87 protein-coding genes, 6 tRNA genes and 1 riboswitch (1 of these 94 running past the window's edge) are annotated in these 115343 nt (G+C 59.8%); of the genes, 89 read left to right on the top strand and 4 right to left on the bottom strand.

All coding sequences use genetic code 11. The features are described from left to right. The 16 genes from DWX75_RS01395 to metK form a co-directional block, all read left to right on the top strand. Window positions 1–238, top strand: partial view of an Rrf2 family transcriptional regulator gene (locus DWX75_RS01395; RefSeq protein WP_118014194.1) — the 3' portion only. It extends 215 nt beyond the left edge of the window; 238 of the gene's 453 nt are visible here — the last part of the coding sequence; the start codon falls outside the window, past its left edge; it ends in the stop codon at window positions 236–238. Continuing rightward, window positions 235–1371: a cysteine desulfurase family protein gene (locus DWX75_RS01390; RefSeq protein WP_118014192.1), complete on the top strand. Its 1137-nt coding sequence runs from the start codon at window positions 235–237 to the stop codon at window positions 1369–1371. The genes DWX75_RS01395 and DWX75_RS01390 overlap by 4 nt, the downstream gene beginning before the upstream one ends. Before the next feature lie 132 nt (window positions 1372–1503). Continuing rightward, a complete protein-coding gene (locus DWX75_RS01385) occupies window positions 1504–2412 on the top strand; it encodes a helix-turn-helix domain-containing protein (RefSeq protein ID WP_118014190.1) in 909 nt (302 codons plus the stop codon). After that, complete coding sequence (locus DWX75_RS01380) at window positions 2412–4286, top strand: YgiQ family radical SAM protein (RefSeq protein ID WP_118014188.1); 1875 nt, start codon at window positions 2412–2414, stop codon at window positions 4284–4286. Before DWX75_RS01385 ends, DWX75_RS01380 begins: the two co-directional genes overlap by 1 nt. Continuing rightward, complete coding sequence (nrdR, locus tag DWX75_RS01375) at window positions 4283–4774, top strand: transcriptional regulator NrdR (RefSeq protein ID WP_118014186.1); 492 nt, start codon at window positions 4283–4285, stop codon at window positions 4772–4774. The genes DWX75_RS01380 and nrdR overlap by 4 nt, the downstream gene beginning before the upstream one ends. A 47-nt stretch (window positions 4775–4821) precedes the next feature. Beyond that, window positions 4822–6546: a TIGR03960 family B12-binding radical SAM protein gene (locus DWX75_RS01370; protein ID WP_118014184.1), complete on the top strand. Its 1725-nt coding sequence runs from the start codon at window positions 4822–4824 to the stop codon at window positions 6544–6546. 72 nt (window positions 6547–6618) lie between these two features. Next, entirely contained in the window at window positions 6619–7446 is an 828-nt protein-coding gene (gene pgeF, locus DWX75_RS01365) for a peptidoglycan editing factor PgeF (RefSeq protein ID WP_118014182.1), read from the top strand. A 50-nt stretch (window positions 7447–7496) separates the two neighbouring features. Beyond that, window positions 7497–8189, top strand: coding sequence for a YggS family pyridoxal phosphate-dependent enzyme (locus DWX75_RS01360; RefSeq protein ID WP_118014180.1), 693 nt, complete (start codon window positions 7497–7499; stop codon window positions 8187–8189). A 14-nt stretch (window positions 8190–8203) separates the two neighbouring features. After that, window positions 8204–8698, top strand: coding sequence for a cell division protein SepF (locus DWX75_RS01355; protein ID WP_118014178.1), 495 nt, complete (start codon window positions 8204–8206; stop codon window positions 8696–8698). A gap of 63 nt (window positions 8699–8761) precedes the next feature. Further along, window positions 8762–9562: a pyrroline-5-carboxylate reductase gene (proC, locus tag DWX75_RS01350; protein WP_118014176.1), complete on the top strand. Its 801-nt coding sequence runs from the start codon at window positions 8762–8764 to the stop codon at window positions 9560–9562. Window positions 9563–9565: 3 nt separating this feature from the next. After that, complete coding sequence (locus DWX75_RS01345) at window positions 9566–10360, top strand: RNA-binding protein (RefSeq protein ID WP_118014174.1); 795 nt, start codon at window positions 9566–9568, stop codon at window positions 10358–10360. Window positions 10361–10381: 21 nt separating this feature from the next. Further along, a complete protein-coding gene (locus tag DWX75_RS01340; RefSeq protein WP_118014172.1) occupies window positions 10382–10939 on the top strand; it encodes a DivIVA domain-containing protein in 558 nt (185 codons plus the stop codon). 10 nt (window positions 10940–10949) lie between these two features. Next, entirely contained in the window at window positions 10950–11384 is a 435-nt protein-coding gene (lspA, locus tag DWX75_RS01335) for a signal peptidase II (RefSeq protein WP_118014170.1), read from the top strand. Window positions 11385–11405: 21 nt separating this feature from the next. Then, a complete protein-coding gene (locus tag DWX75_RS01330; RefSeq protein ID WP_118014168.1) occupies window positions 11406–12332 on the top strand; it encodes an RluA family pseudouridine synthase in 927 nt (308 codons plus the stop codon). 43 nt (window positions 12333–12375) lie between these two features. After that, a complete protein-coding gene (pyrR, locus tag DWX75_RS01325; RefSeq protein WP_118014166.1) occupies window positions 12376–12930 on the top strand; it encodes a bifunctional pyr operon transcriptional regulator/uracil phosphoribosyltransferase PyrR in 555 nt (184 codons plus the stop codon). Between the two features lie 79 nt (window positions 12931–13009). Continuing rightward, a riboswitch (SAM riboswitch) is annotated at window positions 13010–13115 on the top strand. A 102-nt stretch (window positions 13116–13217) separates the two neighbouring features. Beyond that, on the top strand, window positions 13218–14393 hold the full coding sequence (gene metK / locus DWX75_RS01320; RefSeq protein WP_118014240.1) for a methionine adenosyltransferase: 1176 nt from the start codon (window positions 13218–13220) through the stop codon (window positions 14391–14393). A gap of 289 nt (window positions 14394–14682) precedes the next feature. Here metK and gltS read toward each other — a convergent pair whose 3' ends face one another. Next, window positions 14683–15936 (bottom strand): sodium/glutamate symporter, encoded by a 1254-nt coding sequence (gene gltS / locus DWX75_RS01315; RefSeq protein ID WP_118014164.1) that lies wholly within the window; start codon window positions 15934–15936, stop codon window positions 14683–14685. 308 nt (window positions 15937–16244) lie between these two features. Here gltS and typA point away from each other — a divergent pair, with 308 nt between their 5' ends. From typA to DWX75_RS01270, 9 genes are all read left to right on the top strand, one after another. After that, a complete protein-coding gene (typA, locus tag DWX75_RS01310; RefSeq protein ID WP_118014162.1) occupies window positions 16245–18062 on the top strand; it encodes a translational GTPase TypA in 1818 nt (605 codons plus the stop codon). A 187-nt stretch (window positions 18063–18249) separates the two neighbouring features. Next, the gene (locus DWX75_RS01305) at window positions 18250–18813 is read left to right on the top strand and encodes a cell division protein SepF (protein ID WP_233519422.1); all 564 of its coding nucleotides are present in this window, start codon (window positions 18250–18252) and stop codon (window positions 18811–18813) included. Window positions 18814–18953: 140 nt separating this feature from the next. After that, window positions 18954–20405 carry a beta-Ala-His dipeptidase gene (pepD, locus tag DWX75_RS01300; protein ID WP_118014157.1) on the top strand — a complete coding sequence of 484 codons (1452 nt, stop codon included), beginning with the start codon at window positions 18954–18956 and terminating at the stop codon, window positions 20403–20405. A 217-nt stretch (window positions 20406–20622) separates the two neighbouring features. Continuing rightward, a tRNA-Asp gene (locus tag DWX75_RS01295) sits at window positions 20623–20699 on the top strand. A gap of 5 nt (window positions 20700–20704) precedes the next feature. Next, a tRNA-Gly gene (locus DWX75_RS01290) sits at window positions 20705–20779 on the top strand. 6 nt (window positions 20780–20785) lie between these two features. After that, window positions 20786–20859: transfer RNA gene (locus DWX75_RS01285), tRNA-Cys, on the top strand. Between the two features lie 12 nt (window positions 20860–20871). Next, a tRNA-Gly gene (locus tag DWX75_RS01280) sits at window positions 20872–20946 on the top strand. 9 nt (window positions 20947–20955) lie between these two features. Further along, window positions 20956–21029, top strand: a tRNA-Cys gene (locus tag DWX75_RS01275). 92 nt (window positions 21030–21121) lie between these two features. After that, the gene (locus tag DWX75_RS01270; RefSeq protein WP_118014155.1) at window positions 21122–22039 is read left to right on the top strand and encodes a hypothetical protein; all 918 of its coding nucleotides are present in this window, start codon (window positions 21122–21124) and stop codon (window positions 22037–22039) included. A 212-nt stretch (window positions 22040–22251) separates the two neighbouring features. On the opposite strand, the gene DWX75_RS01265 is transcribed toward DWX75_RS01270, so the two are convergent. Beyond that, window positions 22252–22338: transfer RNA gene (locus DWX75_RS01265), tRNA-Leu, on the bottom strand. 257 nt (window positions 22339–22595) lie between these two features. On the opposite strand from DWX75_RS01265, the gene DWX75_RS01260 reads away from it, so the two are divergent. The 46 genes from DWX75_RS01260 to DWX75_RS01035 all read left to right on the top strand — a co-directional run bounded on the left by DWX75_RS01260 (window position 22596) and on the right by DWX75_RS01035 (window position 84312). Continuing rightward, the gene (locus tag DWX75_RS01260; RefSeq protein ID WP_118014153.1) at window positions 22596–23639 is read left to right on the top strand and encodes a DUF2399 domain-containing protein; all 1044 of its coding nucleotides are present in this window, start codon (window positions 22596–22598) and stop codon (window positions 23637–23639) included. After that, the gene (locus DWX75_RS01255) at window positions 23617–25113 is read left to right on the top strand and encodes a replicative DNA helicase (RefSeq protein ID WP_118014151.1); all 1497 of its coding nucleotides are present in this window, start codon (window positions 23617–23619) and stop codon (window positions 25111–25113) included. Before DWX75_RS01260 ends, DWX75_RS01255 begins: the two co-directional genes overlap by 23 nt. Continuing rightward, window positions 25110–25871 (top strand): DUF6063 family protein, encoded by a 762-nt coding sequence (locus tag DWX75_RS01250; protein WP_118014149.1) that lies wholly within the window; start codon window positions 25110–25112, stop codon window positions 25869–25871. The genes DWX75_RS01255 and DWX75_RS01250 overlap by 4 nt, the downstream gene beginning before the upstream one ends. Next, complete coding sequence (locus tag DWX75_RS01245; RefSeq protein WP_147671503.1) at window positions 25855–30330, top strand: hypothetical protein; 4476 nt, start codon at window positions 25855–25857, stop codon at window positions 30328–30330. The genes DWX75_RS01250 and DWX75_RS01245 overlap by 17 nt, the downstream gene beginning before the upstream one ends. Window positions 30331–30560: 230 nt before the next feature. Next, entirely contained in the window at window positions 30561–31895 is a 1335-nt protein-coding gene (gene miaB / locus DWX75_RS01240; protein ID WP_118014145.1) for a tRNA (N6-isopentenyl adenosine(37)-C2)-methylthiotransferase MiaB, read from the top strand. 153 nt (window positions 31896–32048) lie between these two features. Then, a complete protein-coding gene (gene mutS, locus DWX75_RS01235; RefSeq protein ID WP_118014142.1) occupies window positions 32049–34676 on the top strand; it encodes a DNA mismatch repair protein MutS in 2628 nt (875 codons plus the stop codon). Beyond that, window positions 34673–36619, top strand: coding sequence for a DNA mismatch repair endonuclease MutL (gene mutL / locus DWX75_RS01230; RefSeq protein WP_118014139.1), 1947 nt, complete (start codon window positions 34673–34675; stop codon window positions 36617–36619). The genes mutS and mutL overlap by 4 nt, the downstream gene beginning before the upstream one ends. A gap of 23 nt (window positions 36620–36642) precedes the next feature. Further along, entirely contained in the window at window positions 36643–37503 is an 861-nt protein-coding gene (locus DWX75_RS01225; protein WP_233519421.1) for a class I SAM-dependent methyltransferase, read from the top strand. Window positions 37504–37773: 270 nt separating this feature from the next. Continuing rightward, window positions 37774–39438, top strand: coding sequence for a ribonuclease J (locus DWX75_RS01220; RefSeq protein WP_118014138.1), 1665 nt, complete (start codon window positions 37774–37776; stop codon window positions 39436–39438). A gap of 107 nt (window positions 39439–39545) precedes the next feature. Then, window positions 39546–42935 carry a DNA polymerase III subunit alpha gene (locus DWX75_RS01215; protein ID WP_118014136.1) on the top strand — a complete coding sequence of 1130 codons (3390 nt, stop codon included), beginning with the start codon at window positions 39546–39548 and terminating at the stop codon, window positions 42933–42935. Between the two features lie 96 nt (window positions 42936–43031). After that, window positions 43032–44258 (top strand): D-alanyl-D-alanine carboxypeptidase family protein, encoded by a 1227-nt coding sequence (locus DWX75_RS01210; protein ID WP_233519420.1) that lies wholly within the window; start codon window positions 43032–43034, stop codon window positions 44256–44258. 61 nt (window positions 44259–44319) lie between these two features. Continuing rightward, window positions 44320–45057: a pseudouridine synthase gene (locus DWX75_RS01205; protein ID WP_118014134.1), complete on the top strand. Its 738-nt coding sequence runs from the start codon at window positions 44320–44322 to the stop codon at window positions 45055–45057. Continuing rightward, a complete protein-coding gene (locus DWX75_RS01200) occupies window positions 45054–46298 on the top strand; it encodes an NAD(P)/FAD-dependent oxidoreductase (RefSeq protein ID WP_118014132.1) in 1245 nt (414 codons plus the stop codon). The genes DWX75_RS01205 and DWX75_RS01200 overlap by 4 nt, the downstream gene beginning before the upstream one ends. Before the next feature lie 75 nt (window positions 46299–46373). Then, window positions 46374–47678 (top strand): 3-phosphoshikimate 1-carboxyvinyltransferase, encoded by a 1305-nt coding sequence (gene aroA, locus DWX75_RS01195; RefSeq protein WP_118014130.1) that lies wholly within the window; start codon window positions 46374–46376, stop codon window positions 47676–47678. A gap of 39 nt (window positions 47679–47717) precedes the next feature. Then, the gene (cmk, locus tag DWX75_RS01190) at window positions 47718–48383 is read left to right on the top strand and encodes a (d)CMP kinase (RefSeq protein WP_118014128.1); all 666 of its coding nucleotides are present in this window, start codon (window positions 47718–47720) and stop codon (window positions 48381–48383) included. After that, window positions 48383–48988 carry a 1-acyl-sn-glycerol-3-phosphate acyltransferase gene (locus tag DWX75_RS01185; RefSeq protein ID WP_199497487.1) on the top strand — a complete coding sequence of 202 codons (606 nt, stop codon included), beginning with the start codon at window positions 48383–48385 and terminating at the stop codon, window positions 48986–48988. The genes cmk and DWX75_RS01185 overlap by 1 nt, the downstream gene beginning before the upstream one ends. Window positions 48989–49097: 109 nt before the next feature. Beyond that, the gene (gene ispH / locus DWX75_RS01180; protein WP_118014124.1) at window positions 49098–49925 is read left to right on the top strand and encodes a 4-hydroxy-3-methylbut-2-enyl diphosphate reductase; all 828 of its coding nucleotides are present in this window, start codon (window positions 49098–49100) and stop codon (window positions 49923–49925) included. A gap of 2 nt (window positions 49926–49927) precedes the next feature. After that, entirely contained in the window at window positions 49928–50971 is a 1044-nt protein-coding gene (rpsA, locus tag DWX75_RS01175) for a 30S ribosomal protein S1 (RefSeq protein WP_233519425.1), read from the top strand. A 91-nt stretch (window positions 50972–51062) separates the two neighbouring features. Next, window positions 51063–52451, top strand: a complete 1389-nt coding sequence (locus tag DWX75_RS01170) for a DUF512 domain-containing protein (RefSeq protein ID WP_118014120.1) — start codon at window positions 51063–51065, stop codon at window positions 52449–52451. 90 nt (window positions 52452–52541) lie between these two features. Then, window positions 52542–53876, top strand: coding sequence for a ribosome biogenesis GTPase Der (gene der, locus DWX75_RS01165; protein WP_118014118.1), 1335 nt, complete (start codon window positions 52542–52544; stop codon window positions 53874–53876). Then, window positions 53876–54490 (top strand): glycerol-3-phosphate 1-O-acyltransferase PlsY, encoded by a 615-nt coding sequence (gene plsY, locus DWX75_RS01160; RefSeq protein WP_118014116.1) that lies wholly within the window; start codon window positions 53876–53878, stop codon window positions 54488–54490. Before der ends, plsY begins: the two co-directional genes overlap by 1 nt. A 128-nt stretch (window positions 54491–54618) precedes the next feature. Continuing rightward, the gene (locus DWX75_RS01155; RefSeq protein ID WP_118014114.1) at window positions 54619–55065 is read left to right on the top strand and encodes an ACT domain-containing protein; all 447 of its coding nucleotides are present in this window, start codon (window positions 54619–54621) and stop codon (window positions 55063–55065) included. An 18-nt stretch (window positions 55066–55083) separates the two neighbouring features. Then, window positions 55084–56382: a homoserine dehydrogenase gene (locus DWX75_RS01150; protein WP_118014112.1), complete on the top strand. Its 1299-nt coding sequence runs from the start codon at window positions 55084–55086 to the stop codon at window positions 56380–56382. A 3-nt stretch (window positions 56383–56385) separates the two neighbouring features. Then, the gene (thrB, locus tag DWX75_RS01145; protein WP_118014111.1) at window positions 56386–57315 is read left to right on the top strand and encodes a homoserine kinase; all 930 of its coding nucleotides are present in this window, start codon (window positions 56386–56388) and stop codon (window positions 57313–57315) included. Between the two features lie 115 nt (window positions 57316–57430). Next, complete coding sequence (locus tag DWX75_RS01140) at window positions 57431–58663, top strand: HD domain-containing protein (protein ID WP_118014109.1); 1233 nt, start codon at window positions 57431–57433, stop codon at window positions 58661–58663. An 82-nt stretch (window positions 58664–58745) separates the two neighbouring features. Then, a complete protein-coding gene (locus DWX75_RS01135; protein WP_369974323.1) occupies window positions 58746–59264 on the top strand; it encodes a gamma carbonic anhydrase family protein in 519 nt (172 codons plus the stop codon). A 14-nt stretch (window positions 59265–59278) separates the two neighbouring features. Continuing rightward, window positions 59279–59716: a nucleoside-diphosphate kinase gene (ndk, locus tag DWX75_RS01130; protein WP_118014107.1), complete on the top strand. Its 438-nt coding sequence runs from the start codon at window positions 59279–59281 to the stop codon at window positions 59714–59716. Window positions 59717–59754: 38 nt separating this feature from the next. Then, on the top strand, window positions 59755–60273 hold the full coding sequence (locus tag DWX75_RS01125; protein ID WP_118014105.1) for a cob(I)yrinic acid a,c-diamide adenosyltransferase: 519 nt from the start codon (window positions 59755–59757) through the stop codon (window positions 60271–60273). A gap of 186 nt (window positions 60274–60459) precedes the next feature. Then, window positions 60460–62532 (top strand): elongation factor G, encoded by a 2073-nt coding sequence (fusA, locus tag DWX75_RS01120; RefSeq protein ID WP_118014103.1) that lies wholly within the window; start codon window positions 60460–60462, stop codon window positions 62530–62532. Window positions 62533–62695: 163 nt separating this feature from the next. After that, a complete protein-coding gene (locus DWX75_RS01115) occupies window positions 62696–63916 on the top strand; it encodes a L,D-transpeptidase (protein ID WP_118014101.1) in 1221 nt (406 codons plus the stop codon). A gap of 137 nt (window positions 63917–64053) precedes the next feature. Then, a complete protein-coding gene (polA, locus tag DWX75_RS01110) occupies window positions 64054–66699 on the top strand; it encodes a DNA polymerase I (RefSeq protein ID WP_118014099.1) in 2646 nt (881 codons plus the stop codon). 739 nt (window positions 66700–67438) lie between these two features. Then, window positions 67439–68275 carry a bifunctional DNA-formamidopyrimidine glycosylase/DNA-(apurinic or apyrimidinic site) lyase gene (mutM, locus tag DWX75_RS01105; RefSeq protein ID WP_118014097.1) on the top strand — a complete coding sequence of 279 codons (837 nt, stop codon included), beginning with the start codon at window positions 67439–67441 and terminating at the stop codon, window positions 68273–68275. Beyond that, window positions 68272–68880 carry a dephospho-CoA kinase gene (gene coaE / locus DWX75_RS01100; protein WP_118014095.1) on the top strand — a complete coding sequence of 203 codons (609 nt, stop codon included), beginning with the start codon at window positions 68272–68274 and terminating at the stop codon, window positions 68878–68880. The genes mutM and coaE overlap by 4 nt, the downstream gene beginning before the upstream one ends. Then, complete coding sequence (locus tag DWX75_RS01095; protein WP_118014093.1) at window positions 68870–69466, top strand: lytic transglycosylase domain-containing protein; 597 nt, start codon at window positions 68870–68872, stop codon at window positions 69464–69466. The genes coaE and DWX75_RS01095 overlap by 11 nt, the downstream gene beginning before the upstream one ends. A gap of 105 nt (window positions 69467–69571) precedes the next feature. After that, window positions 69572–73435, top strand: a complete 3864-nt coding sequence (locus DWX75_RS01090; protein ID WP_118014091.1) for a PolC-type DNA polymerase III — start codon at window positions 69572–69574, stop codon at window positions 73433–73435. A 195-nt stretch (window positions 73436–73630) separates the two neighbouring features. After that, entirely contained in the window at window positions 73631–74083 is a 453-nt protein-coding gene (gene rimP, locus DWX75_RS01085; RefSeq protein WP_118014089.1) for a ribosome maturation factor RimP, read from the top strand. A 44-nt stretch (window positions 74084–74127) separates the two neighbouring features. Next, entirely contained in the window at window positions 74128–75267 is a 1140-nt protein-coding gene (gene nusA / locus DWX75_RS01080; RefSeq protein WP_118014087.1) for a transcription termination factor NusA, read from the top strand. Beyond that, the gene (gene rnpM, locus DWX75_RS01075; RefSeq protein WP_118014085.1) at window positions 75264–75542 is read left to right on the top strand and encodes an RNase P modulator RnpM; all 279 of its coding nucleotides are present in this window, start codon (window positions 75264–75266) and stop codon (window positions 75540–75542) included. Before nusA ends, rnpM begins: the two co-directional genes overlap by 4 nt. 2 nt (window positions 75543–75544) lie before the next feature. Then, window positions 75545–75877: a ribosomal L7Ae/L30e/S12e/Gadd45 family protein gene (locus tag DWX75_RS01070; protein WP_233519419.1), complete on the top strand. Its 333-nt coding sequence runs from the start codon at window positions 75545–75547 to the stop codon at window positions 75875–75877. Between the two features lie 14 nt (window positions 75878–75891). After that, window positions 75892–78324: a translation initiation factor IF-2 gene (gene infB, locus DWX75_RS01065; protein ID WP_118014081.1), complete on the top strand. Its 2433-nt coding sequence runs from the start codon at window positions 75892–75894 to the stop codon at window positions 78322–78324. Window positions 78325–78391: 67 nt separating this feature from the next. Then, a complete protein-coding gene (gene rbfA, locus DWX75_RS01060) occupies window positions 78392–78799 on the top strand; it encodes a 30S ribosome-binding factor RbfA (protein ID WP_118014079.1) in 408 nt (135 codons plus the stop codon). A 1-nt stretch (window position 78800) separates the two neighbouring features. Then, entirely contained in the window at window positions 78801–79799 is a 999-nt protein-coding gene (locus DWX75_RS01055) for a bifunctional oligoribonuclease/PAP phosphatase NrnA (RefSeq protein ID WP_118014077.1), read from the top strand. Beyond that, on the top strand, window positions 79799–80674 hold the full coding sequence (truB, locus tag DWX75_RS01050; protein WP_118014075.1) for a tRNA pseudouridine(55) synthase TruB: 876 nt from the start codon (window positions 79799–79801) through the stop codon (window positions 80672–80674). Before DWX75_RS01055 ends, truB begins: the two co-directional genes overlap by 1 nt. Window positions 80675–80716: 42 nt before the next feature. Next, complete coding sequence (gene ribF, locus DWX75_RS01045; protein WP_118014073.1) at window positions 80717–81643, top strand: riboflavin biosynthesis protein RibF; 927 nt, start codon at window positions 80717–80719, stop codon at window positions 81641–81643. A gap of 141 nt (window positions 81644–81784) precedes the next feature. After that, the gene (rpsO, locus tag DWX75_RS01040; protein WP_118014071.1) at window positions 81785–82063 is read left to right on the top strand and encodes a 30S ribosomal protein S15; all 279 of its coding nucleotides are present in this window, start codon (window positions 81785–81787) and stop codon (window positions 82061–82063) included. A 179-nt stretch (window positions 82064–82242) separates the two neighbouring features. Beyond that, window positions 82243–84312 carry a polyribonucleotide nucleotidyltransferase gene (locus tag DWX75_RS01035; RefSeq protein ID WP_118014069.1) on the top strand — a complete coding sequence of 690 codons (2070 nt, stop codon included), beginning with the start codon at window positions 82243–82245 and terminating at the stop codon, window positions 84310–84312. 86 nt (window positions 84313–84398) lie between these two features. On the opposite strand, the gene DWX75_RS01030 is transcribed toward DWX75_RS01035, so the two are convergent. After that, on the bottom strand, window positions 84399–85361 hold the full coding sequence (locus tag DWX75_RS01030) for a site-specific integrase (protein ID WP_233519418.1): 963 nt from the start codon (window positions 85359–85361) through the stop codon (window positions 84399–84401). A 215-nt stretch (window positions 85362–85576) separates the two neighbouring features. Here DWX75_RS01030 and DWX75_RS01025 point away from each other — a divergent pair, with 215 nt between their 5' ends. The 6 genes from DWX75_RS01025 (at window position 85577) to DWX75_RS01000 (ending at window position 92329) form a co-directional block, all read left to right on the top strand. Beyond that, window positions 85577–87040: a GDSL-type esterase/lipase family protein gene (locus tag DWX75_RS01025; RefSeq protein ID WP_118014067.1), complete on the top strand. Its 1464-nt coding sequence runs from the start codon at window positions 85577–85579 to the stop codon at window positions 87038–87040. 49 nt (window positions 87041–87089) lie between these two features. Next, window positions 87090–87836 carry a hypothetical protein gene (locus tag DWX75_RS01020; protein WP_118014065.1) on the top strand — a complete coding sequence of 249 codons (747 nt, stop codon included), beginning with the start codon at window positions 87090–87092 and terminating at the stop codon, window positions 87834–87836. 53 nt (window positions 87837–87889) lie between these two features. After that, complete coding sequence (locus tag DWX75_RS01015) at window positions 87890–88588, top strand: winged helix-turn-helix domain-containing protein (RefSeq protein ID WP_118014064.1); 699 nt, start codon at window positions 87890–87892, stop codon at window positions 88586–88588. 190 nt (window positions 88589–88778) lie between these two features. Then, window positions 88779–90041, top strand: a complete 1263-nt coding sequence (locus tag DWX75_RS01010) for a GspE/PulE family protein (protein WP_118014062.1) — start codon at window positions 88779–88781, stop codon at window positions 90039–90041. Beyond that, window positions 90016–91092 (top strand): type IV pilus twitching motility protein PilT, encoded by a 1077-nt coding sequence (locus DWX75_RS01005; protein ID WP_118014059.1) that lies wholly within the window; start codon window positions 90016–90018, stop codon window positions 91090–91092. The genes DWX75_RS01010 and DWX75_RS01005 overlap by 26 nt, the downstream gene beginning before the upstream one ends. Beyond that, complete coding sequence (locus tag DWX75_RS01000; protein ID WP_118014057.1) at window positions 91073–92329, top strand: type II secretion system F family protein; 1257 nt, start codon at window positions 91073–91075, stop codon at window positions 92327–92329. Before DWX75_RS01005 ends, DWX75_RS01000 begins: the two co-directional genes overlap by 20 nt. A 60-nt stretch (window positions 92330–92389) precedes the next feature. Here the strand turns inward: DWX75_RS01000 and nadE are convergent, their stop codons facing one another. Continuing rightward, window positions 92390–94279 carry an NAD(+) synthase gene (gene nadE, locus DWX75_RS00995; RefSeq protein ID WP_118014056.1) on the bottom strand — a complete coding sequence of 630 codons (1890 nt, stop codon included), beginning with the start codon at window positions 94277–94279 and terminating at the stop codon, window positions 92390–92392. A 258-nt stretch (window positions 94280–94537) separates the two neighbouring features. Between nadE and thrC the strand changes: the two genes are divergently transcribed. From thrC to csy2, 12 genes are all read left to right on the top strand, one after another. After that, a complete protein-coding gene (gene thrC / locus DWX75_RS00990; protein ID WP_118014054.1) occupies window positions 94538–96034 on the top strand; it encodes a threonine synthase in 1497 nt (498 codons plus the stop codon). Between the two features lie 382 nt (window positions 96035–96416). Continuing rightward, entirely contained in the window at window positions 96417–98066 is a 1650-nt protein-coding gene (gene pckA, locus DWX75_RS00985; RefSeq protein ID WP_118014052.1) for a phosphoenolpyruvate carboxykinase (ATP), read from the top strand. A 220-nt stretch (window positions 98067–98286) separates the two neighbouring features. Continuing rightward, window positions 98287–98724 carry a hypothetical protein gene (locus DWX75_RS00980; RefSeq protein WP_118014050.1) on the top strand — a complete coding sequence of 146 codons (438 nt, stop codon included), beginning with the start codon at window positions 98287–98289 and terminating at the stop codon, window positions 98722–98724. Window positions 98725–98827: 103 nt separating this feature from the next. After that, window positions 98828–100069 (top strand): adenosylhomocysteinase, encoded by a 1242-nt coding sequence (locus tag DWX75_RS00975; RefSeq protein ID WP_118014048.1) that lies wholly within the window; start codon window positions 98828–98830, stop codon window positions 100067–100069. Window positions 100070–100224: 155 nt separating this feature from the next. Further along, on the top strand, window positions 100225–101505 hold the full coding sequence (locus DWX75_RS00970; protein ID WP_118014046.1) for an amidohydrolase: 1281 nt from the start codon (window positions 100225–100227) through the stop codon (window positions 101503–101505). 141 nt (window positions 101506–101646) lie between these two features. Further along, window positions 101647–104319 (top strand): DNA translocase FtsK, encoded by a 2673-nt coding sequence (locus DWX75_RS00965; RefSeq protein ID WP_199497482.1) that lies wholly within the window; start codon window positions 101647–101649, stop codon window positions 104317–104319. A gap of 224 nt (window positions 104320–104543) precedes the next feature. Continuing rightward, window positions 104544–107159 (top strand): alanine--tRNA ligase, encoded by a 2616-nt coding sequence (alaS, locus tag DWX75_RS00960; protein WP_199497485.1) that lies wholly within the window; start codon window positions 104544–104546, stop codon window positions 107157–107159. A gap of 65 nt (window positions 107160–107224) precedes the next feature. Further along, window positions 107225–108460: an HlyD family secretion protein gene (locus DWX75_RS00955; RefSeq protein WP_118014043.1), complete on the top strand. Its 1236-nt coding sequence runs from the start codon at window positions 107225–107227 to the stop codon at window positions 108458–108460. A gap of 168 nt (window positions 108461–108628) precedes the next feature. Then, on the top strand, window positions 108629–109630 hold the full coding sequence (cas1f, locus tag DWX75_RS00950) for a type I-F CRISPR-associated endonuclease Cas1f (protein ID WP_118014040.1): 1002 nt from the start codon (window positions 108629–108631) through the stop codon (window positions 109628–109630). Continuing rightward, window positions 109602–112964 carry a type I-F CRISPR-associated helicase Cas3f gene (gene cas3f, locus DWX75_RS00945; protein WP_118014038.1) on the top strand — a complete coding sequence of 1121 codons (3363 nt, stop codon included), beginning with the start codon at window positions 109602–109604 and terminating at the stop codon, window positions 112962–112964. Before cas1f ends, cas3f begins: the two co-directional genes overlap by 29 nt. Before the next feature lie 202 nt (window positions 112965–113166). Continuing rightward, window positions 113167–114372: a type I-F CRISPR-associated protein Csy1 gene (locus DWX75_RS00940; RefSeq protein WP_158558745.1), complete on the top strand. Its 1206-nt coding sequence runs from the start codon at window positions 113167–113169 to the stop codon at window positions 114370–114372. Further along, entirely contained in the window at window positions 114369–115319 is a 951-nt protein-coding gene (gene csy2 / locus DWX75_RS00935; RefSeq protein ID WP_118014034.1) for a type I-F CRISPR-associated protein Csy2, read from the top strand. Before DWX75_RS00940 ends, csy2 begins: the two co-directional genes overlap by 4 nt. Window positions 115320–115343 lie beyond the last annotated feature (24 nt).

Raw genomic sequence — 115343 nt, 5'->3', positions numbered from 1 at the left:
TGAGATTACGATTGGGGAGATCATCACGACGGTCGAGGGGCCCATCGCGCTCGTCGACTGCCTGCTGACGAGTGCCGAATCGTCCGAGCAGCCCTGCGACAGGGCCTGCGATTGCGTGACGCGCGGCGTCTGGGAGAAAGTCTGCGACAGCATCAGCAGCGTGCTCAACAACATCACGCTCTATGACCTCTGCAATGACAAAGACCATATCTCGCAGAAAGTGGGGTGTGCGCGGTGAAGCCTGTCTATCTCGATTACGCGGCGACGACGCCGGTGGATGAGCGCGTCGTCACTGCCATGCTGCCGTATTTCACGCAGCACTTCGGCAATCCGTCGAGCCTCTATTCGTTCGGCCGCGAGGCGCGCCGGGCCGTGGCCGTGGCGCGCCGCCAGGTGGCATCCCTGCTCGGGGCCTCGCCGGAGGAAATCTTCTTCACGAGCGGCGGCAGCGAGAGCGACAACTGGCTCATCAAGGGCGTGGCGGCAGCCTGCGGGCACGGCCATATCGTGACGACGGCCGTCGAGCATCACGCGGTTCTGCGGGCCTGCAAGGCTCTGCCAAAGGACCGCTTCTCCGTGACGTATCTGCCTGTCGACGACAAGGGCCGCGTCGCCCCCGAGAATGTGGAGGCGGCGCTGCGCCCCGATACGATCCTCGTCAGCGTCATGATGGCGAACAACGAGGTCGGGACCATTGAGCCCATCGCGGCCATCGGCGCCATCTGCCGTCAACGCGGCGTGCTCTTTCACACGGATGCCGTGCAGGCCGCGGGGCATCTGCCCGTCGATGTGGAGAAACTTAACGTCGATGCGCTCTCGCTCTCGGGTCACAAGCTCTACGGTCCGAAGGGCACGGGCGCTCTCTACATGAGGCGCGGCCTTGCCGTAAAACCGCTGATTTGTGGCGGTGAACAGGAGCGTTCGCAGCGGGCCGGCACGGAGAATGTGCCGGGCATCGTCGGCCTCGGACAGGCTGCCGAGCTCGCGCGGGAGGAGATGGCGGTGGAGACAAAGCGACTGCTCGCGCTGCGCGCCACTCTTTGGCAGCAGGTGCAGGCGATACCGGGCATGACGCTCAACGGTGACGCGGAGCATCGCCTGCCGGGCAACCTTAACCTCGCCATTTTCGGCATCGACCAGGAAACGCTGCTCATAAAGCTCGATCTCATGGGCTTTACCGTCTCGGCGGGCAGCGCCTGCAGCGCGGGTTCTCTTGAGCCCTCGCACGTGCTGCTGGCCATGGGGCAGTCGCCGGATGAGGCGCGGACGGCCCTGCGCGTCACGCTCGGGCGCTTCACGACGGAGGCGGAGGTTACGGCGTTCGCGGCAGCGCTTCGTCAGGCTGTGGCAGAGATCCGTCATGCATCATGAAAATTTTACGTGGCACTTGCGCAAGTGAGTGCCTTTTTTGTGCATTTGGCAAATCATTTGCAAATACTATGATTTCATGTATAATAAATTGGGATGGCTCTATGCAAGGGCTGATTTCAAGGAGGTAATGGAATGGTCGGCGATAAACTGCGCGCAGAGCGCGAAAAGCAGAATCTTACGGTCAAGGATATTGAGAAGGGTACGAGTATCCGGGCTTTATATATTGAATGCATTGAGAAAGGGGATTACGAGCAGCTGCCGGGCGAGGTCTACACGAAGGGCTTTATCCGCAACTATGCCAACTATCTGAAGCTCAATGCGACGGAACTCGTGCATGAGTTCGTGACGGAGCGTCATCCGGAGAAGACCGCGGCCGCTCCGGCCGCACAGGCGGCGAAAGTCAAGGCAGCACCGGCCGCATCGCAGAAGGAGCAGGCATCGAAGGTCCGCGAGACGGCAGCGGCTGCTGCACAGCCTGCAGCAGCCGAGGAGAAGAAGGCATCGGCTGAGACGAAAGCTGCACCGTCACCTGCCGCCGCACCGCGGAAAGCACCGCAGCGTCCGGCAGCACCCGCACGCCAGGAGCATAAGGCGCGCAAGGCAGCCCCTGCACAGCGCCCGTTTTCTGCGCCTTCCTCGGGCTCGAACCGCGGCAAGTTCATCATCCTTGCGGTCGTGCTCGTCGTCGTAGTCGGTGTGGCGGCATATCTCTTGGGCTCTTCGTCTTCCGAGACGCCGGCACCGGCTCCGCAGCAGGCGCAGCAGCAACAGGCGGCCGAGCCGCAGAAGACGTATGACGGCGTCGAGGTCACGGGCAAGTTCAGCGATGACTGCTGGATCGAGGTCAAGGCCGACGGCAAGGTCGTCTACGAGGGTACGCTCAAGAAGGGCGACTCGATGGATTGGAAGGGCCAGGAGAACGTGACGGTCCGCGCCGGCAACGCCGGTGCCGTCGAATTCACGGTCAATGGCAAGGAGCTTGGCAAGGCTGGCAAGGAAGGCCAGGTCGCCAATAAGACGTTCACGAAGGATGCAAACTGATGAATGGCTTTTTACCGATTTCACGCCGCGACATGAAAGAACGCGGCTGGGAGCAGCTTGACTTTGTCTTCATCTCGGGGGATGCCTATGTCGATCACCCGAGCTTCGGTCCGGCCATCATCTGCCGTCTCCTCGAGAAACATGGGTATAAGGTTGGTATCATTCCCCAGCCAGACTGGCATTCCACCAAGGACTTCGACCGCCTGGGAAAGCCGCGGCTGGGGTTCCTTGTTTCCGCGGGCAATATGGATTCGCTGCTCAACAAGTTCACGGCGGCCAAGAAAGTCCGCCATCAGGATGCGTATTCGCCGGGCGGCCGCGCCGGCTACCGGCCGGAGCGCGCGACGATCGTCTACTGCAACCGCCTGCGCGAGCTCTATCCCGATGTGCCCATCATCATCGGCGGCATTGAGGCGAGCCTCAGGCGGCTCGCGCATTACGATTACTGGACGAATGCGCTGCGCCGCTCGATCCTCGTCGACAGCCAGGCGGACCTTTTGATCTACGGCATGGGCGAGCGCGCCATCCTCGAGATCGCTGCCGATCTGCAGCAGGGTGTCGCAGTCGAAAACATCCAGGACGTCAAGGGCACGTGCTACCGCGTGCCGAGCAAGGATTACGCCTGGGATTATCTCGAGCTGCCCTCGTTTGCGGAGGTCTGCCGCGACAAGCTGAAGTTTGCCGAGGCCTTCAAGCTCGAATACCTCGAGCAGGACCCGATCCGCGGACGCCGCCTCCTGCAGCAGAATGACGAGTGGTGCGTCGTGCAGAATGCGCCGGCGATGCCGCTTGGCGAAGAGCAGATGGATGAGGTCTACGGCCTGCCGTACATGCGGACCTGGCATCCCATCTACGACAAGATGGGCGGCGTGCCGGCCATCCAGGAAGTACAGTTCAGCCTCGTCTCACAGCGCGGCTGCTTCGGCGGCTGCAATTTCTGCGCCATCATCTCGCATGAGGGGCGCATCATTCAGCGGCGCAGCCACGCGTCGCTCATACGTGAGGCGAAGATCCTGACGAAGATGAAGGGCTTCAAGGGCTACATCCACGATGTGGGCGGTCCGACGGCCAATTTCCGCCGCACATCCTGCGATGGTCAGCTGAAGCGCGGTACCTGCCGCGGCAAGCCATGTCTCTCACCGGTGCCGTGCCGGCAGCTCGTCGCCGATCATTCGGATTACATCAAGCTCTTGCGTGAGCTTCGGAGTCTGCCGGGCGTCAAGAAAGTCTTCGTGCGCTCGGGCATCCGCTTCGATTATCTGCTGCTCGCCAAGGATGATTTCCTGCGCGAGCTCTGCGAGCATCACATCAGCGGCCAGCTCAAGATCGCACCCGAGCACATCTCGGACCGCGTGACGGAGCTCATGGGCAAGTCGAACCGCGAGGTTTACCTGCGCTTCGTCGAGAAGTTCCGCCGCATGAACGAGAAGCTCGGCAAGAAACAGTATCTCGTGCCGTATTTCATGTCGAGCCATCCGGGCTCGGAGCTCAGTGACGCCATTGAGCTCGCAGAGTTCATCCGCGACATGGGATATCATCCGCAGCAGGTGCAGGATTTCATCCCGACGCCGGGCACGCTCTCGACCTGCATGTACTACACGGGGATTCATCCGCTGACGGGTGAGAAGGTCTACACGGCCAAGTCATACGAAGAGAAGAAGATGCAGCGGGCGCTTATGCAGTACTGGCTGCCGAAGAATCACGATATCGTCCGCAAGGCCCTGCACATGGCCCATCGCGAGGATCTCATCGGCTTCGGACCAAAATGCCTCGTGCGGCCGCGCGAGCAGGACAGGCAGGAGCATCCGGGCCGTCCGCGACGCCAGCATAAACAGGGAAAACAAGGGAAACAGGAAAAGAAGGTGCAGCCATGAGATGTCCATATTGCAAGCAGGCCGACAGCCGGGTGGTGGATTCCCGCGCGACAGAAGACGGTACGACCATCCGCCGGCGAAGGGAATGCAATGGCTGCGGCCGCCGCTTCACGACGTATGAGGTCGTGGAGAAGATGCCGCTGATGGTCGTCAAGCACGACGGGCGCCGCGAGGTATTCAAGCGCGACAAGATCCTCAACGGCATCATCCGCTCCTGTGACAAGCGCGATATCTCGATGGAGCGCATCATCGCCCTCGTCAATGAGATCGAGCGCGACATCCGCAACACGATGGACCAGGAGATTTCCTCGCAGGAAATCGGCAATCTCGTCATGGAGAAGCTCAAGGATTTTGACGACGTGGCCTACATCCGCTTCGCGTCGGTCTACCGCAAGTTCGCGGATATCTCGAGTTTCCTCGAGGAGCTGCGCGACCTGCAGGCCCGCAAGGAACAGAAGGATCCGGCAGAGAAGCCGGAGGGAAAATAAGAGTAAGGACAGGAACGCATAAAGCGCATACGTGGAGGAATTTGCGATTGGATTGGGAATTGAAGAAGGGGCTGCAGAAACAGCTCGAGGAGGAACGCGGCTATTACCGGTATCCGGCGGGAACGCGGACGAGGACGGCTCTCGTCTATCCGAATTCCTACTTTGTCGGCATGTCGAACCTCGGGTTCCACATCATTTATGACCTCTTGAACAAGCGGCCCGATGTGGCCTGTGAACGCGCCTTCCTGCCGGACTGGCAGGACCTCGCGCGCTACGAGAACACGCGCACGCCTGTCATGACGCTGGAAAATCAGACGCCGCTTTACGAATTCCCGCTGATTGCGTTCGCCGTATCCTTTGAGATGGATTACTTCAACATCCTCAAACTGCTGGAACTCGGGCGCGTCAAGGCGCGTGCCTCTGAGCGCGGCGAGCGCGACCCCATCCTGATTGCCGGCGGCCCGTGCCCGACGTTCAATCCCGAGCCGCTCTCCGCCATCTTTGATGCCTTCATCATCGGTGAGGGCGAGGTCATTATGCCCGCCTTCATGGATGCGTACCAGGAAGCAAAGCGCGAGGGCCTGACGCGCGCGGAAACGCTGCAGAGGCTCGCGCGTGTGCCGGGCGTCTACGTGCCGTCGCTCTACGAGCACCGCTATGCAGAGGACGGCACGCTCGTGTCCATCGAGCCGCTGCCGGGTGCGCCCGCCGCTGTCTCACGCCAGTGGGTCAGGGACCTCGATGCCTGGCCGGCGCATACCGTCGTCGTGACGGACAATACGGAATTCAATTTCTACCTCATCGAAACGGCGCGCGGCTGCGGCCGCCACTGCCGCTTCTGCATGGCCGGCTACTGCTTCCGCAAGCCCCGGAACCGGTCCTTGCCAGTCATCGAGGCGGAGGTGCAGGAGGCGCTTAAATACCGCAAGCGCATCGGCCTTATGGGGGCGGCAATCTCAGACTATCCCGAGATCAATGCGCTTTGCAAGGACATCCTCGGCGAGGGGCTCTCGATGTCGGTGGCCTCGTTCCGCGCCGATTCCGTCACGAAGGAGCTCGTCGATTCGCTCGCCGAGAGCGGCCTCAAGACGCTGACGATGGCGCCCGAGGCCGGCAGCGTGCGCATGCGTGCCGTCATCAACAAGGGCATCGAGGAACACCATCTGTTCACATCGATGGATCTCGGGCTGGCGGCGGGCATCCGGAATTTCCGTCTCTACATCATGGTCGGCCTGCCGTTTGAGGAGGAGGAGGATATCGATGCCATCATCGATATGACGAACCGCCTCAAGGACTATATGGAGGAGAAGGGCAGCAAGGGTACGCTGACGCTTTCGGTCAATCCCTTCATCCCGAAGCCGTTCACGCCATTCCAGTGGGAGCCCATGGCCGACCGCCGTGTCGTCGAGAAGCGCCTCAAGCGCCTCGAGAAGACCCTGCGCAGGCGCAAGCACATCATCGTCAACATCGAGTCGCCGAAGGAAGCTTATATCCAGGGCGTGCTCTCGCGCGGCGACCGCCGTGTCGCCGAGGGCCTGATGCGCGCGCACGAGCTGGGCGGCAGCAAGGCGTTCAAGCGTGCGCTCAAGGAATGTTCGCTTGACCCGGCATTCTATCTCTACCGACGCCGCCCGGAGGACGAGCTCTTCCCCTGGGAGCGGCTCGATATGGGGTTCGAGAAGGCGTATCTCTACAAGGAATTGCAGCGCTCGCAGCGTCTCGAGCCGACAATCCCGTGCTTCGAGGGCTGCCACCGCTGCGGTGTCTGCTGAGACGCCTCGGCCGGTTTTGCTGATTCTATCGTATCCGGGCCTGGCCCGCAGAAAGCAGAAAGAGGGAGTTCGATGAGTTTCGAGTTAAAACAAATCGCTTCGGGTATCTGGAGCGGTTCCTTTTCTTCGTTTCCGTCTGATGTGGCCTCACATGGCCTGTCGGGCCGACTGGGCGGCGTGAGCGAGGCGCCGTATGATTCACTTAATCTTGCGCTGCATGTCGGTGATGAGCCGGAGGCTGTCATCGTGAACCGCCGGCGCTATCTCACGGCGCTCGGCCTCGACGCCGCGCGTCTCGTGACGCCGGAGCAGGTTCACGGCGAGGCCATCGCGCGCGTGACGGCGCGTGATGCCAGCCGCGGCGCACTCTCTTATGACGATGCCATCGCGGCGACCGACGCACTGATCACAGACGAAGAGGATCTGCCGCTTCTGCTCTGTTTTGCCGACTGCACGCCCATCCTCTTTCTCGATCCTGTGCGCCGGGCCGTGGGCATCGCCCATGGCGGCTGGAAGGGCACTGTGCGCCGCATCGCCGCCAAGACCGTCCGGCGCATGCAGGACGAGTTCGGCAGCCGCGTGGAGGACATCCTCGTCGGCATCGGCCCGTCCATCGGACCCTGCTGCTACGAGGTGGGCGCGGAGGTCGCCGAGCAGTTCCGCGCGGCCTTTCCGGGGCACGAGCGCGAGCTCTTCACAGAACCGCAGCCGGGGCACACGCATCTGAGCCTCTGGGCGGCGAATACCATTCAACTCGAGGAAGCGGGCATTCCGCGCGAGCATATCGACTGTGCCTCTGTCTGCACAGCCTGCAATCACGCCATCTTCTATTCCTACCGTGCCGACGGCGGCAGGACGGGGCGCATGGCAGCCGTCATCGCGCTGAAGAAGCAATCGTAAATCATCATATATCGTACAAGTGAGATCATCTGGGGAATGGGGGATTATTCATGATCGCAGAACGACTCCATCAGGTAGAAGCAGAAATCAGGGCCGCCATGGCGCGGCGCACGCGCGTGCCGAAGAATGCGCCCGTGAAGCTCGTGGCCGTCACGAAGAACCATGACGTCGCCGCGATGCGCGAGGCCATAGATGCCGGCGTCACGGATATCGGCGAGAACCGCATCCAGGAAGCCAAGAGCAAATTCGATGTCCTTGAGCGCGACGTCACGTGGCATCTCATCGGCCATTTGCAGACGAACAAGGCCAGACAGGCGGTCAAGTATTTCAGCCTCATCCATTCGGTCGATTCGGAGCATCTGGCAAGGGCGCTTGACCATGAGGCCGGCAAGCTTGGCAAGCTGCAGGATGTGCTCGTGCAGGTCAACCTCGCGAAGGAAGCGAGCAAGTCCGGTGTCTACAAGGAAGACCTGCGGCCGCTGCTCGACCTCGTCGACGAACTGCCGAACCTGCGGCTGCGCGGCCTCATGTGCATCGCGCCGAACTATGAGAACGTCGAGGACTGCCGTCCCCTGTTCCACGAAATGTATGAAATTTTCCAGCAGGTAAAGGAAATTCCCTTCAAGACCGCGAATATATCATATTTATCAATGGGCATGACCCATGATTACACCATCGCCGTCGAAGAAGGAGCCAATATCGTCCGGGTCGGCACAGCCATCTTCGGCCCGCGTCAGTACTAGAGGAGTGTTTACGCATGAATGTCATCGATAAGATTTGTGGCAAGTTTGGGCTTTCGGATCCGGAAGATGAAAACCTGGACCTTGAGGAGGAAGACATGGATCAGGATCAGAAAAAGCGCCCTTACGATAAGGAGGAACCCGGCGCCCGTCAGGAACGCCGCGAGGAGGCGAGCAATGTGGTCAATCTCCATTCCGGTGCTTCGGTACGCGAGAATGTCGTGGCGGCCAAGATGAAGGTCATCATCATCGAGCCGAAGACCTTTGACGATGCCCAGCAGGTCGCCAACAACCTGCGCGAGCGCAAGCCGGTCGTCATCAATTTCGAACATACGGATGCTGAATCCGCGAAGCGCATCATCGACTTCATCAGCGGCACGACGTATGCGCTCAACGGTGAGATCAAGAAGGTCGGTCATAACGTCTTCCTCTGCGCGCCGAGCAATGTCAATGTGACGTATACGGAAGAGGAACGCAAGGTTTCGGCCGAGATGCCCTGGCTCAAGAAGTAAGCCGGAGCCGGTCTTTTGATTCTTTTTTGTTATCCAGCACAGACGCAGAAAGGGGATTTTCCGATGGGGAAGGTTGGCTTTATCGGCGGCGGCGCGATGGCAGAGGCTATCGTCGCTGCCATCACGCAGGGTACGGTGAATCGCGAGGATATCTACGTTTCCGACCACAAGGCGAAGCGCTGTGAGGAACTCGCGGAACACTACGGCATCCACACGAGTGTCGGCGCCGACGGCTTTGCCGGGGCCGTTGATGTGCTCGTGCTGGCCATCAAGCCGCAGGCTGCGGCCAAGGCCATGGAGGAAGTGAAGGGCAGGGTCCGCAAGGATGCGATCATCCTTTCGATTGTTGCCGGCCTGACGCTTTCGGTCCTCGAGAAGGCTTTTCCGGAGCAGCCCGTCGTGCGCGTCATGCCGAATACGCCGCTGGCCGTCGGTGCCGGCATGTCGGCCTTTGCCTGCGGCACACATGCGGACCGTCAGGCGGCAGCTGTCGTGCAGGAGCTCCTCGCGTCAGCCGGCCGGGCCGTCGAAGTATCCGAAGCGGCCATGGATGCTGTCACGGGGCTTTCGGGCAGCGGCCCTGCCTATGCGTTCCTGATGATCGACGCGCTCGCCGACGGCGGTGTGGCGGCGGGGCTCAAGCGTCCGGCGGCCATTGAGCTCGCGGCGCAGACGCTCCTGGGCGCCGCGAAGATGGTCCTCGAGACGGGCAGGCACCCCGATGTGCTGCGCGACCAGGTGACGAGCCCTGCGGGCACGACCATCGCAGGCGTCCGGGTCATGGAGCAGCGCGGTGTGCGCGGTGCCCTCATCGACGCCGTGCTCGCCGCGACGGAGAAATCAAAGGAGTTAGGAAAGAAATAATCTATGGCAAGTGAACAGAAAGAAAAACTCATTCGTTTCTATAAGGGCACGGAAGGCGAAGAAGCCGTTATCAAGCTCACGGACCTTGCCGAAACCGTGCAGCGCACGCAGAAGTTCCGCATCAGCGGCTTTTTGGATCCGTTTGGCCAGGAAATCGCCGAGACGGTCGCGGCCAATTACGGCAATCTGCGCGTCGACTTTGACGGCGGCTACCCGGGCGCTGAGCGTGCCCGCGCCATGTACGTCCACGAGGACTTCCAGGGAAAGCCCGCAGGCTTTGACATCGCCTGCATCAAGGCGAGCTGGAACGGACAGTTCGCACGCCTGAGCCACCGCGACGTGCTCGGCGCCCTCATGGGGCTCGGCATTGAGCGCGACCGCCTCGGGGATCTCCTCGTGACGGCGGATTCCGTGCGCATCCTCTGCGATACGAAGATGGCGTCATACCTCTTGCAGAATCTCACGAAGATTGGCGCTGTCGGCGTCACCTGCGAAGAGGCAAGCCTTGCGGACATCGCGCCGCGCGAGGAACGCTGCAAGGAGATTCGCGCGACCGTGGCCTCGCTGCGCATCGATTCGATTGCGGCCTCTGGCTTCGGCTCCTCGCGTAGCCGCGCCGCAGCCGATATCGCGGCCGACAAGGTGAAGCTCAATTGGCAGCATGTCAAGAGCGCATCGCAGACGGTCAAGGAAGGGGATATCATCTCCATGCGCGGCCGCGGCCGCCTCGAAGTCGCGGAAGTCCGCGGCCAGACGAAGAAGGGGCGCACGGTCGTCGTGCTCAAGCGTTATATTTAAGAGAGATAGGGGATCTTAGCATTGCTTACACCACTGGATATTCACAACAAAGAATTCAAACGCAGCTTCCGCGGCTATGATGAGGATGAGATCGATGATTTCCTCGACCAGGTCGTCAACGATTACGAGAAGCTGTTCCGCGAGAACGACAAGCTCAAGGAAGAGCTCGCGCGTGCTCAGCAGGACAACGCCCAGTACCAGAAGCTCGAGAAGAACCTCAAGGATACGCTGCTCGTCGCACAGAAGACGGCAGAAGAAGTCACGACCACGGCCAAGCAGAACGCGCAGGAGCTGCGCGACAACACGGCCAAGGAGTGCCAGAACATGCGCCGCGAGGCCGAGCTCGCCGCCCGCCAGATGACGGCGGATGCTGAGCAGAAGGTCCGCGATGCCCAGGCTGCTTACGAGCGCCTGACGGGGGAGCGCAGTGCCTTTCTTTGCCGCGTGAAGGCTGCGCTCGAGTCGGAGCTTGCCGTGATCGAGGATGCCATGAACCATGCGCCGGCGGAAACGGCCGCGCAGGCAGCAGCACCGGCCGCTGATGAACAGGCTGCGGCAGCGCCTGTACAGGAAGGATAAGCGACACCAGATGGCTCTCGTATTGTTTTTCCTGATCCTCGTCGCAGATCAGCTGACGAAATTCATCGTGGATGCGGTTTTCCTGCCCGGCGAAAGCGTGCCGGTCCTGGGCTCCGTCTTCCACTTGACGTATGTGCTGAATCCCGGCGCGGCCTTTGGCCTCCTCGAGCATGCGCGCTGGTTCTTCATCCTGGCTGCCGTGGCTCTCATGGTCGCCTTCTTTTGCTGCCGTGACCGGCTGCGCCGTCAGGACGCCTTTTTCTATTACGGCTGCGTGGCGCTGCTTGCCGGCGCCGTGGGCAATCTCATCGACCGCATCCGGCTCGGCGTGGTCATCGATTTCTTCGATTTCCGCATCTGGCCGGTGTTCAACGTCGCCGATGTGGCCATCGTCCTTGGCGTGGCCAGCATGATTTACGCGATTATATTTCGCATGAAAGACTAAAAAGAAACGGATGGGTGATATATGGCGGAGGAAAGCAAACAGTATACGGCTGACAAGGAGGGCGAGCGTCTCGATGTGTTCCTGACCCGCATGGAGCCGGAGCTCTCGCGCGCGCACATCCAGAAAATCGTCGCGGCCGGCAAGGCCGAGGTGAGCGGCAGGGCGCGCAAATCCAATTACAAGCTGCAGGCAGGGGAAATGGTATTGCTCACGATCCCTGCAGCACAGCCTGTCGCCATCCTGCCGGAAGATATCCCGCTTGATGTCCTCTACGAGGATGCCGACATCATCGTCGTCAACAAGCCGCGCGGCATGGTCGTGCATCCGGCGACAGGCGTCTATTCGGGCACGCTCGTCAACGCACTCCTGTTCCACTGCCATGACCTCTCGGGCATCAACGGCGAGATTCGGCCGGGCATCGTTCACCGGCTCGACAAGGACACGTCGGGCGTCATGGTGGCGGCGAAGAACGATGCGGCGCATATCGACCTTGCGGAACAGATCCGCACGAAGACGGCGCACCGCATCTACAACGCCATCGTCTGCGGCAATATCCGCGAGGAGGCCGGCATCATCAAGGGCGACATCGGCCGCCATCCGACGGACCGCAAGAAAATGGCCATCGTTCACGAGCACGGCAAGCCGGCCGTGACGCATTTCCGCGTGCTCGAGCGCTTCGGCGACTACACGCTCGTCGAATGCCGCCTCGAGACGGGGCGTACGCATCAGATCCGCGTGCACATGGCGAGCATCGGGCATCCCGTGCTCGGCGACCCCAAGTACGGTCCGCGCAAAGCCTGCCCGTTTGCCATCGAGGGGCAGGCGCTGCACTCCCTGAGCCTCTCGCTCACGCATCCCGTGACGCGCGAGCGCATGACCTTCACGGCTCCGCTGCCCGAGGATATGGCGAACATTCTCAAGGTACTGCGGGCAAAGTATAAGCGCTGAAGATTTGGTGTGACCAACTGTTTTGTAGTCTGGAGGGATTTCTATGCCAGTACTGACCGATAAGACCGTTTTGATGGATTCCGAGGGGATCCGTCGTGCCCTGACGCGCATCTCCCATGAGATCGTCGAGAAGAACAAGGGCGTGGAGAACCTCGTCATCGTCGGCATCCGCACGCGCGGCGTCCCCATTGCCGAGCGCATCGCCGCAGCCATCGGGCGCATCGAGGGCAAGCGTCCGCCCGTCGGCGTCCTCGACATCACGCTCTACCGCGACGATCTCTCGACGCTCTCGTATCAGCCGATTGTGCACCCGACACAGCTGCCCGTCGACATCACGGGCAAGACCATCGTCCTCGTCGACGACGTGCTTTACACGGGCCGCACGATCCGCGCAGCACTTGACGCGCTCATTGACATGGGCCGTCCGAAGACCATCCAGCTGGCCGTGCTCATCGACCGCGGCCATCGCGAGCTGCCAATCCGCGCGGACTTCGTGGGCAAGAACGTGCCGACGTCCTCGAAGGAGGTCGTCAGCGTCCAGCTCAGCGCGACGGACAAGGCCGAAAAGGTCGTCATCCGCGAATTCCGCGACGAATGAAAAAATGAACTGTGTTCATTTTTTCTACTTGACACCATTTCGCCGATACGTTATGATGGTAACAACAAAGCAGAATAAGAACTCATCCAGAGCAGCAGAGGGACTGGCCCGATGAAGCTGCGGCAACCATTGACGCGGTCAAAACGGTGCCAATTCCTTTAGGTTTCATGCCTATAAGATGAGAGTACGCAAAGGCTCTCTTTTATAGAGAGCCTTTTTTCTGCCTGTCTGTCCAGTATACAAACCAAACAACCATCAAGGGGGTTTATGAATTGAGCAAGAAACGCATGTTATTCACTTCCGAGTCGGTCACGGAAGGTCATCCGGACAAGATGGCCGACCAGATTTCCGACAGCATCCTCGATGCCATCCTCGAGAAGGATCCGAACGGTCGCGTGGCCTGTGAGACGCTCGTGACGACGGGCCAGGTCCACGTCGTTGGCGAGATCTCGACGAAATGCTACGTCGACATCCCGAAAATCATCCGCGAGACGGTGCGTGAGATCGGCTACACGCGTGCCAAGTACGGCTTCGACGCCGAGACTTGCGGCATCCTCGTCTCGCTAGACGAGCAGTCCCCGGATATCGCGCAGGGCGTCAACCAGGCGCTTGAGGCACGTGAAGGCGACATGGATATCGAGGACGCCATCGGCGCCGGCGACCAGGGCATGATGTTCGGCTATGCGACGAACGAGACGCCGGAGTACATGCCGCTGCCGATCGCACTCGCACACCGCCTCGCACGCCGCCTCGCCGAAGTCCGCAAGGATGGCACGCTGCCGTATCTGCGCCCGGATGGCAAGACCCAGGTCACGATCCTCTACGAGGACAATAAGCCGGTGGCTGTCGATACCATTGTCATCTCGACGCAGCATGATGAGGATGTCTCGCTCGAGCAGATCCGTAAGGACCTCATCGAGCATGTCATCAAGGCCGTTGTTCCTGCTGAGCTGCTGCGCGACGACACGCGGATCTTTGTCAACCCGACGGGCAAGTTCGTCATCGGCGGCCCGCAGGGCGACTCGGGACTCACGGGCCGCAAGATCATCGTCGATACCTATGGCGGCTGGGCCCGTCACGGCGGCGGCGCCTTCTCGGGCAAGGACCCCACGAAGGTCGACCGCAGCGCCGCTTATGCCGCCCGCTACGTCGCAAAGAACATCGTCGCCGCCGGCCTCGCCGATCGCTGTGAGATTCAGCTGGCCTATGCCATCGGCGTTGCACACCCGGTATCCATCATGGTGGATACGTTCGGCACGAACAAGGTCGATGAAGAGAAGATCGAAGCGCTCGTCAACAAACATTTCGACCTGCGCCCGGCCGGCATCATCAAGATGCTCGACCTGCGCCGCCCCATTTACAAGCAGACGGCAGCCTACGGTCACTTCGGCCGCACGGATGTCGACCTGCCCTGGGAGCACACGGATAAAGCCGCTATCCTGCGCCAGGAAGCCGGCCTCTGAGCATTGCATCCATAAAGAAAAAGGCCTGAACCACAGGCCCTTGCAGAAAACGGTCCGCTGACCCAAGCTGTCAGCGGACCGTTTTTTGATTTCCGAAACATGGATTTCTTTCACCGTTCGCACGGTCTTCTTCTCCAGGGATGCTCCGCATCCTGCACTTTGCGCCCGCGCGGGAAAGACTTGAGGCGTCCCCCTTGGGGGAAGCTGGCGACGGAGCCGTCTGAAGGGGAGGCTGTTCGTCGGAACAGAGGTGCTCGATGTAAATGGACGTTCCTTGCAGTCCTGCGGCTCAGGCCAGCAGGTTGATGAGGACGGTCAGGATTGAGGAATTGACGAAATCCACGATGAGGGCACCGACGAGCGGGATGACGAAGAACGCGGTGGGGGCGGGGCCGAAGCGCTCGACCATGACGGACATGTTGGCGATGGCGTTCGGTGTGGCGCCGAGGCCGAAGCCGCAGGTACCGGCGGCCATGACGGCGGCTTCGTAGTTGTGTCCCATGACGCGGAACAGTACGAAATTCGTGAAGAGGGCGATGAAGATGACCTGGCTCAGCAGCATGACGATCATCGGGATGGCAAGGTCGGTGAGCTGCCAGAGCTTGAGGCTCATGAGCGCACAGGACAGGAAAATCGTGAGGCCGAGGTTGCCGAGCACTTCGCTTTCACGCTGGTAGACCTTGTAGCTGTGCGTGTAGTCGGCGACGTTGCGGATGATGGCGGCGACGAGCATGGAGCCGATGTAGCCCGGGAAGACGAGGCCGACGCTGACGAAGAGCTGGCTGACGACGGTGCCGAGGCCCATGGCCAGCAGCAGGTGGGCGAGTGCATTCATGAAGCGCAGGTTGTTGATGCTCTGCCCCGCACGCTTCTCTTCCTCAATGGTCTGCTTCTCCTTGCGGGCGGCCTGTTCGAGCTTGTGGATTTCCTCGGTGCTGTTGGCGGGGTCAAGACGCTCTTCATCGGCGGAGCTTGCCAGCGTGAACTTGCGCACGAGGCGTTCACCCGTCGGCCCGCCGAGCAGGCTGCCGCCGACGAGGCCGAACGTCGCAGCGGCAAAGGCAATTGTCGTCGCATTGTCGAGACCGACGCCTTCGAGTACGGGCCCGAAGGAGCCCGAAGTTCCGTGGCCGCCGACCATTGGAATGGAACCGGTTGCAAGCCCCATCAGCGGATTGAGGCCAAAGAGATGCGAGAAGAAGATGCCGATGAGGTTCTGGCAGACGATGAGGAGAGCCGTCAGCACCGCCATCTTGGCGACGAGCATGCCGCCTTTCTTGATGAGGCTGATGCTTGCCGTGTAGCCGATGCTCGTGAAGAAGAGCATCATGCAGACATTCTGCATGACCGTATCCTGCTCGTACGTCCAGATGCCGTTGACATAGAGGATATCGTTGAGGATGGCGAAGAGGATGCCGCCGACGACAGGCGCCGGGATGCAGTATTTGCGCAGAAAGGGGACCTTGAGGCGCAGGAGGACGCCAACGTAATAAACCGCAGTCGCTGCGGCAAGTGTCTGGTAGATGTTTAAACTTACATTCATGGCTTACAACTTCCTTTACTTCGTGGAATCGCGTATGTAAAACTGTAACACGTGTATTATCATACCAAAAAATAATTGGAGATACAACAATTTTGTTATAGTTTCGCTGAAAAATATTCTTTTTTTCAGGGGTGCGCGGCAGGGACGCCTCCGGTGGAATGCTGTGCAGGAAGATGGAGTAAGAAGTATTGCATTACCCTCCGAAAGTATGTATAATAGTTAAGTATTGATTTGATTTTCAGTTTGTTAAGTAAGGATACGGTGCGTATCCCTTTTCTTTTATAGGAGGCAGATTACACAGAATGAGTATGATGACAAATGATAAGCTCAGGAACATCGCAATTATCGCCCACGTCGACCATGGCAAGACGACGCTGGTCGATGCGATGCTGAAGCAGAGCCATGTATTCCGCTCCAACGAGCAGGTTGCCGAGCGCGTCATGGATTCCGGTGATATCGAGCGTGAGCGTGGCATCACGATCCTGTCGAAGAACACGGCTATCATGTACAATGGCATCAAGATTAACATCGTCGACACCCCGGGCCATGCCGATTTCGGCGGCGAGGTTGAGCGTGTCCTCAACATGGTCGACGGCGTCCTCTTGCTCGTCGATGCGTTTGAGGGCCCGATGCCGCAGACGAAGTACGTCCTGCGCAAGGCACTCGAGCAGAAGCTCAAGCCGATTGTTGTCATCAACAAGATCGATAAGCCGAACCAGCGTGTAGACGACGTCTACGACGAAGTCCTCGAACTCTTCATGGAACTCGATGCTGACGATGATCAGCTGGACTTCCCGGTCATCTATGCGACGGCCCGCGATGGCATCGCGAAGTACAGCATGGATGATGACAGCACGAACCTCGAGCCGCTGATGGAGACAATCGTCAAGGAAATCCCGGCTCCGCACGGCGATCCGGAAGGCCCGCTGCAGATGATGGTCACGACGCTCGAGTCCGATTCCTTCGTCGGCCGCGTCGCTGTTGGCCGCATCAGCCGCGGCACGGCCCGCACGAACCAGAACGTCGTGCTCATCAACGGTGACCAGGAAATCCGCGCGAAGATCGGCAAGGTCTTCGTTTACCAGGGCATGCAGCGCATTGAGGTTCCCTCGGCCAGCATGGGCGAGATTGTCGCACTGACGGGCCTCGGCGATGTCAGCATCGGCTACACGGTCGCTGACGCCGAGAATCCGGAGGCACTGCCGGCCATCCGCATCGATGAGCCGACGCTCTCCATGACGTTTGGTGTCAACACGAGCCCGTTTGCCGGCCGCGAGGGCCAGTTCGTCACGAGCCGCCATCTGCGCGACCGCCTGTTCAAGGAAGTCGAGACGAATGTCGCCATGAAGGTCGAGGAGACGGATTCTCCGGATGTCTTCAAGGTTTCGGGCCGCGGCGAGCTGCATCTGTCCATCCTCATCGAGGAGATGCGCCGCGAGGGCTACGAGCTGCAGGTCGGCAAACCGGAAGTCGTCTACAAGACGATCAACGGCCAGCTCTGCGAGCCGATCGAGAACCTGACGGTTGAAGTGCCGCAGGAGTACATGGGTGCTGTCATGGAAGGCCTCGGCACGCGCAAGGCTGAGCTCACGAACATGACGGAGACGGCCGGCTACATGCGCCTCGAGTTCACGATCCCGGCACGCGGCCTCATCGGTTTCCGTTCCGAGCTCCTGACGAGCACGAAGGGCAATGGCATCATGAACCACGTCTTCCACGGCTATGCTCCGTACAAGGGCGACATCCCGGGCCGTACGCGCGGTTCCCTCGTGGCATTCGAGCAGGGTGAGACGACGGGCTACGGCATCTACACGCTGCAGGATCGCGGCACGATGTTCATCTCCCCGGGCCAGCAGGTCTACGAGGGCATGATCGTCGGCGAGAACTCCCGCGAGAACGATATCGATATCAACCCGTGCAAGAAGAAGAACGTATCCAACATGCGCACGTCCGCTTCGGATGAGGCCATCCGCCTCACGCCGCCGCGCATCCTGTCGCTCGAGCAGGCCATCGAGTACATCAACAGCGATGAGCTCGTTGAGGTCACGCCGCAGAATATCCGTCTGCGCAAGGCCATCCTCGACCGCACGGTCCGCGGCCGCGCAGCCAAGAACGCACGCAAGTAAGACGTTACGCTGCTTGTTTTTTGTAAAAAATCCTGCTGGATGTGAATTCCAGCAGGATTTTTGCATTTTTTGACGAAATGTGGTATCATGTCGATAGTTAAATGTAAATTTACACCGTATGTCGGTATCAGCAAGACGTCGAGATGATTGGATTTCAGCTTGGAAGGACGAGATGAGTATGAGCGGTATGGAGAAAGTGAAAGGCAAACTCACGGGCCTCATGGATATGATTCTGCCATGGGAAGAGGAAGAAGTCGAAGAAGAAGAGGTCCTCGAGACGAAGTCTCAGCAGGAACAGCGCAAGGCCGGCCAGCAGAAGGCTGCGGCGCAGGCATCTTCCGTGAGAACGGCAGAAGAGTACAAGGTTTCGGGTGGCAGCTCCATTTTCTTTGCACCGGCTGAAGAACGCCGCACGACGGCCGCTCCGTCCTACCGCGAGCCCTCTCATGCGACGACGCGCCGCCAGTTCACGGTCCATACGACGAAGGTCGCCGAACTGCGCGTCAAGATCTACGTGCCTGAGGATTTCGACCTCGTGACGTCGATTGCCGATGACCTCAAGGCCGGCAAGGCTGCTGTTGTCAACTACGAGAGTGTCGCTGCCGAGGAGCAGCGCCGCATCTGCGATTTTGTCAATGGTGCCTGCTACGTGGTCAACGGCTGCGCAAAGCGCATTTCCGAGCAGATTGTCCTCTACGCACCGGAAGGTGTCGATGTGGCGGAAGCGATGCCGGCAGCCCTCACGGACTGAGGTCCCGGTGTCCGCTCATTTGTTGAAGGTTCTCAGCCTGTCCCAAGGTGGGGCAGGCTTTTCCTTTTGCCTGCCTCCCGCTTTGCTCGCATCTGCGGCAGGTGGAGACAGGCGGAATTTCACGAGGAAAGGTGATAGTGATGAAACAGGAAAATGAGGTACTCGAAGGGGTATTGCAGGAATTCTCGAAGCTTGCGGCCATCCCGCGCAAGTCGGGCCATGAACAGGCTGTCAGCGACTTCCTGAAGTCGTATTTGACGGAACTCGGCTGCACGGTGACGCAGGACGAGGTCAACAGCATCATTGCGGACAAGCCGGCAGCTCCTGGCTTTGAACAGGCGCCGCTGACGATCCTGCAGGGCCATATGGACATGGTCTGCGTCGCGGAGGAAGGCTATGCGTACGATCCGCTCAAGGATCCCATCAAGCTCGTACGCGACGAGAAGTATTTGTCGGCAGAGGGCACGAGCCTCGGCGCCGACGACGGCATCGGTGTGGCCGAGGGCATCTACGTGCTGAAGCATGCGAAGAACCACGGCCCGCTGCGTCTCATCGTGACGGTGGACGAGGAGCAGGGCATGACGGGCGCCATCAAGCTCGGCGCTGAGCACCTCAAGGATGCTTCCTTCCTCATTAACTGCGACAGCGAGAATTATGACGAGCTGACCGTCGGCAGTGCCGGCAGCGTCAACCTCGATTTCACGCGCGAGCTGCGCCGTGTGCCGGCCGAGAGCCAGCATGCCTGGACGATTGAGATCCAGGGCCTGCTCGGCGGCCATTCGGGTGAGCGCATCGGCGACGGCCGCGGCAATGCCATCCGCACACTGGCCATGGCGCTGACGGCCCTGCAGAAAGAGGGCGAGATCGAGCTCATCTCCTTCACGGGCGGCAAGGCGCGCAACGCCATCCCGAACACGGCCCGGGCCGTCATCGCGACGGAACTGCCGCGCGAGAAGATGGTGGAGGTGCTGCGCGACATCCGCACGCGCTTTGCGAAGATGTACGGCAATGTCGACCCGACCATCGACATCAGCCTCGCACCGGCCGAGATGCCCGAGCAGGTCATCAAGGCCGGCGACACGCAGCGTCTGCTGCGCCTGCTGACGATCCTGCACACGGGCGTCTACGCGATGTCATCGGTCATCCCGGGCCTCGTCGAGACGAGCGCGAACCTCGGTGTCGTCAATATGAGCGAGGATGAAGTGGAGGTCCAGTTCTTCCCGCGCTCGGCCATCGACCAGAAACTCGACGAGTTCCGCCAGTATGCCGAGACGATTGCCGCGCTCACGGGCTTCACGGCCCACATCGGCACGCAGTCGCCGGGCTGGAAGGAAAACAAGGACAGCCGCCTCGCGAAGATCGTGGCGGAGACGTTTGAGGAGCAGAACGGCAAGCCCATGAAGGTCGAGACAATCCACGCCGGCCTCGAATGCGGCTGGCACTTCCTCAAGAATCCGCAGCTCGACATGGTGTCCATCGGCGTGACGACGTGCGACATCCACAGCCCCAATGAGCATCTCGTCCTCGCCACGGTCAAGCCGCAGGTGGATCTGATCCTCGCGACACTCGAGAAGATCGCTGCGCTGCACTGACGGCCGCTTGGGGCATAACGAAAAGAACATAGAGGGTAGGCCCGCGTGCGAATGCTTTGTACGGCGGGCTCCTTTTTATATAACGTAGCGTGTCTGCTCTTTGTTTCATCCCTTTTTCAACGGAATCGCAACTTTTTTTAAAATAAGTGTTGACAAGAACGCAGATTGCCCATATAATAATACATGTCGCTGAGACAGAGCGACACAAAAGAAGAACGGCCCGGTAGTTTAGTTGGTTAGAATGCCGCCCTGTCACGGCGGAGGTCATGGGTTCAAGTCCCATTCGGGTCGCCATTCATGCGGAAATAGCTCAGTGGTAGAGCACCACCTTGCCAAGGTGGGGGTCGCGAGTTCGAGCCTCGTTTTCCGCTCCATTTTTCGGCGACATAGCCAAGTGGTAAGGCCGAGGTCTGCAAAACCTTTATCCCCAGTTCGATTCTGGGTGTCGCCTCCAATTTTATATCATGCGGAAATAGCTCAGTGGTAGAGCACCACCTTGCCAAGGTGGGGGTCGCGAGTTCGAGCCTCGTTTTCCGCTCCATTTTATTTTGGCGACATAGCCAAGTGGTAAGGCCGAGGTCTGCAAAACCTTTATCCCCAGTTCGATTCTGGGTGTCGCCTCCAAGATGAAATGCAGCCCGGAAGGTTTTCCTTCCGGGCTTTTTGTTTGCCTGTAATCACCTGCGATTGCCTGTAATAAGTTAGGAGTGTCTTTGATGGCCAATGAACCTTCCCGTATCACCGATAATCTGCTCAACGTGTTCAACTATTGCTTCGTCGAGACGGTACCGTACGCGTTCTTCAAGCCGAATCCGGAACGCGACATCGCCGTGAATCTCGTCGACAAGGAATATCACTGCCCGGGCTGCGGCAAGGTGACGCGCGTCGTCTATCAGAAGCGTCCGCTGACGTATTATTCGAAAGGCAAGCTTGCCGAGGAACGCCGCATCTACGACAAGCTCGGCAAGGAATTCCCGTTCATGGGAGAGATCCATGCGGGCAAGCCCTTCACGAATGAGGCCATCGGCTACTGCCGTGCCTGCGCCGGGCAGGAAATCCTGAAGTCGGAGGAGCCCGGCCAGCGTGTCGCGAACCTCTCGCTCCGGCTGCACAGCGAGGATGAGCTCGTCGTGGCCAAGGCCCGTGCGGCCATGGAGCAGTCGCTCAAGGACTGGCTGGCCGGCGTCGAGAAGCCCGAGGACTTCCTGCAGTACCAGCTGACGGATTTTGCCGCCCTGCGCGACTTCATCTGTGCCGTCATGCTCGAGGACACGCAGGCCGTCAGTCAGACCCTCGCCGACTACCGCACGAAGATCGCGGCGCTCGAGGAGGAGATCCGCGCGCTGCTCTCAGAGCTGCCGGATACCTGGCGTGCCTATGCGGCGCGCTCGACGGGCGTCTATGAATCCATGAATGACAAGATGTATCATGAGTACACCGTCGCGTTCCCGCAGCCCGGCACGATGCCCGAGGATTACTACATCTACCGCCCGCTCGAGAAGAGCCGCGTGCTGATGTTCCTCGAACAGCCGCGCATCGAGACGCTCGAAGAGCTCCTGATGGAAGTCGGCTTCCACGGCGAATGGATTGATCTCGTCAACCAGCGCATTCAGCAGCTGTTGCCCGAGGCGTAATCATCGCGGCAGGCTCGTGCTTCGTTATGCATATATATGCAAAATGATCTTGTTTGTGGCGTTCGTATCTGTAGAAAAAGCCAGACAATCGATGTGCCTGGCTTTTCTTATATTTTCTTCAATGACCCGTTAGGTGCTATGTTAGGTGCTGACCTCTGTTTTTGTCATCAAAAAAAGCTCCGCGGAAACCCCGCGAAGCCTTGTGTTGCAAGTGGTGCCGAAGGCCGGACTTGAACCGGCACGTTGTTGCCAACGGCAGATTTTGAGTCTGCTGCGTCTGCCAATTCCGCCACTCCGGCAAAATGACATCACTCATGCGTCATTAACGTAATACATTTTAGCATTCATCTTTCCTTTTGTCAACCCATCCCATAAATCAGCCTTCCCCGTGCACGGGGAAGGGGGACCGCGATAGCGGTGGAAGAGGTCCATTTTCTTAGAAAAGGTGGCCCGAAGACGTCTTTGAGCTGGCTAGAGAAAATCCTGGCTTTTGCTGATGTGTGTTCTATGATATAATGAAAAAAAATAAAATGATGAGAAAGGCGGGAGGTTTGTGATGGATGCCGAACAGGAAATCCGGGCATTCCTGTGGGAATGGACGCGCAAGACCGTTGATTTGGACGATTTGCAGCGAGCCTTTGCTGCTATGGACTATGAGACCTTTCATCAGGCCATGGCAGCGTTGCTGCGCGATGGGAGCCTGACGCGGGTGGCATCGCGCGGATCGGATTTTCGCGGCTTGCCGCGGCGCTGCCGCCTTGCACGCGGGCGCCTCTGCCCGGCGGCCGATGCCATCCAGCAGGATATTGCACGGCACGGCTTGGCTGCCTCGCTCGACTTTTCCTTTTATTATGGACATCCGCTCACGTTCTGGCAACAGGATCTTGCGCACATCCTCCAGCTGAGCCAATGGCTGCAGCATACGGCTGCCAAGCAGCCGCTGACGGTTTCTGATCAGCAGCGTTCCTGGGATATCTTTCGCGATGAAAAATTCCTGTTGACTACAGAAGGAGAAGTGTTGCTGCATCGTCTGCATCTCAGCTGGCAGGATATCGGCGTCAAACGGGAGTGGGAACCCCTGATGATGGCGGTCCATCCTTCTGCCTTGCAGGGCGATATTTGCCATCATCTGGTGCTGGAGAACAAGGCTCCGTATCATAAGCTGCTGCCGTATTTCGCAGAGCTTGGCTTTGCGTCTCTGGTTTTTGGCGCCGGCTGGAAGATCGCGGGCAATCTCGCGGCCCTGCCTCGGCAGGCGGGATGTCCAGAGGCTCATCACATTGCCTGGTACTTTGGCGACTTTGACTGGGAAGGGCTTAAAATCTTCCAGTCTGTGTCCACCTGCCCCGCCGTCGAGGTACGGCTCGCCGCACCGTTTTACCGGGCGTTTTTGCAGCAGCAGGCACCGCAGGGCAAGGAGCAGCAAATACCTGATGAGGCGGCCTGGCGGGCTTTTTCCCACTGGCTGCAGCCGGAGGAGACACGGAAGTTCCGGCAAATCTTAGAGAATCATCGGTATTATCCGCAGGAAGCCCTGTCGGCAGCGGATTTGCTTACATGTGGAAAGGAATTACGGAATGGAATCGGAACACTTTGCTGAACGCATGAAACGCATTCTGCTCATGGAACCGTTGTACCGTCTTGGCAGGCGGCAGTTCGGGCAGAAAGGTGAACAATCATATTCTGGTATGGAGCTGGGCCTTCTGGCACTGCTCTTTTTCTTTGAGCAAATGCTGGACGGCAAGCGTGAGGCCGGCATCCGGAACCTTGCGCTTTTTCTGCAGCAGCAGACGCAGGGCTGTCTCTTCCCCGTAGAGAAGGGGGAGGAAGCGTATGAGCAGCTGGCCCGCGATATCGTGGGCGTTTTCCGCCCGCAGACCGGCCGGCGCAATGAACAGGTCTTTTTCGACTGGGAACAGGGCAGAGAGGTGAGGGCCCGTTATTCCTATCTTAAGGCAGACCGCGCCGACATCCATGCCAACGAGCAGTATTATGTCCTTGATGAACAGGGACTCGAGCTGATCTTTGCGACGAAGGAGTATTTCAGCGAGTACCAGCTGTCCATCAACCAGCTCATATTGCGCAAGCAGCTCGAGAAAGGGCAATTTGTGCTGGCCCTGCGTCAGATCGAGGAGATGCGGCTCGATGTCGAAACGCTGCGCAATCGCATGGACAGAATCCGTCAGGAAATCCATCGCAACATCGTCTCGCAGGAGACGCTGGAGCATTATCGCAGGATTGTGGCTGATTTCAACCAGCGGCTCAAGAGCGAGGAAGATGCCTTCACGGAACTCCAGACCTTTGTGCGCGATACGAAGGAGCGCATCCGCGGCAATCCACAGGCTGACCCCGAGCGGCGTGCCTATACGAACATCCAGGCCGTGGAGCGCCATCTTGCGCATGTGCATGCGCTTCATCGCGAGCTCTTGAAGGCCGGTATTGACCTCGGTACATCAGCGCTGGCTGCGGCTGAAGAAGCGCTGTATTTCACAGGCGTGGACAGTTTCAATTATGAACAGGAGATCACGAGCCGCATGTTCGCCTCGCCATTGCCTTTGACGGCAGCCCGCCGTCTCGTCGAGCCTTTCCTGCCGCTGCAGGCCTGCGAGCTCTGGTCGCCGCTTACGATCTTCCTGCCGCAGCGCCTCGAGAAGCTGGAGCGGGAGAGCCGACAGGAAGCATTTCCGGAGATTGACGATACGGAGGTCCATGGTGAGAAACTTCAGAATGTCCAGGAACATTATGCGGCCATTGTGCGCAATTTGCTGGATTTCCTGGGTCTCGGCAGGAAGACGACGCTGCAGGCGTTCTGCGCGATGCTTGAGGAGCAGCGGTCCGCCTGGTGCAGCGAGAAACAGTTCTACGTCTTTTGGATGCTGCTGCACCGGCAGCACTGCTTGCATCTTAATCCTGAGCGCATCGCGAGGGACTCGGTCTACGCGCGAATCCCGGCGGTCTGTCCGGAACTTCTATCAATTGAAGTGCAGGAACGATCGGGTTTTGTGGAACTTGATGGCTATACGATCAGCGATATGGATATCACCGTGACAGTGGATGGAGATGAGAAGCTATGATAGAAGATAATGTGATGCTGGCCTTTGACATCTATGCGCGTCTGGCAGCCAGCGGCCAAGTGCGCAAGGCGGAGATTTCCGCCTACTGGGAGAATGAGGAAGTCCGCCATTTCGTGGAGCGCTTCGTCGGGCAGGTGCAGTGTGTGCTGATCAGCGATGCCGATTATCTGTATCTTCTGCCGGCCTCACTTGAATCGCCGTTCCATATCAGCAATGAGGCGTTCAAGAAACGATACATGACATCGAAAGCGGTCAATATGGACATTTACCTGTTGTACCTTTCCATCATTGTCCTGTTCGGCTGCTTCTACGACAGCTATCAGACGCAGGAGCCGGCGGACTTCGTGAGCATGAGCACCTGGCTTGAAGCCATGAACGGCCGCATCGAATCGCTGCACCGCCATGACGAGGAGACGCTCAAGGCTGCTGAGGGCGCGATGAATTTCAATTGGCTGACGCTCATGCGGAAGTGGGATGACCTCGACAGCATCAAGGAAACGGCCAGGAAACAGGACGCCCGGACAAACAGCCGCCTGAGCTTTTTGAACATGGCCAGATCCTTCCTGCTGCAGCAGCATCTCGTGCGGGAAATCGGCAACGACGAGCTCGTGCTGACGGAAAAGGCAAGGGCCATCTTTGCGAACTACTTCATGGAAGCGAGCTATAACAACGGCATCCTGGATTTCATGTATGAACTGGATCACAAGGACGTGCAGGACGGGGAGAAAGGAGCGGATGACCATGCCATCCATCAGTAGGATTCGCTTTACGAATGTGGTCTATGACCATGGACACAAACGCTACATCGATACGATCTTTCGCTTTGACGGCTACAATGCCATCCTGCTGCTCGAGAATGGCGCGGGCAAGACGGTGTTCGTACAGACGCTCATACAGGCGGTGCTGCCGCGCAAATCCGTGGCGCAGCGCAAGATCCAGGAAACGCTGCAGCTCAGCAACTCAGCGGCGCATATCGCCGTGGAGTGGATTCTTGAGGACCGGCCGCGCCGCTATGCACTGACGGCCGTGACGCTTTTCCGCAACAGCAAGGACCAGCTCGGCAGCCAGGAATTTGCCATGGAGTACACGCCGGAATCCTCCGTTCGCCTCGATACGCTGCCATTCGTGCAGAAGGAGGGCAGCAGGGAACGGCCGGCGACGAAAGAGGAAATGACCGCATTCTTCCGCAGTACGGCGGAACGCCATATGCTGGCTCATTTCTTTTCGGAATATGATACCTTGCAGGCCTATGAGGATTACATCGAAGAGCACTTCAAGCTCATCGCGTCGGAATGGGATAAGATTGCGGCCATCAACGAGACGGAGGGCGGCGTCGAGGCGTATTTCAACAATTGCCGCACGACGGCAGAGCTCGTGGACCGCCTGCTGATCCCGACGGTGGAGGAAGGTCTGGCGGCGGCCGCTCATGGTCAGCAGAAAGGTAATGGCTTTGCTGCGCTTTTTGAGAGCCAGCGCGAACATGTCAAGCAGCAGATTCGCCTCGAGAAACGCATCGGGGAGATGCAGGGAATCCTCGCGCAGATGCAGGATTATACGGCCGTGAAGAAGGCACAGTATGAGGCGGAGCAGGAGCTCCTGCATCAGAATGGACTGCTCAAGGCGTACGACCAGCAGGTACGCCGCGCGCGGGCTGCCTGTCAGCAGGAACAGGAAACGCTGGTAATGCGCCAGCAGGAAAACGATGCCCAGCGCCAGAAGAACCGGGAAATCCTGTCGGCCTGCCGCGTGGCGGCCGCTGAGGCTGCCTGTGAGGAGGCACGAGCTGCTTATGAAGAAGCAAAACGCGCGTCTGACGATGCGGCACAGGCGTATCGGGATAATCAGACCATGTCCGCCAATCTCAGCTATGCCCGTAGGAAACAGGAGCTCGCACAGGCCGAGGGCCTGCTTGCCGAGCGTCAGCGGGCACTTTCTCTCCTGGCAGCCGACCAGAAGACGCAGGAGCTTGCCGCCCAGCTCAAGGAGAATGGCGCCTGGCTTCATGGATGGTTCCAGCAGCAGGAGCAGAAGCATGAAGCGCGCATCCAGGAAATCCGGCAGCAGCGGGAGACGCAGAAGCAGCACGAAGCTGCGTGTCAGGCAAAGCAGAGGGAGAACCATCGCCGTCAGCAGAAGCTCCGGCAGGAGATCGACAGCGGCGAAGGGCGCATCGGCGCGCTTGTCGCGCAGCAGGAAGTCATCGAGCAGGAACTCTTCACCGATGCCGTCCATCAGGATGTGGATGCCCAGGAACAGGCCTGGCGGCGGGAACTGGCAGAAGTCCGGAAGAACCGGGATGATTATGCGCAGAACATTGCCTTTTTCGAAGAAGAGGGAGAGAAGGCCGCCGGACAGATTGCGGAAGCCGAAAAGGCCCGTGATGAACAGCAGCAGGCCCTGCAGGAGCGGACGGTCGCTCTGGACCGCGTGACGACGGCGGCGCGCGATGTATTCGCGAATCTGCAGAAATGGCCGCAGTGCGCCAACACCACCCGCGAGGCAGCGGATCTCTACCGTCAGGCGGAATACTTTGCCCAGCAGCTCGGCGATGCCGTCGTCATGCATGAAAAGCAGCATAACGACCTCGACAAGAAGCGCCGGCAGGCCCATCGCTGGCTGGATCTCTACGATGGGCTCGAGGCATTCGCGGCGGATCCTGTCCTGCTTGACAAGATCGAAGCCTGGAGCAGCGAGTTCGTATTCCTCAAGAGCGGCGTGGAATTCTTCCAGCTGCACGTGGAAGCCGTGGCTGAGAAACAACAGGAGATTTATGCGCGATATCCGTTCTGGGCACTCAGCGTCGTGGTCATGGAGGAGGATGTGCCGCAGCTCCAGCGCCTTCTTGCAAAGGAGGCCGGGGATTTCTTTGAGCCTGTCTTCATCCTGTCCGAGCAGCAGGCAAGGGCCATCGTGGCAGGGGAGACGCTGACCGGCGGCCTGCATATCGTAGCACCTTCGCACTGGCAGCGCGTCATGCAGCCGGCAGCGTTCCGTGACTGGCTCGACGCCATGCGGGAGGAGGCTGACCGGGCTGACGGCCTGCTGCGGGAAAATGACCGGGAATGGCAGGAACTCAGCCATTCGCTGCAAGTCCTGAAGCAGTTTGAGGAACGGTATCCCTTTACTTGGTACCGCGAGCAGCGGGATGCGTATCAGTCGCTGCAGGAGGCCCTTTCGCGCACGCAGCATGTGCTGCGGGAAGCCCGCCGGAATCAGGAGCAGTGCCGCCAGAATGCCGAGGGCTTCCGCAAGAAGCATCAGGAGGCGGAGAGACGGGAGACCGGGCTTTCCTATGGCCTCCGGCAACTGGCGCAGTATAAGGAACTGCGTCGCCAGCACCAGGAAATCCTCGCGCGTAACAGCGAGCTTTTGCAGGCCTGCGCAGTCCTGCAGGCAGAGGAAAAGCGGTTGACGGGGGAACTGGATGCCCTGCGCCGTCAGCAGGATGCGCTGACGTATGACGAGGCCGGGGCCGAAACGCGCCTGCAGGAAGTGCGGCACATGATGTACTATCCGGATGTGCAGCAGGAAACGGCCGTCCTGCCGCAAGAGAGACTTTCCTATGAGGCACTGGCGGAAACGCGGCGCCGCCTGCAGAGCCAACTGGAAGGTGCCGACAGCAGCCGGGCGCGCCTCGAGGCACAGATTGCCCAGTCACAGGCCGACAAGAAACGCCTGCAAAAAGAGATTTGCGAGCAGCAGCGCCGGGCGGAGACGGAGCTCGACGAGACGTTCGTCTATCCGGAGGATGGTGCCCTGCGCGAAGAAACGCTGCTGCAGGCATCCCATCAGCTTAAGAAGGCACAGCAGCAGGCCGAAAAGGAATGCCGGGCGCGGCAGGATACGTACAACCGACAGGACGGACAGTGCGAGAACGAGCGGGCGCGTCATGAGCGCGAATACGGCGTTTATACGCCTCTTGTGCAGCCTTTTGAAGACGTGCAGCGCGAGGCGGCGCAGCAGCAGGAAGTATTGAGGAAGCTCGCCTCTGAACTGACGGCACAACTGCAGGCAAACGGACGCGAGGAAAAAGCTCTCGATGGACTCGTGCATCAGCTGGAAATCCGCAACGAACAGCTTGGCTTTGCTCGCGAGGAAATCCCCATGGTGCTTCCCGAAAAGCTCGAAGAAGACGCCGGCAGCTCGGAGCTTTCTACACGGATTGCCTCATGTCTGGAGCAGGCGGAGACGGCATTCGAGACGGCAAAGCAGCGCCAGCGCGCCGGAGAGAAGCAGAAGAATGCGTTCATCCTCTACTGTGAGGACAAGGTGCATGAAGAACGGATGCGCCGCAGCATCGTCGACGGCCTGCGCAGCAAGGAGCGCTACGAGGAATATCTTGATTGGCAGACGAAGAGCAGGGAACGCCTGCAGGGGGCCATCAGCCTCTTCGAGGAGGAGCGCAGGAGTCATCTGGCGCATATGGAGCATATGCTTCGGCACATGATTCTTCATCTGCAGTCGGTCTGTGACGGCTTGAAAGAGCTTGCCTCGAGGACGCGCGTCAAGGTGGGCGAGGCGGCAAAGGACATCATCATGATCCAGCTGCCGGAATGGGAGGAAGCCGCGGCCCGCACGGCCATCCGGTCCTATCTGAACAACCTGGCGCAGGAGCTCGATGGCGACGCGTATCACGATGAACTCGGCCAGGAAGATGGCAAGAAAATCCGCGATACGCTCGAGAAACGGCTGCGTACCCAGCAGATGCTTCATGTCGTGCTCGGGAATCAGGCCGTCAAGGTACGTTGCCGCAAAGCGACGAGCGGCAATACCTTCTCAGAGCGGCCCTATCCATGGGAAGAATCGAATCAGTGGTCGGGCGGCGAGACGTGGAGCAAGAATATGGCCCTGTTCCTCGGATGTCTCAATTACCTTTCGGAGAAGCGCTGCCATATCCGGAAAGCCAAATACAATACGCGCGTGGTCGTCGCAGATAACCCGTTTGGCAAGGCTTCGAGCGACCATGTTCTTAGCCCGGTCTTTTTCATCGCGCAGCAGCTGGGCTTCCAGATCATCGCGCTGACAGCCCATCAGGAAGGCAGCTTCATCCGCAAATACTTCCCCGTCGTCTACAGCTGCCGCTTTGCCGATACGGCTGACCACAAGAGCAGGACGGTGATTCCCGAGCAGGAGGTCAAGACCGCCTTCTTCGAAGAACACCATCCCGAAAGCCTGGCCCGACTCAACTCCTACGACCAGCTCGGGCTCTTTGATTGATTTTGCGCACGGACCACAGCGACTGGCCTAAGAAGTGTCAGGCAACATCGGCATTGACTGGCCGTTCTGATAGAAAAACGAAAAGCGGGGAAAGGGGACCGCGAAGCGGTGGAAGAGGTCCGTGGATAAGGCTTTTCTGTACGATCTCAGTATGGACAAAATGGTAGGATTCTGATAAAATATGCTATTGACTATCATGGAATACATGGAATAAAGGATGGATTATATATATGAAACGTATCGATGGCAAGGTACATCGTTTCGCGCATCTGATTGTCTATGGCTGTCAGATGAATCAGAGCGATGCGGAGCGCATGCTGGGGCAGTTGAAGACGATTGGGTATGAGCCGACGGAGGAGATGGGAGAGGCTGACCTCATCCTCATCAATACGTGCTGCGTGCGCGAGACGGCGGAAGACCGCGTCTACGGCAAGATCGGAGAGATCAAGCATCTCAAACGGCAGAATCCGGATCTGATCTTCGGCATCACGGGCTGCATGGCACAGAAGGAGGGCGAGGCTCTCATCAAGCGTGCGCCGCATATCGATTTCGTGCTCGGCACGAACAAGGTGCATGAGCTCACGCGCGTGGTGCGCGAGATCGAGGCGGAGCACGGCCATGTCGTCGATGTGGAGCTCGGCGAAACGGAGCTGCCGGATGATGTGCCGGTGGCGCGCAGCGGCAAGCTCTCGGCGTGGATTCCCATCATGTACGGCTGCAACAATTTCTGCACGTACTGCATCGTGCCGTATGTGCGCGGACGCGAGCGCAGCCGTCTGCCGGAGGAAATCGTGAAGGAAGTCCGGGAGGCCGTCGCAGCCGGCTACGAGGAGGTCACGCTGCTCGGGCAGAATGTCAATTCGTACGGCAAGGACCACAAGCAGGCGGATTTCGCCGATCTCCTGAAGATGGTCGACGAGGTGCCGGGCATTCGCCGCGTGCGCTTCATGACGTCGCATCCGAAGGATCTGTCGGATAAGGTCATCGCGGCCATCCGTGACGGCGAGCATCTCTGCGAGCACATCCATCTGCCCGTGCAGTACGGCAGCAACCGCATTTTAAAGGCCATGAACCGTGTCTACACAGTGGAATCCTACAAGGATCTCGTGCGCCGCATCCGCGCGGCCATCCCCGAGGTCAGCCTGACGACGGATCTCATCGTGGGTTTCCCGGGCGAGACGGATGAGGATTTTGCGCAGATGCTCGATTTCCTGCGCGAAATCCGCTACGATTCGGCCTATACCTTCATTTATTCGAAGCGTTCGGGCACGCCGGCCGCGAAGATGGAGGACCAGGTGCCGGAGGATGTCAAGAAGGCGCGCCTGCAGCAGCTCATGGATGTGCAGAATGAGATCAGCCTCGAGATCAATACGAAACTGCTCGGCAGGGAAGTCGAGGTCATGGTCGAGGGGCCGAGCAAGAATGACGCGGCCGTCTGGTCTGGGCGCACGCGCACGAACAAGATCGTCCTGTTCGCGCATGACGGCGAGCAGCCAGGCGATTTCGTGACGGTGAAGATCACGCACCCGCAGACCTGGGTGCTCAAGGGCGAGCGCGTCCACTGAGTGAAAATCCCTGGTATGACTGCCTGCAGGGGAACAGGCTGGTTTTTAACAGATGGAAAAGGTCTTCCTGCGGGAGGGCCTTTTCTCGTTTTATCGGCTGCCGGACGAGAAGGGAAGCAGCGCTGAATTTTTTTACAGGAGGTGTTTCTATCGATGGAAATGACACCGATGATGCGTCAGTATCTCGCGGCGAAGGAGCAGAATCCCGGTACGATCCTGTTCTTCCGTCTCGGTGATTTTTATGAGATGTTTTTTGACGATGCAAAGCTCGTATCGAAGGAGCTCGGGCTGACGCTGACGAGCCGCAGCAAGAATCCGGATAATGCGCCGATGTGCGGCGTGCCGTATCATGCGGCGGAGACTTATGTCAACAAGCTCGTGCAGAAGGGCTACAAGGTGGCCATCGCCGAGCAGATCGGCGATCCGAAGGCCAAGGGGCTGACGAAGCGCGAGGTCATCAAGATCATCACGCCGGGCACGGTCCTCTCGGAAGCGGCGCTCAAAGACGCGCAGAACAATTACATTGCACTCGTCTATGAGCAGGCGGAAAAGATCGTACTGACGGGTGCGGATATCTCGACGGGCGAGTGCTTCTACGGCATCTATCAGGGGCCGGACCGTCTGCAGATGCTGCAGGATGAGCTCTACCGCCTCATGATGCCGGAGCTTTTGCTCGTCGGCAGGCTTTCCTTTGAGCAGGATCTGCGCGAATTCATCGCGCTGCGCCTGCCGCACTGCTCATTCACGATGATCGACGAGGTGTCGGCGCACATCGATGACCGTCTCGTCCAGCATTTCGACGCGGCGACACGCCCGACGGCACCCGAGGCCAGGGCGGCCGTCGCGACACTTCTCGATTACCTGCACGAGACCGTCAAGACGGATCTTACGCACCTCAACCAGCTCACGTATCTCGATGCTTCGGAAAATCTCGTGGTCGACACGTATACGCTGCGCAATCTTGAGATTACGCGCAACCTGCGTGACGGCGGCAAGAAGGATACACTGCTCGATGTGCTCGATTTCACGGAAACGGCCATGGGCAGCCGCCTCCTCAAGAAATGGCTCGAGTACCCGCTTTTAAGCATCCCGAAAATCAGCCGGCGGCAGGATGCCGTGGAGGAGTTTGCGGCGGATTTCGCGCTGCGCGGCGGCGTGCGGCAGGGCTGCAAGGAAATCCATGATTTCGAGCGCCTCCTGACGCGCATCGAGGTCGGCACGGCCAACGCGCGCGACCTCATCGCCCTCAAGATTTCGCTGATGTGCCTGCCGGGCATCAAGGAAAATATGAAGGGGGTCAAGTCGGAGCTCTTGCGGCAGTGCGCGGCAGGCATCGAGTGCTTCGCGGAGCTCGTCGACCTGCTGGAACGGTCCATCGTCGATGAGCCGGGCATCAGCCTGCGCGAGGGCGGCATCATCAAGACGGGCTACAATGAAGAGCTCGACGAGTACCGCCGCATCTCGCACGACAGCAAGGCTATGCTGCAGGAGATCGAGGAGCGCGAGCGCGAGCAGACGGGAATCAAGACGCTCAAGATCGGCTACAACAAGGTATTTGGCTACTATATTGAAGTGCGCCACAGCGGCACGTCGCTCGTGCCGGACCGCTACATCCGCAAGCAGACGCTCGCGAACGCCGAGCGCTACATCACGGAGGAGCTCAAGGAATTCGAAACGAAGATCCTCGGCGCACAGGAAAAGATTGTCAATATCGAATACAATCTCTTCACGGAGGTACGCGAGACAATCAAGGCGCATCTGACTGAGGTGCAGCAGACTGCGCATGAAATCGCGCTCGTCGATGTGCTCGCGAGCCTCGCCGAAGCGGCCAGCACGTATCATTACGTGCGTCCGCAGCTGACGATGAACGGGGCCATCGACATCAAGGATGGCCGCCACCCGCTCGTCGAGCGCATCCTGACGCGCGACCTCTTCGTGCCGAACGACACGCAGCTCGACCATCACGATTGCGAGATCATGCTGATCACGGGGCCGAACATGGCCGGCAAGTCCACTTACATGCGCCAGGTGGCCCTTCTGACGCTCATGGCGCAGATTGGCAGCTTCATCCCGGCGCGCGAGGCATCGATTTCGCCTGTGGACCGCATCTTCACGCGCATCGGCGCGAGTGACGACCTCGTGAGCGGACAGAGCACCTTCATGGTGGAGATGAATGAGGTCGCGCAGATCCTGAAGTACGCGACGAAGGACAGCCTCGTCATCCTCGACGAGATTGGCCGCGGCACGAGCACATTCGACGGCATGAGCATTGCGCGCGCCGTCATCGAATACATCGAGAAGAAGGTCCATGCCAAGACGCTTTTCGCGACGCATTACCATGAGCTCACGGACCTCGAGGACGAGAAAATCAAGAATTACTGCGTGGCCGTCAAGGAACGCGGCAAGCAGGTGGCCTTCCTGCGCCGCATCATCAAGGGCGCGGCGGACAAGTCGTACGGCATCCACGTCGCGCGCCTCGCGGGTCTGCCAAAATCCGTGACGGCCCGTGCCGAGGAAATCCTTGCGGAGCTCGAGGCCGCGGCGCCGGAGCAGGCGGCCGTACCGGCTGCCGGGCAGACGGCAGAGGCGTCCAAGGGGACTGCGGCTGCTGCAGTTTCGGCAGGACAGAAGCAGGCGGACGCTTCGATGGGCTCGCTCTTTTCCTCGAGCCTCGCGTCGTCGCTTTTGGCACTCGATGTCATGACGATGACGCCGCTTGAGGCCATGAACGCACTTTACAAGCTGCAGGAGCAGGCGAAACGGGAGGAGGGTCAGGCATGAGCACGATTCACGTACTCGATGACAACACCATCAACAAAATCGCGGCCGGCGAGGTCGTCGAACGGCCGGCGTCTGTCATCAAGGAGCTCGTCGAGAACGCCATGGATGCCGGTGCGACGCGCATCGAGGTCGAGATTATGGCGGGCGGCACGAGCTTCATGCGCGTGACGGACAATGGCCGGGGCATGAGCGCGGAGGATGCACGCCTGGCCATCCTGCGCCATGCGACGAGCAAGATCAAGGCCGTCAGCGACCTCAACACGATTGGCACGCTGGGTTTCCGCGGCGAGGCCCTGCCGACAATCGCCTCAGTCTCGCGCTTTTCCCTGTTGACGCGGCAGGAAGGCGAGGACCTCGGCACGCGCGTCGATATCTGCGGCGGGCAGGAGCCCGATATCCGCGAGGCCGGCTGCAGCCTCGGCACGACGATCAAGGTTGAGGATCTCTTCTTCAACACGCCGGCACGCAAGAAATTCCTCAAGACGACGCATACGGAGGGCGGCAAGATCAACGATTTCATCGTCAAATTGGCCCTCTCGCGCCCCGATATCGCGTTCCAGTTCATCAACAACAATAAGGTATCCGTCGTGACGCCGGGCAACGGCAATCTCTTTGACGCCATCCGCGCCATCTACGGGGGCAAGGCGGCCGATTCCCTGCTCGCACTGTCGCTCGACGGCGAGGAAATCCACATCTCGGGCTACATCACGAAACCGTCGATGCTCAAGAGCAGCCGCGCCTGGCAGACGTACATCGTCAATTCGCGCATCATCCAGAGCCGCGCAATCGCGAAAGCCATTGACAACGCCTATAAGTCGCTGATCCCGAAGAGCGGCTTCCCGCTGGCCGTGGTCAACATCGAGGTGCCGCAGCGCACGATTGACGTCAACGTGCATCCGCAGAAGAGCGAGCTCAAATTCGAGGATGAGAGCCGCGTCTTCAAGGCGGTCTACAAGGCCGTGCTCGATGCCATCCGGCCGGCGGCGGACCGCGCGCTCGGCGAGGTGGCGGCCGTCGTGGAAAAGCCCGAGCACCATTATACGATGGAGCCCATGCGCTTCGTGCCCGCGACGGAGCCGCTCTCGCCCGTGCCCTCGTGGCCGCGCCGGGAGCAGGCACCCTCTGGCAGGCCGCAGACCATTTACGAAGCCGTGCATGGCAGTGCAAGGCCTGCCATGGAATTTCACGAGGCACAGGCGGCCCTGCAGCAGGAGCGCCGCCAGGAAGTGGAAAGAAGGGCGGCAGCGCCAGCCGCTGCCGCCGTACAGGGCGAAGCGGGCATACAGCCGCAGGCAAAAACTGCCCCGCAGGCAGATCCTGCCGCCGAGCCCTGCCAGGAGCATGGCGTGCTGCTCGAGAATGACGGCAACATCATCCCCATTGGGCAGGTCGACCTCACGTACATCATCGCGCAGGACGCCAAGGGCCTCTACATCATCGACCAGCACGCGGCGCATGAGCGCATCCTGTTCGATAAGTTCTCGGCCATGGCCGAAGGCATCCCGTCGCAGCAGCTGCTCGTGCATCAGATCCTCTCGTTTGACGACAGCGAGGCTGCGCTCATTGAAGAGAACCGGGACCTCTTCGTCTCACTGGGCTTCCACATGGAGCCGAGCGGCGAGCGCGAATTCCGCCTCGTGGAGGTGCCGGCTGATGTGCCTGTCAGCGAGGCAGAGGACATCGTGCGGGAAATCCTGACGAATCTGCATGAGATGCACAAGACTTCCGCGGAGGAAATCCGTCAGGCGTGCCTGGCGACGACGGCCTGCCGCGCGGCCATCAAGGCCGGCGAAGAGCTCAGCCTGCGCCAGATGCAGATTATCCTGGACGAGCTCGCGCACACGCCGTTCCCGTACACCTGCCCGCACGGCCGTCCGACCATCCTGAAATTCAGCAACGACGAGCTCGCGAAGATGTTCAAGCGCACGGGCTTCGGCTTTTGACCCGGCTTGAGAGGAGGATTCTTTTGCACGAGACAAATGACATACGGGAAGCGTTGGACCTGGTGACACCAAAGGCATCAAGGATAAGAGCCGTCGCGACAACGGGGCGCAAGCAGACGGAAGACGCTGTGACGCTTGCGAGATGGGCGGCCGCGCACGCCGGCATCCCTTACATCGAGCGTCGAAACCGGTCATCGGCAGCCCTGCGCGAGCACTATGGCGCCGAGTTCCTGCTCGTGGCCAAGCACGGTCTCCTGACGCTTGAGACGCCGCACGGCGACCTCTTCTTCCACCCGAACATGGCGCATCTTCGCCTCAAGAACCTGCGCTTCGGCAGCGGCGGCGAGGGCGACCGTATGGTCGAGGCTATGGGGCTTGTGCGCGGCATGCACGTGCTCGACTGCACGCTGGGCTTCGGCGCCGACGCCATCGTCGCGAGCTTTGCGGTGGGGCCCGAAGGCTCCGTGACGGGCGTGGAGTCCGAGCCCCTCATCGAGACGGTCGTCGGCTACGGCCTGCAGCATTTCAAGGCGGAGAACTGGCCAATGCAGGAAGCCATGCGCGGCGTCCATACCGTCTGCGATGAGGCGGCACACTATCTGAAGACGCTGCCTGAAAAATCGTTCGACGTCGTCTACTTCGATCCGATGTTCCGCCATCCACTGATGGAGAGCCGCAGCCTCACGCCGCTGCGGACCGTCGCCAACTACGCGGCCATCACGCCCGCGATGATCGAGGATGCCTGCCGCGTCGCCCGCCACCGCGTCGTCTTCAAGGAGAATGCCCGCAGCCATGAGTTCGCGCGCCTGGGCTTTTCGCACATCATGGGCGGCAGGTACAGCAAGGTGCATTACGGCGTGCGCATTCTCGATGAAACTAACTGAATCAATACGAAATCGTGTGCAGATTTCTGTCCGTTTTGCGAAAGGCCGCTTCCTCATTGGCAGGAAGTGGCCTTTTTCCACGGAATTTCGTTGATTTATGGATTACATGATGATAAAATAAAAAAGAATGATTTGAGCGGCTACAATTTCATAAGCGATTCCTGAACGCGCGACGCTTCAGGTCTGCTTGTCGTATTACGAATTACGAACGCAATAAAATTCACTATAAAGAAAGAACTCAATCAGCATTATCAGTGGAGGTGTACTTTTTTGTCTAAAGGAGCACAAAAATTACAGATTATCCCTCTCGGAGGCCTGGGGGAAATCGGCAAGAATATGACGGTCATCCGTGTGGACGATGAGATCCTCGTCATCGATTCAGGCCTTATGTTCCCGGAAGAGGACATGCTCGGCATCGATCTCGTCATCCCGGATATCAGCTATCTCGTTGAGAACAAGGACAAGATCAAGGCCATCGTGCTGACGCACGGCCACGAGGATCACATCGGCGCACTGCCGTACGTCCTCAAGAAAATCAATGTGCCGGTCTACGGCACGCGGCTGACGCTCGGCATCCTCGAGGGACGTCTCAAGGAGAACGGCGTTGACTCGAGCAATCTGCATTCGGTCATGCAGGGCGACATCATCAATGTCGGCTGCTTCTCCGTCGGCTTCATCCGCGTCAACCACTCGATTCCTGACGCCGTCGGCCTTTCCATCAAGACGCCGGTCGGCATGATCGTGCATACGGGCGACTTCAAGCTCGACTACACGCCAATCGATGGCAAGATGACGGATTTCCGCCGGTTCTCGGATCTCGGCAACCGCGGCGTGCTCGTCCTCATGGCCGATTCGACGAATTCGGAGCGCGAAGGCCATACGCCGTCGGAGCGCACGGTCGGTGCGGCCTTTGACAAGGCGTTCCACAACGCACGCGGCCGCATCATCGTCGCGACGTTCTCGTCGAACGTCCACCGCATCCAGCAGGTCATTGACACGGCGGTGCGCTACAAGCGCCATGTTGCCGTACTTGGCCGCAGCATGGTCAACGTCGTCAACATCTCGCTCGAGCTCGGCTACATCACGGCGCCTGAGGGCACGCTCATCGACATCGATGAGATCCACAACTACCGCATGGAGCAGGTGGTCATCATCACGACGGGCAGCCAGGGCGAGCCGATGTCGGCTCTGACGCGCATGTCGATGTCGGATCACCGCAAGGTTGGCATTGTGCCGGGCGATACGGTCATCATCTCGGCCACGCCAATCCCGGGCAATGAGAAGCTTGTCTCGAAGACCATCGACAACCTCATGAAGCTCGGTGCCAACGTCATCTACGGCCGCAACCAGGGCATCCATGTCTCGGGCCATGCGAGCCGCGAAGAGCTCAAGCTCATGCACAATCTCGTGCGCCCGAAATTCTTCATCCCGGTCCACGGCGAGTACCACCATCTCGTGCAGCATGCACGCCTTGCCCGTGAGCTCGGCATGCCGAAGGAGAACATCTTCATCAGCGAGAACGGCCAGATCCTCGAGTTCACGCGCGAGAAGGGCCAGGTGGCCGGCAAGGTCACGGCCGGCATGGTCATGGTCGACGGCCTCGGCGTCGGCGATGTCGGCAACATCGTGCTGCGCGACCGCCGTCAGCTCTCGCAGGACGGTATTCTCATCGTCGTCGTGACGATGAACAAGCAGACGAACCGCGTCGTCGCCGGCCCGGACATCGTCTCGCGCGGCTTTGTTTACGTGCGCGAGTCGGAGGCCCTCATGGACGAGGCGAAGGCCCGCGTCCAGCAGGCACTCGACCGCTGCGAGGATGAAAAGGTCAAGGAATGGGCTGCCATCAAGGCGAACGTGCGCGATGCGCTCGGCCGCTATCTCTTCGAGAAGACCCGCCGCCGCCCGATGATCCTGCCGATCATCATGGAGGTCTGAGTCTTAGCACCATCATAAGGAATTTGAGCCGGAGCTGCGTCTCCGGCTTTTCTGCTGACTGCGGACAGAGAAGATCTGTCCGATTTCATGGGGGAAGGAGTGCGAGAATGCCGTTTACCCATCTTCATGTCCATACGGAATTCAGCCTGCTCGACGGCGCGAGCCGCATCAAGGATCTCATCGCGGCGACGAAAGAGCTCGGCATGGACAGCATTGCCATCACCGACCACGGCGCGATGTACGGGGTCATCGATTTTTATAAGGAAGCGAAGAAGCAGGGCGTGAAGCCCATCATCGGCTGCGAGGTCTACGTGGCGCCCGGCGACCGCAGAGACCGCCAGGAGACAGGCGGCGTGCGCTACTATCACCTGATCCTGCTCGCCGAGAATCAGACGGGCTACCGCAACCTCGTGCAGCTCGTCTCGCTCGCGAACATCGAGGGCATGTACTACAAGCCGCGCGTCGACAAGGAGCTCCTGCAAAAGTACCACGAGGGCATTATCTGCCTGTCGGCCTGCATTGCCGGCGAGATCCCGCGCGCCATCCTGCAGGATAACAGGGAGCATGCCGAGGCGCTCGTACAGGAATACCTCGGGATTTTCGGCCGCGACAATTTCTTCCTCGAAATCCAGAACCACGGGCTGCCCGAGGAACGCAAGGCCAATGCCGGGCTCGTGGAGCTCGCGAAGAAATACGATGTCGGGCTCGTTGCGACGAACGACCTGCATTACGTGCACCGCGAGGACAGTGAGTTTCACGACATCCTGCTCTGCATCCAGATGAGCAAGACGATTGACGACCCTTCGCGCATGCGCTTTGCGAGCGATGATTATTATCTCAAGTCACCCGAGGAGATGGCGGCGCTCTTTTCCAAGTATCCCGAGGCCATCACCAATACGGAAAAGATTGCGGCAAGGTGCCAGGTGGATTTTGAGTTTGGCCATCTGCAGCTGCCGTATTATCCAATCCCTTCGCCGTATGCCGACGACGAAGCGTATCTGCGCCATCTCTGCGAGGAGAATCTGCCGCGCCGCTACTCCGAGATTACGGAAAAGGTCCGGGAGCGCCTCGAATACGAGCTCGGCATCATCCACCGCATGGGCTACGACAGCTACTTCCTCATCGTCTGGGATTTCATCAATTATTCGCGCGAGCACGGCATCGGCGTGGGCCCGGGCCGCGGCTCGGCGGCCGGCAGCATCGTCGCGTACCTGCTCGGAATCACGAATCTTGATCCTCTGAAGTACGATCTGCTCTTTGAGCGCTTCCTGAACCCGGAGCGCGTGACGATGCCGGATATCGATGTGGACTTTGATTACATCCAGCGTGGCAGGGTCATCGATTACGTCAAGGAACGCTACGGCTACGACCATGTCGCGCAGATCGTGACGTTCGGCACGATGGCGGCCAAGGGCGCCATCCGCGATGTCGGCCGCGTGCTCAACATGCCGTATGCCGAGGTGGCGGAGATCGCGGGGCTCGTGCCCAACGAGCTCAAGATCACGCTCGACAAGGCCATGAAGGAGTCGGCCGATTTCCGACGGGCTTATGAGGAGCGTCCCGAGGTCAAGCGCCTCATCGACCTTGCGCGCAAGCTCGAGGGTCTGCCGCGCCACTCTTCGACACATGCGGCCGGCGTCGTGATCGCGCGCAACCCGCTGACGGATTACGTGCCCGTCTCGATCTCAGAGGGCACGCTCGTCACTGAGTACGACAAGGACCACGTCGAGGAGCTCGGCCTCCTCAAGATGGACTTCCTGGGCCTGCGCACGCTGACGGTCATCAGCGACACGCTCGCGAACATCGAGAAGAGCCGCCATGAGAAAATCGACATCGACAAGATTCCGCTCGAGGATGAGGCGACGTCGAAGATGCTCTGCGAGGGGCGCACGGGAGCCGTGTTCCAGATGGAGTCGTCCGGCATGACGCAGCTCGTGCGCGACCTCGCGCCCGAGGGCTTCTCTGACCTTATCCCGCTCGTCGCGCTCTACCGGCCGGGACCGCTCGGCAGCGGCATGGTTGAGGACTTCATCGCTGGGCGCCACGGCGAGAAGGAAGTCACCTACATGCATCCGCTGCTCGAGCCCATCCTCAAGGAAACGTTCGGCGTCGTGCTCTACCAGGAGCAGGTCATGCAGATCGTGCAGGTGCTCGCGGGCTTCACGCTCGGCCAGGCCGACCTCCTGCGCCGCGCCATGGGTAAGAAGAAGCACGAAATCCTGATGGCCCAGAAGGAGAATTTCCTGCAGGGCTGCGCGAAGAATCACATCGAGCCGGGGCTTGCCAACACGATCTTCGACCTCCTGACGCATTTCGCCGATTACGGCTTCAACAAGTCGCACAGTGCGGCGTATGCGCTCGTGGCCTGGCAGACGGCGTACCTCAAGGCACACTATCCGGCGGAGTTCATGGCCGCGATGCTCACGAGCATCATGGACACGCCGAAGGTATCGACGTATATCGAGCTCAGCCGCCGCATGGGCATCCGCATCCTGCCGCCCGACATCAATGCGAGCTCCTCGTATTTCAGCGTCGACGGCGATGCCATCCGTTTCGGTCTTGCGGCCGTCAAGAACGTCGGCGAGAGCGCCATCGAGAGCGTCGAGAAGATCCGTGCGCAGGACGGGCCGTTTGCTTCGCTGCAGGATTTCTGCGCGCGCGTCGATATGCGCATCGTCAACCGGCGCGTGATGGAAAGCCTCATCAAATGCGGTGCGTTCGACAGCACGGGCGCGAAGCGCAGCCAGCTGCTCGCCATCCTGCCGCAGGCCGTCACTGAGGCGTATCAGAAGCAGCGCGACCGCCAGAGCGGTCAGCTCGGCCTCTTCACGGAGGAGACGATGGGCGAGGCCGGTGCCATCAAGCTGCCCGACATCCCCGAAGTCTCGAAGCAGGAGATGCTGAACTGGGAGAAGGAGACGACGGGCTTCTACATCACGGGGCATCCCCTGGACCAGTTTGCCGACAAGCTCGCAAATCTGCCGCGCATCGGCTCGCTGCAGGAGAACGGCATCCGGAACCATCAGGTGCTGCGGCTCGGCGGCATGATTACGGAGGCCAAGCGCATCACGACGAAGAAGGGTGACACGATGTGCTTCGTGACGCTCGAGGATTTCACTGATTCGCTCGAGGTCACGGTGTTCCCGCGCATCTTCTACCAGCATGTCAACATGCTCGTGCCCGATTCGCCGATTGTCGTGCAGGGCAAGGCCGATATCACGACGGACGGTGAGGTCAAGCTCATCGCCGACACAATCTGGCCGCTCGACCTCTATCTCACGGAATACTACATCACCCTGCCGCCCGCGGGCCTTGACGAGCAGCAGAAAGCGGCGATGCATGAGATCTTTGCCGGGCACCGCGGCAATCACGTCACGTATTTCCACAGCCAGGGCCACTGGCAGAAGGCCTCAGGCGCGTTCTGGCTCGACGGCAGCCCCGAGGCGGACGCGGCACTCGCCGCGCTGCTCGGCGAGAACGCCATCAAGAAGCGGTGATGCCGGAATGTGTTGCGATTGGCGGGACAGAATGATAAAATAAACAGATGCATATCAATTCCCCGCAAGAGGGGAAAATAAGGAGCGTTTTGGATTTTGAAAAAGAGAACAGCCGGCCGGCTGCTGCTGGCGGGAAGCATGGCCGTTTCCTGCCTCATCAGCCCGCTCAGCCAGCAGCATGCCTGGGCGGAAGCCGTATACGATATCAAGGAGATGCCGCGTCCCGATGTGCCGGGGCTCGTCGTCCGTCCCGATGACCCCCTGCAGAACCTGACGGCCCGCTCGGCCGTCGTCATGGATGCCGCGACGGGGCAGGTCATCTACGCGCGCGACATGGATGCGCGGCGTTTCCCGGCCAGCACGACAAAGATCATGACGCTGATCCTGGCTCTCGAGAACTCGAATCTCGACGATGTGGTCACGGTCAGCAGCAACGCGGCCGGCACGGAAGGGTCGACCATCTGGCTCGAGGCCGGTGAGAAGATCCGCATGGGCGATCTGCTCTACGGCATGATGATGCATTCGGGCAACGATGCGACGGTGGCCGTCGCCGAACACATTGCCGGTTCCGTCGACAAGTTCGCGGCGATGATGACGAAGAAGGCGCACGAGATCGGCGCGGTCAACACGAACTTCGCCAATGCCAACGGTCTGCCGCGCGACGACCATTACACGACGGCCTACGATATGGCGCTCATCGCCTCCTATGGCTACAGGGTGCCGGGCTTCGAGGAGATCGTCAGCACGAAGGAGATGCACTTTGACTGGGTCAAGAACCCCGAGCACCGCCTGCGCAACGAGAACCAGATGCTCTGGCTCTACCGCGGCGCCAACGGCGTCAAGACCGGCTACACCGATGCGGCGGGCCGCTGCCTCGTCTCGGCGGCGAAAAAGGACGGCCTGCAGCTCGTGGCCGTCGTGCTCGATTCCGTCTACATGTGGAACGATTCCATCAAATTGCTCGACTACGGCTTCGCGCATGTGGAGCCCGTGACGCTCGTGACGGAGGGCGATGTCGCCGGCTATGCACCGACGGCGGGCGGCAACGGCACGCGCGTTCCCTTGAAGGCTGCCGGGACCATCACGCTCGCGAAGCTCAAGGAGGGCGATGCGCGCCAGTATGAGACGAAGCTCGAGATACCCCAGAAGCTGCAGGCTCCCGTCGAGGAGGGCGAGGTGGTCGGCCGCTTCGTCGTGCTGCTCGACGATAAGGAAGTCGCCGCGACGGATCTTCTGGCCGGCACGAGCGTCACGCGGCGCTCGTTCTTCCTGACGGTCTGGCACTGGCTGCAGTCGCTCCTGGGCGTTAGCAGTGCGAAGTGAGAATCATGTGCGGGCGCATGAGAAGCGTGTCATGAGAAAAGAAAAGGAAGTAGAGACAGCGATGGCAGAGCGTTTACAGAAAATCATCAGTCAGGCGGGCGTTGCGTCGCGCCGGGCGGCCGAGAAGCTCATCGAAGCGGGCCGTGTGGCCGTCGATGGCCAGGTCGTGCGCGAACTCGGCCTCAAATTCGAGGCTGAGGAGCACATCATAACGGTCGATGGCAAGCCATTGGCCAGCAGGGAGCGTCACGTCTACTTCCTGCTCAACAAGCCGAAGGGGTATCTCTCGACGGCGAAGGATGAGCGTGGGCGCCGCACGGTGCTCGACCTCCTGCCGGAGGTGCGCGAGCGCATCTATCCCGTCGGGCGGCTCGACAACAACACGGAGGGACTCCTGCTCATCACGAATGACGGCGCACTCATGAACGGCCTGCTGCACCCGAAGTACGAGGTGGAAAAGACGTACGTCGCGCGCGTGACGGGCGAGCTCACACCGGAGAAAATCAAGGCCCTGCGTGAGGGCTTGCTGCTCGAAGACGGCATGACGGCACCGGCCAGGGTAAAGCTCTTGGGAGAGGACCGCGGCCTCACGCGCGCAGCCATCACGATCCACGAGGGCCGCAACCGCCAGGTGCGCCGCATGTTCGCGGCCGTCGGCTGTGACGTGCGCGCGCTCAAGCGCACCCGTTTTGCCGGGCTCACGCTCCTGGGCGTGCCGCGCGGGCAGCACCGCGCGCTGCAGGCACAGGAAGTGCAGGCGCTTTACCGGCTGGCAGGTCTTGAGGAGGCAGAAGCATGAAACACATACTGGTGATCGGCGCGGGGCCGGCCGGCATGATGGCGGCCATCCGCGCCGCCGAGAACGGGGCGGCGGTCACGCTGCTCGAGAAGATGAAGAAGCCCGGACGCAAGATGATGATCACGGGCAAGGGACGCTGCAACATCACGAATGCGGCCGACGTGCCCGAAATCATCCGCAATATCCACGGCAACGGCGCTTTCCTCAACAGTTCCATGCGCGCGTATGACAACCGCGATGTCATGGAGTTCTTTGAGCAGCAGGGCGTGCCTGTCAAGGTGGAGCGCGGCAACCGCGTCTTCCCCGTCAGCGACAGGGCACAGGACGCCGTCGACGCCATGGTGCACCGGCTGCACGAGCTCGGCGTGACAATCGAGCTCGAGACACCCGTATCCGACATCCTGACACAGGATGGCCGTGTGGCGGGCGTGCGCACGAAAACGGGTGCGCATTACAAGGCCGATGCCGTGATTCTCGCTGTCGGCGGCGCGTCGTATCCGGGCACGGGGTCATCAGGTGACGGCTACGCAATGGCGGCAAAGCTCGGCCATATCATTGTGCCAATCCGCCCGTCGCTTGTGCCGCTCGAGACGGAGGAAGACTGGGTCAAGGATGTCCAGGGCCTCTCGCTGCGCAACGTGCGCGCGACGCTGCTCGCAGACGGCGAGCCCGTGCAGGAGCTCTTCGGCGAGATGATGTTCACGCATTTCGGCGTGACGGGACCGATCATCCTCTCGGCCAGCCGGCAGGCGGCTGAGTGCCTCGCGAAAAATCAGCTCGTGGAACTCACACTCAATCTCAAGCCCGCACTGACGCCCGAGAAGCTTGATGCAAGGATCCAGCGCGACTTTGCGCAGTACATCCGCAAGTCCCTCAAGAACGGCCTCGTGGACCTTCTGCCGCACAAGCTCATCGAGCCCGTGCTCGACTATGCCTACCTTGACCCCGACAAGCCCGTGCATCAGGTCACGGCCGAGGAGCGCCGCCGCCTCGTCGAGACGCTGCAGCATCTGACGCTGACCATCACGAAGACGCGGCCAATCGCCGAGGCCATCGTGACGGCCGGCGGCGTCTCCGTCAAGGAGATCAACCCGAAGACGATGGAATCGAAGCTCGTGCCCGGCCTCTACTTTGCCGGCGAGGTCGTCGATGTCGATGCTTACACGGGCGGCTACAACCTGCAGGCGGCCTTCTCGATGGGCAATGCCGCGGGCTGCTGGAGCGTCTGGAACGACGATTGAAAAGTACCAAAGGGGAGGGCGGGGCTATGCCGCCGTCCCTCTGAACATCTGAAAGACGAGAATGGAGGATTCCTTATGGAACAAACGAAGACCATCGCGCAGGCTGCTCGCGGCCTGCACGGCACCGTCGCAATCCCGGGCGACAAGTCCATTTCCCACCGCAGTGTCATGTTCTCGGCACTCGGCTCGACGCCTGTGCACATCACGAATTTCCTGCATGCCCAGGACTGCCTTTCGACAGCTGCCTGCATGCAGGCGCTCGGGGCTGCCGTGATGTTTGAGAGCGATACGGAGCTCACGGTCTGCGGCCATGGCCTGCACGGCCTTCAGGAACCGTCCTCCATCATCGATGCGGGCAATTCCGGCACGACGCTGCGCCTCATGATGGGCATCCTCGCACCGCAGCCGTTTCTCACGACCTTCACGGGCGATGCCTCGCTGCACAAGCGTCCGATGGGCCGTGTCATCAAGCCCCTGACGCAGATGGGCGCGAAGATCTACGGCCGCGCGCAGAACACGAAGCTGCCGATCACGGTCGTGCCGGCCGGCCGCAGGCTCTCGGGCATGGTCTATGAGAGTCCCGTCGCGAGCGCCCAGGTCAAGTCGGCCATCCTGCTCGCGGGCATGTACGCGGATGCCCCGACAACGGTCGTCGAGCCCTTCACGTCGCGCGACCACACGGAGCGCATGCTCGAGGCCTTCGGCGTTCACACGGTAAAAGAGGGCACGGCCGTGACCATCCGCCCGGTCGAGTCATTCACGGCGCCTGAGGCCATCGAGGTGCCCGGCGACATCAGCTCGGCCGCCTATTGGCTCGTGGCCGGCGCCATCGTGCCGGGCAGCAGCCTGCTCCTCAAAAATGTCGGCGTCAACCCGACGCGCACGGGCATCCTCGATGTGCTCAGGGCCATGGGCGCGCACATTGCGCTTCAAAATGAGCGCGTGAGCGGCGGCGAGGCGGCGGCTGACATCCGCGTCGAGACCTCGGCGCTCCACGGCACGTCGTTTGGAGCTGAGATCATGCCGCGCCTCATCGACGAGATTCCCGTCATCGCCGTGGCCGCACTCTTTGCCGAGGGCGACACGGTCATCACGGGCGCCGGCGAACTGCGCGTCAAGGAGACGGACCGCCTGCAGGCCATCGCGGACGAATTCAACAAGCTCGCGCCGGGCTCTGTAGAAGCCGGCGCGGACAGCCTCGTCATCCACGGCGGCACGAAGGTGCAGCATGCCTCGTGCTTCTCGTACGATGACCACCGCATGGCCATGTCGCTCGCCATTCTCGGCACGGCCGGCGCCGGCGTCACGCTCGAGCGCCCGGAATGCGTAAACATCTCGTATCCGGCGTTCTACCGGACGCTGCAGGACTTGCAGCAGTGAGCAGAGGCGCAAGAATCATTTGAGTTGGGGGTAACAGTCTTGAAGAAACTTGTAGTAGCAATCGACGGGCCGGCCGGAGCCGGCAAGAGCACCGTGGCGCAGCTGGCGGCCAAAAAGCTCGGCTATACGTACATCGACACGGGCGCCATGTACCGCGCCGTGGCCTGGAAGGTCCTGCAGCAGGGCGGCGAAGTCACGGACGAGAAGATTCTCTCCGTCGTGCCCACGATCGACGTGGACCTCTCGTATGAGAACGGCCGGACGACGGTGCGCGTGGATGGCCGCGACGTGACCGGGGAAATCCGCACGCCGGAGGTCAGCCACATCGTCTCGCAGGTTGCGGCGCTCGGCCCCGTGCGCGAGAAGATGGTCGACCTGCAGCGCAGGATGGCCACGCGCGGCGGCGTGCTCATGGACGGCCGCGACATCGCGACGAACGTGCTGCCGGATGCCGACGTCAAGATTTACCTGACGGCTTCCATCGAGGAGCGCGCGCAGCGCCGCTATAAGGAACTGTGCGAGAAGGGGCTTGCAGTAAACCTCGCCGACATCCGGCGCGACATCGCCGCGCGCGACAAGGCCGACATGGAGCGCGAGATCTCGCCGCTCGTCAAGGCGGACGACGCCACGCTGCTCGACACGACGGGCCTCACGATCGATGAGGTCGTCGCGAAGATCCTCGAAATGGCGGGTGAGAAGGCATGATCCTCTACGACATCCTCCGAGCTGTTTTCTGGTTTATCTTCCGGATTTTCTTCCGTGCGGACATTTCGGGCCGGGAGAACCTGCCGCAGGAAGGCCCCGTCATCCTCGCGGCCAATCACCTGAGCAACTGGGACCCGCCGCTGCTCGCCTGCTTCCTGTCGCGCCCCGTCAGCTACATGGCGAAGGTTGAGCTCTTCGAGCACCCGGTTTTCGGCGCGGCCATCCGCAACTGCCATGCCTTCCCCGTACGCCGCGGCGCTGCGGACCGCGGTGCCATCAAGGCAGCCGTCGGCGTCCTCAAGCAGGGCCATGTGCTCGGACTCTTCCCTGAGGGCACGCGCAGCAGGGACGGGCGCATGCACAAGGCGGAGGCAGGCGTCGGCCTGCTCGCGGCCATGAGCGGCGCGCCCGTCGTACCGGCCTGCATCGTCGGCACCGATCACGTCTTCGCGCACGGCAGCTGGTTGCCGAAATTCCACGTGCGCTACGGCGAGCCGATGCATTTTACGGGCGACCGCCGCAACAAGGAGGAGCTCGAGGCTTTTTCGCAGGAAATCATGCAGCACATCGCGGCCCTGCGCGCAGAAATCGAAAAAAATTCGTAAAAACCATTTGCCTGCGGCCCGCATGCATGATATACTAGGCTATAGATTGTAAAAAACACGGAAGTTCTCCGGTGCTTTTTGCAAGAATATGAATAATGGTGGTAGATGTATGGAAGTCATCTTGGCAGATTATCTCGGGTTTTGCTATGGCGTCAAGCGCGCCATCAAGATCGCGAGGGAAAATGCTTCGGAAGACGGGACTGCCTGTACGCTCGGACCCATCATCCACAATCCTCAGATGGTCGACCGCCTGCGGCGCGAAGGCGTCGGTTCGGTGGGTTCGCTTGAGGAGATGGAGCGCGGAACGGTCATCATCCGTTCGCATGGTGTCGGGCCGCAGGTCTATGAAGAAGCGGAGAGGCGCGGCCTCGAAGTGGTGGATGCAACGTGTCCCCATGTCAAGAAAGCGCAGCTTTCCGCAAAGGCGCTCGTTGATGAAGGATATCCTGTCATCATCATTGGAGAAAAAGATCACCCGGAGGTCCAGAGTATCTTTGAATGGTCCTCGGGGAAGGCAATGATTGTTGAGACAGAGGAGGAGGCCGATGCCGTCGAGCCCTCTGGCAAGCTCGGCATCGTGTGCCAGACGACTTTTTCAGGAGCGAAGTTCCGTCAGATTGTAATGCGCTTGCTGGATAAATCCAGGGATATCAGGATTCTGCGAACGATCTGTACGGCAACGGATCAGCGACAGGCCGCGGCCATCGAATTGGCGAGCAAAGTCGACCTCATGCTGGTCATAGGCGGCAAGAACAGTGCCAATACGACAAGGCTGGCTCAGCTTTGTTCCGAAAAATGCCTGACTTACCACATCGAAACGGCAGCTGAGCTGCACGACGAGTGGTTTGACAAAATAAAAAAAATTGGTATTACAGCTGGTGCTTCTACACCGGACTGGATTATCAAGGAGGTATATAAAAAGTGTCAGAACAGATGAATATGGAAGAATTGTTAGCGCAGGAGTCCATGCCGGATATCCAGGAACGTACCACTGTAAAAGGTAAAGTCATCCAGGTAAACCGCGATGAGGCTTACGTGGATATTGGCTATAAGCAGGAAATCGCTATTCCGAAGCGCGAGCTCGCTTACCCGGCTCCGGAATCCGCTGAAGATGTTGTCAAGGTCGGCGATGAGATCGACGTTTACGTCGTATCCCTCGGCGGCGACAACGGCGGCATCCTCTCCAAGGTCAAGGCTGACCGCATGGTTGCCTGGAAAGAGATGGAGAAGAAGAAGGAAGCTGGAGAGACGGTTCAGGCCAAGATTACGCAGGTTGTCAAGGGCGGCCTCGTAGCATCCGTCGATGGTCTGCGCGGCTTCATCCCGGCATCCCAGATGGAACTCCATTTTGTCAAGGATCTCTCCGTATACGTCGGCCAGACGGTTGAAGCTGAGATCATCGAGATTGATGTCCACAAGCAGCGTCTCGTTCTTTCCCGCCGTGCCCTGCTCGAGGCTGAGCGCGCTAAGAAGGAAGAGGAAGTCTTCTCCACGCTCGAAGCTGGCCAGACGGTCCGCGGCACGGTTAAGCGCCTCGTTGACTACGGTGCTTTCATCGATATCGGCGGCGTAGACGGCCTTGCTCACATCTCCGACCTCGCTTGGCACCGCGTTAAGCATCCGTCGGATGTTCTCGAAGTTGGCCAGGAACTCGATGTATATGTCAAGAACGTTGACGTTGAGAACAAGCGTATCTCGCTGTCCGTCAAGGACACGATGCGTGATCCGTGGCTCGACAACGCTGAGAAGTACAGCGAAGGCCAGATCATCGAAGGCAAAGTCATTAAACTGACGGACTTCGGTGCATTCATGGAAATCGAGCCGGGCTTTGATGGCCTGATCCCGATGGGCGAGCTCGCTGACAAGCGCATCGAGCGTGCTGATGAAGCCGTTCATGTCGGCGACATCGTTCGTGTCAAGATCCTTCGCATCGATATGAAGCGCAAACGCATTTCGCTTTCCATCACGAAGGCACGTGACTGATCTCGGCGTAAGCTGAAAAAGAAATAAGACATTTCTGAGGAGTGATGATTTATGCATCACTCCTTTGTTTGTAGTGCAAGAGAGTGAAACCATGAGCAAACATTACGCAGGCATCATCCTGCGCGTCTATCCCGGTAGCCTCGCAGAGGAACTCGAGCTCGTGCCGGGCGATAAGATCATAGAGATCAACGAGCAGCCGCTGCGCGACATCATCGACCTGAGCTTTGCGATGGCCGATGAGGAAATCGACCTGCTTGTCGAGCATGCGGACGGCGAGCGCGAGATCATCTCCTTCGAAAAGGATATGGATGAGGAGCTCGGCGTCGAGTTCGAGTCGGCCGTCTTTGACGGCATCCGCAACTGTGCGAACCACTGCTATTTCTGCTTTGTCGACATGATCGCACCGAACATGCGCCAGAGCCTTTCCATCAAGGACGACGACTACCGCCTGTCCTTCCTCTACGGCAATTTCGTCACGATGACGAACATGGGGCCGCGTGACTTCGAGCGCATCGAGAAATTCCACCTGTCGCCGCTCTTCGTGTCGGTGCAGTGCATGAACCCGGAGCTCCGCGCCCAGATGCTGCGCTGCCCCGGCGCGGCGCGCATCGCCGAGCAGCTCGACAACCTCGAGAAGGCCGGTGCCGATTACCACACGCAGGTCGTGCTCTGCCGCGGCCTCAACGATGGGGAGGAACTCGCACGCACGATCCGCGAGATCGTCGCGCGCCGTCCGCATGCCCTGTCGCTGGCCGTTGTGCCTGTTGGCGTCACGAAGTTCCGCACGGATCCGTTCCCGTTGCAGCAGTTTGATGCCGAGAGCGCCGCGCGCGTCATCGACGAGGCGGAGAAGTGGCAGAAGAAGCTCCAGCAGGAGGAGGGGCGCACGTTCCTCTACCTCGGTGACGAGTTCTACTTCCTCGCCGGCCGCCCCGTGCCGCCGACGGAGTTCTACGATGGCTTCCCGCAGCTCGACAACGGCATCGGACTGACGCGCAACTTCCTCAACGACTGGGAGCAGACGCAGCCGGGCCCCGCAGCGTACGAGGAGCCTGTGTACCTTGATGTCATCACGGGCACATCGGTCGCGCCCGTCATCGAGGAGCTCGCAGCGTCCGTGCAGGCGGAGAACCTGCACGTGCGCGTGCTGCCCGTCGCGAACGACTTTTTCGGCACAACCGTCAACGTCTCGGGCCTGCTGACGGCGAAGGACATCATCGCGGAGCTCCGCCGCCAAGAGGGGCCGCGCCACGGCATCCTCATCCCCGAGTCCGCCCTGCGCTCGGGCGAGGATATCTTCCTCGACGATGTGTCGCTGCAGCAGATGCAGCAGGAGTTCCCCGAGGCGCGCATCGAACCCGTGCAGACGGGCGCCGATTACCGCCGTGCCCTGACGGACTGGCATCATTACCACAAGGAACGCGCCGGCGAGACGGCCTACATGTGGCAGAGCAATGCAGGCTATACGAAAAATCCCTGAGAAAACCGGAGAAGCCTGGTTGGGAATACCCGGTCAAGCGCTTCTGCGTAAAAACGATACTTTGACAGACAGATAGAAAGAAGGATGAATATGAGCAAACCGATTGTGGCGATCGTAGGACGCCCGAATGTCGGCAAGTCGACGCTTTTCAACCAGATCGGCAAGAAGCGCGTCTCGATTGTCGACGATATTCCGGGCGTGACCCGCGACCGCATTTACCTCGATGCCGAATGGCTCAATCATGAATTCACTATGATCGATACGGGCGGCATCGAATTCGACGAGAGCAATCACATCCTCAAATCCATGCGCCAGCAGGCACAGCTCGCCATGGACGAGGCCGATGTCATCCTGTTCCTCGTCGATGGCCGCACGGGCCTGACGGCGGCTGATGAAGAAGTCGCCCGCATGCTGCGCGGCACGAAGAAGCCCGTCGTGCTCGGCGTCAATAAGATCGACAGCCCGCAGCGCGAGATGGATATCTATGAATTCTACAACCTGGGCCTCGGCGACCCAATCCCGCTCTCGGCTTCGAATGCCCGGAACCTCGGCGATCTGCTTGACGCGATTGTCGCTTCCTTCCCGGAGCATGAGGAGGAGCAGAAGGATGAGGACGAGATCAGCATCGCCGTCATCGGCCGCCCGAATGTCGGCAAGTCCTCCATCGTCAATGCCATTCTCGGTGAGGAGCGCGTCATTGTCAGCGATGTGCCGGGCACGACGCGCGACGCCATCGACACGCATTTCACGAAGGACGGCATCAAGTTCACACTGATCGATACGGCCGGCATGCGCCGCCGCGGCAAGATCGACGAGCCTGTGGAGCGCTACAGCGTCATGCGTTCGCTGCGCGCCATCGACCGTGCCGACGTCGTGCTCATGATGATCAATGCCTATGAGGGCATCACGGAGCAGGACAAGAAGATTGCGGGCTACGCGCACGAGTCGGGCAAGGGCGTCGTCATCGTCGTCAACAAATGGGATATCTACCCCGACAAGGACGACAAGTCGACGCTGCGCTTCACCGAGGAACTGCGCGATGAACTCGGCTTCCTGCAGTACGCGCCGGTGCTCTACACGTCGGCTTTGACGGGACAGCGCGTCTCGCGCGTGACGGAGCTCGTCAAGTACGTGGCCGAGCAGCAGTCGATGCGCATCAGGACGAGCGTGCTCAACGACCTCATTCGCGATGCCGTCTCGATTAACCCGCCGCCGATGCACCGCGGTAAGCGCCTCAAAATCCTCTTCATGACGCAGGCCGACATCCGCCCGCCGAAATTCATCATCTTTGTCAACGACCCCGAGCTCATGCACTTCTCGTATCTGCGCTTCATCGAGAACAAGCTGCGCGAGAGCTTTGGCTTTGAGGGTACGCCGCTGCAGCTCATCGTGCGCGCGCGTGACGAGGAGGAGGAATACCGCTGATGACGACTAGCGTTCTTATCACCTGTGTCGTGAGCTATCTTTTGGGGTCCATCCCGAACGGCCTTGTGTTCGGCAAGCTCCTCTGGCACGTCGACCTGCGCGAGCACGGCAGCCACAATATCGGCGCGACGAATGCCTGGCGCACGCTCGGCAAGGGGCCGGGCTTCCTGATTTTCCTGCTCGATTTCCTCAAGGGCGCCGTGAGCGTCTACCTCGCCGAGGTTCTGACGGGCATCCCCTTTGTCATGATCCTCGCGGGCGTGCTCGCGATTGTCGGCCATTCCTGTTCGCTCTTCCTGCACTTCAAGGGCGGCAAGGGCGTCGCGACGGGCCTCGGCGTCATCACGATGCTCATGCCGCTGCCGAGCCTCATCGTCTTTCTTGTCTGGCTTGTCATCGTCAAGGTGTCGGGCTACGTCTCGCTGGGGTCCTGCATCGCGGCGGCGCTCGTGCCCGTGCTCGCCTGGGCATTTTCGTACCCCTTGGAGTATACGGTTTTCGGCGTGCTCGCGGCGGCCTTCATCATCGTGCGTCACAAGTCCAACATTGCGCGTCTCCTCAATGGGACCGAAAGTAAGATACACGCGGGACACCGGGGAAACACGCGTGGATAAAATGTAATCATTTTTCGCATTTTATTGTATCGCTTTTGGACATTCCCGCAAAATATATTGGCATTCGTACACATAATATGGTATACTATCCTTTGTCAAAAGAATAGTATCCATTGGAGGCGTAATGTATGAATAAAGAGAAAAGCGGCTTCTTCCTCGTCCGTGAAGAGATTCTGCCAGAGGCGATCAAGAAGACCATCCGTGTCAAGGAAATGCTCAAGCGCGGCGATGCACGCACGATCAATGAGGCTGTCGAGAAGATGGAACTCTCGCGCAGTGCCTACTACAAGTACAAGGACTACGTGTTCCCGTTCTACGAGGCCAGCCAGAACAAGATTGTCACGCTCACGTTCCTGCTCGAGCACAAGAAGGGCGTCCTCTCGAGTGTGCTCAACACGATTTCGGCTGATTCGGGCAGCGTCATGACCATCAATCAGGGCATCCCCCTGCAGGGAGTAGCCAATGCGACGGTGTCCATTGAGACGGCCAACCTGTCGGTTGATCTCGAGGCACTGCTCGACAAGCTGCGCATGGTCGACGGGGTCAAGCGTCTCGAAGTTCTGGGGCAGTCCTGAGGAAAGAGGGTGTGTCGAATGGAGAAAGTCATCAAGATTGGTTTGCTGGGTTCTGGCACGGTAGGTTCCGGTGTCATCAAGGTGCTGGACATGAACCGGCGTCAGATTACCGAACGCGTCGGCACACCGATTCAGATCAAGACGGTTCTCGTGCGCGATCTTACGAAGCCGCGCCCGTACCTCAAGGACCTCAGGGTGACGGATGATATCGAGGAAATCCTGCGCGATGATGAGATTGATGTCGTCGTCGAGCTCATGGGTGGCCTGCATCCAGCACGCGAGTACATGCTGCGCGCCATGGAAGCCGGCAAGAGCGTCGTCACGGCCAACAAGGACGTCGTCGCGCAGTTCGGCAAGGACATGTTCGCGATGGCTGAACAGCACGATGTCGACTTCCTGTTTGAGGCCAGTGTCGGCGGCGGCATCCCGATCATCACGCCGCTCAAGCAGTGCCTGACGGCCAACCGCATCACGGAAATCATGGGCATCGTCAACGGCACGACGAATTACATGCTGACGAAGATGACGGAGTGCGGCTCAGACTACGACACCGTGCTCAAGGAGGCGCAGCAGAAGGGCTATGCTGAGGCCAATCCGTCGGCCGACGTCGACGGCCTCGATGCTGCGCGCAAGGCCGCAATCCTCGCGTCACTCGCGTTTAACACGCGCATCCAGCTCGAGGATGTGTCGGTCGAGGGCATCACGAAGATTACGCCCGACGATATCGAGTATGCAAAAGATCTCGGCTACGTCATCAAGCTCCTGGCTGTTGGCAAGGATTCGAAGGAGAACGGCGTCGATGTGCGCGTCCATCCGGTCTTTTTGCCCAAGAGCCACCCGCTCGCCTCGGTCAACGGCGTATACAATGCCATTTTCGTGCGCGGCAACGCCATCGGTGAGGCCATGTTCTACGGCCAGGGCGCAGGCTCCCTGCCGACGGCTTCGGCTGTCGTTTCGGACATTATCGATGTCTCGCGCGACATCGTCAACCGCACCTTCGGCCGCGTGCGCTGCACCTGCTATGAGAAGAAGACGCTGTGCCCCATCGACAAGACCGAGTCGTCGTATTACGTGCGCCTGCTCGTCGACGATAAGCCCGGCGTACTCGGCGCGATTGCGACGGCCTTCGGTGATGCCGGCGTCAGCCTCAAATCGGTCATCCAGACGCGTCGCAATGTCGTCGACCATGCGGAAATCGTCGCGGTCACGCATATTGTCGAGCATGCGCGCATCCAGTCGGCCCTGCGCGCGCTCCAGGCTTTGCCGGTGGTCGATGAGATCCGCAATGTCATTCGCGTCGAGAACGAACGGGGGTAAGTCATGGCTGAGAAAATGGTCCGGGTGCGCGTACCCGGCACGAGTGCCAACTGCGGCCCCGGCTTCGATACGCTGGGACTCGCGTGCACCATCTACAATGACCTCGAGCTGCGCCTGACGCGCGAGCCGGGGCTTTCCATCACGATGACGGGCGAGGGAGCAGCGAACATCCCGTGCGACGCGCGCAACATCGTCTGGCGTTCCGTTCAGTATCTTCTGCAGAAGGCCGGGCGCGACAAGGATTACCGCGGCGCCGTCATCCACATGGAGAATCATGTACCGCTCTCGCGCGGCCTCGGCAGCAGCGCGACGGCCATCGTCGCGGGACTCACAGCGGCCAATGCTCTTATCGGCAACCGCTTCAACCGTTATGAACTTCTGGAGTTCGCGACGGACATAGAAGGGCATCCCGACAACGTCGCACCGGCAATCTTCGGCGGCTTCACGGTCAATGCCGTGACCGACGGCCATGTCGACTGTTTCCATTTCCGCCCGAACTTTCGGCTGAAGCTCGTCGTGGCTGTGCCGGATTTCCCGCTCTCGACGCGCATGGCGCGCAAGGTGCTGCCCGAGGAGGTGCCGCTTAAGGATGCTATCTTCAACGTCGGCCGGGCGTCGATGCTCGTTGCGGCCCTGACGCGCGGCAATGAGCGCTTCCTGCGCCATGCCTTTGATGATGCACTGCATCAGCCGTACCGCGCGAAGCTCATCCCGGGTATGTACGACGTCTTCGCAGCGGCCCGTGCGGCCGGTGCCGCGGGCGCGACGCTCAGCGGTGCAGGCCCGTGCCTCATCGCCTACGTGCTTGAACGCCGCCATGTGGAGGAGGCCGTGGGCAAGGCCATGCAGGAGGCATTCCGCAAGCACGGCGTCAAGTCGCGCATCCTGACGCTCGACCTCGACACGCGCGGTGCGCATCTGCTGCGCAAATGACGGCGCGAGGCCATCAGGCATGCGCCATGATTCGCGGGACGCAATCAGAAGCAAGGAAAACGAAAGCTCTGCCAGCCGGCAGGGCTTTTCTTTAATATGAAAGGCAGGGATTCGATTGCGAGAAGCAGAATTTGCACAGAAGCTCCGGCAGGCGGGCGGACGTGTCTTCCTCGTCGGCGGCTGGGTGCGCGACAAGTGCCGCGGCGCCGTGCCGCACGACAAGGATTACATGGTGGCAGGGCTCACGGCCGCACAGGTGGAGGCGGTTTTGCCGGATGCCAGGCGCGTCGGGCATGGCTTTCCCGTCTACCTTGTGCCGATCGACGGGGCGGAATGTGAGGTCGCGCTCGCGCGCAAGGAGCGCAAGCAGGGGGCCGGCTACCGCGGCTTTGCGGTGGACTGCGACCCGGGCGTGACGGTGGAGGAGGACCTTTACCGCCGCGATACGACGATGAACAGCATGGCCCTTGAACTGCCGATGGGCAGCCTGATCGATCCGTACGGCGGCCGTGCGGACATTGAAGGGCACTGCATCCGCGCCGTCTCGCACCACTTTCTCGAGGATCCCGTGCGCGCGCTGCGCGCAGCGCGCCAGGCCGCGGAGTTCGGCTTCACGATTGAGCCGCAAACGCTTGCCTATATGCGTGCCTGCCGCGGGGAACTGGCCATGGAGCCCGCCGAGCGCATCGTCGCGGAACTGCGGCGGGCGCTCAAGGCCCCCGAGCCCTCGCGTTTCTTCCGGAGCCTCGAAGCGGCGGGCCTGCTCGCGGCCATCTTCCCTGAGCTTCACGCGCTCATCGGCAGGACACAGCCCGTGGCCTTCCATCCCGAGGGCGATGCCTTCGAGCACACGATGCTTGTCATTGACGCGGTCGCGCATCAGACGTCATCCATTCTCGCGCGCTTTGCGGCGCTCGTCCACGACCTCGGCAAGGGAACGACGCCGCGGGAGATGGAGCCGCATCATTACGGCCACGAGCAGCGCGGGCTCGACTGCCTCAGAAAATGGGACGCGCGCACGACGCTGCCGCGCCTCTGGCTCAAGGCAGGAGCCTTTGTCATCGAGCAGCACATGCGCGCGCCGCTTTTGACGAAGCCCGGCAAGATCGCACATCTCCTGCTCGCCGTCGACCGCAGCGTGCTGAGCCTTCCAGAATTCAATGCCGTCATCCTCGCGGACCATCACAGCCTGCCCGAGTATCTTGCAAACGGCAGTCGCTATCTCGCCGTGATGAAGGCTGTGCACGGAGACAAGGCGCCAGCGGGGCTTCAGGGGCCCGCCATCCGCGACTGGCTCTTCGGCGAGCAGGTACGGGCCCTGCGTATGGCCATGCCGGCGAAAGATTAATTTTTTGAATCAGGCAGGAGGTTGCCCATAAATATCGAATTAACTAAAATATAAGAAAATACTGCTTCAAGAGGTGATCATCATGGCATATATCATTCCTTATGAATCCAAAGCGCCAAAGATCGATCCGAGCGTATTCCTGGCGCCGACGGCCGTCGTCTCTGGCGACGTCGAGATTGGCGCAGGGTCCAGCCTCTGGTTCGGTACGGTGGTCCGCGGGGACTTCCAGCCCATCCGCATCGGCAAGAATACGAACATCCAGGACAATGCGACCGTCCACGTGATGTGGGATGCGCCGACGGAGATTGGCGACGGCGTCATCATCGGCCACAACGCGCTGATCCACTGCCGCAAGATTGGCAGCAACACGCTCATCGGCATGGGATCCATCATCCTTGGCTACACGGAAATCGGGGAAAATGTCGTGATCGGCGCGGGCAGCATGATCACGCAGCACCGGAAGATTCCGTCGAATTCACTCGTTTTCGGCAATCCGGCGCAGATTATCCGCGCGCTGCGTGACGATGAGATCGAAGCGCTGAAGAAATCCGCCTTGAGTTACAGCGAGGTGGCCAATCACTATCGGGCAGAAAAATTATAAGGGGATATCGATTCATGGAAAAAACACTTGTACTCATTAAACCAGATGCCTTTGACAAACATTACAGCGGTGATATCATCAAGCGCTACGAGCAGGAAGGCTTCCGCATTGTGGCGATGAAGCTCCTCAAGATGGATGAGCGCCTCGCGTCCATCCACTATGCCGAGCATATCGGCCGCCCGTATTACAAGGACCTCGTGGGCTTTATGACGTCGGGCCCGCTCATTGCGATGGTGCTTGAGGGCGAGAACGCGATTGCGCGCGTGCGCGAGATCAACGGCAAGACGAATCCGGCGGAGGCCGCCGAGGGCACGATCCGCAAGCAGTTTGCTGCTTCGGGCCGCCGCAACGCCGTGCATGCCTCGGACAGTCCGGCGAGCGCGAAGCGCGAGATTTCAATCTTCTTCAGCGAATGCGAGATTTACGATGGCACGTATGAGATCATGGACTGAGGCAAGTGTTTCACTCTTTTTTGAAAGGGAGTATGCAAATGTCGATTACAACGAAGACCGGCGACAAGGGGCAGACGAGCCTGTTCACGGGCGAGCGCGTCGAGAAGGGCTGCCTGCGCGTCGAGACGTACGGCACCATCGATGAGCTCGATTCGGTGCTGGCCATGGCCCGCGCGTTCGTCACGAAGGACGAGGTGCGCGAGCGCATCCACGAACTCCAGAAGACGCTGAGCCGCCTCATGGCCGATTACGCGAGCCTCGGCAGAGAGCCGCGCATCACGATGGAGGAGGTCCGGGCGATGGAAGACGATATGGCAGCCATCGAGGAGGACCTGCCTGAGATGACCGCATTCATCGTGCCGGGCGATACGCAAGGCGGCGCGATGCTCGACCATGCGCGCACGATTGCGCGCCGCGCCGAGCGCTGCAGCTGCCGGCTCGCCAAAGAGGAGCCAGTGGCCGAGAGCGACCGCCTCTTCCTCAACCGCGTGTCGGACTACTGCTTCCTGCTCATGCGCCTCGAGGAAGATGTCTACGCGGACAGCGATGACGAATGAGGGGCGCGGCCTGACCGCACGCCGGCAGTGCCGTACCTGTCACTGAAAAATCCCGCAGCCAGCCGGATAAAACGACTGGCTGCGGGATTTTTTGTGGTTTCTTGCAGGATTCTACCTGTATTCAGAGAATAAAGAATATATAAACTACGAATCCGAGGGGATTTTATGATACAGGAGGGATTGTCGATGAAATCATACAAGAGCACGAACTTACGCAATGTCGCGGTGATCGGTCATGGCAAGACGGGCAAGACGAGCCTGCTCGATGCCTGCCTCTTTAATGTCGGCGCAGCCAAGCGCCTCGGCAGTGTCGAGGACAAGACGAGTCTGCTCGATCATGAGCCGGAAGAGACGAAGCGCGGCATGACCATCAATATGAAGCTGGCCGCCTGCGAATGGCGTGACTATAAACTGAATTTCATCGATACGCCGGGGTATCCCGACTTTGTGGGCGATGTCAAGGGTGCTCTGCGCGCCGCTGACAGCGCACTCATCGTGATCTCGGCGCCGTCCGGCATCGAGGTCGAGACGGAAAAGGTCTGGCAGTACGCCGCCGACGAGGAGCTGCCGCGCGCGTTCTTCATCAACAAGATGGACCGCGAGCACGCCGATTTCCAGCAGGTCGTCGAGGAACTGCGCGTGCGCTTCGGCAGCGGCGTCGTGCCGGTCCAGCTGCCCATCGGCCAGGAAGCGGCCTTTCAGGGCGTCGTCGACCTGCTGGCCCTGCACATGAAGATCGTCACGCACGACGATGAGGACCTCATCGCCGACATCCCCGAGTACATTGAGGCGGATGTCGAGGCCGCGCGCCAGCAGCTCATCGAGTCCGTCGCGGAATTCAACAACGAATTGCTCGAGAAGTACATCGAAGGCAAGGAAATCACGGAGGTCGAGGTTACGGCGGCCCTCATCGAGGGCATCCAGGCCGGCAAAATCTTCCCGGTCTTCTGCGGCGCGGCCAAGGCCAATATCGGCGTCAAGAAGCTCATGAACGGCATTGTCGAGTATATGCCGACGCCGTACTTCAAGGTGGCAATCGGCACGGACCCGAAGGGCGGCGACCTCAAGGAACGCCATACGGAGGATGCGTTCTCGGCACAGGTCTTCAAGACATTCGTCGATCCCTTCGTCGGGCGCCTGAGCCTGCTGCGCATTCTTTCGGGCACGATGCGCGGCGATGCGTCGTATTATCATCCGAACCGCGACAACATGGAGCGCGTCGGCACGATCTTCACGATGCAGGGCAAGCGGCAGGAGAATCTTGCGCAGGCCGAGGCCGGTGACATCGTCGGCACGACGAAGCTGCAGTCCGTCAGGACGGGTGATACACTCTGCGACGCACAGGACGCCATCCTCTACGAGGCTGTTCCTTACCCCGAGCCGATGCTCGAGATGGCCGTGACGGCGAAGAAGAAGGGCGACGAGGACAAGGTCTTCGCAGCACTTGCCAAGCAGCAGGATGAGGACCCGACGATCTCGCTGCGCAAGAACCCGGCGACGGGCGAAACGCTTCTGAAAGGCATCGGCGAGGTGCACCTCGAGATCCTCGCCGACAAACTCCAGAGAAAGTTCGGCGTGGAGCTGCATCTCAAGAAGCCGCGCGTCGCGTACCGCGAGACAATCCGCAAGAGCGTCAAGGTCCAGGGCAAGCACAAGAAACAGAGCGGCGGCCACGGCCAGTACGGCGATGTCTGGCTCGAGATCAGTCCGCTCACGGCTGGCAGTGGCAATGAATTCACCGAGACGATCTTTGGCGGCAGCGTGCCGCGCCAGTACATCCCGGCTGTCGAGAAGGGCACGGCGGAGACGCTGGCCGCAGGCGTGCTCGCGGGCTATCCCGTCGTCGACGTCAAGGTCAATCTCTACGACGGTTCCTACCATCCGGTCGATTCGTCAGAGGCGGCGTTCAAGACGGCGACGGCCATCGCCATCCGCAAGGGCATCATGGAGGCCGACCCCATCCTGCTCGAGCCCATCGACATCATCACGATTGTCGCGCCGGAATACTACATGGGCGACATCATGGGCAAGCTCAACAGCAAGCGCGCCCGCATCCAGGGCATCGACAGCCGCGGCAAGGATATGGGCGAGGTCAAGGCCCAGATCCCCGAGGCCGAGCTCTACCGCTTCGCGACGGACCTGCGCTCGCTGACGCAGGGGCGCGGCCGCTATGAGCTGACGTTCTCGCATTACGAGGCCGTGCCCGAGAAGGACGCAGCGGCCATCATCGCCGAGAGTCAGCAGCGTGCCAAAGAATAAGTCAGAGAATATCAACGCCCGCAGCACGGTCATGGTCACGTGCTGCGGGCGTTTTGTGCGCTGCCGTCGCGTACGGGAGGTTGCAAAAAAAGAGGGATGATGGTAGTATGTAGAAAGTATGGCGCGTTTGCCATAAAATCTTAATAGAAAAGAGACTGACAAAATGGTTACATGGAAAAAGATTTGTGCGGGCATGCTCAGCGCTGCCCTGATCACGGGTGCTGCCGCGACGACGTTTGCCGCAGAGGAGCAGTCCGATAAAACGGTTACGCTCTACAATCAGCCGGGTGCTCCGCTGCCCGAGGCTCCGAAGGCTGCCACGACGACGGCCGCCGCGGTGCCGGCTGCGGCGAAGACGGCTGCGGCTGAGGCGCCGCAGAAGGTCGAGCTTGCCGACAAGCTCGTCATCAACCTTGCCGCCCGCTCGCTGGCCGCTGTCCGCGACAACAAGAAGGTAGCGCTCTATCCGATTGGCCCGGGCAAGACGTCGACGCCGACGCCGACGGGCTACTACAAGGTCATCAACAAGGAAGTCAACCCGACCTGGACGGACCCGGGCGATCCGGCCAACTCCATCCCGTCGGGTCCGAACAATCCGCTCGGCTACCGCTGGATCGGCATCGGCGGCAACTACGGCATCCACGGCACGAACCATCCGGATTCCGTTGGCCACTATGTATCGAACGGCTGCATCCGCATGCATGAGGAAGACGTCGAGAAGGTCTTCGACATGGTCGAAGTCGGCACGCCCGTTGAGATCACGTATAACCGCATTGTCGTCGAGAAAACGCCGGACAACCAGGTCGCTTACTACGTCTATCCGGACGGCTACGGCTGGCAGAATGTCACGGCCTCGGACGTCGAGAAATGGCTCGCTGGCTACGGTGTGGCTGATTTCGTCAACGATGCCGATGTCGAGCAGAAGGTCGCCGCTTCCGACGGCAACCCGAATTACGTCGCCAAGGTCTATCCGCTGTTCGTCAACGGCACGAAGCTCAAGGGCAAGGCCGTCGTACAGGACGATATCGTCTACCTGCCGGCCGTTGAGCTCGCACAGGCCGTGAAAGTCTCGCTCGGCTGGAAGCCGGAGGAGAAGGTCTTTCTGAGCACGTACGGCCAGGCCGTCGGCTATCAGAAGAAGGATACGCTTTACTGCAATTCCGATGATATCGGCACGCTCTATCACCTCGATGGCGGCCTCGACAAGAATGGCCAGTACGTCCTGAAGAACCAGTCTGCCGCCAAGACGGAGACGGCTGTGAAGGACACGGCTGCCGCTGCTGAGACGAAGGCTGAGAGCACGGTCAAGGCTGCTGAGACCAAGGCCGAGGCAAAGGCTGAGACGGCTGCCAAGACGGCCGTAGACAAGACTCAGGCAAAGTAAAAAGAGACGCATTCTTTTCTCCCGGTTCCGGCCTGGCGCATGTCAAGACGGGCCGGGAGATTTGTGTCATATCAACGGCATGAAGCGAATGGAACAGACAGAACAAGTCAATGGACAGGAAGGAACGGTGTGACCATATGGAGCAGGTGCAGGATAAGCAGCAGGCAAAAAAGGAGCGCTTTGTGGTGCTCGACGGCAGCAGCCTGATTTTCCGCGCGTTTTACGCCCTGCCGCCCTTGAGCGATGCGGCGGGCCAGCCGACGAATGCCATCTTCGGCTTTTCCAACATGCTGACAAAGCTCATTGCCGACTTGCAGCCCGACCTCATGGTGCTCGCATTCGACAAGAGCCGCCAGACATTCCGCACGGAACGGTTTGCCGATTACAAGGGCACGCGCGACAAGACGCCCGAGGAACTCTTGTCGCAGTTCCCGCTGCTGCGCGAGTTTGCCGCGGGCATGGGCATCCCGTTCCTCGAGAAGGACCGCTATGAGGCCGATGACATCATCGGCACGCTGGCGGTGCAGGCGGCGGAGAAGGATTACGACGTCATGGTCATCACGGGGGACCGCGACGCCCTGCAGCTCGTGCGGCCGAATCTGCGCGTGATGCTCACGAAGAAGGGCATCTCGGAGCTCAAGGAGTACGATGAAGCGGCCTTTACCGAGGAATACGGCTTTGCGCCGCTCGGGCTCATTGACCTCAAGGGCCTCATGGGCGATACGTCGGACAACATCCCGGGCATCCCGGGCGTCGGCCCGAAGACGGCCACGAAGCTGCTGCTGGCCTACGGCTCGCTCGAGGGCGTGCTCGCGCATGCAGAGGAAGTCTCGGGCAAGAAGCTCAAGGAGCGCCTGCTGACGTACGGCGAACAGGCGAGACTTTCCAAGGAGCTCGCGACTATTGAGCTTCATGTGCCGGAGCTCACATTCGAGCCCGAGCAGTGCCGGATGCAGCCGGATCTTGCCAAGCTGCGCGCATTCTGCGACAGCCACAACTTAAAGGCCGTCTGGACGAATGTAGAGCGGCTTTACGGCAAGGCTGAGGGCGCTTCTTCACCTGCGGTTCCCTCCTCAGGCGAGCCCATTGCGCTTGCGGCTGACGAGTGGTCTAAAGAGGACGTGGAAGAAAAGCTCACCGGCGCTTCGTATCTTGCCGTCTCGGGCATCTTTGCAGGCAAGGCCCCGTTTGAAACGCTGACGGGGCTTGCCATAGCGTCGCCGGAAGGCGGCCAGGGCTTCGTGCCGGCGGATGCTGCGGCCTTCCAAGAGCTCTCCCGGCGGCTGGAGCGGGCAAAGCAGCCCGTCTGCCTGCTGGGGCTCAAGCGCTATTACCATGCGGGCCTCGCGGCCGGGAACCATTTCGCGGATGCTGAGCTGGCGGCGTATCTTCTCGATCCCGAGCGCTCGCAGTATGCACTGCCGGAGCTCGTGCAGAAATACCTGCCGGGCGTCGCCGTGCCTGCCTCCTTTGCCGATGCGCGCGAGCAGGCGGTTTGGGAGGCCGCAGCGCTTTTGCGGCTCTATCCCGTGATTTGGGCGCGCCTTGAGGAGGAGGGCATGCGGTCCTTGCTCGAGGAGATTGAGCTGCCGCTCGTTGAGGTGCTCGCTGCCATGGAGCAGAACGGCGTTTTCGTCAACCGCAGCCATCTCGCCGCAAAGACGGCGGAGGTCGGCGAGAAGCTCGCCGTCATCCAGCAGGAGATTTACCATACGACGGGACTGGAATTCAATCTCAATTCACCGAAGCAGCTCGGTGTCGTGCTGTTTGAAGAGCTCGGGCTGCCGGCCATCAAGAAGACGAAGACGGGCTATTCGACGAATGCGGAGGTGCTGGCTGAGCTGCGCGGCGAGCATCCCGTCGTCGATGAGGTGCTGTCGTACCGCCTCTGGAGCAAGCTCAAGTCGACGTATCTCGACGGCATCGGGGAGCTCATCCATGAGGATACGGGCCGCGTCCACACGAGCTTCAATCAGACGGTGACGGCGACGGGCCGCCTCTCAAGCTCCGATCCGAATCTGCAGAACATCCCCGTGCGCACGGAGGAGGGACGCACGATCCGCGCGCTGTTCGAGCCGGGCCCGGGCTATGATTGCCTGTTGTCGGCCGATTATTCGCAGATTGAATTGCGGCTGCTCGCGCACATGTCGGGGGATGAGAATCTCATCGATGCGTTCTGCCGCAATCAGGATATCCATGCACGCACGGCTGCGGAAGTTTTCGGGCTGCCGCTCGATGAGGTGACGCCGGAGTTCCGCCGCCGGGCCAAGGCCGTTAATTTCGGCATTGTCTACGGCATCAGCGATTACGGCCTTGCGCGCGATCTGCATATTCCGCGCAAGGAGGCGGGCGCGTATATTACGCGTTACTTTGAGCGCTATCCGGGTGTGCGCCGCTTCATGGATCAGATGGTGGCGGATGCGCACGCCAAGGGGTATGTGACGACGATGTTCGGCCGCCGCCGCGATCTGCCGGCCATCAAGAGCCGCAATTTCAATCAACGGATGCTCGCGGAGCGCATGGCGATGAATTCGCCGATCCAGGGCAGTGCGGCCGACATCATCAAGCTCGCGATGATCGCCGCGTACCGCCGGCTGCGCGAGGCAGGGCTCAAGAGCCGTATCCTGCTGCAGGTTCACGATGAGCTGGTGCTCGAGGTGACGGAGCAGGAGCGCGCCGAGGTGGAGGCAATCCTGCACGAGACGATGGAGCATGTGGCAGAGCTCCGTGTGCCGCTCCTGGTCGATGTACACTGGGGCAAGGACTGGGCCGCGGCAAAATGAGCGCAGAAGGCGCTGCGAAATGTATTCCGGCTTCAGTGCGCAGCTGAATGTGAAAGGCGGGGACGAGGGAGCAACGCTGCGCGAAGTCGGCTGGCTAAAGGGATTTTTTCCTTTTCAACAAAGCCCGACGAACATGTGAAACGCGCGCTGCTTGAACGACGCATGTTCGTCAGGAAGCTGGCAAGGAAAAAATCCCTCCGCTCGGGCTAACAGAGAACGTAGCAAAATGCGCAGCCTTCCCCGCGCACGGGCGCGAAGCGCGGGATGCCGGGGGCATCCCTGGAGAAGGTGGCCCGAAGGGCCGGAAGAGGTCCATGAATGAAGGTTTTGTGTATGACCAAAGTGCTGCGGAATGTATTCCGGCTTCAGCGCACAGCTGAATGTGACCCAACATGCTGCGAACAGCAAAGGAGCTTCGCCGCCTGCCGCGGCGTTCTGACATCCGGTGCGAAGATATGGATGTGTTGGGCCCCAGCCCTGCGGGCAGTCGCTGCGCGCCTCCAGGCGGAATACATCCCTCCGCTCGGGCTAACAACCAATGTAGCAAAATTTGCAGCCTTCCCTGCGCACGGGCGCGAAGCGCGGGATGCCGGGGGCATCCCCGGAGAAGGTGGCCCGAAGGGACGGAAGAGGTCCTTGGACAAGATTGGTACATTTCCGCGGAAAGGCGTTGCGGGATGTGTGCCAACTTTGTATAATAGATACGTAATTTATGAGGTGGACGAGAGGAGTGAACGGTATGCCGGAACTGCCGGAGGTGGAAACGATACGGACGTACCTCGACCGTGTGCTGGCCGGGCAGTGCATCGCAAAGACGCAGGTGCTGCTGCCACGGCAGATCGCGTATCCTGCGGCGCAGGAGTTTGCCGCACGCCTGCAGGGGGCAGAGATCCTTCGCGTCCTGAGGCGCGGCAAGTATTTGCTCCTTGAATTGCCGGCGGATTTGACGCTGGTCGTTCATCTGCGCATGACGGGCAGTCTCGTCTATGAGCCGGGGAATTTCGTGCCCGACGCGCATACGCGCGTCATCTTTTCCCTGTCCTCCGGCCATGCTTTGGTGTTCCGTGACACGCGGACGTTCGGGCGGCTCTATGCGCTTTATCCGCATGAGCTTGCTGAGGCGAAGGGGCTCGTGACGCTCGGGCCGGAGCCTTTGACGCCGCCTTTTACGGCCGGGGCCTTGTCAGGGCGCGCCAAGCGGACCGCGATGCCCGTGAAGACCTTCCTGCTTGATCAGAAGCGCGTGGCAGGGCTCGGCAATATCTATGCCGATGAGGCGCTCTTCGTGGCCGGGCTGCACCCGCTGCGCCGTGCTTCTTCGCTCACCGGTGCGGAATGGCAGCGCTTGAAGGAAGCCGTGGAGGCGGTCCTGCGCGACGGCATTGCCGACGGCGGCACGACGTTTCGCGATTACCGCAATGGCGCAGGCGGCCATGGACATCATCAGGAACATCTTTGGGTTTACAACCGGGAAGGGCAGCCATGCCGGCGCTGCGGCACCCCCGTCGAGAAGATCGTGGTGGGCGGCCGCGGCACGCATTTCTGCCCGCACTGCCAGCTGGAGGCGAAGTCATGAAGATCATCGGTCTGACGGGCGGCATCGCCTGCGGCAAGAGTACGGCGGCGGCCATTCTCAGGGAGCTCGGGGCCGCTCACATCGATGCCGACGCCATCACGCATGAGCTGCAGCAGCCGGGAGGAGCTCTCTACGAGGGCTTCGTGCGCCATTTCGGGCCGCGCGTGCTGCAGGCAGACGGCAGCCTTGACCGGCCGGCCATCGGGCGCCTGGTCTTTGCCGATACGGCGGACCCCGCAGAACGCCGCTGGCTCGATGCCTTTACGCATCCCGTCATCCTGCGGGCCGTTAGGGATCGCCTGGAGCGGGCCAGAGCGTCCCGGCCGCCCGCAGTACTGCTCGATGTGCCGCTGCTTTTTGAAGCGGGCTGGGACAGGCTCGCCGATGAGACGTGGCTCCTCGCTCTGCCGCACGAGATCCAAGTGCAGCGGCTCGTGGCGCGCAACGGTTACAGCCGGGAGGAGGCCGAGGCACGCATCGCCGCGCAGATGCCGCTTGACGAGAAGCGGCGTCGTGCGACGGTCGTCATCGACAACAGCGGCACGGAAGAAGATTTAAGAGCGGCCTTATGCCGCCTATGGAGGGACCGAATTGATGCCACTTGAACAAGAGCAGGAGGCGGGACACCGGCACCGCCGCTTTGCCTTCTGGGGAGGCGGCCTCGTGCTGGCCCTGGTCTTTGCCGCCTGCATCGCCTTTTTCTCAGAGCCGTTCCAGCGCAATTACCTCTATCCGTTCCCGTATCGCAGTCTGGTTGATACGTATGCGGCGCGCTACCAGGTGGACCCGCATCTCGCGGCAGCCGTCATCAAGACGGAGAGCAAATTCCAGAATGAGGTTCATTCGCACCGGGGGGCCATCGGCCTCATGCAGCTCATGCCGGATACGGCCTCGTGGATTGCCGGACAGCTCGACGATCCCTCATATTCCACGGATGCCCTGCATGATCCCGAGCGCAACATCCGCTACGGCATCTGGTACCTGCATTCGCTGCAGCAGGAGTTTGGCGGCAACGACATCCTCGCGCTAGCAGCCTACAACGCGGGACGCGGCAATGTGCAGGAGTGGATCTCAGCATACGGCTGGCCGAAGGATTTCTCGGACATCGATGCGATTCCCTATCAGGAGACGCGCGAATATGTCAAGCGCGTCCTCATGAACGAAAGAAAATATCAGGAACTCTACCCTTAATCACCGAAGACGACGGAATATCCGCTCGTCTTCTTCTTTCTATTTTCGGCAAAATGCCATATAATGATAGACAGTGTAAAATGACTCGAAAGGATGGCAGATTTCATGCAGAAGTATCGGATTGTGCCCAGTCAGGACAACATGTTCTGGCAGCTCATTCAGGGCATGCGGCTCACGGATGAGCAGAAGGAGCTCTTGAAGGCCTGCACCATCCGTCACGTGGAGGTTTCGCCGCATACGAGCACCTGGGAGATCGCGCTGACGTCGCAGCTGCTGATTGCCGATGACCTCCTGCAGGAGGCGGCACGTCAGATTGAGAAGAAGTGTCAGCTGAAAAAGGTCATCTTCTATCAGGATGTCGTCAATGTGGAGGATGCCGTCAGCAAGATATGGCCGAAGCTCGTCTATGAGACGGCGGAGGGCAATCCGACGGTTTACGAGCTCCTGAAGCGCTCGAAGTACACGGTGGACGGCAGTCACATCCTCATCGATGTGCCGGGCGAACTCGGCGGCGAGATCATGCGCGCCCATGCCGTGACGCATGTCATGGGGCAGATTGTCGAGCGCATGCTCGGCTACCGCTGCCGCATCGAATGCAACGCGAGCGAGGAAGTCCTGCAGAATCTCGAGGTGGACGATTGCTTCAACACGCGGGAATACCGCGAGGCCGTGCGCAAGGAGCGCGCGCACAGTGCACAGGGAAAAGAGGCCGCTTCCGCAACGTCTGCACCGCAGACCGCAACGGCTGCACCGGCTGCGAAGAAGACCGCGCCTGCCGCGAAGAAGGCTGCGGCAAAATCGCACCGCAAGGACGCGCGTGGGCCTGTCATCATCCAGAGTGCGGGCAGCCTGGTCTTTGGCCGCGGCGTCATGGGCGAGGTCCGGAAGATCGACGAGCTCGAGGGCGAGATGAAGAACGTCATCCTCGAGGGCACGATCGGCGAGGGCCCGGGCTCCGGACTCAAGACCATCGAGTTCAAGACGGGCACGAAGCTCTTGACGTTCTGCCTTGCCGACGATACGAACGGCATCGCCTGCAAGAAATTCTTCAAGACGAAGCGCGGCCGGAACGCCGAGCCCGAGGATTACGATGCCATCATGGGCCAGCTCAAGGAGGGCATGAGCGTGCGCGTGCGCGGCTCCGTCCGCTTCGATACGTACATGAATGAGTACGTGCTCTTCGTGGACAGCCTGGCGAAGAAGGAGGCCAAGCTGCGCGAGGACCATGCCGAGGTCAAGCGCGTCGAGCTGCACGCGCATACAACGATGAGCAGCATGGACGCCGTCGTCTCGGTCAAGGACCTCATCAAGACGGCAGACCGCTGGGGCTGGCCGGCTGTGGCCGTCACGGACCACGGCGTCGTGCAGGCGTTCCCGGATGCCGCCAAGGCCCTCAAGGACTGCAAGACGGACATCAAGGTCATCTACGGCATGGAGGGCTACCTCGTGCAGGAGGACTACGAGCAGAAGCGCGCAAACCACATCATCTTCCTCGCGAAGAATCCGAATGGCCTGCGCAATCTCTACCAGATGGTATCGCTTGCCCACCTCAAGTACTTCCACCGCCAGCCGCGCCTGCCGAAGCGTATCATCGAGGAGTACCGCGACGGCCTGCTCATCGGCTCGGCCTGCGAGGCCGGCGAGCTCATCCGCGCCATCGAGGAACGCCAGACGGACGAAGAACTCCTGAAGATTGCGGATTTCTACGATTACCTCGAGATCCAGCCCATCCACAACAACGACTTCCTCAAGCGCAGCGACAAGTACCCCGACATCCGGACGGATGATGACCTCATCCGGATTAACCTCAAAATCGCCGAGCTCGCGAAAAAGCTCGGCAAACCGCTCGTCGCGACCTGCGATGTGCATTTTCTCAATCCCGAAGATAAGATTTACCGTGCCATTCTCATGAAGGGCAAGGGCTTTGACGATGCTGAGCTGCAGCCGCCGCTCTATTTGCGCACGACGGAGGAGATGCTCGCGGAGTTTTCGTATCTCGGCGAGGAGGCCGCCTACGAGGCCGTCGTCACGAATCCGCGCAGAATCGCCGAGCAGATCGAGCGCTTCAAGCCGATTCCGGACGACCTCTATTCGCCGCAGATTCCGGGCGCCGATGAGGAGATCCGCTCGATGTCGTACAAGAAAGCTCGCGAACTCTACGGCGAGAATCTGCCGAAGATCGTCGAGGACCGCCTGCAGCAGGAGCTCAAGCCCATCATCGGGCACGGTTTCTCCGTGCTTTATCTCATCGCGCAGCGCCTCGTCAAGAAGTCGAATGACGACGGCTATCTCGTCGGTTCACGTGGTTCCGTCGGCTCGTCCTTCATCGCGACGATGACGGGCATCACCGAGGTCAACCCGCTGCCGCCGCACTGGCGCTGCCCGCACTGCCAGTACAGCAAGTTCATCACGGACGGCTCTTATGGCTGCGGCTACGACCTTCCCGACAAGGTCTGCCCGGTCTGCGGCACGCCGCTCGTCAAGGACGGCCACGACATCCCGTTTGCCGTCTTCCTGGGCTTCGACGGCGACAAGGTCCCGGATATCGACCTGAACTTCTCGGGCACGTACCAGCCTGTCGCGCACAAGTACACCGAAGTGCTCTTCGGCAAGGACAACGTCTACCGTGCGGGCTCCATCCAGACCGTCGCCGACAAGACGGCGTTTGGCTACGTCAAGAAATTCTTCGAGGAGAAGGGTGTCAAGAAGCATCTTTCCTACATTGACAAGCTCGCGCACGGCTGCATGGGCGTCAAATCGACGACGGGCCAGCATCCTGCCGGCATCATGGTCGTGCCGCGCAACATGGACGTGCATTTCTTTACGCCGATCCAGCATCCGGCCAACGACATGAACTGCGGCACGATCACGACGCATTTCGATTACCATTCGATCAGCAGCCGCCTCGTCAAGCTCGATATCCTCGGACACGATGACCCGACGGTCATCAAGATGCTCGAGGACCTCACGCACCGCGACCCGAAGACGATCCCGTTTGACGACAAGGCCACGATGTCCATCTTCAATTCCACCGATGCCCTCGGCGTCACGCCAGAGGAGCTCGGCGCGACGAGCGGCACGTTCGGCATCCCCGAGTTCCGCACGCCGTTCACGCGCCAGATGATCGACGATACGCAGCCCGATGTGTTCTCGGACCTCGTGCGCATATCAGGCTTCTCGCACGGCACGGACGTCTGGCTCGGCAACGCGCAGGACCTCATAAGGAGCGGCCAGTGCACGATCAAGAACGCCATCTCAGCGCGCGATGACATCATGATGTACCTCATTCACAACGGCATCGACCCGCTGCTCTCCTTCAAGACGATGGAGAAGGTCCGCAAGGGCAAGGGTATCGCGTCGGATGTTGTCGAGACCCTGCGCAAGGGCGGCATCCCCGAGTGGTTCATCGAGTCGTGCCAGAAGATCAAATACCTCTTCCCGCGCGCGCATGCGACGGCCTACGTCATGATGGCCTACCGCATCGCCTTCTGCAAGGTGCATTACCCGCTCGCGTATTACGCCGCGTATTTCTCAATCCGTGCCGCCGAATTCGACGCCAACGTCGTGGCGCGCGGCAAGGATTACGTCGGTCAGCAGATCGCCGAGCTCGAGGCGATTGCCAAAGAGAAGAAGCTTGACGCGAAGCAGAATGCGACGCTCATCGTCCTGCAGCTGGCCTGGGAGCTCTACCTGCGCGGTTTTGGCTGCGAGTACGTCGACCTCTACCGCTCGGATGCCGAGAAATTCATCATCCTTGAGAATTCCCTGCTGCCGCCGCTCGCCTCGCTGTCGGGCATGGGCACAAAGGCGGCTCAGAGCATCGTCGAGGCGCGCAAGGACGGCATGTTTACCTCCATCGAGGACCTGCGCCGCCGTTCGGGTATCTCAAAGACCAACATCGAGATCCTGCGCCAGCACGGCTGCCTCGACGGCATGAGCGAGAGCGACCAGATCGCCCTCTTTGTCTGAACCGGCACGGGAAGATGAAAATACTTTTAAGGAAGCATTTACAAGACTTTTGTTTTATGCTATCATGAAATGGTTAATTAATTTAAGTGTGTTTAGTAGAGAGTGGGCTGTGAGCCCACTCTTTAATCTTATGTGCTGATGCAAGAAGGGCTGGCACACGGGAAAGAACAAGCGAATCACTTGGGGGTGGATGTTATGGCAAAACAACAGATTGAAGATGCTGTGGAGGCAATCGTGCAGGACCTCCTGGCCGGCCAGGACGTGATTGAACTGGTCGACGTGGAATACGTCAAGGAGCACGACTGGTACCTGCGCGTATACATTGACAAGCCGGGCGGCATCGATATCGAGGATTGCCAGGACCTCAGCGAAAAGCTCGAGGCCGAACTGGACAAGCGCAATGTCATTGCCGACAGCTATATCCTGGAGGTTTCATCCCCGGGTATCGACCGCGTGCTGCGCAAGCCGCGCGACTTCGTGCGTGAAGAGGGCAAGGCCGTCGACATCACGCTGTTCGCACCGCGCGATGGCAAGAAGAGCCTCACGGGCGTCCTGACGGGCTTCGACGGGGAGAACCTCGAGCTCGACGGCACGGAAAAGCTGCCGCTCAAGGATGCTGCACAGGTGCGCCTGCACATTGATTTTTGATCATACTGGGGGCCAGGCCCCCTTTTATTGGGAGGATATGTATTTTGGCAAGAAAGACGACGAAGGTAAAAGACAATGGTCAGGAATTCCTGACGACGCTGCGGGAGCTCGGCAAGGAGAAGGGCATCGAGGAAGAGGTCCTGTTCGAGGCCATCGAGGCCGCGCTGATCTCCGCGTACAAGCGCAATTTCGGCTCAGCGCAGAATGTCCGCGTCACCCTTTCCCGCGAGACGGGTCATTACCATGTCTATGCGATCAAGACGGTGGTCGAGGATCCCGAGGATGAGATCACGGAGATTTCGCTCGCTCAGGCCCGCACGATCAAGCCGGACTATGAGGTCGGCGACGTCATCGAGATCGAGGTGACGCCGGCAAATTTCGGCCGCATCGCCGCGCAGACGGCCAAGCAGGTCGTCGTGCAGCGCATCCGCGAGGCCGAGCGCGGCATCATCTACGAGGAGTTCATGAGCCGCGAGGGCGACATCCTGACAGGCCTCGTGCAGCGTGTTGAGAATCACAACGTCTACATTGACCTCGGCAAGACGGAAGCCGTGCTGACGCCGGCCGAGCAGATCCCGGGCGAGACGTACAACTACGGCGACCGCATCAAGGCGTATGTCGTCGAGGTCAAGAAGACGAACAAGGGCCCGCAGATCGTCGTATCGCGCACGCATCCGGGCCTTCTCAAGCGCCTCTTCGAACTCGAGGTGCCGGAGATCCACGAGGGCATCGTCGAGATCAAATCCGTGGCGCGCGAGCCGGGCAACCGATCGAAAATCGCCGTTTACTCCGCTGAACCGTCGGTTGATCCGGTCGGTTCGTGCGTCGGCCATCGCGGCATGCGCGTGCAGGGCATCGTCGATGAGCTCGGCAGCGAGAAGATCGATATCGTCAAGTGGAACGCCGATCCCGCCAAGTTCATCGCCAATGCGCTGAGCCCGGCCAAGGTCGTTTCCGTGGCCGTCAATGAGGCGGAGAAAGTCTCCCGCGTCGTGGTCCCCGACTACCAGCTGTCGCTGGCCATCGGCAAGGAAGGTCAGAACGCGCGCCTTGCTGCCAAGCTCACGGGCTGGAAGATCGACATCAAGAGCGAATCCCAGGCCGCTGACGAAGTGCTCGACGAGAACATGAATGAGGTCGAGGTCACAGGCGAGGAGTCCTTCACGGCAGAGGTTGAGCCATGAAAGTGAAGAAGATCCCGCAGCGGATGTGCCTCGGCTGCCAGACGAGCCGTCCCAAGAAGGAGCTTGTGCGCATCGTGCGCAGCCCCGAAGGCGAATTCTCCGTGGATTTCACGGGCAAGAAGCCGGGACGCGGGGCCTATATCTGCAACAATCCGGAATGCCTGGCCAAGGCGAAGAAGAGCCACGGTCTCGAGCGTTCCTTCAAATCGCCGGTCGATGCCGCCGTTTACGAGCTCCTGGAGCGCGAACTCCAGGCGCATGCGAGCGAGGAATGACCATGGCGATGGATAAGACACAGCGCATCACGAACCTTTTGAGCATGGCGCAGCGGGCCGGACGCATCGTCTCCGGCGCGTTTGCCACCGAAAAGGCCGTCAAGGAGCACAAGGCCTGCCTGCTGCTCGTGGCGGCGGATGCGTCAGAAGAAACAAAACGAAATTATCAGATCCTTGCAGATCGATATGCGATTCCGTATCAGGAGGTACTCACGAGGGAAGAACTCGGCGGGTGCCTCGGCAAAGCGTATCGTGCCGTCGCAGCCCTTCTCGATGAAGGCTTTGCGAAGAAACTGGGCACGCTGGTCGCTGATGGAGGAATCATGAAACAATAATCGGGGGTGGATTAATGTCCAAATACAGGGTTTATGAATTGGCAAAAGAATTCCATACAGACAGCAAAGTGATACTGGATATCCTGAAGCGCAACCATTTCAAGGCTGCCAACAACTTTTCCAGTGTCGGTGATGATGAGCGCAACGCAGTGAAGAATGCCTTTGCCGCCAGACATACGACGGACAAGAAGGCAGAGAAGGCACCAGCGGCGCCAAAACATGAGCCGGAGGCTAAGAACGTGAAGAGCAGCCAGGGACAACCACATCATAAGGACAATAAGGAAAAGGCCGCAGCACCGGCTGCCGGCAGCCATCGCGAGTCTTCGCACCGCGACAGCCAGAACCAGAATCAGAACCGCGGTGCCAAGGCGGCATCCGGCAATGGCGGCAATGGCGGCAGCCGCAGCGGCGGCAACAGCAATGGCCGCACGGGAAACAGCGCCGGCGGCAATAACCGCGGCGGCCGCAACGACCGGAACAGCCGCGGACGCCAGAATGAGCGCAACGACCGCGGCGGCCGCAACGACCGGAACAATCGCAACGGCCGCAATGACCGCCGCAACGGGCGCGGCCGCAACAACCGCCGCGGCAATGTCCAGCAGGCGCCGAAGGTCGAGATCGCACGTCCGAAGCACATCAAGCTGCCGGAGACGATTGCCGTCAAGGACCTCGCCTCGAAGATGAGCTACACGGCTGCTGAAGTCGTCAAGAAGCTCTTCATGATGGGCGTCATGGCGACAATCAACCAGGAAATCGACTTCGATACGGCGGCGCTCGTCGCGTCGGAATTCGGCGTGACCTGCGAGGAGCTGCCGCCTGATGTCGATCCGACGGAAATCCCGGAGATCGAAGATGATCCGAAATCCCTCAAGCTCCGTCCGCCTGTCGTCACGGTCATGGGCCATGTCGACCACGGCAAGACGTCGCTGCTCGACTGCATCCGCAACACGCACGTGCAGACGCACGAGGCCGGCGGCATCACGCAGCACATCGGTGCCTACCAAGTCAACTGCAAGGGCAAGAAGATCGTCTTCCTCGACACGCCGGGCCATGAGGCCTTCACGGCCATGCGTGCCCGCGGCGCCCAGATCACGGATATCGCGATCCTCGTCGTCGCCGCTGACGACGGCGTCATGCCGCAGACCATCGAGGCCATCCACCATGCGAAATCCGCTGATGTCCCCATCATCGTGGCCATCAACAAGATCGATAAGCCCGGCGCCAACCCGGACCGCGTGAAGCAGGAACTCATGGAGCAGGGCCTCGTGCCGGAGGAATACGGCGGAGACACGATCATGGTGCCGGTTTCTGCAAAGAAGCAGATCGGCATCGACGACCTCCTGGAGATGGTGCTGCTCGTCGCTGAGGTCAAGGAGCTCAAGGCCAACCCGAACCGCGACGCCCGCGGCGTCATCGTCGAGGCCAAGCTCGACAAGGGCCGCGGCCCGGTCGCAACCGTCCTCGTCCAGAACGGCACGCTGCGCATCGGCGATTCCGTCGTCTGCGGCACGACGTACGGCAAGGTCCGCGCGATGATCAACGACCGCGGCGAGAACGTCAAGAAGGCAGGCCCGTCCGTGCCGGTCGAGATCCTCGGCCTCAACGACGTGCCGGAAGCCGGCGATATCCTCGCAGCGCTCGAGGAGAAGCAGGCCCGCTCCATTGCCGAGGCCCGCATCGAGCGCAAGCGCAACAACCTCATCAAGAGCAAGAAGGTTTCGCTTGACGACCTCTTCCATCAGATCCAGGAAGGCGACATCAAGGACCTCAACATCGTCATCAAGGCCGATGTACAGGGCTCCGTCGAGGCACTCTCGAGCTCGCTCCTCAAGCTCAACAAGAACGATGAGGTCCGCGTCTCCATCGTCCATTCGGGCGTCGGTGCCGTCAACGAGTCCGATGTCATGCTGGCTTCGGCGTCGAATGCGCTGATCATCGCGTTCAACGTCCGTCCGGATGCCAATGCGCGCAAGCTCGCCGACACCGAGAACATCGATATCCGCACGTACCGCGTCATCTACGATGCCATCAACGACGTCAAGGATGCCATGAGCGGTATGCTCAAGCCGAAGTACAAGGAAGTCATCCAGGGCCGCGTCGAGATCCGTCAGGTCATGAAGTTCTCGAAGGCGCTCGTCGCCGGTTCTTACGTGCTCGAGGGCAAGATCTGCAACAACTCGAGGATCCGCATCATCCGCGACAACATCGAGATCTTCGACGGCGAGATCGATTCGCTGCGCCGCTTCAAGGATGAGGTCAAGGAAGTCAATGCCGGCTATGAGTGCGGCATCTCGATTGTCGATTTCCGCGACTTCAAGGAAGGCGACATCATCGAGGCCTACACGATGGAAGAGATCGCGACGACGATTGCCGAGGCCAACAAGGCTGCGGCCAAGAAGCGCGAGGAAGAAGCCAAGGCCAAGGCCAAGGCGGAGAAGAACGATTGATTTTCCCTGTCACGTGGCAGAAGCCGTACCATATATACCATACGAAAAAGCAGAGGAGGCGTAAGCTATGAGCCAGCTTCGGGTAGAGAAAGTCCAGGAGCTTATGAAGCAGGAGATCTCTGAGATCATCCTGCGCGAACTCAAGGACCCGCGCATCGGGTTCGTGACTGTGACATCCGTGGAGTGCACCGGAGATCTTCGCGAGGCGAAGATTTACGTGAGCCTCATGGGCAGTGAGAAACAGGTCAAGGATTGCTGGGCCGGGCTGCAGAGCTCCCTCGGATTCATCCGTCGGGAAATCGGCCAGCGCATCCGCCTGCGCTTCACGCCGGAAATCTCCTTCGCGCTCGACAAGTCGCTCGACTACAGCGCGCACATCCAGGAGCTGCTGCTGAAAATCCAGAAGGACGAGCAGCAGAAGGAGACGGTAGCACAGGAATCTCAGGCAGAATCCCAGGCAAAGGAAGACAATTGATATGAAACTGACATTGAGTGAAGCAGCAGCAATGCTGGCTCATGCCAACAAGGTGGTCATCACAGCCCACGAGAATCCCGACGGCGATGCCGTCGGCTCCTCGCTCGGGCTCATGCACATCCTGCACGGCATGGGCAAGGAAGCTGTTGTTCTGCTCGATGATGATATCCCGGCCATCTTCAAGGTGCTGCCGGGATATGATATTATTGGGAAACCGGAGGAGGGACAGGCATCCGTCGAGGCGGATCTCCTCGTTATCCTCGATACGGCCCCGAACCGCATCGGCCGCGTGCCGGAGGTCACGAAGGCCGGAACGGTCCTCAATATCGATCATCATCGCACGAACAACGGCGCAGCCGAATATACATATGTGGACGACACGCGGGCGGCGACGGCCGAAATCGTCTACGACCTTGCAAAGGAGCTCGGTGCCGTCTTTACGCGCGAGCCGGCCATGTGCATCTACACGGGGCTCGCGACGGATTCCGGATTCTTCCGGTTCTCGAACACGACGCCGCACACGATGCGCGCAGCCGCCGAGATGCTCGAATGCGGCGTGACGGCCAACGAGATTTCCGAGGCCCTTGAAGAGAAGCCGTATCAGGTCGTCAAGGACACGGCCGAGGCCGTGAACATGGCTGAGCGCTTCGCGGACGGGCGCGCCATCGGCATCTTCCTCGACGAAGCGACGACGGCACGCATGGAGGCTACCGAGGGCTTCATCGGCGCCATCCGCGTCGTCGAAGGCGTCGATGTGGCCGTCGTGCTCAAGGCGAAGGAAGAAAAGCTCTGCCGCGTCAGCATGCGCTCGAAGGGCGTGGACGTCAGCGCCATTGCGCTCTCGTTCGGCGGCGGCGGCCATATCCGCGCGGCCGGCTGCACGCTTTCTATGCCGTTTGCCGAGGCAAAGAAGACGATCTGTACGGCTATCGAGCAGGCCATTCGTGATCTTCAGCAGGCGGCCGTGCATAAGGCAGGCATGAGCGGGGAGGGTCACTGATGGACGGCTTTCTCAACATCCTGAAACCGCCCGGCATGTCCTCGCACGACGTCATCGGCGCCGTGCGCAAGGTGCTGCACATGAAGCGCGTCGGCCATGCCGGCACGCTCGACCCCGCGGCGGCCGGCGTCCTGCCAATCGCCGTCGGACAGGCCGCGCGGCTCATCGAATACCTGGAGCTTGCCGACAAGATGTACCGGGCGGAGCTGACCTTCGGCTTCGCGACGGACAGCGGCGACGACACGGGTGAAATCATCGACGAGGTGAAAGACTTCGCGATGCCTGCGCGCGAGGCCATCGGCGAGGTGCTTCGTTCCTTCACGGGACGCATCCGCCAGGTACCGCCCGCGCATTCAGCCATCAAGATCAACGGCCGGCGCGCCTGCGACCTTTTGCGCGCGGGCCGCGATGTCGAGATTCCCGCGCGCGAGGTCACGGTTCACGCCATCGGCCTGCTCGCGTATGAGCCCGAGAAGCGGCGCGTGCTCATCGATGTTTCGTGCTCGAAGGGCACGTACATCCGCAGCCTCTGCACCGATATCGGCGCGGCGCTCGGACTACCGGCGACCATGACCTTCCTCGTGCGCAGCCGTGTCGGCGACTTTTCGCTCGCCGACGCGCTGACGCTTGAAGAACTGGCCGCAAAGGGCGAGAGCGCACTGCTCGAACCCGCAGCGTATCTCAATCACCTCGAGCGCTACGACCTGGCGCCCGAGCGCGAGAAGGCATTTCGCAACGGGCTCGGCACAGGCGAGCGACGCCATGTGCCCGAGACGGACACGCTGCGCGTCTACAGCACGGGGCAGTTCCTCGGCATCGGCCGCTACGACCGCAAGCGCCAGGAAATCGTGCCGGCCAAGGTCATGAGCCGCTGAGCACGTCTCTCGCATCGTATCGAATCGTATCAGGAGGTTTCCATGCAAATTTATTCGCGGCTTACCGACCTCCGCGCGACGTATCCGCGCCTCGTCATTGCACTCGGCATGTTCGATGGGGTCCATATCGGCCATCAGAGCATCATCCGGCGGGCCGTGGAGCTCGCGCATGAGCAGGGCGGCAGGGCCATGGTCTTCACCTTCAGCAACCATCCGCTTTCGGTGCTTTCTCCGCGCGACCTGCCGCCGCAGATCGGCAGCAGTCTGCTGCGCAGCCGCCTCATCGCAGAGCTCGGCGTCGATATACTGATGGCCGTGCCCTTCACAAAGCAGCTCGCACAGCGCAGCCCCGAGGCCTTTCTCGCGATGCTGCGCGACTATTTCGCGCCGCGCTGCGTCGTGACGGGGCCAAATTACACATTCGGCAGCCGCGGCAAGGGCACGCACCGCATGCTCCTGCGCGATGCCGAAGCGTATGGCTTCGAGGCGGAGGTCTGCCCGGCCGTCCTTTTAGGCGGGCGCACGGTCAGCAGCACGCGCATCCGCGCCCTCTTGCAGCAGGGCAGGCTCGATGAGGCCCGTGCGTGCCTCGGCCGCCCGTTCACGGTGCTCGACCGCGTCATCCACGGCGAGTGCCGCGGCCGGACGCTGGGCTTCCCAACAGCCAATCTCGCCATCACCGACGCACAGGTCATGCTGCCGAACGGCGTCTACGCGACGCGCGTTCTTTACGGGGACGGCGAATACCTCGGCCTCGCCAACATCGGTGACAACCCGACGTTTGAGGGCTGCAACCGCCGGCTCGAGGTGCATCTCGAGGATTTTTCGGGTGACCTCTACGACAGGCTTCTCGAGGTTCAGTTCCTCGCCAAGATCCGCGAGGAGGAGAAGTTCGCGTCCGTCGACCAGCTCGTCCGCAAGATGCACGACGACCGCCGGCAGGCCCAAAAAATCTGGCAGCGCCGCTAAGCTTTTGCTTTACAAGGCGCCAAGCCATGTGATATACTATCTTAAGTGCCGAAAAGGCGCAGACCTCAGCCCAGATAGCGAAGAACTCCGACGTTTTCTTGGCTGATGGAGGTTTTACGAAAGACTAGGAGGAAAACAAACATGCTGACTCAGGAAGCAAAACAGGAAATCATGCAGAAGTATGCCGTTCACGAGGGTGACACGGGTTCGCCGGAAGTACAGATTGCTGTTCTCACGGCCCGTATCCAGTATCTGACGGAGCATCTGAAAGAGCACAAGAAGGATCATCATTCCCGTCGCGGTCTGCTGAAGATGGTCGGCCATCGCCGCCGTCTGCTCAGCTACCTCTATAAGACGGACATTGAGCGTTATCGTTCGATCATCGCGAAGCTCGGTCTGCGTTCCACGGTTGAGCGTTGATTGCTGGCAGGCGATCCTGAAGCGGAAAGCGGGAGCAATCCCGCTTTTTTTTCTGGCTGAAATGCCGGATTGGAAAGACTGAAAAATCGGAAGCATGTTTGCTTGCCTGGGTTATCCAAGATGCGATAAAGAGATGTTTTCATTCAACAGATAGAGAGATTTGAGGAGGTATTGTTCGTATGCATCGTTTTGAAACAGAGCTCGGCGGCCGCAAGCTGGTCATCGAGAACGGCCAGCTTGCCAAGCAGGCCAATGGTGCTGTGCTGGTGCGCTATGGCGACACGGTCGTGCTCGTCACGGCCACGGCTTCATCCGAGCCGCGCGAGGGCGTGGATTTCTTCCCGCTGACGGTTGATTATGAGGAAAAGATGTACGCTGCCGGCAAGATTCCGGGCGGCTTCATCAAGCGCGAGGGCCGTCCGTCGAGTGACGCCATCCTCTGCGCGCGCCTCATTGACCGCCCAATCCGCCCGCTGTTCCCGAAGGGCTTCCGCAACGATGTCCAGATCGTCGCGACGGTCCTTTCGGTCGAGCAGGACAATGCGCCGGAGCTCGCCGCGATGATCGGTGCGTCCTGCGCCCTGACGGTTTCGGATATCCCGTTCATGGGGCCGATTGCCGGCGTGCGCGTCGGCCGCGTCGACGACGAGTTCGTCATCAACCCGACGGAGGAGCAGCGCAAGGTTTCGACGCTCAACCTCACGGTCGCGGGCTCGCACGATGCCGTCATGATGGTTGAGGCCGGTGCGAATGAACTGCCGGAGGATGTCATCCTCGACGCCATCCTGTTCGGCCACGAGGAGATCAAGCGCCTCGTCGAGTTCCAGCAGGAGATCCAGGCTGCCTGCGGCAAGGAAAAGAGCGAGCCGAAGCTCTTCCTCGTGCCGCACGAGATGGAGGAGGCCATCCGCGACTATGCGAAGGAGCGTCTCGATGCCGCCGTGCGCAACGCGGACAAGCTTAATCGCGACGCAAATATCGCCGAGATCACGACGGATACGATGGAACACTTCCTCGAGCTCTATCCGGAGATGGACAAGGAGATTGCCATCGCCATCCATGACCTCGAGAAATCCGTCGTGCGCCACATGATCACGCATGAGAAGATCCGCCCGGACGGCCGTGAGGTCGACGAGGTCCGCCCCGTTTCGTGCGAGGTCGGCCTCCTGCCGCGCACGCATGGTTCCGGCCTCTTTACGCGCGGCCAGACGCAGATTCTCACGGTGACGACGCTCGGCTCGCTCGGCGATGAGCAGATCATCGACGGCCTCGGACCCGAGACGTCGAAGCATTACATCCATCACTACAACTTCCCTGGCTACAGCGTCGGCGAAGCGCGTCCGATGCGCAGCCCGGGCCGCCGCGAGATCGGCCACGGCGCCCTCGCGGAGCGCGCGCTCGTGCCGGTCATCCCGTCCATCGAGGAATTCCCGTACACGATCCGCCTCGTCTCGGAGGTGCTCGAGTCGAACGGTTCGAGCTCGATGGGCTCGGTCTGCGGCAGCACGCTCTCGCTGATGAATGCCGGCGTACCCATCAAGCGTCCGGTTTCGGGCGTCGCCATGGGCCTCGTCAAGGAAGGGGACAAGTACACGATCCTCACGGATATCCAGGGCATGGAGGATGCGCTTGGCGACATGGATTTCAAGGTCGCCGGCACGACGGAAGGCATCACGGCCATCCAGATGGATATCAAGGTCGACGGCCTGTCGCGCGAGATTCTCTCGGCTGCTCTGCAGCAGGCCAAGCGCGGCCGCGCGTTCATCCTCGGCAAGATGCTTGAGTGCATCGACAAGCCGGCGGCGGATCTCTCGCCGTATGCACCGCGCGTTGAGACAATCAAGATCAAGACGGACAAGATCCGCGACGTCATCGGCACGGGCGGTAAGGTCGTCAAGAAGATCATCGATGAAACGGGCGTGGAGATCGACATCCACGAGGACGGCAATATCTTCATTTCGTCGGTGAATGCCGAGGGCATGAAGAAGGCCAAGCAGATGATCGAGGATATCGTGCGCGAGGTCGAGGTCGGCCAGGTCTACACGGGCCGCGTTACGCGCCTCATGAAGTTCGGTGCATTCGTCGAGGTGCTGCCGGGCAAGGAGGGCCTCTGCCACATCTCCCAGCTCGCGAAACATCGCGTCGAGAAGGTCGAGGATGTCGTGCAGGTCGGCGATCAGCTGCAGGTCAAGGTTGTCGAGATTGACGACAAGGGCCGCATCAATCTGAGCCACAAGGCCGTACTGTAAAAAAATCGCGTCAGCATGAGCTGTCGGCGCTGAAACGCAAAAAGGGGCTGCTGCATGAAAATGCGGCAGCCCTTTTGCCTTCCTTTTTATTTCTTGTACATTTTATTGAGCGGGTTTTCCTTGAAGATGTTGCCCTGCTCGATGTAGCGGTGCACCATTTTTTCTGAGTGGTGGCGCGTCTGGCGCATGATGGTCAGCGCATCGACGTCGTGCTGGGCCGCGCTCGTCGCGAAGCCGCGGCGCAGGCTGTGGCCGGCGAAGGTATCGGGGTTGAAGCCCGCGAGCTTCGCGTATTTCTTGATGATGAGCGCGACGGATTTGTCGGAGAGCTGGCTGTCACGCAGCGTGTGGGCGCGCGTGAATGGACGAAAGAGGGGGCCGCGGTGGATGTTGGCGGCCGCGAGCCATGCCTGCACGGCGCGCACCGCGCAGATGGACGGATCGGGGGCGTAGGGGACGGCAATCGTCGAGCCGCGGCCGAGCTGGTCGCTCTTGGACTGCGGTACGAGGATCATGAGGCCTTCGCTCGTGAAGGTCAGGTGCTCGATCTGGATGGCCACGAGCTCAGAGCGGCGGAAGGCTCCGGCAAAGCCCAGGAAGATGAGCGCGCGGTCGCGCAGCGAGACGATGGTGTCGTCGAAGCAGTCCGCGAGCACCTGGAGCGTCTCGAGCAGGATCGGGGTCTTGCCCTGCTGGAACGTGCCCTTCTCGCGGCGGATGGCTTCCATCGCCGCGCGCACGAGGCTGCTCTTGGCGGGGTTGCGTTCGCCCTGATAGCCTGCCGCCACATGGTTCTCCGAGATGGCCGTGACGCGCCGTGCGACCGTGTTGGCCTTGGCGTCGTCGGCCAAGTCGTTGAGGTAGTTGACAATCGTCTCGGGCGCGGCCGGCAGATCGCGTTCCCCGTGGTAGGCGCACCACGCGGCAAAATCGCGCCAGTCGGCCCGATAGGCCTTGAGCGTATTGTCGGCTTTCGACTTGCTGAGTCGCAGCTTGGCTTTTTCGGATAGTTTTGTATTGGCTTCAACGCGCTGATTCTTGATCAGCATGAAATGCTTGTCTGCCTGCATCATAGTCCTCACTGGTTTCTTTAAAGATGAATTCACTCCTTATTATAAATCACATCCGTGTAATTGGGAAGGAAATGCGACTCTCCGGCGCTGACATTGTGCAGCGCGGATGTTCTGTGCTATAATCTCACCATGAAGCGGAGCATCACGAGGATGTTTTCGCTGCATTCTTTCTTAAAGAGAGGTGGACTGCCATGAAAGAAAAACGTGCCGAGCGCCGTGTGCGCCGTTCCTTTTTGCCGCATTTTCCGCACTTCCTTGGCCTGCTGCTCGTCCTCGTGCTCGTCGTGGCGGGGACCCTGCTCTGCTGGCCGCGCCAGGAGGCGTCGTCGCGCCTTCTGACGCCGCCGCCAGCAGGCCTCAGCACGACGACGGCGGCGACGCCCGTGTCGTTTTCGCCCATCCTGACCTGGGAGTCGGATGAGGAGGCCGTGAGCTACGAGATGGAGATTTTCGACCATGTTCCCGAGCACTTGTCGGAGGCGAAGGAGTCGCCGGAAGCCATCTTCCGCACGCGCGCCATCTACCAGAACCGTTACAATCCGCCGCTTCAGGATATTGCAGGTGAATTACTTGGCAAAGAGCCGCTCTACTGGCGCGTGCGGGCCATCGATTTCAACGGCACGCCGTACACGCCGTTCAGCGGGCTCGCCGCGCTCTACACCTCGCCAGACCTGCCGCCGATGCAGGCTCCTGTCCTGACCTCGGAGTTCGGCGGGAGGCGCGGGGAGACACTGCTCTATCCCGTCTACGCCTGGGTCGGCCAGTCGAATGCGGCGAGCTATGAAGTGGCCATCTACAACGAGAATCCCGAGGAACATCCCGAGGCCGAGCCCATCGAGCTGCTTTCCTCCACGATGGCCGAGATTTACGACCCCGAGCCGCATTACGGCGATACGCCGTTTTTCTGGCGCGTCCATGCCTTCGATGCCGAGGGGGCGCCGCTCGGCGAGTGGTCGGCCGTGCGTTCCTTCCGCACCGCGCCGTCTGATGACTGGCAGGTCGCGGTGCTCGGCGACAGCATCAGTCATGGCGGCGGCCATTTCTCCTACAGCCCGGCGGATTTCCATTTCAGCTGGCTGCATTACCTGGACTTTGACACGATCAACCTTTCGGAAAGCGGCGATACGAGCGGCATGACGCGCGCGCGCTTCGAGCGCGATGTGCTGCCGTTCCATCCGCAGTACCTGCTGATCATGACGGGCAGCAACAGCCTGCGCGCCGGCGAGGACGCGGACGCCGTGATCTCGGACCTCGAGGCGATGCGCCAGATGTGCCTTGCGCATGGCATCCGGCCCATTCTCCTGACGCTGCCGCCGATCCATCCTGACAACATCCAGCATGTGTTTGATGAGCCGACGGCTGATGACTGGCAGGACCGTTTTGCCGCCGTCAACGATTACATCCGCACGCAGGTCCACATCGATATGGCTCTGGCCATCGAAGCGCCCGATGGGGTACTGCCGACGGAGTACGCGCTCGACGGCCTGCATCCCGATGCAAATGGCAAGGCCCTCATGGGTGCCTATGTCAACAGCGTCTGGACCGTCGTCCGCGCGCAGGCTGACGCTGAACTCGACCGGTGGCAGCAGACACAGGAAAGCGGTCAGGAAGATGCAGGCGGCATGGAAGGCATTGCCTCGACCGGAGCTTTGTAATATAATTTGTAGTAATGATAAAAGGATTTTATGGACAGGGGGATTTTTCGTGAATTTCATGAGTGGGAAACAGAAATGGCTGGCTCTGGCAGCGACGGGCTGCCTGCTTCTAGGCTCTGGTCAGGCCGGGGCTGCAAGTGCCGATATGGAGGCTGCTCAGATGGCGGCACCGGCAGCGCAGGAAGCAGCCGCCAAGACGGCTCCTGCCGCAACGGAAGCGGAGGAGGCGGCCGCGCAGACGGAAGCTCCCGCTGACGCAGAGCTCCAGGCGGCTGAGACGGCTTCCTCCGGGACGGCGGCTGCCGCTGAGGAATCGGCACCTGATGCTGAGGAATCGGGAGCGGTCGCTTCTTCGGAAATCCCGAATCCCATGGTGCCGTACGATTCCTATGCAGCCATGGTCGAAGCGCTGTCCTTCCATCCGCTCTACTTCCCGCTGAGCTCAGGCCTCGAGCTCACGGACCGCTACATCATCGGCGGGACGACGGCGGAGCTCCACTATACGTCGCGCTACGGTCAGGAAGAGAAGCGTGCGCGCTTTGTCGTGCGCACGGCTCTCTTGAGCGATGGCATGAACGCCGAAACGTTCAGCGGCGTTTACGGCGCGGATTGGCAGATGCAGCAGCTTGGCGCGACGCAGGTGCAGATTGCGGAGCTTGCCAGCGATTCGTTCGTGGCCTACTGGACACGCGGCGGCTATGCCTTCTCCGTCGGGGCCGACCAGCTCAACCGCTGGGATTTCGTGCGTCAGCTGCGCGACAATCTCATCGATCTCAGCGAGCATTATTACGATTGACAGCAGGAACGCTGGATTGAAACGGGCTGGCTGGCAGAAAGGTGGAAGATAGTATGCGGATCCTCGTGGTGGATGACGAATCGTCGATACGGGAGCTTTTGGAATTCAATTTGAAGAAGAACGGCTATGAGGTCATAACGGCTGCCGATGGGCGGCAGACCCTGAAGCTCGCGCCCGGCATGGATCTCATCCTGCTCGACCTCATGCTGCCGGAAGTCGACGGCCTGACGGTCTGCCGGCAGCTCAAGGCCGATGAACGGACCGCGAGCATCCCCGTCATCATGCTGACGGCCAAGGCGGAGGAAATCGACAAGGTACTCGGCCTCGAGCTCGGTGCCGATGATTACGTCGTCAAGCCTTTCTCGATGCGCGAGCTCATGGCCCGCATCAAGGCCGTGCTGCGCCGTTCGAGCCACGACGCCCCGCCGAAGGAGGATGTCCTGCAGAGCGGCGGCCTGCGCATGGATTTTTCCTCGTATCAGGCCTGGGTCCACGACCATCTGCTCACGCTGACGCCGAAGGAGTACGAACTCCTGAAGCTGCTCGTGACGAATCCCGGCCGCGCCTTTTCGCGCGACGAGCTGCTCGAGCGCATCTGGGGCTATGAGTACTACGGCGATACGCGCACGGTCGATGTCCACATCCGTCATCTGCGCGCCAAGCTCGCGCCATACGATGCGGCGCTTGGCGATGCCATCGAGACGGTGCGCGGCGTGGGCTACCGCTTCAGCCGTCCCGTGAGCGCCAAGTGACAGGCGGCTCTTTGCGCGAGCCATGCAATCGGATTTTGAGAGGGTGTTTCCCATGCCGGGAAGTGCCCTTTTTTGCTGCCCGTTTTGCCGCAGGCCCCCTCGGCAGGAGAACGGCATGTGCGTGTCGAAGAGATATCATGAGTCATTGTTCTCGTGTGATATACAGAAAAGCAGATGAGGAGGGTGTCTTATGGGAAAACGGCCATTTGAATCGCTGCGCATCCTTGCGGCGCAGGTACTGCGCGAGGAGCGGCGGGCGGCGCAGCCGGCAGGGCGGCAGGAACGGGCTGGCATCGTGCGGCTCGCGGATTTCCTGCTCGATGAGGCCATTGCCTGCGGCGCGAGTGACCTGCATTTGGAGCCGCAGGCAGGGGAGCTGCGTCTGCGCGTCCGGTGTGACGGCCTGCTGGGGGGGGCGGGCCGCCTGCCGCTCGTGCTGATGCCGCCGCTCGTCTCCCGCCTCAAGGTTATGGCCGGCATGGACATCGCACAGCAGCAGCGGCCGCAGGACGGCCACATCCACTACCGGGATGACATCGACCTGCGCGTATCCTCACTGCCGGCGGCGCATGGGGAGGTGCTCGTGCTGCGCCTCCTGCGCGGCCGCCAGCAGGGGCTGGCGCTCGGTGAGCTGGGCTTTTCCGAGAATCATCTCGCCGGCCTCCGCCGCCTCATACACCGTCCCGCGGGGCTCGTCGTGCTCTGCGGGCCCGTCAATTCGGGCAAGACCTCTACGCTCTACGCGGCGCTCAGCGAGCTCAACGACGATGCACACAACCTCGTGACGCTCGAGGACCCCGTTGAACGGCTGCTGCCCGGCATCAATCAGGTGGAAATCCACGAGAAGGCCGGTCTGACCTTCCTCGCGGGGCTCAAGGCCATCCTGCGCCAGGATGTCACGGGCATCCTCCTGGGCGAGATCCGCGACGAGGAGACGGCGGCCATGGCCGTGCGCATTGCCTTGACGGGGCATCTCCTCATGACGACGCTGCATACGGAGGACACGGTATCGGCCATCTACCGCTTTCTCGAGATGGGCGTGCCTGCGTATCTGCTCGCGGCGACCCTGAGTGGCGTCGTGGCGCAGCGGCTCGTGCGGCGCATCTGTCCTGCGTGCCGGCGCTGGCAGGAGGTGCCGGCGGGCTCGAGGGAAGCTGCGCTGCTGCAGGAGGCCTGGCGGCCGGGGATAAAGCTGGCCTGCGGCACAGGGTGTGCGGCCTGCGGCGGCACGGGGTATCGCGGGCGCACGGTGGTGAGCGAAGTGCTGCTCATCGATGAGGAATTGCGCGCCGGCATCCTGCAGCAGTGGCCGCGTGCGAAGCTCCGCCGGCTGGCTGTGTCCAAGGGCCTTGCGAGCCTCTGGCAGGACGGCAGGCAGAAGGCCCTGCAGGGGATCACGTCGCTTTCAGAAGTCAGGAGGGTGCTCTATGGCGATGGCAGCGCTCTTTCATGAGGCCCTGGCGGCGGGCTGCCGCCAAAAGGCTTCGGACCTCTACCTGACGGCCGGACAGCGCGTTTGGCTGCGCGTGGATGGCCAGCTCATGCCCTTCGGGGCGGAACGCGTCGAAAGCTCCGCGCTTCTCGCCTGGCTCGAGGAGAAATTGGGCGCGTCAAGCCTCATGCGGCTGCAGGCGCGCGAGGAGGTGGACTTTGCCTTTTCTCACGGTTCCTGGCGGCTGCGCGGCAACGCCTTCTGGCAAAGGGGAGAGCCCGCGGCTGTCCTGCGCTTCCTGCCGCCCGCGGTCCCGAGTCTTGTGGCGCTCAATCTGCCTGCACGGGCGGCGCTTGACCGCATCCTTGCCCTCACGAGCGGCCTCGTGCTCGTCTGCGGGCCCACGGGCTCCGGCAAGACGACGACGCTCGCGGCCTGCCTCGACGCGATCAACCAGAATGAGGCGCGCCACATCCTGACGCTTGAGGATCCCGTCGAATACGTTTTTACGCCGGCAAGGTCGCTCATCAATCAGCGCGAGCTCGGGCGGGATTTTTGCTCATTTCCCGCGGCACTGCGCAGTGCGCTGCGCGAGATGCCGGATGTCCTGCTCGTCGGGGAGCTGCGCGACCGCGAGGCGCTGACGACCGCGCTGATGGCGGCGGAGAGCGGCATGCTCGTCTTCGGCACACTGCACACGCGCCGGGCGGTCGAGGCTCCCGCGCGCATCGAATCCTTCTATGAACAGGGGGAGCGCGCCTGCGTGCGCGAGCAGGTCGCAAGAGTCCTGCAGGCCGTGCTCGCGCAGAAGCTGCTGCCGGCAAGCGGCGGCGGGCGCGTGGCGGCCGTCGAGGTGCTCCTGCGCGAGCTTTCAGTCTGCAGCTTGATCCGGCAGGGCAAATACGAGCAGCTGCCTTCCGTCATGATGCGCTGCCAGCAAGCGGGCATGCAGACGATGGAACGTGCCGTCGCGCAGCTTTATCAGGAGGGGCGCATCACGGCAAAGACGCGTGAACGGTACCAGCGCGAAGAACGGGGAGGAGGGATGACAGGTGGCACATTTTTCGTATGAGGCGAGAAGCCGCACGGGCGAGCACTTTGCAGGCGACGTCGAAGCCGCTTCGCGCCGTGAGGCTGCCCGTGAGATCCGACAGCGCGGGCTCTGGGTGGCCTCGCTGACCCCGCTGGAGCAGGCGGAGAGGAAGGAGACCCTGCCTGGCCTGCGCTGCCTGCTCGCATCTGCGTGCACCCATCCCGTCTTTTCGCGGCGCCTGCCATCGGGGCGGCGGGCCTGTGTGCTCTTTTTGCGCCAGCTCGCCCTGCTGACGTCCGCCGGGCTGCCGCTGCACGAGGCACTCGGCGCCATGCAGGCTGGAGACGGGCGCCGCGATGGTTATGAGGAGATGGTCGGTGCGTTGCGCGGGCAGGTGCTGGCGGGAACATCCCTTTCGGCGGCACTTTCAGCATACCCGGCGGTCTTCCCGCACAGTGTCTGCCAGCTCATCGCGCTGGGCGAGGCGGGCGGCGCCCTTGCCTCCATCCTGCCGGAACTCGCGGACCATATGGAACTTGCGATGAAGACGCGCGCGAAGCTCCGCGCGGCCATGGCATATCCCGTGCTGCTGTTTTTTGTGACGCTTCTAGCCGGCACGCTCATGACCGTCTTTTTGCTGCCGGCCTTTGCCGCGCTGCTCACGAGTCTCGCGGCCGAGCTTCCCTGGCCCACGCGCGTGCTGCTTGCGCTCTCGGCTTTCCTGCAGCAGCACGGCGCGGCCACGGCAGCGCTTTTTGCCGTCAGCTGCGTCTTTTTCGGCTGGCTGTTTTCGCGTCCGGGGCTGAGTCAAAGGCTCGACCGCCTGTTCCTTGGCCTGCCGTTCTTCGGCACATTGCTCCGCTATGGCGAGTGGCAGATCATTCTGTCGCTGCTCGCCGTCCTGCTGCATCACGGCGTGCCCCTGGACCGCGCGCTTGCCCTGGCGATGGAAGCCCCCCGCAATGCGTTCCTGCGCCTCTCGCTGCAGCGGGCTCACGCGCGCCTGCGCCGCGGCAAGCCGCTGACGGCTGCGCTTCGCGGCGCCATGCTGCCGTCCTTTCTCATGGCCCTGCTGCGGTCAGGCGAAGCGGCCGGCCGCCTCGAGGAGATGATGCAGCGCGGCGCCGGCCTTGCGCGCTTCTGTTATGAGGAGAGGCTGCGCCGCCTCGAGGTCCTCGTCGAGCCCGTGCTGACGCTCGTCGTCGGCGCCATGATCTTTTTCTTCGTGCTCGCCGTCATGCTGCCCCTGCTTACGACAATGGACGCCCTCGGCTGAGAGCGTCCATCTGGTGACAGCCTGCCCCGTCAGGGCAGGCCCGTATGTGCTTGTCGCTGCTTATTCCTGCAGCAGTTTTTTCTTGAGCTCGCGGTAGCGGCGCGTGTAGTAAGCGCCGTTCTGTGCCTCGCGGTGGTCGAAGCCGTAGGCGCGGCGGCTCACGGCGAGGATCGGCGGCGCCTGGATGCGCTTGGCGACGGCCATGCCGCAGAAGAGGTTCCACCAGCGCTCAAGATCGCTGATGAAGTCGGCGGCCGTCGGGAAGTATTTGGCCACGAGGCCTTCCTCGCAGCCGAGATTCTTCTCGACCGTACCCTCCTCGTACCAGGTTAAGAGGTCCTCCGGCGTGGCCTTCTGCCAGCGCTCGATGAAGGAGCGGAACAGGTAGTCGTGATACGGGTACTTGATGGGGTCGCCCTTGCCCTCGTCGACGTTCTGTGCCGAGGAGAGCTCGGCCGACGGCACGATGTCGATAATGCCCTGCGGCACGACCTCGCGCCCGTAGACGACGTCGTTCATGTAGTGAGCGAGCGCATAGACCTGGTATTTCCAGAGGTCGGCGAGCGCGGCGAGGAACCCCGACTGATCGCCGTAGAGCGTCGAGTAGCCGACAGTCGTCTCGGCCTTGTTGGCATTGCAGGTGAAGCCGCCGCCAAACGCCGCCGCCGCTCCTGCGAGCACGCGCGCACTGCGGTCGCGCGCCTGGATGTTCTCGGCGACGAAGGAAGAGACTTTGAGATATGACGTGCTGCCGTCGCCGAGCAGCGTCATCGGCGTTTGCTCGAGCTGCCTGATCGTGTGGTCGACGGATTCCTGGATCGGCACGATCATGTACTGGCAGCCGAGGTTCTCCGCGAGCTGCTGCGACAGGCCTTTCGTCGTCGCGGAATTGTAGACGCTCGGCATGTTGACGAGCAGGAGGTTCTCGGGACCCACGACCTTCGCGTAGAGCGCGGCGGCCACGGCAGAATCGATGCCACCCGAGATGCCGATGACGAGTTTCTTCATGTGGATGTTCTGGAGGAAATGGCCGACGCCGTAATGCAGCGCGCGGTAGATATGCGCGATGTCGGGTTCTTCGGGTACGGGGGCTGCGGGCATATCCTTGAGACCATCAAGCGGCAGGATCCTGAGGTCTTCCTTGTATTCCGGCGCCGTGTAGACGACGTCGCCTCTGCCCGAATATGCCGTGCTCGAGCCGTCGAAGGTGTAGACGGTCTTGCCGTTGTTCTGCAGGCCGATGCAGTTGACGTAGAAAAGCGGCACGCCGGCATCCTTCGCCTGGCGACCGAAGACGCGGTTGCGCTTGTCGTTCTTGCCGAGCGTGTAAGGGGAAGCCGAGATGTTGACGTAGAAGTCGATGGCATCCTCTTCCAGGATCTTGAGCGGTGCGAGCTCGTAGTCGTCGCTCCAGCCGTCCTCGCAGAGCAGGCAGCCGACTTCAAAGCGCTGGCCGCGGATCTTGAGGCTCACGGGTGAGAGCAGCTTCTGCGGCGTTGTGCCGAGTTCGCGCGCGAGCTTCTGCAGGCTGAAGAAATGGCGCGTGTCGTCGAATTCGCGGTAATTCGGCATGAGCGTCTTGATGGTGTAGGGGTACGGCATGTTGTCGGGCTGTACGAGCTTGCCGTCCTGTGCGATGAAGAACGCGTTGTACTTGCGCACGCGGCCGTCATTGTTCTTCTTCTGCCAGTCGACGGCGACGTTGCCGAACATGACGGTGATGCCCGTAGAGGCCGCGATGATGTCCTGCCCGTAGCTCTCGCAGTCGCGCAGGAAGGCGGGCTGCTCCCAGGTGTCGCCCAGGAAGTAGCCGGGGACAGCCATCTCGGGGAAGATGACGATGTCGGCGTGCTTTTGGTGGGCCTCGTCGATAAAGGCGAGGATGCGTTGTGTGTTCTCGTCGGGATGGCCGGGAATGACCTCCATCTGTACCATGGCAATGTTCAACAAATTCAACACCCTTTCCGTGTCTCTGATGATTACAAAAGCGTGATATTCTTGAAGAAATGACGCTTTTTATGTAACAAAAATGAAACTGCGTGTTTTCTGCGCTGACAATTTAACAATTTCTATAGGATTTGCGCGCAATCTATGGTATAATGTCAAAAACGAGATGACGAGTGGGGAACCTTTTTCCATTTTAACATAGTTCGTTTTATTATCAAATATCAAAGTGTCCCGCGGGGGCGCTGGCAGGAGGAGATTGTGTTGAACTACAAGAGTACCAGAGGAAATGCAGCATCGCGCGCTTCGGCGCAGGCCATCATCGACGGCCTCGCGGAGGATGGGGGCCTGTTCGTGCCCGAGAGCATCCCTGCCGTCACGCTGGATTTCATCCGCGGCCTGCAGCCGCTTTCCTATGAAGAGCGCGCCAAGGCTGTGCTCTCGCTGTTCCTCACGGATTACACGGCGGAGGAGATCGAGGGCTGCGTGGAGCGCGCCTACAACAACGGCCGCTTCGATACGGCAAAGCGCGCGCCCGTTGTGGCCTGTGGCGCGACGAGCGTCCTCGAGCTCTGGCACGGCCCGACGAGCGCCTTCAAGGACATGGCCCTGCAGCTCCTGCCTCAGCTCATGAGCACGGCACTCAAGAAGACAGGTACAAAGGACGAGGTGCTGATCCTCGTCGCGACGTCGGGTGATACGGGCAAGGCCGCGCTCGAGGGCTTCCGCGATGTCCCGCAGATCAAGATCATGGTCTTCTATCCCGAGGGTGGCGTCAGCCGTATCCAGCGCCTGCAGATGCTGACGCAGGAGGGCGCAAATGTCAACGTCACGGCTGTGCGCGGCAACTTCGACGACGCGCAGAGCGGCGTCAAGCAGATCTTTGGCGACCGCCCGTTCAACGATGAACTGCAGGAGGCGGGCATCCGCCTTTCGTCGGCCAATTCCATCAACTGGGGCCGCCTCGTGCCGCAGATCGTCTACTATTTCAGCGCTTATGCCGACCTCCTGGCCGCCGGCCGCATCGAGGCGGGCGAGGAAATCGATTTCACGGTGCCGACGGGCAATTTCGGCGACATCCTCGCGGGCTTCTACGCGAAGTGCATGGGGCTGCCCGTGCACAAGCTCGTTTGCGCATCGAACACGAACAACGTGCTGACGGATTTCCTGCGCACGGGCGTCTACGACCGCAATCGCGATTTCTACAAGACAATCTCGCCGTCGATGGATATCCTGATCTCGAGCAACCTCGAGCGCCTGCTCTACCATATGACGGATGACGCGGCGAAGGTCGCCGGCTGGATGCAGCAGCTGCGCGAGACGGGACGCTATGAGATCGATGCGGACCTCCTCGCGAAGATCCAGCAGGTCTTCTGGGCCGACTGGACGTCTGACGAGGACACGAAGGCCTGCATCGGCGAGGTCTTTGCCAAGGAGCACTATGTTGCCGATCCGCATACGGCCGTGGCTTGGCGTGTGGCCGAACATTATCAGAAGGAAACGGGCGACGCGCATCACATGGTCGTCGTGTCGACGGCGAGCCCGTATAAATTCAACGGCAGCGTGCTCGAGGCGCTCGGTGAGAAGACCGGGGGGCTCGACGAGTTTGCGCTGCTCGACCGCCTCGCCGCCGTGAGCGGCACGAAGATCCCCAAGGGGCTCGCGTCTCTGCGCAACAAGGAGATCCGTCACGACGGCACCTGCACGCCGGAAGGGATGGAGCAGTCCGTGCTGCGCTTTGCCGAAAAGAAGAACAGCTGAACAAGCGGCCAGCCGTGGGCAACCACGGCCGGCCTTTTTTGCATGAATGCGCCTCAACGCAATGCCTTCCCCGCGCACGGGGAAGGTGCCCCGAAGGGGCGGAAGAGGTCCTTGGACAAGATTTTGCACGTGATAGAGGGCGCTGAGATTGGCATCCCCTTTGGGTTTCGCATTTTATCGCTCTCCCTATTAAAAAACAGTAAATAAAGCAAAATAATAGCAATAAATAAAACATTAAAAAGCAGGTGAAATAAATATTTGACATTTATGAATGGATAAGTTAATATAATACTTGAGTTGAGGGTTCACACAAGAAAGACGAATGTGAAATATCTCTCAATAGGTTGAAAAACCAGATTTTGATGAAAGAGGTTGACAGCAAATGGCAAACATCGATCTTAGTCAGTATGGAATCACGGGCGTAACGGAAATCCTCTACAATCCTTCTTACAAGACGTTGTTCGAGGAAGAGACCAAAGAAGGCCTCACGGGCTATGAAAAAGGTCAGGTTTCTGAACTTGGCGCCGTTGATGTTAAGACCGGTATCTTCACGGGCCGTTCTCCGAAAGATAAATTCATTGTTGATGATGAAACCTCCCATGACACGGTATGGTGGGATTCTGAAGAATATCATAACGATAACCACAGAGCTTCCAAGGAAGCTTGGAAGGCGGTAAAGGACATCGCGAAGAAGGAGCTCTCCAACAAGCGCCTGTTCGTCGTCGATGGCTTCTGCGGCGCCAACAAGGACACGCGCATGGCTGTCCGCTTCATCGTGGAAGTTGCATGGCAGGCTCATTTCGTCCGCAACATGTTCATCAAACCGACGCCGGAAGAGGAAGCAAACTTCAAACCGGACTTCGTCGTCTTCAATGCCTCGAAGGCAAAAGTCGAGAACTACAAGGAACTCGGCCTGCATTCTGATACGGCCGTTGTCTTCAATCTCACGGAGCGCCAGCAGGTCATCATCAACACCTGGTACGGCGGCGAGATGAAGAAGGGCATGTTCTCCATGATGAACTACTTCCTGCCGCTCAAGGGCATCGCTGCCATGCACTGCTCCGCCAACACGGATAAGCAGGGCCAGAACACGGCTATCTTCTTCGGCCTCTCCGGCACGGGCAAGACGACGCTGTCGACGGATCCGAAGCGCCTGCTGATCGGCGATGATGAGCACGGCTGGGATGACGATGGTATCTTCAACTTCGAAGGCGGCTGCTATGCAAAGGTCATCAACCTCGACCAGGATGCAGAGCCGGACATCTTCGGCGCCATCAAGCGCAACGCACTCCTCGAGAACGTTGTCCTCGACGAGAATGGCAAGATTGATTTCGCCGACAAGAGCATCACGGAGAATACGCGTGTATCGTATCCGCTCGATCACATCAAGAGCACGGTCAAGGGCTTTGTCAATGACCGCAGCGCTGCTCCGGCTGCCAAGAGCGTCATCTTCCTCGCAGCCGATGCTTTCGGTGTCCTGCCGCCGGTTTCCATCCTGACGCCGGAACAGATGCAGTATTACTTCCTCTCCGGCTTCACGTCCAAGCTGGCTGGCACGGAGCGCGGCATCACGGAGCCGACGCCGACGTTCTCCGCTTGCTTCGGTCAGGCCTTCCTCGAGCTGCCGCCGACGAAATATGCGCATGAACTCGTTAAGCGCGTAAAGGCCAACGGCACGAAGGCATACCTCGTCAACACGGGCTGGAACGGCTATGGCAAGCGCATCTCCATCAAGGATACGCGCGGCATTATCGACGCCATCCACAGCGGTGCCATCAACGAAGCTCCGACGAAGAAGATCCCGTACTTCGGCCTCGAGATCCCGACGAAGCTCGAAGGCGTTGCTACGGAAGTCCTCGATCCGAAGGATACCTACAAGGATCCGTCCAAATCCAAGTGGGATTACAAGGATGAGTCCGAGTGGGATACGAGAGCCAAGAAGCTCGCTCAGATGTTCATCGACAACTTCAACAAGAAGTACACGTTCGATGATGAGGGCAAGGCACTCGTTGCTGCCGGCCCGCAGCTCTGATCCATCAGACATTTGCATCAAAATCTCATATGATAAAAAGAGTCTCGCACGAGGCTCTTTTTTGAATGCCGGAAGCTGATGCACCCCAGGCCCTGTTGGAGAAGTTCTGCATCTGTGCAGAAAGGGGCTTGTCTTGTGCAGGCGTTTCGCCTATACTGGATGCAAGCGCGTCTGGGAAATCCGTGCGCGTCATCAAATCACAGAATAGAGGTCATAAAGCATGAAACATTTCATGAACATGGTGAACCGGGTATCGGTACAATCTTTTGCACAGGCAGGGAAGTCTGCCGGGCGCATGATGTCGAAGGCATTCGGCAAAAAGACCGCGGCGCTTTGCGTGCCGCTCCTGGCTGGGCTCGCGTTCTTCGCGGCACCTGCTGTGACGCAGGCAGCCTATGTCACGGCTTACCAGAATATCGTCTACGAGAAGGATGTCGTCGACACGAACAGCATCTACAATCCCGACAAGGACCATTTCAACTGCGTCGTCTACACGTTCCATTCCGACACGGACAAGGGCCAGCCGTACATCTACAAATACATGTACGACGAGGGTGAGATGGTCTGGAAGATCCATGCCGATGGCCAGTGGAACACGGTGGAGTCAGGCTCACTCGCCGCATCGGTCCTCAAGGTCTGCCTGCCGTATCTCAAATGACGGCATGCCTGCGGGCAGGCACTTCGGGCGGGGCCGTCATTTGACAGCCGCTCTGGCGGACACTACAATAAAGATAGCATTACTTTAGGAGGTTTTTTGGCATATGGAATCGATGATCCGTGATATCAAGCTGGCTCCTTCGGGCCACGATAAAATCAATTGGGTGAAGAACTTCATGCCGGTCATGGCGGCCGTGGACAAGGAGTTCTCGGTGTCGAAGCCCTTTGCGGGCAAGAAGATGGTCATTACGCTCCACCTCGAGGCCAAGACGGCTTACATGGCGGAGATCTTCCAGCATGCCGGCGCGGAGGTTGCCATCACGGGCAGCAACCCGCTGTCGACGCAGGACGATGTGGCCGCGGCGCTCGTCGAGGACGGTCTGCACGTCTTTGCCTGGCATGGCTGCACGCCGGAGGAGTACGATACATTCATCAACAAGGCACTCGACATCCATCCGGATTTCGTCATCGATGACGGCGGCGACCTCGTGCACATGCTGCACACGAAGCGCCGCGAGCTGCTCTCGGGCATTGTCGGCGGTTCGGAAGAGACGACGACGGGCGTGCACCGCCTGCGCGCACTGGCCAATGAGGGCAAGCTCGAATTCCCGATGATCGCGGCCAACGATGCTTACTGCAAATACCTCTTCGACAACCGCTACGGTACGGGCCAGTCGACCTGGGACGGCATCATGCGCACGACGAATGTCGTCATCGCGGGCAAGAACGTCGTCATCGCCGGCTACGGCTGGTGCGGCAAGGGCGGCGCGATGCGTGCGCGCGGCCTCGGTGCCAATGTCATCATCACGGAAGTCGATCCCATCAAGGCCATCGAGGCCGTCTTTGACGGCTTCCGCGTCATGCCGATGGACGAGGCCGCGAAGATCGGCGACATCTTCCTGACGCTGACGGGTGACAAGGACATCATCCGCAAGCAGCATTTCGAGGTCATGAAGAACGGTGCCATCCTCGCAAACTCCGGCCATTTCGACGTTGAGATCAACATCCCTGAGCTCGAGTCGCTGTCCGTCTCGCGCCGCACGGTCCGCAAGAACATCGAGGAATTCAAGCTGCACGACGGCCGTAAGCTCTACCTGCTCGCTGAGGGCCGCCTCGTCAACCTCGCCGCCGGCGACGGCCATCCGGCCGAGATTATGGATCTCTCGTTCGGCGTCCAGTTCTTCTCGGCGCTGCACCTCTTGAAGCACGGCAAAGAGATGGAAAAGGGCGTGCACCTCATGCCCGAGGAGATCAACACGAAGATCGCGAAGATCAAGCTCAAGTCCATGGGCGTCGCCATCGATACGCTGACGCCGGAGCAGCGCGCCTACCTCAGCATGGCCTGACAAGGGGCCTGCGGACGTGGCCGCGTGCCAGCATTCCGGATAAAACCGAAGAAAACCGGCAGGAATATGACGCATGGCCTTTTCCTGCCGGTTTATTTCTGTTAGGATAAAAAGAGCGAAATCACAGAAAATCATGCACAAGGGGGACTCATCTCGTGAAAACACTCATCAAAGACGCTTATGTACTGCTGCCGGACGGCACGACGCCGCGCACGAACATCCTCATCGACGGGGACAAGATCAAGGCCATCGGCGAAGTGCCCGAGGACTTCCGTCCCGCGAAGATCATCGACGGGTGCAATCATCTGGCCGTGCCGGGCTTCGTCAATGCGCACACGCACGCCTCGATGACGCTTTTGCGCAGCTACGCCGACGACATGAACCTCATGGACTGGCTCAACAACAAGGTCTGGCCCGTCGAAGCCAAGATGAATGAGGACGACATTTACTGGGGCGCGATGCTCGCAGCCGTCGAGATGATCGAGGGCGGCACGACAGCTTTTGCCGACATGTACGGGCCGTACATGGACAAGGTTGCCGAGGTCGTCGCTGACTCCGGCCTGCGCGGCGTGCTCTGCCGCGGCATCATCGGCGTGGCCCCGGACGGTGAGAAGAAGCTTGATGAGAACGTCGCGCTCTACAAGGATTTCAACGGCGCCGCCGACGGCCGCATCACCGTCATGTTCGGCCCGCATGCGCCGTATACGTGCCCGCCGGCCTTCCTCAAGAAGGTCGCCGCTGCTGCACAGTCGCTCGGTGCTGAGATCCACATCCACATGCACGAGACGCAGGCCGAGATCGAAGGCTCGCTCAAGGAATACGGCAAGCGCCCGTTTGCCTGGGTGGAGGAGACGGGCCTCTTCGACGGCAGGGGCACGCTCGCCGCACACTGCGTCCATCTTGACGACCATGACATTGAGATCATCAAGAAGCATCACATCCGCGTGGCGCACAATCCGGGCAGCAACATGAAGCTCGCAAGCGGCACGGCGCCGGTGCCGCGCCTCCTCAAGGAAGGCGTCTGCGTCGCCCTCGGCACGGATGGAGCGTCTTCGAACAACAACCTCGACATGCTCGAGGAGATCAATCTCGCCGCGATGCTCCACAAGGTCCACACGCTCGACCCGCTGGCCGTCCCCGCGCGCACGGCCGTCAAGATGGGCACGGAGTACGGCGCCGAGGCCATCGGCCTCAAGAATACCGGCAGACTCGAGGCCGGCTGCAAGGCCGACATCACGCTCTTTGACATGGAGAGCGCCGTCTGGTATCCGCGCCACGACCTCGTGTCGCTTCTGACGTATGCTGCACATGCCGACAGCGTCGATACGGTGCTCGTCGACGGCAAGGTTCTCATGGAGAACCGCGAGCTCACGACGCTTGACAAGGAGCGCATCTTCTTTGAGGCGCAGCGCTGCGCCGAGCGTTTGACAAGATAAGCCGGCTACGATAAGATTAATTCCATAGGGAAGCCCGCCGCTCGTCTCCCGTGCTGGGGAGGACGAAGGGCGGGCTTTCTCCGTCTGCAGCTGTTTTGTTTTGCAATCCATGCACCATGTTCATAAATGAGGTGATATTCCTTGACTAAGAAAACGACCAGCCGGCGCAAGACCGCAAAGTCAGCGGGCTCCGCGAAGACGGCGCGCACGCGCGGCAAGGGCAGCTCGTCCGGCCGCACGCGGTCCTCGGGGGGTGCCGGCAAGGCCAAAAGCACCGGCCGGCGCTATGAGCTCCTGGGACTCGCGCTGCTCGCCGCGGGCCTCCTGTCGATCTGCGGCATCTTCGGCCTCAACGTCGGCTTCGTGGGACTCTACTTTGCCAAATTCCTGCGCTACTTCTTCGGCCTCGGCGCCATCGTCATCGCCTTTTTGATCCTGCTCATCGCCTGGCAGTACATCACGAAGCACAGCGGCCCGCGCTACACGCCGCGCTTCTTCGGCCTGCTGGCGCTCTTTGTCTGCGCGCTCGCCATCTACCATCACTTCGTGATCCCCGTCGGCGCGGAGATCATGCCTGACAGCCTGCCGAAGGGCGGCGGACTGTTGGGCGGCGGCCTGCTGCTGCTCTTGCGCAAGTTCTTCGGTGTCGACGGCACGATCATCATTCTCGGGGCCGGCGTCGTCGGCGCCATCCTGCTCTCGACGACGTGGTCGCTCGCATCGGGCCTCCTCAAGACGAAGGAGCAGGCGAAAAAGGGCGCCATCGTCGCGGGCTCGGCCATCTCGAACACCTGCGAGCGCGTGGCCGAGGTCGGCAGCCGCGTGGAGGAGCAGCTTTCTGAGACGGTGCGCGAGAAGATGCAGCGCCGTTCCTCCTTCTACGACCAGGACGAGGATCCACATTTTGCGGAAAAGCACGAGCCCGCGCCGTATGCCGCGGACGGCAGTGACAATCTGGCCGAGGTCCGCGCCGAGCCTGCCGAACTCACGCCCGAGCGCACGCCGGACCCCGACGCCTTTTGCCCTGAGGAAGTGGGAGAACCCGCCCTGAAGGCGGAAGAGGCCGCAGCGCCGCATTTCACGATCGAATACGGCCGCGGCAGCCAGGCGGGCGAGGGGCTCGCGCCGGCAGCCCCTGACGAGCCGGCGGCGCATTTTGAGGTGCCGCACACCGAGCCGCTCGTGCCGCCTTCGCCCAGCCCCATGAAGAAGAACCCCGTGCCAGCACCGTCTTACGACGAGATCGCACCGATCATGCCGGCGGCCGCGCTGCTCGACGGCTCCGCAAAGGGTCCCGTGCCGCACACGGGCGGGGAGCAGGCGGCAGGTGCGGGCACGCCGCCGCAGCCCGCGCCCCGGCCCTACGTGCTGCCGCGTGTCACTGACATCCTTTCGAAGCACGTCAAGAAGCACAACGCCGCACTCGAGATCGAGATCGAGGACAAGGCACGCATCCTGCAGAAGACGCTCGAGGATTTCCACGTCAAGGCCCGCATCATCAATGCCTGCCACGGTCCGGCCGTCACGCGCTACGAGCTCGAGCCGGCCCCCGGCGTCAAGGTCAGCAAGATCACGAATCTCGCCGACGACCTCGCGCTCAGCCTCGCCGCGACCTCTGTGCGCATCGAGCCGATTCCCGGCAAGGCCGCCATCGGCATCGAGGTGCCGAATAAAGAGCTTGAGGGCGTGCAGCTTCGCGAAGTGCTCGAGAACGAGAAATTCCTCGCGGCCAAATCGAAGCTCACCGTCGGCCTCGGCATGGACATCGGCGGCCAGGCCATCTTCGCGGACCTCGCGAAGATGCCGCATCTGCTCGTCGCGGGCGCCACGGGCTCCGGCAAATCCGTCTGCATCAACACGCTCATCACGAGCATCCTCTTCAAGGCCAAGCCCGAGGAAGTCAAATTCATCCTCGTCGACCCGAAGATGGTCGAGCTCTCGAACTACAACGGCATCCCGCACCTCATGGTCCCGGTCGTCACCGAAGCCAAGAAAGCCGCCTCCGTGCTCAACTGGTCCGTGCAGGAAATGGAGAAGCGCTACGCGAAATTCGCCGAGCACAACGTCCGCAACATGGAGACGTACAACAATAAATTCCCCGACGACAAGATGCCGGCCATCGTCATTATCATCGACGAGCTCGCCGACCTCATGATGGTCGCGCCGCACGACGTCGAGGACGCCATCTGCCGCCTCGCGCAGAAGGCCCGCGCCGCCGGCATCCACATGGTGCTCGCGACGCAGCGCCCGTCCGTCGACGTCATCACGGGCATCATCAAGGCCAACATCCCCTCGCGCATCTCGTTTGCCGTCTCGAGCCAGATCGACTCGCGCACAATCCTCGACCGCAGCGGCGCCGAAAAGCTCCTCGGCAAGGGCGATATGCTCTTCTATCCGGTCGGTGCGGCCAAGCCGCTGCGCGTGCAGGGCGCCTTCATCAGCGATGACGAGGTCGAGCACCTGCTCGACTTCATCCGTGCGCAGGGGCAGGAGATGGAAGCCAACGAAGAAATCATCACGTTCACGGAGAATGCCATGAAAGAAGAGGAAGAGAAAGAGGAGGGCAAGGGCCGCCGCGCGCCGAAGCGCGACGAACTCCTGCCGGATGCCGTCAACCTCGTCATGTCGACGGGGCAGGCCTCGGCCTCGTCCATCCAGCGCCGCTTCCGCGTCGGCTACACGCGGGCGGCCCGGCTCATCGACGAGATGGAGGAACTCCACATCGTCGGCCCGAACATGGGCAGCAAGCCGCGCGAGATCCTCATGAATTCCGAGCAGGCCCAGGCCGCGCTCGCCGCCGAAGCCGAAGGCTGACGCCGAAAGGTGGCAGATGCGATGCGCAGACCGGCGGATTCCGGCAGTTTTTGGGCTGTTTGCCGGGAAGTTTTTCGCGAACTCGGGGAAACTACTGGAAAAGAACGGGAGCATTGTGGTATACTGAGGGTTAGTTAACGTACAAAACCAGAGCACGCGGGATGCTGGCCGCTTGTGTCAGCGTAAACCGGCGTCTCTTATGGGGGTAGATTTTTTTGAAGTACATGAGTGGTAACGATCTGCGTGAAGCCTATCTGCAGTTCTTTGCAGAGAAGAAAGGCCATCTGCGCCTGCCGAGCTTTTCGCTGATCCCGAAAGATGATCCGACGCTGCTTCTGATCGGTGCTGGCATGGCGCCGCTGAAGCCGTTCTTCACGGGCAAGATGAAGCCGCCCCGCACGCGCGTGACGACGAGCCAGCGCTGCGTCCGCACGGGCGATATCGAGAACGTCGGCCGCACGGCGCGCCATCAGACGTTCTTCGAGATGCTCGGCAATTTCTCGTTCGGCGATTATTTCAAGGGCGAAGCCATTCCCTGGGCCTGGGAATTCCTGACGGAAGTCATCGAGCTGCCGAAGGACAAGCTCTGGGTCACGGTATACCCGGACGATACGGAAGCCATCGAGATCTGGAAATCCCAGCCGGGCTTCCCGCAGGATCACATCGTCAAGATGGACGACAACTTCTGGGAAATCGGCCCTGGCCCGTGCGGCCCGGACTCCGAGATCTACATCGACCTCGGTGAAGAGCGCGGCTGCGGCTCGCCGACGTGCGCCGTCGGCTGCGACTGCGACCGCTACCTCGAGATCTGGAACCTCGTCTTCACGCAGTACGACCGCCAGGAAGACGGCTCCTACAAGAATCTCGCCCATAAGAACATCGATACGGGCTGCGGCCTCGAGCGCCTCGCCTCCGTCGTCCAGAACAAGAAGACGAACTTCGAGACGGACCTCCTGTACCCGATCATCGAATACGCGGCCAAGGTTGCCGGCGTCGAATACGGCAAGGACGAGAAGACGGACATCTCCCTCAAGGTCATCGCTGACCACGCCCGCTCCATGGCCGTCATGATCATGGACGGTATCCTGCCGTCGAACGAGGGCCGCGGCTACGTGCTGCGCCGCATCCTGCGCCGCGCCGTCCGCCATGGCCGCATGCTCGGCATCAAGGGCAAATTCCTCGAGGGCGCCGTTGACGCCGTCGTCGACATCTACCGCGATGCCAGCGACTTCGGCGAACTCGTCGCCAAGCACGACTACATCAAGAAAGTCATCAGCATCGAGGAAGACCGCTTCGCGGCCACGCTCAACCAGGGCATGGAACTCCTCGACGCTGAGATTGCCGAACTCAAGAAGGAAGGCAAGGAGCAGCTGCCGGGCGAGATCGGCTTCCGCCTCTACGATACCTTCGGTTTCCCGTGGGAACTCACGGAAGAGATCCTGCATGAAAACGGCCTCGACCTCGACAAAGAGGGCTTTGACAAGGCCATGGACGAGCAGCGCGAGCGTGCGCGCAGCGCGCGTGCTGAGAACCAGCGCGTCGCCGTGCCGGACCTCTCGGGCATTGACGTCTCGAAGCTCACGGTTGACCCCGAAGCCAAAGAGGGCAAGGTCGTCGCCATCTGGAAGGACGGTAAGCTCGTCGACATGATTACCGACGGCGAAGAAGCCGGCATCATCCTCGACAAGACCCCGTTCTACGCCGAAGGCGGCGGACAGGTCGGCGACGAAGGCATGCTCATCGGCGAATTTGGCCGCATCAAGGCCGTCAACGCCAAGAAGCTGCCGGACGGCACGGTCTACCATGTCGCCTACGTCGAGGAAGGCCAGCTCAAGGTCGGCGAGACGGTAAAGATTGAAGTCGATCAGGTCAAGAAGCTCGCTTCGGCCCGCAACCACACGGCCACGCATCTTCTGCAGGCCGCACTCAAGCGCGTCGTCGGCGACCAGATCAATCAGGCCGGTTCCCTCGTCACGCCGGAACGCCTGCGCTTCGACTTCACGAACTTCGAGCCCGTCACGGCTCAGCAGCTCGCCGACGTCGAGGAACTCGTCAACACGGTCATCCTCAAGGGCCAGGATGTCGAGATCACGCACATGAGCCTCGAGGAAGCCAAGAAATCGGGCGCAATGGCCCTCTTCTCCGAGAAATACGGCGATGTCGTGCGCGTCGTCTCCGTACCGGGCTTCTCCAAAGAGCTCTGCGCCGGCTCCCACGTCAAGAACGTCGGCCAGATCGGTATGTTCAAGATCATCAGCGAGACGGGCGTCGCTTCGGGCGTGCGCCGCATCGAGGCCATCACGGGCCAGGCTGCGCTCGACTACGTCAATGGCAAGCTCGCCATTCTCTCGCAGGCTGCCGGCAAGCTCAAGACGAACGAGGACGACATCGTCGCAGCCGTCGAGAAACTCCAGGCAGAGAACAAAGAGATGTCCGGCAAGCTCGCCGAAGTCGCTGCCATGCAGGAAAAGGCTGATGCCCAGCAGCTCGTGGCTGGTGTCCAGAATGTCGCTGGCGTCTCGGTCATTGCCGGCAAGGCCAATGTTGAGAACATGGACGGCCTGCGCGAAGTCGCCGACCTCACGCTCGGCAAGCTCGAGAGCGGCGTCGTCGTACTCGCCTGCGTCAACGGGGATAAAGTCAACCTCGTCGTCAAGGCTTCCAAAGATGTGGTCAAGAAAGGTATCCATGCCGGCAAGATCATCAAGGAAGCAGCCGCAGTCGTCGGTGGCGGCGGCGGCGGACGCCCGGATATGGCACAGGCCGGCGGCAAGGACGCTGCGGCTCTGCCGAAGGCGTTCGACAAGGCCATCGAAGTCATCAAGGCACAGCTCGGCTGAACATTCGTATAGAAGCAACAACCTCCCTCGCTATGAGGGAGGTTTTGTAGGTGGAGGACTCAATCTTGGAAGTTGATATCACAAAAAAAGTACAATACCTGATGAAATACGGCCTGCCTGGCCTCATCATCATCGCGGTGCTCTGTGCCGGCGGCATCTACTACTACCAGCACCAGCACAAGTATTTCAATGTCTACGATGCGCAGGTCGCCAGCTCGCTCGTCGCCTCCAAGGCCCGCACGAACGGCACGATTACTGAACTCGTCGTGGCGGACGGCGAACACGTCGAAGCCGGCGATGTCATCGCGCACATCGAGAGCAGCATCACGGACGACCAGATCCAGCAGCTCGAGCAGAACGTCGCGCTCTCGCAGCGCAACCTCGACGAAATCAAGAAGGGCCAGACCGTGACCGTCGCCGTGCCGAGCGCCGCACCGGCTCCGGCCGCCTCCTCCTCGGGCGGTTCTTCCGCAAGCGTCGCGAGCGCTGCCGCCCGCATGCAGCGCATGAACGAGCTCTTCGAGATGGGCGCCATCAGTGCCGTGCAGCGTGACCAGGCCGCCGCCGATTACCAGGCAGCCAAGGCCGCTGCATCTTCAAGCGCTCCTGCTGCCTCCTCGCCAGCCGTGACCTACCAGACGACGACGCAGCCACCTGACCCCAAGGCCGTGCAGAACGCCGAGCTCCAGCTCCGCCAGGCACAGGCCGCACTCGACAACGCCAAGCAGGACGCTCAGCAGACCGACATTGTCGCCCCAGTTGCCGGCACCGTCTACTACGCCTCCGACATCACGGAAGGCGCCGTCGTAACGGCCGGCCAGACCGTTGCAAATGTCGGCAACGCCGACGACATCTGGGTCGAAGCCAAGGTCAAGGCCGACCAGGGCCAAAAGCTCCGCCTCGGCCAGTTCGCCTCCTATGAGATCGACGGGCACAAGCTCCAGGGCTCCATCCAGGACATCGAAACGGCCGCCGACAAAGCCGCAGCCGATAAAGCTGCCCAGCAGGAAGCCGACCAGGCCCTCGGCATCAACGACAACGCCAATACCGGCAGTGCCGATAATGCCAATGCCGCCGACAATAGTGCGGCAGACACCAGCCAGAGCGCTGACAACCAGAACGGCACGGCCCAGAGCGACACCGCCGCGCAGGGCAGCCCCAGCCCCAAGACGACCACAGACACCGAGAACGCCGACGTCGACGACGACACCCTGATTGTCAAGATCTCCATCCCGACCGGCCTCTCCTTCGACCTCAAACCCGGCATGAAAGCCATCGTCAAATTCGCCCTGAATGGCTGAGCCAGCATCTGAATCCATTTCATCACGTTAACAAATCCCCATCGATGTAAATATTCATCGATGGGGATTTTTATCTGTTGGTTTCAAGCGCACATCATTTTAGTGTATACTATAAATATCGTAGTGGTTCGTTATTAATGGATTGTATGCTATGATGAAGGTGATGTTATGACAAAATCAGAAATTGAAGCATCGAATTTAAAAGTCATTCTGCATTCCAAGAGGGCAAATATCTATTACCTGGAAAAGTGCCGAGTGATGCAGAAGGATGGACGTGTGCTTTATCTGACAGAGGGAAAGCGGGAAAATCAGTATTGGAATATACCGATTGCGAATACGACGGTGCTGCTGTTGGGGACTGGTACATCCATCACTCAAGCTGCGATGCGGATGTTAGCTATGGCGGGTGTCATGGTTGGGTTTTGCGGCAGTGGTGGGACTCCATTGCTTTCAGGAATGGAAATCGAATGGCTCAGTCCTCAGAGCGAATACCGGCCCACGGAATATGTGCAGGGATGGCTTTCCTTTTGGTTTCAGGCCGATAAGCGGTTAACAGCGGCGAAGGAGTTCCAGCTGAAGCGGTGCCAGTTTATCGAGCAGGTCTGGCAGAAAGATCGCGACTTGCAGAGCTGGGGCTTCTATGCAGATGATGATGAAATCCAGTCGGCTATGCATCGCTTTCAGCGGGTCATCCGGCAAGCCATGGATATCAAACAATTGCTGGCAGGCGAGGCCATCTTTACGAAAGCGCTTTATAAATATGCGAGTGAACACGCCAATATGCCAGACTTTGTCCGCCTTCATGATGCTCCTGCAGGAGATAAGGCCAATATCTTCCTAAATCACGGCAATTACCTGGCTTATGGCCTGGCTGCAGTCACCCTCTGGGTATTGGGAATACCGCATGGTTTTGCTGTCATGCACGGGAAGACGCGGCGCGGTGCCTTGGTCTTCGACGTTGCCGATCTCGTAAAAGATGCCATTGTCCTGCCGGGTGCATTTATCTGCGCCGAAGATGACATCCGAGATCAGGAATTTCGTTCGTATTGCCTGCAGAAATTTACGGAACACAAGGTAATGGACTTCTTGTTCGAAGAAGTAAAGCGCGTGAGCCAATTGTGGGGAAAGGAGGGACCGTATCATGATGGTGTTGTTTACCAGTCGCAGTGAAAAGAAAGCCCTGTTGACGGTTCGCCGTATCTTGGATCAATTTGCAGATCGAATCGGCAATGACACATGGCAGACCATCATGACACAGGAAGGCGTGCAAGAGGTCAGGACGCTCCTGCGCCGGAATGCGACGAAAAGCACGGCAGTGTCCTGCCGCTGGATTCGCTCGCGCAATCGCAGTCAGCTCCTATGGGTGGTGGGAAACCGCGATAAATTCAATGAAGAAGGCCTGGTGCCCGTCAATACAACACGAAAAAATATCTTTCATAAGGAGTGGGAAGGTGGTTGGCCATATCTGTCTCTGCTCAAAGCATTGGTATCTGTTGCAGCACTTTTTCACGATTGGGGTAAATCATCCGATCACTTCCAGAAAAAACTGCGGTCGTCATCGATGGAGAAAGACCCGTATCGTCATGAGTGGGTCTCCTGCCAATTGTTGGCAGTCGTAGCGAGAATCAGTGGAGACACGCAGGATGACGATGCCTGGATGCATCTCTTCTTGGAGGGCAATTTAAAAAAGACCACCTTAAAGAGTGAGATGAAGAAGCAAAGCGAACATGCCCAGGCATTGCCGAAGATGCCGCCAATCATGCGCATGCTGGCGTGGTTGATTTTGTCGCATCATCATTTGCCCGTAACGCGGAATGAGATGAAATGCAAAATCTGTGTCGAAAAATTGCCCATGTCATTGGAGAGTCTTTTTTCAACGATTAAAGCTGAATGGGGGTATGAAGGCGTTGTCCCAGCAGGGAAGGATCCCTGTTTTTCTTTTTCAAAAGGCTTCCTGCTGGATGATGATGACTGGAATAAGGCAGTCAAAAAATGGCTGACCCGTCTGCTCCGGGAAAAAGCACAGCTGCAGCATCTCTGTACGGACTCAAGCCTGGCCTTGCACCCGCTCCTTCTATATGCGCGGGAAGCCCTGATGCTGGCAGACCACTTTGTCTCTTCCCAGAAGCATCAGACAGATGTGCCGATAGAAGAACAGAAAAAGGTTTTATATGCCAATACAGATGGAGATAAGCTCTGTGATAAATTGTCTTCTCATTTAACACGTGTGGCTGCTCAAGCTGTCAATATTACGCACCAGCTGCCCCTCTTTGCAAGCGAGATGGATGTGGCCGATACCGTGCGGTTTACGCCGGCGAAGGCGCCCTATCAGTGGCAGGACAAGGCTGTTCGCGAAATCCAATCGGCAAAACAGGATGGAATGGATCAGGCCTGGTTCATTCTGAATATGGCAAGTACGGGCTGTGGCAAGACCACTGCCAATGCCAAACTGATGCAGGCTTTGTCACCAGATGGCAAGGTCATGCGATATACGTTGGCACTGGGTTTGCGCTCGTTGACGCTCCAGACAGGCAGTGAATATCGGGAACGCATGCATCTGACGAAAGATGAATTGGCTGTAATCATCGGTTCCCAAGCTGTCGAATCGCTGCACCAGCAGGAGAAAGAGAATGACAATACAGAGTTGGAACAGAAAGGCTCGCCTTGTGATATCGGTGGCTCGGGAGAAGAAGAACTCCTGGAAGACATGCTTTCCTTCGAGGATAATTTCACGCACGATCAGTTGAAGTATCTGGACATTTACCTGGATGGGCGCAAGAATCCACAGGCGAAGAAAAATGGCGCTTTCCTGTTCAAGCCTGTACTGGTTGCGACAATCGACCAGATTATCCGTGCGACAGAGGTGACGCGCGGAGGGAAGGGACTATTGCCTTTCCTGCGGATGATGTCAGCGGATCTCGTCATTGATGAAGTGGATGATTTCTCACCGGAGGATTTGACAGCCGTCGCCCGTCTCGTCCACTTAGCGGGTATGCTCGGACGCAATGTGATTTTGTCTTCTGCGACGATTCCGCCGGACTTGGCACAGGGGATGTATCAGGCTTATCAGGATGGCCTGTGCTGTTATAATGTATTTTCAGACCAGGCGAAAACGATGACTGCTGTCTGGGTGGATGAGTTCCGTTCTGCATCCTCCGCCATACCGCTGCAACAGCCGAACCAGTATAAGCTGGCCCATAAGAACTTTATTGAGAAGCGCGTCAAGAAGCTGCGGACACAGGTCGTGAAGCGGAAAGCTGTCGTAATTCCTTGCCAGCCGCAGGCAACGAAAGAACTGTCCTGGCAGTCGTATGTTGAGGCTATGAAACAGGCTGTCCAGCAGCTTCATAGTAATCACCATGTCATTGATGAGAAAACGGGCAGGGAAGTGTCCTTTGGCCTCGTGCGACTTGCCAATATCAATCCCTGTGTCAATATGACACTTTCCCTGTTGTCGGCTGACTGGCCGGATGATACAGCGGTGTTCCTCATGTGCTATCACAGCCGCCAGGTCTTGCTGCTCCGTCATGAACAGGAAACGTATCTTGATCATGTTTTGTGCCGCAAGCAAGAGAAGGGAGGCCGAATCGCCTTCCAAGATACAGTCCTTCGTGCTCATTTGGATAAAATTCAAAAGCAGCGTTGTATTTTCTTGGTAATTGCCACTCCGGTAGAAGAAATTGGACGTGACCATGATTTTGATTGGGCCATTGTAGAACCTTCTTCTTATCGCTCGATTATTCAGCTGGCAGGGCGTGTACATCGTCATCGTCCATGTCTGCAGGATATATCTGCCCCGAATATTGGCGTCATGCAGTTTAATTGGAGGGGGATGACCAATCCCGGACAGAGAGTCGTCTTCTGTAGACCCGGTTTCGAAAAAACTCCGCATTATCTGTTGCAGAGCCATGACATCAAGGAGCTAGTTCCTATCGATAATTGGGCACATATCGATGCTATCCCTCGCGTGCAAATTCCAAGGCCGCTGCGTCCTCAGTCGCAATTGATTGACTTAGAGCACCAGAGATTAGCAGATTGGCGTAATCTCGATGATAAATCACCGGACAAAGTGGGCGGCTGGCAGCAGACTTGCTGGTGGATGACAGGCTTGCCACAGTATCTGTGTCCGTTCCGTGCAGGGGTTCCTGATAAAGACCTGTGCTATCGATACGATGCAGAGAAGGGGATGTTGGGCTTCTATAAAATAGATAAGGGTGAATATATACCCTACGGGGATATGTGCAATCTGAAATCATACCCTGAGGAGAAGCTGAATCCTTACAGAGAGCGGTTCTGGTTGCCACGCTCTTATATGGCGTCTCTTCAGGCGCAAGCTGCTAGAAAAATGCATTCCGATGAAGATGAAGGAAATGTTCTGCAGCGCATATCCGAGCGGTATGGCCAACTGACTCTTCCAGGCTATGAAGATGAATCAGCCAGGACATACTGGTATGATGACCAGCTGGGAGTGTTCCATACCTTATTGCATGAAAGAAAGGGATAGTCAGTCGAACCAGTTTCTGTTATAATGTAGCCAACAGTATCTGCCGTATAGGCAGCTTAGTAAATATTTAAATCCTGAGGAAACATAATCTGCCGTATAGGCAGCTCGTATGATTTTTCTTTAGGATTTTATTAGTAAATCCATATTAAAATCTTGAGGAATTAAAAAGATGTGGTATAATAAAAATAAAGGAGGGATAGATATGGGATCGATAGCAACTTACATCGCTGATAAAGCGGCGATAAAAAAACAAACCCCGGCTGAGTGGCTAGAGAGTAATTTGAAGAATATTGACCGATATTGGGTGAGTTCACATATCGGCCGGTACACACATCCGGATGCAGCAGTCCATTTGTATGATGATAGTAGCCCTACGGGTAAAGGATACTTGACAACTGCTGATGCGGCAGTGAAACAAGATATTTATGTAGACGGTGGTTCTGCATTTATGTCGATTGCGTCGTTCTTGGTTTCAAGGTTTTCACAGAAAGAAACTATAGCGGAACAGAGAGAGGACCTTGAGGCTAAAACAGCTTGGCAATATTTTCATGAGGATTCCCCCTTTATCCGTCGCGAGATAGAATCGTTAGGAATCGAATATGAACCATTGCGAGAGAAGGTATTGCATATTCAGACATCAAAGATTCCGGAGAGAAGTGATGCACGCCTAAAACAAGTGTATTTTCCGATACCTGACCGGGATGGAGAGTATCATCTACTCAGTATCTTGCCGCCGAGTATTCTGATGCTTGAACTTACGAATCGAATTAGAATGGAATTTCAAATACAGAGAAAGTGCCAGGATAAAAAATCAGAATATTATGGCGGGCCATATCAGACTTCTCCTGACCTGACTGTTGTGTGCTTTGGTGGCGCAAACGTCCAAAATGTAAGCGTGCGGAATTCTTCATTAGGGATGCAGGTTTTGTCATCATTGCCACCTTGCCTGACTGGTCGGAAAATAAAGATGCCTAAAAGAAACTTTTTTTCCGATTCGCTTTACTGGCGCAGGTTCAGTGATATGCTGTCTGATCTCGATACACTGTTCCGAGACCAGCGCCATAATCTTGAGATGCGGGAGCGCCGTGAAGATATTATCCTGGATTTTGTCGAGACTGTCCTGTACGAAGCGAATCGCCTGCAGAATCTTCCTGCTGGTTGGAGCAAGGATACAGAGCTGTCCGATGAGCAGGCGGTTTGGCTGGATGTAGCCTACGGGAGTCAGCGTCAGGTCGATACGGATTGGATTTGGCCGGTCTGCTTGGACTTTGCCCGTTGGCTCGTCAATGCTTACAAAAAATTCTGTCGTTATGAGAAGCTACAAGAGATTTCGCTTTCTGACGTGGAGATGCATGCCTTTGCATCGACGATGGAGGATGTCCTGAAGCAGGAGGTGAGAGAAGGATGAATAGAACGAAAAAGTATTTGTTGCTGCGGCATGTCAAAATCCACAATGCAAATGCATTCAGCAGTCCTCTCACGATTGGTTTTCCCGCCATGACGGCGTGGTTGGGGGCCATGCATGCGCTTGAAAGAAAGCTTCGGCAGCATGAAGCGCTGTCTGATATCCGTTTGACGAAATTGTCTGTATCCTGCCATGATTTTAATCTGCAGACCTATAAGGGGCCAGGCGACTATGTGAACTCGGTGATTATCACCGCGAATCCCTTGCGAAAAAAAGGTGCTTCCTTTGAGCGGCCTCCGTTTATCGAAGAAGCAAGAGTCCACTTGACGATATCGCTTCTTATTGAAATAGATGGACTATTGCCAGACAGTTTTTCGATTTTTATTGAGAAGACGACAGAGGCTTTGATGGGAATGAAGATTGCAGGTGGAGATATCCTTGATTTTTTGCCAATACAGGACCCTATGGAATCAACTTCGACACGAAATTCCAGACTCCTCTTGGTGGATGAAGAAAATGAGAAAGATGTGCGCCGTACGGTTCGCAGCCTCATGCCAGGATATGTCTTGGTAGAGCGTCGTCAGTTACTGAAACGGAAGCAGGAAGAACTCAATCAACAGGATATCCTGCAGGTGATGCTGGACTTGCTTGCTTTGCACTATGAATATGATGACGAGCAGGACTCCTGGTCTTTGCAGCCACGCAAGGAAAAAGGCTGGCTGGTACCAATCGTCACGGGATTCAAAGGGCTGACACCACTCGGACACATTGCGAATCAGCGCGATGCGAGCACATTGCATCGCTTTGCAGAACCTGTGCTGACACTCGGCGAGTTCAAGATGGCCCATCGGTTTGATTGTATTGATGACATGATGTGGCATTATCATTATGATAAGGATAAAGATTTATATGTCTGTGTGAATGAATCAAATGAAGGAGCATTCCTGTAATTAGGAAATAGCGCCTTTGTGAAA

Origin of the sequence: Mitsuokella sp. AF21-1AC, assembly GCF_003458855.1 — a bacterium.
Lineage (GTDB): Bacteria > Bacillota > Negativicutes > Selenomonadales > Selenomonadaceae > Mitsuokella.
The sequence above is the reverse complement of the archived record's forward strand: the minus strand, read 5'-3'. Positions and strand labels throughout refer to the sequence as shown.

Bases quoted from the DNA above. Each gene is read 5' to 3' on its own strand.
- DWX75_RS01385 (WP_118014190.1), top strand. From the start codon at position 1,504: ATGGTCGGCGATAAACTGCGCGCAGAGCGCGAAAAGCAGAATCTTACG.
- DWX75_RS01380 (WP_118014188.1), top strand. From the start codon at position 2,412: ATGAATGGCTTTTTACCGATTTCACGCCGCGACATGAAAGAACGCGGC.
- nrdR (WP_118014186.1), top strand. From the start codon at position 4,283: ATGAGATGTCCATATTGCAAGCAGGCCGACAGCCGGGTGGTGGATTCC.
- pgeF (WP_118014182.1), top strand. From the start codon at position 6,619: ATGAGTTTCGAGTTAAAACAAATCGCTTCGGGTATCTGGAGCGGTTCC.
- DWX75_RS01360 (WP_118014180.1), top strand. From the start codon at position 7,497: ATGATCGCAGAACGACTCCATCAGGTAGAAGCAGAAATCAGGGCCGCC.
- DWX75_RS01355 (WP_118014178.1), top strand. From the start codon at position 8,204: ATGAATGTCATCGATAAGATTTGTGGCAAGTTTGGGCTTTCGGATCCG.
- proC (WP_118014176.1), top strand. From the start codon at position 8,762: ATGGGGAAGGTTGGCTTTATCGGCGGCGGCGCGATGGCAGAGGCTATC.
- DWX75_RS01345 (WP_118014174.1), top strand. From the start codon at position 9,566: ATGGCAAGTGAACAGAAAGAAAAACTCATTCGTTTCTATAAGGGCACG.
- lspA (WP_118014170.1), top strand. From the start codon at position 10,950: ATGGCTCTCGTATTGTTTTTCCTGATCCTCGTCGCAGATCAGCTGACG.
- DWX75_RS01330 (WP_118014168.1), top strand. From the start codon at position 11,406: ATGGCGGAGGAAAGCAAACAGTATACGGCTGACAAGGAGGGCGAGCGT.
- pyrR (WP_118014166.1), top strand. From the start codon at position 12,376: ATGCCAGTACTGACCGATAAGACCGTTTTGATGGATTCCGAGGGGATC.
- metK (WP_118014240.1), top strand. From the start codon at position 13,218: ATGTTATTCACTTCCGAGTCGGTCACGGAAGGTCATCCGGACAAGATG.
- gltS (WP_118014164.1), bottom strand. From the start codon at position 15,936: ATGAATGTAAGTTTAAACATCTACCAGACACTTGCCGCAGCGACTGCG.
- typA (WP_118014162.1), top strand. From the start codon at position 16,245: ATGATGACAAATGATAAGCTCAGGAACATCGCAATTATCGCCCACGTC.
- DWX75_RS01305 (WP_233519422.1), top strand. From the start codon at position 18,250: ATGGAGAAAGTGAAAGGCAAACTCACGGGCCTCATGGATATGATTCTG.
- pepD (WP_118014157.1), top strand. From the start codon at position 18,954: ATGAAACAGGAAAATGAGGTACTCGAAGGGGTATTGCAGGAATTCTCG.
- DWX75_RS01270 (WP_118014155.1), top strand. From the start codon at position 21,122: ATGGCCAATGAACCTTCCCGTATCACCGATAATCTGCTCAACGTGTTC.
- DWX75_RS01260 (WP_118014153.1), top strand. From the start codon at position 22,596: ATGGATGCCGAACAGGAAATCCGGGCATTCCTGTGGGAATGGACGCGC.
- DWX75_RS01255 (WP_118014151.1), top strand. From the start codon at position 23,617: ATGGAATCGGAACACTTTGCTGAACGCATGAAACGCATTCTGCTCATG.
- DWX75_RS01250 (WP_118014149.1), top strand. From the start codon at position 25,110: ATGATAGAAGATAATGTGATGCTGGCCTTTGACATCTATGCGCGTCTG.
- DWX75_RS01245 (WP_147671503.1), top strand. From the start codon at position 25,855: ATGCCATCCATCAGTAGGATTCGCTTTACGAATGTGGTCTATGACCAT.
- miaB (WP_118014145.1), top strand. From the start codon at position 30,561: ATGAAACGTATCGATGGCAAGGTACATCGTTTCGCGCATCTGATTGTC.
- mutS (WP_118014142.1), top strand. From the start codon at position 32,049: ATGGAAATGACACCGATGATGCGTCAGTATCTCGCGGCGAAGGAGCAG.
- mutL (WP_118014139.1), top strand. From the start codon at position 34,673: ATGAGCACGATTCACGTACTCGATGACAACACCATCAACAAAATCGCG.
- DWX75_RS01215 (WP_118014136.1), top strand. From the start codon at position 39,546: ATGCCGTTTACCCATCTTCATGTCCATACGGAATTCAGCCTGCTCGAC.
- DWX75_RS01205 (WP_118014134.1), top strand. From the start codon at position 44,320: ATGGCAGAGCGTTTACAGAAAATCATCAGTCAGGCGGGCGTTGCGTCG.
- DWX75_RS01200 (WP_118014132.1), top strand. From the start codon at position 45,054: ATGAAACACATACTGGTGATCGGCGCGGGGCCGGCCGGCATGATGGCG.
- aroA (WP_118014130.1), top strand. From the start codon at position 46,374: ATGGAACAAACGAAGACCATCGCGCAGGCTGCTCGCGGCCTGCACGGC.
- ispH (WP_118014124.1), top strand. From the start codon at position 49,098: ATGGAAGTCATCTTGGCAGATTATCTCGGGTTTTGCTATGGCGTCAAG.
- rpsA (WP_233519425.1), top strand. From the start codon at position 49,928: ATGGAAGAATTGTTAGCGCAGGAGTCCATGCCGGATATCCAGGAACGT.
- DWX75_RS01170 (WP_118014120.1), top strand. From the start codon at position 51,063: ATGAGCAAACATTACGCAGGCATCATCCTGCGCGTCTATCCCGGTAGC.
- der (WP_118014118.1), top strand. From the start codon at position 52,542: ATGAGCAAACCGATTGTGGCGATCGTAGGACGCCCGAATGTCGGCAAG.
- plsY (WP_118014116.1), top strand. From the start codon at position 53,876: ATGACGACTAGCGTTCTTATCACCTGTGTCGTGAGCTATCTTTTGGGG.
- DWX75_RS01155 (WP_118014114.1), top strand. From the start codon at position 54,619: ATGAATAAAGAGAAAAGCGGCTTCTTCCTCGTCCGTGAAGAGATTCTG.
- DWX75_RS01150 (WP_118014112.1), top strand. From the start codon at position 55,084: ATGGAGAAAGTCATCAAGATTGGTTTGCTGGGTTCTGGCACGGTAGGT.
- thrB (WP_118014111.1), top strand. From the start codon at position 56,386: ATGGCTGAGAAAATGGTCCGGGTGCGCGTACCCGGCACGAGTGCCAAC.
- DWX75_RS01135 (WP_369974323.1), top strand. From the start codon at position 58,746: ATGGCATATATCATTCCTTATGAATCCAAAGCGCCAAAGATCGATCCG.
- ndk (WP_118014107.1), top strand. From the start codon at position 59,279: ATGGAAAAAACACTTGTACTCATTAAACCAGATGCCTTTGACAAACAT.
- DWX75_RS01125 (WP_118014105.1), top strand. From the start codon at position 59,755: ATGTCGATTACAACGAAGACCGGCGACAAGGGGCAGACGAGCCTGTTC.
- fusA (WP_118014103.1), top strand. From the start codon at position 60,460: ATGAAATCATACAAGAGCACGAACTTACGCAATGTCGCGGTGATCGGT.
- DWX75_RS01115 (WP_118014101.1), top strand. From the start codon at position 62,696: ATGGTTACATGGAAAAAGATTTGTGCGGGCATGCTCAGCGCTGCCCTG.
- polA (WP_118014099.1), top strand. From the start codon at position 64,054: ATGGAGCAGGTGCAGGATAAGCAGCAGGCAAAAAAGGAGCGCTTTGTG.
- mutM (WP_118014097.1), top strand. From the start codon at position 67,439: ATGCCGGAACTGCCGGAGGTGGAAACGATACGGACGTACCTCGACCGT.
- coaE (WP_118014095.1), top strand. From the start codon at position 68,272: ATGAAGATCATCGGTCTGACGGGCGGCATCGCCTGCGGCAAGAGTACG.
- DWX75_RS01095 (WP_118014093.1), top strand. From the start codon at position 68,870: ATGCCACTTGAACAAGAGCAGGAGGCGGGACACCGGCACCGCCGCTTT.
- DWX75_RS01090 (WP_118014091.1), top strand. From the start codon at position 69,572: ATGCAGAAGTATCGGATTGTGCCCAGTCAGGACAACATGTTCTGGCAG.
- rimP (WP_118014089.1), top strand. From the start codon at position 73,631: ATGGCAAAACAACAGATTGAAGATGCTGTGGAGGCAATCGTGCAGGAC.
- rnpM (WP_118014085.1), top strand. From the start codon at position 75,264: ATGAAAGTGAAGAAGATCCCGCAGCGGATGTGCCTCGGCTGCCAGACG.
- DWX75_RS01070 (WP_233519419.1), top strand. From the start codon at position 75,545: ATGGCGATGGATAAGACACAGCGCATCACGAACCTTTTGAGCATGGCG.
- infB (WP_118014081.1), top strand. From the start codon at position 75,892: ATGTCCAAATACAGGGTTTATGAATTGGCAAAAGAATTCCATACAGAC.
- rbfA (WP_118014079.1), top strand. From the start codon at position 78,392: ATGAGCCAGCTTCGGGTAGAGAAAGTCCAGGAGCTTATGAAGCAGGAG.
- DWX75_RS01055 (WP_118014077.1), top strand. From the start codon at position 78,801: ATGAAACTGACATTGAGTGAAGCAGCAGCAATGCTGGCTCATGCCAAC.
- truB (WP_118014075.1), top strand. From the start codon at position 79,799: ATGGACGGCTTTCTCAACATCCTGAAACCGCCCGGCATGTCCTCGCAC.
- ribF (WP_118014073.1), top strand. From the start codon at position 80,717: ATGCAAATTTATTCGCGGCTTACCGACCTCCGCGCGACGTATCCGCGC.
- rpsO (WP_118014071.1), top strand. From the start codon at position 81,785: ATGCTGACTCAGGAAGCAAAACAGGAAATCATGCAGAAGTATGCCGTT.
- DWX75_RS01035 (WP_118014069.1), top strand. From the start codon at position 82,243: ATGCATCGTTTTGAAACAGAGCTCGGCGGCCGCAAGCTGGTCATCGAG.
- DWX75_RS01030 (WP_233519418.1), bottom strand. From the start codon at position 85,361: ATGCTGATCAAGAATCAGCGCGTTGAAGCCAATACAAAACTATCCGAA.
- DWX75_RS01025 (WP_118014067.1), top strand. From the start codon at position 85,577: ATGAAAGAAAAACGTGCCGAGCGCCGTGTGCGCCGTTCCTTTTTGCCG.
- DWX75_RS01015 (WP_118014064.1), top strand. From the start codon at position 87,890: ATGCGGATCCTCGTGGTGGATGACGAATCGTCGATACGGGAGCTTTTG.
- DWX75_RS01010 (WP_118014062.1), top strand. From the start codon at position 88,779: ATGGGAAAACGGCCATTTGAATCGCTGCGCATCCTTGCGGCGCAGGTA.
- DWX75_RS01005 (WP_118014059.1), top strand. From the start codon at position 90,016: ATGGCGATGGCAGCGCTCTTTCATGAGGCCCTGGCGGCGGGCTGCCGC.
- pckA (WP_118014052.1), top strand. From the start codon at position 96,417: ATGGCAAACATCGATCTTAGTCAGTATGGAATCACGGGCGTAACGGAA.
- DWX75_RS00980 (WP_118014050.1), top strand. From the start codon at position 98,287: ATGAAACATTTCATGAACATGGTGAACCGGGTATCGGTACAATCTTTT.
- DWX75_RS00975 (WP_118014048.1), top strand. From the start codon at position 98,828: ATGGAATCGATGATCCGTGATATCAAGCTGGCTCCTTCGGGCCACGAT.
- alaS (WP_199497485.1), top strand. From the start codon at position 104,544: ATGAGTGGTAACGATCTGCGTGAAGCCTATCTGCAGTTCTTTGCAGAG.
- cas1f (WP_118014040.1), top strand. From the start codon at position 108,629: ATGACAAAATCAGAAATTGAAGCATCGAATTTAAAAGTCATTCTGCAT.
- cas3f (WP_118014038.1), top strand. From the start codon at position 109,602: ATGATGGTGTTGTTTACCAGTCGCAGTGAAAAGAAAGCCCTGTTGACG.
- DWX75_RS00940 (WP_158558745.1), top strand. From the start codon at position 113,167: ATGGGATCGATAGCAACTTACATCGCTGATAAAGCGGCGATAAAAAAA.
- csy2 (WP_118014034.1), top strand. From the start codon at position 114,369: ATGAATAGAACGAAAAAGTATTTGTTGCTGCGGCATGTCAAAATCCAC.